The 109,024-nt window shown below is 72.2% G+C and carries 87 protein-coding genes, 2 pseudogenes and 1 riboswitch; of the genes and pseudogenes, 24 read left to right on the top strand and 65 right to left on the bottom strand.

All coding sequences use genetic code 11. The features are described from left to right. Window positions 1–102: 102 nt before the first annotated feature. The 7 genes from ACFV9H_RS15435 to ACFV9H_RS15405 all read right to left on the bottom strand — a co-directional run bounded on the left by ACFV9H_RS15435 (window position 103) and on the right by ACFV9H_RS15405 (window position 6,673). The gene (locus tag ACFV9H_RS15435) at window positions 103–828 is read right to left on the bottom strand and encodes a DUF3159 domain-containing protein (RefSeq protein ID WP_385397916.1); all 726 of its coding nucleotides are present in this window, start codon (window positions 826–828) and stop codon (window positions 103–105) included. A gap of 3 nt (window positions 829–831) precedes the next feature. Continuing rightward, complete coding sequence (locus ACFV9H_RS15430) at window positions 832–1,260, bottom strand: OB-fold nucleic acid binding domain-containing protein (RefSeq protein ID WP_329378327.1); 429 nt, start codon at window positions 1,258–1,260, stop codon at window positions 832–834. 38 nt (window positions 1,261–1,298) lie between these two features. After that, window positions 1,299–1,985: a response regulator gene (locus tag ACFV9H_RS15425; RefSeq protein ID WP_385397914.1), complete on the bottom strand. Its 687-nt coding sequence runs from the start codon at window positions 1,983–1,985 to the stop codon at window positions 1,299–1,301. Further along, window positions 1,982–4,597: a DUF4118 domain-containing protein gene (locus tag ACFV9H_RS15420; protein WP_385397912.1), complete on the bottom strand. Its 2,616-nt coding sequence runs from the start codon at window positions 4,595–4,597 to the stop codon at window positions 1,982–1,984. Before ACFV9H_RS15420 ends, ACFV9H_RS15425 begins: the two co-directional genes overlap by 4 nt. Window positions 4,598–4,759: 162 nt before the next feature. After that, window positions 4,760–5,542 carry a DUF3710 domain-containing protein gene (locus ACFV9H_RS15415; protein ID WP_385397910.1) on the bottom strand — a complete coding sequence of 261 codons (783 nt, stop codon included), beginning with the start codon at window positions 5,540–5,542 and terminating at the stop codon, window positions 4,760–4,762. A gap of 1 nt (window position 5,543) precedes the next feature. Continuing rightward, window positions 5,544–6,089, bottom strand: coding sequence for a dUTP diphosphatase (gene dut, locus ACFV9H_RS15410; protein WP_385397908.1), 546 nt, complete (start codon window positions 6,087–6,089; stop codon window positions 5,544–5,546). Then, the gene (locus ACFV9H_RS15405; protein ID WP_385397906.1) at window positions 6,089–6,673 is read right to left on the bottom strand and encodes a PaaI family thioesterase; all 585 of its coding nucleotides are present in this window, start codon (window positions 6,671–6,673) and stop codon (window positions 6,089–6,091) included. Before ACFV9H_RS15405 ends, dut begins: the two co-directional genes overlap by 1 nt. A 58-nt stretch (window positions 6,674–6,731) precedes the next feature. Between ACFV9H_RS15405 and ACFV9H_RS15400 the strand changes: the two genes are divergently transcribed. Further along, window positions 6,732–7,202 carry a DUF3093 domain-containing protein gene (locus ACFV9H_RS15400; protein ID WP_385397904.1) on the top strand — a complete coding sequence of 157 codons (471 nt, stop codon included), beginning with the start codon at window positions 6,732–6,734 and terminating at the stop codon, window positions 7,200–7,202. An 85-nt stretch (window positions 7,203–7,287) separates the two neighbouring features. On the opposite strand, the gene ACFV9H_RS15395 is transcribed toward ACFV9H_RS15400, so the two are convergent. The 4 genes from ACFV9H_RS15395 to ACFV9H_RS15380 form a co-directional block, all read right to left on the bottom strand. Next, the gene (locus tag ACFV9H_RS15395; protein ID WP_385397902.1) at window positions 7,288–8,205 is read right to left on the bottom strand and encodes a hypothetical protein; all 918 of its coding nucleotides are present in this window, start codon (window positions 8,203–8,205) and stop codon (window positions 7,288–7,290) included. Window positions 8,206–8,217: 12 nt separating this feature from the next. Beyond that, the gene (locus ACFV9H_RS15390; protein ID WP_030036261.1) at window positions 8,218–8,514 is read right to left on the bottom strand and encodes a DUF4193 domain-containing protein; all 297 of its coding nucleotides are present in this window, start codon (window positions 8,512–8,514) and stop codon (window positions 8,218–8,220) included. A 382-nt stretch (window positions 8,515–8,896) separates the two neighbouring features. Next, window positions 8,897–10,141 carry a sensor histidine kinase gene (locus ACFV9H_RS15385; RefSeq protein WP_385397900.1) on the bottom strand — a complete coding sequence of 415 codons (1,245 nt, stop codon included), beginning with the start codon at window positions 10,139–10,141 and terminating at the stop codon, window positions 8,897–8,899. Between the two features lie 5 nt (window positions 10,142–10,146). Beyond that, window positions 10,147–10,800: a response regulator transcription factor gene (locus ACFV9H_RS15380; protein WP_030008767.1), complete on the bottom strand. Its 654-nt coding sequence runs from the start codon at window positions 10,798–10,800 to the stop codon at window positions 10,147–10,149. 248 nt (window positions 10,801–11,048) lie between these two features. Here ACFV9H_RS15380 and ACFV9H_RS15375 point away from each other — a divergent pair, with 248 nt between their 5' ends. Continuing rightward, window positions 11,049–11,222 (top strand): hypothetical protein, encoded by a 174-nt coding sequence (locus ACFV9H_RS15375; protein WP_365173237.1) that lies wholly within the window; start codon window positions 11,049–11,051, stop codon window positions 11,220–11,222. A 278-nt stretch (window positions 11,223–11,500) separates the two neighbouring features. Here the strand turns inward: ACFV9H_RS15375 and ACFV9H_RS15370 are convergent, their stop codons facing one another. Both ACFV9H_RS15370 and ACFV9H_RS15365 read right to left on the bottom strand, forming a co-directional pair. Then, a complete protein-coding gene (locus ACFV9H_RS15370; protein WP_385397898.1) occupies window positions 11,501–12,304 on the bottom strand; it encodes an inositol monophosphatase family protein in 804 nt (267 codons plus the stop codon). A gap of 23 nt (window positions 12,305–12,327) precedes the next feature. Beyond that, window positions 12,328–13,485 (bottom strand): ferrochelatase, encoded by a 1,158-nt coding sequence (locus tag ACFV9H_RS15365; protein ID WP_385397896.1) that lies wholly within the window; start codon window positions 13,483–13,485, stop codon window positions 12,328–12,330. A 171-nt stretch (window positions 13,486–13,656) separates the two neighbouring features. Here ACFV9H_RS15365 and ACFV9H_RS15360 point away from each other — a divergent pair, with 171 nt between their 5' ends. Next, window positions 13,657–14,922 carry an MFS transporter gene (locus ACFV9H_RS15360; RefSeq protein ID WP_385397894.1) on the top strand — a complete coding sequence of 422 codons (1,266 nt, stop codon included), beginning with the start codon at window positions 13,657–13,659 and terminating at the stop codon, window positions 14,920–14,922. After that, window positions 14,864–16,201: a D-arabinono-1,4-lactone oxidase gene (locus ACFV9H_RS15355; protein WP_385397892.1), complete on the top strand. Its 1,338-nt coding sequence runs from the start codon at window positions 14,864–14,866 to the stop codon at window positions 16,199–16,201. The genes ACFV9H_RS15360 and ACFV9H_RS15355 overlap by 59 nt, the downstream gene beginning before the upstream one ends. A 7-nt stretch (window positions 16,202–16,208) precedes the next feature. On the opposite strand, the gene ACFV9H_RS15350 is transcribed toward ACFV9H_RS15355, so the two are convergent. Next, on the bottom strand, window positions 16,209–17,009 hold the full coding sequence (locus tag ACFV9H_RS15350) for a hypothetical protein (RefSeq protein ID WP_385397890.1): 801 nt from the start codon (window positions 17,007–17,009) through the stop codon (window positions 16,209–16,211). A 495-nt stretch (window positions 17,010–17,504) separates the two neighbouring features. Here ACFV9H_RS15350 and sepH point away from each other — a divergent pair, with 495 nt between their 5' ends. After that, on the top strand, window positions 17,505–18,566 hold the full coding sequence (sepH, locus tag ACFV9H_RS15345) for a septation protein SepH (RefSeq protein WP_385397888.1): 1,062 nt from the start codon (window positions 17,505–17,507) through the stop codon (window positions 18,564–18,566). Window positions 18,567–18,646: 80 nt separating this feature from the next. Here the strand turns inward: sepH and ACFV9H_RS15340 are convergent, their stop codons facing one another. Beyond that, on the bottom strand, window positions 18,647–19,492 hold the full coding sequence (locus tag ACFV9H_RS15340) for a sulfurtransferase (protein WP_385397886.1): 846 nt from the start codon (window positions 19,490–19,492) through the stop codon (window positions 18,647–18,649). A gap of 175 nt (window positions 19,493–19,667) precedes the next feature. Here ACFV9H_RS15340 and ACFV9H_RS15335 point away from each other — a divergent pair, with 175 nt between their 5' ends. Continuing rightward, on the top strand, window positions 19,668–20,459 hold the full coding sequence (locus ACFV9H_RS15335; RefSeq protein WP_385397884.1) for a VOC family protein: 792 nt from the start codon (window positions 19,668–19,670) through the stop codon (window positions 20,457–20,459). Window positions 20,460–20,518: 59 nt separating this feature from the next. Here the strand turns inward: ACFV9H_RS15335 and ACFV9H_RS15330 are convergent, their stop codons facing one another. From ACFV9H_RS15330 to ACFV9H_RS15300, 7 genes and pseudogenes are all read right to left on the bottom strand, one after another. Continuing rightward, a complete protein-coding gene (locus ACFV9H_RS15330; protein WP_385397882.1) occupies window positions 20,519–21,082 on the bottom strand; it encodes an O-methyltransferase in 564 nt (187 codons plus the stop codon). Then, a complete protein-coding gene (locus ACFV9H_RS15325; protein WP_385397880.1) occupies window positions 21,079–21,744 on the bottom strand; it encodes a winged helix-turn-helix transcriptional regulator in 666 nt (221 codons plus the stop codon). Before ACFV9H_RS15325 ends, ACFV9H_RS15330 begins: the two co-directional genes overlap by 4 nt. Then, window positions 21,680–21,823: pseudogene (locus ACFV9H_RS15320) on the bottom strand (winged helix-turn-helix transcriptional regulator); the annotation flags it as partial. The pseudogene ACFV9H_RS15320 and the gene ACFV9H_RS15325, both read right to left, overlap by 65 nt. A 117-nt stretch (window positions 21,824–21,940) precedes the next feature. Further along, window positions 21,941–22,567: pseudogene (locus tag ACFV9H_RS15315) on the bottom strand (thymidine kinase); the annotation flags it as partial. 16 nt (window positions 22,568–22,583) lie between these two features. After that, on the bottom strand, window positions 22,584–23,624 hold the full coding sequence (locus ACFV9H_RS15310) for a TolB family protein (RefSeq protein ID WP_385397878.1): 1,041 nt from the start codon (window positions 23,622–23,624) through the stop codon (window positions 22,584–22,586). Then, on the bottom strand, window positions 23,621–24,898 hold the full coding sequence (locus ACFV9H_RS15305; RefSeq protein WP_385397876.1) for an MFS transporter: 1,278 nt from the start codon (window positions 24,896–24,898) through the stop codon (window positions 23,621–23,623). Before ACFV9H_RS15305 ends, ACFV9H_RS15310 begins: the two co-directional genes overlap by 4 nt. A gap of 95 nt (window positions 24,899–24,993) precedes the next feature. Beyond that, window positions 24,994–26,361, bottom strand: coding sequence for a DNRLRE domain-containing protein (locus ACFV9H_RS15300; protein WP_385397874.1), 1,368 nt, complete (start codon window positions 26,359–26,361; stop codon window positions 24,994–24,996). Window positions 26,362–26,729: 368 nt separating this feature from the next. Here ACFV9H_RS15300 and ACFV9H_RS15295 point away from each other — a divergent pair, with 368 nt between their 5' ends. After that, window positions 26,730–27,872, top strand: coding sequence for a HupE/UreJ family protein (locus ACFV9H_RS15295; RefSeq protein WP_385397872.1), 1,143 nt, complete (start codon window positions 26,730–26,732; stop codon window positions 27,870–27,872). Between the two features lie 45 nt (window positions 27,873–27,917). Here the strand turns inward: ACFV9H_RS15295 and ACFV9H_RS15290 are convergent, their stop codons facing one another. Genes ACFV9H_RS15290 through ACFV9H_RS15275 form a run of 4 tightly spaced genes read right to left on the bottom strand, consistent with a single transcriptional unit; the run spans window position 27,918 to window position 33,366 of the window. After that, the gene (locus tag ACFV9H_RS15290; RefSeq protein ID WP_385397870.1) at window positions 27,918–28,568 is read right to left on the bottom strand and encodes a thymidine kinase; all 651 of its coding nucleotides are present in this window, start codon (window positions 28,566–28,568) and stop codon (window positions 27,918–27,920) included. 40 nt (window positions 28,569–28,608) lie between these two features. Continuing rightward, on the bottom strand, window positions 28,609–29,811 hold the full coding sequence (locus ACFV9H_RS15285; RefSeq protein WP_385397868.1) for an alkaline phosphatase family protein: 1,203 nt from the start codon (window positions 29,809–29,811) through the stop codon (window positions 28,609–28,611). After that, window positions 29,811–30,410, bottom strand: coding sequence for a DUF5998 family protein (locus ACFV9H_RS15280; protein WP_030897793.1), 600 nt, complete (start codon window positions 30,408–30,410; stop codon window positions 29,811–29,813). Before ACFV9H_RS15280 ends, ACFV9H_RS15285 begins: the two co-directional genes overlap by 1 nt. Before the next feature lie 52 nt (window positions 30,411–30,462). Next, complete coding sequence (locus tag ACFV9H_RS15275; protein WP_385397866.1) at window positions 30,463–33,366, bottom strand: GNAT family N-acetyltransferase; 2,904 nt, start codon at window positions 33,364–33,366, stop codon at window positions 30,463–30,465. A 190-nt stretch (window positions 33,367–33,556) separates the two neighbouring features. On the opposite strand from ACFV9H_RS15275, the gene ACFV9H_RS15270 reads away from it, so the two are divergent. Continuing rightward, window positions 33,557–33,838, top strand: a complete 282-nt coding sequence (locus ACFV9H_RS15270) for an HPr family phosphocarrier protein (protein ID WP_385397864.1) — start codon at window positions 33,557–33,559, stop codon at window positions 33,836–33,838. Between the two features lie 191 nt (window positions 33,839–34,029). On the opposite strand, the gene ACFV9H_RS15265 is transcribed toward ACFV9H_RS15270, so the two are convergent. From ACFV9H_RS15265 to ACFV9H_RS15250, 4 genes are all read right to left on the bottom strand, one after another. Then, complete coding sequence (locus tag ACFV9H_RS15265; RefSeq protein WP_385397862.1) at window positions 34,030–34,707, bottom strand: GntR family transcriptional regulator; 678 nt, start codon at window positions 34,705–34,707, stop codon at window positions 34,030–34,032. A gap of 183 nt (window positions 34,708–34,890) precedes the next feature. Then, window positions 34,891–35,694 carry a M23 family metallopeptidase gene (locus tag ACFV9H_RS15260; RefSeq protein ID WP_385397860.1) on the bottom strand — a complete coding sequence of 268 codons (804 nt, stop codon included), beginning with the start codon at window positions 35,692–35,694 and terminating at the stop codon, window positions 34,891–34,893. A gap of 12 nt (window positions 35,695–35,706) precedes the next feature. Continuing rightward, window positions 35,707–35,866, bottom strand: a riboswitch (cyclic di-AMP (ydaO/yuaA leader). A gap of 233 nt (window positions 35,867–36,099) precedes the next feature. Continuing rightward, entirely contained in the window at window positions 36,100–37,467 is a 1,368-nt protein-coding gene (locus tag ACFV9H_RS15255; protein ID WP_385397922.1) for a M16 family metallopeptidase, read from the bottom strand. 20 nt (window positions 37,468–37,487) lie between these two features. Further along, a complete protein-coding gene (locus ACFV9H_RS15250; protein ID WP_385397858.1) occupies window positions 37,488–38,843 on the bottom strand; it encodes a M16 family metallopeptidase in 1,356 nt (451 codons plus the stop codon). 331 nt (window positions 38,844–39,174) lie between these two features. On the opposite strand from ACFV9H_RS15250, the gene ACFV9H_RS15245 reads away from it, so the two are divergent. After that, window positions 39,175–41,631, top strand: coding sequence for a DNA topoisomerase (ATP-hydrolyzing) subunit A (locus tag ACFV9H_RS15245; protein WP_385397856.1), 2,457 nt, complete (start codon window positions 39,175–39,177; stop codon window positions 41,629–41,631). Between the two features lie 109 nt (window positions 41,632–41,740). After that, window positions 41,741–43,831 (top strand): restriction endonuclease, encoded by a 2,091-nt coding sequence (locus ACFV9H_RS15240; protein WP_385397854.1) that lies wholly within the window; start codon window positions 41,741–41,743, stop codon window positions 43,829–43,831. Between the two features lie 157 nt (window positions 43,832–43,988). Here ACFV9H_RS15240 and ACFV9H_RS15235 read toward each other — a convergent pair whose 3' ends face one another. Both ACFV9H_RS15235 and ACFV9H_RS15230 read right to left on the bottom strand, forming a co-directional pair. Next, entirely contained in the window at window positions 43,989–45,053 is a 1,065-nt protein-coding gene (locus ACFV9H_RS15235; protein WP_385397852.1) for a CobW family GTP-binding protein, read from the bottom strand. A gap of 24 nt (window positions 45,054–45,077) precedes the next feature. Then, the gene (locus ACFV9H_RS15230) at window positions 45,078–46,244 is read right to left on the bottom strand and encodes a citrate synthase/methylcitrate synthase (RefSeq protein ID WP_385397850.1); all 1,167 of its coding nucleotides are present in this window, start codon (window positions 46,242–46,244) and stop codon (window positions 45,078–45,080) included. Between the two features lie 89 nt (window positions 46,245–46,333). On the opposite strand from ACFV9H_RS15230, the gene ACFV9H_RS15225 reads away from it, so the two are divergent. Continuing rightward, the gene (locus ACFV9H_RS15225; protein WP_385397920.1) at window positions 46,334–47,584 is read left to right on the top strand and encodes a citrate synthase; all 1,251 of its coding nucleotides are present in this window, start codon (window positions 46,334–46,336) and stop codon (window positions 47,582–47,584) included. 55 nt (window positions 47,585–47,639) lie between these two features. On the opposite strand, the gene ACFV9H_RS15220 is transcribed toward ACFV9H_RS15225, so the two are convergent. Continuing rightward, on the bottom strand, window positions 47,640–51,239 hold the full coding sequence (locus tag ACFV9H_RS15220; RefSeq protein ID WP_385397848.1) for a BTAD domain-containing putative transcriptional regulator: 3,600 nt from the start codon (window positions 51,237–51,239) through the stop codon (window positions 47,640–47,642). 130 nt (window positions 51,240–51,369) lie between these two features. On the opposite strand from ACFV9H_RS15220, the gene ACFV9H_RS15215 reads away from it, so the two are divergent. From ACFV9H_RS15215 to ACFV9H_RS15200, 4 genes are all read left to right on the top strand, one after another. Beyond that, the gene (locus tag ACFV9H_RS15215; RefSeq protein WP_385397846.1) at window positions 51,370–52,062 is read left to right on the top strand and encodes a hemerythrin domain-containing protein; all 693 of its coding nucleotides are present in this window, start codon (window positions 51,370–51,372) and stop codon (window positions 52,060–52,062) included. A gap of 32 nt (window positions 52,063–52,094) precedes the next feature. After that, complete coding sequence (locus tag ACFV9H_RS15210; protein ID WP_385397844.1) at window positions 52,095–52,532, top strand: DUF4267 domain-containing protein; 438 nt, start codon at window positions 52,095–52,097, stop codon at window positions 52,530–52,532. A 161-nt stretch (window positions 52,533–52,693) separates the two neighbouring features. Further along, window positions 52,694–54,337, top strand: coding sequence for an ATP-binding protein (locus ACFV9H_RS15205; RefSeq protein WP_385397842.1), 1,644 nt, complete (start codon window positions 52,694–52,696; stop codon window positions 54,335–54,337). Further along, window positions 54,334–55,032, top strand: a complete 699-nt coding sequence (locus ACFV9H_RS15200) for a response regulator (protein ID WP_385397840.1) — start codon at window positions 54,334–54,336, stop codon at window positions 55,030–55,032. The genes ACFV9H_RS15205 and ACFV9H_RS15200 overlap by 4 nt, the downstream gene beginning before the upstream one ends. Before the next feature lie 4 nt (window positions 55,033–55,036). On the opposite strand, the gene ACFV9H_RS15195 is transcribed toward ACFV9H_RS15200, so the two are convergent. The 3 genes from ACFV9H_RS15195 to ACFV9H_RS15185 form a co-directional block, all read right to left on the bottom strand. Then, a complete protein-coding gene (locus tag ACFV9H_RS15195) occupies window positions 55,037–56,629 on the bottom strand; it encodes a cation acetate symporter (protein WP_385397838.1) in 1,593 nt (530 codons plus the stop codon). Next, the gene (locus ACFV9H_RS15190; RefSeq protein WP_385397836.1) at window positions 56,626–57,105 is read right to left on the bottom strand and encodes a DUF485 domain-containing protein; all 480 of its coding nucleotides are present in this window, start codon (window positions 57,103–57,105) and stop codon (window positions 56,626–56,628) included. Before ACFV9H_RS15190 ends, ACFV9H_RS15195 begins: the two co-directional genes overlap by 4 nt. A 148-nt stretch (window positions 57,106–57,253) precedes the next feature. Beyond that, window positions 57,254–59,374 (bottom strand): type IIA DNA topoisomerase subunit B, encoded by a 2,121-nt coding sequence (locus ACFV9H_RS15185; RefSeq protein WP_385397834.1) that lies wholly within the window; start codon window positions 59,372–59,374, stop codon window positions 57,254–57,256. Between the two features lie 448 nt (window positions 59,375–59,822). On the opposite strand from ACFV9H_RS15185, the gene ACFV9H_RS15180 reads away from it, so the two are divergent. Further along, on the top strand, window positions 59,823–60,056 hold the full coding sequence (locus ACFV9H_RS15180) for a hypothetical protein (RefSeq protein WP_243631750.1): 234 nt from the start codon (window positions 59,823–59,825) through the stop codon (window positions 60,054–60,056). 146 nt (window positions 60,057–60,202) lie between these two features. On the opposite strand, the gene ACFV9H_RS15175 is transcribed toward ACFV9H_RS15180, so the two are convergent. The 7 genes from ACFV9H_RS15175 to ACFV9H_RS15145 all read right to left on the bottom strand — a co-directional run bounded on the left by ACFV9H_RS15175 (window position 60,203) and on the right by ACFV9H_RS15145 (window position 70,541). Then, window positions 60,203–61,153, bottom strand: coding sequence for a S1 family peptidase (locus ACFV9H_RS15175; protein ID WP_385397832.1), 951 nt, complete (start codon window positions 61,151–61,153; stop codon window positions 60,203–60,205). A 109-nt stretch (window positions 61,154–61,262) separates the two neighbouring features. Further along, the gene (locus ACFV9H_RS15170) at window positions 61,263–62,852 is read right to left on the bottom strand and encodes an RNA polymerase sigma factor (protein ID WP_385397830.1); all 1,590 of its coding nucleotides are present in this window, start codon (window positions 62,850–62,852) and stop codon (window positions 61,263–61,265) included. A gap of 356 nt (window positions 62,853–63,208) precedes the next feature. Beyond that, window positions 63,209–64,096 (bottom strand): FadR/GntR family transcriptional regulator, encoded by an 888-nt coding sequence (locus tag ACFV9H_RS15165; RefSeq protein WP_385397828.1) that lies wholly within the window; start codon window positions 64,094–64,096, stop codon window positions 63,209–63,211. Between the two features lie 191 nt (window positions 64,097–64,287). Then, window positions 64,288–66,156, bottom strand: coding sequence for an ATP-binding cassette domain-containing protein (locus ACFV9H_RS15160; RefSeq protein WP_385397826.1), 1,869 nt, complete (start codon window positions 66,154–66,156; stop codon window positions 64,288–64,290). Between the two features lie 102 nt (window positions 66,157–66,258). Further along, window positions 66,259–67,005 (bottom strand): NUDIX domain-containing protein, encoded by a 747-nt coding sequence (locus ACFV9H_RS15155; RefSeq protein WP_385397824.1) that lies wholly within the window; start codon window positions 67,003–67,005, stop codon window positions 66,259–66,261. A gap of 69 nt (window positions 67,006–67,074) precedes the next feature. Continuing rightward, entirely contained in the window at window positions 67,075–69,063 is a 1,989-nt protein-coding gene (locus tag ACFV9H_RS15150; protein WP_385397822.1) for a glycogen debranching N-terminal domain-containing protein, read from the bottom strand. 212 nt (window positions 69,064–69,275) lie between these two features. Continuing rightward, on the bottom strand, window positions 69,276–70,541 hold the full coding sequence (locus ACFV9H_RS15145) for a DUF4192 domain-containing protein (protein WP_385397820.1): 1,266 nt from the start codon (window positions 70,539–70,541) through the stop codon (window positions 69,276–69,278). Window positions 70,542–70,665: 124 nt separating this feature from the next. Here ACFV9H_RS15145 and ACFV9H_RS15140 point away from each other — a divergent pair, with 124 nt between their 5' ends. Continuing rightward, window positions 70,666–72,825, top strand: a complete 2,160-nt coding sequence (locus ACFV9H_RS15140; protein WP_385397818.1) for a RecQ family ATP-dependent DNA helicase — start codon at window positions 70,666–70,668, stop codon at window positions 72,823–72,825. A gap of 214 nt (window positions 72,826–73,039) precedes the next feature. Further along, complete coding sequence (locus tag ACFV9H_RS15135; RefSeq protein WP_385397816.1) at window positions 73,040–73,669, top strand: hypothetical protein; 630 nt, start codon at window positions 73,040–73,042, stop codon at window positions 73,667–73,669. 233 nt (window positions 73,670–73,902) lie between these two features. Here the strand turns inward: ACFV9H_RS15135 and ACFV9H_RS15130 are convergent, their stop codons facing one another. The 3 genes from ACFV9H_RS15130 to ACFV9H_RS15120 form a co-directional block, all read right to left on the bottom strand. Continuing rightward, complete coding sequence (locus tag ACFV9H_RS15130) at window positions 73,903–74,592, bottom strand: hypothetical protein (RefSeq protein ID WP_385397814.1); 690 nt, start codon at window positions 74,590–74,592, stop codon at window positions 73,903–73,905. An 8-nt stretch (window positions 74,593–74,600) separates the two neighbouring features. Then, window positions 74,601–75,311, bottom strand: a complete 711-nt coding sequence (locus tag ACFV9H_RS15125; RefSeq protein WP_385397812.1) for a ribonuclease HII — start codon at window positions 75,309–75,311, stop codon at window positions 74,601–74,603. Window positions 75,312–75,549: 238 nt separating this feature from the next. Further along, a complete protein-coding gene (locus ACFV9H_RS15120; protein ID WP_385397918.1) occupies window positions 75,550–76,152 on the bottom strand; it encodes a TetR/AcrR family transcriptional regulator in 603 nt (200 codons plus the stop codon). A gap of 151 nt (window positions 76,153–76,303) precedes the next feature. On the opposite strand from ACFV9H_RS15120, the gene ACFV9H_RS15115 reads away from it, so the two are divergent. Continuing rightward, window positions 76,304–77,857: an MFS transporter gene (locus tag ACFV9H_RS15115; protein ID WP_385397810.1), complete on the top strand. Its 1,554-nt coding sequence runs from the start codon at window positions 76,304–76,306 to the stop codon at window positions 77,855–77,857. A gap of 70 nt (window positions 77,858–77,927) precedes the next feature. Here ACFV9H_RS15115 and ACFV9H_RS15110 read toward each other — a convergent pair whose 3' ends face one another. The 5 genes from ACFV9H_RS15110 to ACFV9H_RS15090 form a co-directional block, all read right to left on the bottom strand. Then, on the bottom strand, window positions 77,928–79,640 hold the full coding sequence (locus tag ACFV9H_RS15110; RefSeq protein WP_385397808.1) for a DUF4153 domain-containing protein: 1,713 nt from the start codon (window positions 79,638–79,640) through the stop codon (window positions 77,928–77,930). 232 nt (window positions 79,641–79,872) lie between these two features. Next, window positions 79,873–80,787 (bottom strand): ADP-ribosylglycohydrolase family protein, encoded by a 915-nt coding sequence (locus ACFV9H_RS15105; protein WP_385397806.1) that lies wholly within the window; start codon window positions 80,785–80,787, stop codon window positions 79,873–79,875. 11 nt (window positions 80,788–80,798) lie between these two features. Continuing rightward, on the bottom strand, window positions 80,799–81,458 hold the full coding sequence (locus tag ACFV9H_RS15100; protein WP_385397804.1) for a histidine phosphatase family protein: 660 nt from the start codon (window positions 81,456–81,458) through the stop codon (window positions 80,799–80,801). 91 nt (window positions 81,459–81,549) lie between these two features. Continuing rightward, complete coding sequence (locus ACFV9H_RS15095; protein ID WP_319728923.1) at window positions 81,550–82,155, bottom strand: YdbC family protein; 606 nt, start codon at window positions 82,153–82,155, stop codon at window positions 81,550–81,552. A gap of 32 nt (window positions 82,156–82,187) precedes the next feature. Next, window positions 82,188–83,051 carry an arylamine N-acetyltransferase gene (locus tag ACFV9H_RS15090; protein WP_385397802.1) on the bottom strand — a complete coding sequence of 288 codons (864 nt, stop codon included), beginning with the start codon at window positions 83,049–83,051 and terminating at the stop codon, window positions 82,188–82,190. 73 nt (window positions 83,052–83,124) lie between these two features. On the opposite strand from ACFV9H_RS15090, the gene ACFV9H_RS15085 reads away from it, so the two are divergent. Then, window positions 83,125–84,084, top strand: a complete 960-nt coding sequence (locus ACFV9H_RS15085) for a DUF1152 domain-containing protein (RefSeq protein WP_385397800.1) — start codon at window positions 83,125–83,127, stop codon at window positions 84,082–84,084. A 114-nt stretch (window positions 84,085–84,198) separates the two neighbouring features. Here ACFV9H_RS15085 and ACFV9H_RS15080 read toward each other — a convergent pair whose 3' ends face one another. Together ACFV9H_RS15080 and nrdR are read right to left on the bottom strand one after the other, a co-directional pair. Continuing rightward, entirely contained in the window at window positions 84,199–87,081 is a 2,883-nt protein-coding gene (locus ACFV9H_RS15080; RefSeq protein ID WP_385397798.1) for a vitamin B12-dependent ribonucleotide reductase, read from the bottom strand. A 145-nt stretch (window positions 87,082–87,226) separates the two neighbouring features. After that, the gene (gene nrdR / locus ACFV9H_RS15075; RefSeq protein ID WP_385397796.1) at window positions 87,227–87,739 is read right to left on the bottom strand and encodes a transcriptional regulator NrdR; all 513 of its coding nucleotides are present in this window, start codon (window positions 87,737–87,739) and stop codon (window positions 87,227–87,229) included. 468 nt (window positions 87,740–88,207) lie between these two features. Between nrdR and lexA the strand changes: the two genes are divergently transcribed. Further along, window positions 88,208–89,002 (top strand): transcriptional repressor LexA, encoded by a 795-nt coding sequence (gene lexA, locus ACFV9H_RS15070; RefSeq protein ID WP_385397794.1) that lies wholly within the window; start codon window positions 88,208–88,210, stop codon window positions 89,000–89,002. A gap of 94 nt (window positions 89,003–89,096) precedes the next feature. Here the strand turns inward: lexA and ACFV9H_RS15065 are convergent, their stop codons facing one another. The 5 genes from ACFV9H_RS15065 to ACFV9H_RS15045 form a co-directional block, all read right to left on the bottom strand. Continuing rightward, window positions 89,097–91,067: an ATP-dependent DNA helicase gene (locus ACFV9H_RS15065; protein WP_385397792.1), complete on the bottom strand. Its 1,971-nt coding sequence runs from the start codon at window positions 91,065–91,067 to the stop codon at window positions 89,097–89,099. A gap of 52 nt (window positions 91,068–91,119) precedes the next feature. Next, window positions 91,120–92,976 carry an IucA/IucC family protein gene (locus tag ACFV9H_RS15060; protein ID WP_385397790.1) on the bottom strand — a complete coding sequence of 619 codons (1,857 nt, stop codon included), beginning with the start codon at window positions 92,974–92,976 and terminating at the stop codon, window positions 91,120–91,122. Between the two features lie 97 nt (window positions 92,977–93,073). Beyond that, window positions 93,074–93,772, bottom strand: a complete 699-nt coding sequence (locus ACFV9H_RS15055; protein ID WP_385397788.1) for a GNAT family N-acetyltransferase — start codon at window positions 93,770–93,772, stop codon at window positions 93,074–93,076. A 32-nt stretch (window positions 93,773–93,804) separates the two neighbouring features. Beyond that, window positions 93,805–95,769: an IucA/IucC family protein gene (locus tag ACFV9H_RS15050; RefSeq protein ID WP_385397786.1), complete on the bottom strand. Its 1,965-nt coding sequence runs from the start codon at window positions 95,767–95,769 to the stop codon at window positions 93,805–93,807. Window positions 95,770–96,441: 672 nt separating this feature from the next. Continuing rightward, window positions 96,442–97,830 (bottom strand): diaminobutyrate--2-oxoglutarate transaminase family protein, encoded by a 1,389-nt coding sequence (locus ACFV9H_RS15045; protein WP_385397784.1) that lies wholly within the window; start codon window positions 97,828–97,830, stop codon window positions 96,442–96,444. Window positions 97,831–98,081: 251 nt separating this feature from the next. Between ACFV9H_RS15045 and ACFV9H_RS15040 the strand changes: the two genes are divergently transcribed. Next, the gene (locus ACFV9H_RS15040; protein WP_385397782.1) at window positions 98,082–99,251 is read left to right on the top strand and encodes a trypsin-like serine peptidase; all 1,170 of its coding nucleotides are present in this window, start codon (window positions 98,082–98,084) and stop codon (window positions 99,249–99,251) included. Between the two features lie 56 nt (window positions 99,252–99,307). On the opposite strand, the gene hflX is transcribed toward ACFV9H_RS15040, so the two are convergent. The 6 genes from hflX to miaA form a co-directional block, all read right to left on the bottom strand. Continuing rightward, on the bottom strand, window positions 99,308–100,813 hold the full coding sequence (hflX, locus tag ACFV9H_RS15035; protein ID WP_385397780.1) for a GTPase HflX: 1,506 nt from the start codon (window positions 100,811–100,813) through the stop codon (window positions 99,308–99,310). A gap of 147 nt (window positions 100,814–100,960) precedes the next feature. Continuing rightward, complete coding sequence (locus ACFV9H_RS15030) at window positions 100,961–102,409, bottom strand: M1 family metallopeptidase (RefSeq protein ID WP_385397778.1); 1,449 nt, start codon at window positions 102,407–102,409, stop codon at window positions 100,961–100,963. Between the two features lie 111 nt (window positions 102,410–102,520). Next, window positions 102,521–104,599 carry a RelA/SpoT family protein gene (locus tag ACFV9H_RS15025; protein ID WP_385397776.1) on the bottom strand — a complete coding sequence of 693 codons (2,079 nt, stop codon included), beginning with the start codon at window positions 104,597–104,599 and terminating at the stop codon, window positions 102,521–102,523. A 140-nt stretch (window positions 104,600–104,739) separates the two neighbouring features. After that, window positions 104,740–105,615, bottom strand: coding sequence for a diaminopimelate epimerase (dapF, locus tag ACFV9H_RS15020; protein ID WP_385397774.1), 876 nt, complete (start codon window positions 105,613–105,615; stop codon window positions 104,740–104,742). Window positions 105,616–105,721: 106 nt separating this feature from the next. Continuing rightward, the gene (locus tag ACFV9H_RS15015) at window positions 105,722–106,276 is read right to left on the bottom strand and encodes a hypothetical protein (protein ID WP_385397772.1); all 555 of its coding nucleotides are present in this window, start codon (window positions 106,274–106,276) and stop codon (window positions 105,722–105,724) included. A gap of 126 nt (window positions 106,277–106,402) precedes the next feature. Continuing rightward, window positions 106,403–107,341: a tRNA (adenosine(37)-N6)-dimethylallyltransferase MiaA gene (gene miaA / locus ACFV9H_RS15010; protein ID WP_385397770.1), complete on the bottom strand. Its 939-nt coding sequence runs from the start codon at window positions 107,339–107,341 to the stop codon at window positions 106,403–106,405. 204 nt (window positions 107,342–107,545) lie between these two features. On the opposite strand from miaA, the gene ACFV9H_RS15005 reads away from it, so the two are divergent. Then, a complete protein-coding gene (locus ACFV9H_RS15005; protein WP_385397768.1) occupies window positions 107,546–107,719 on the top strand; it encodes a gliding motility protein in 174 nt (57 codons plus the stop codon). Window positions 107,720–107,742: 23 nt separating this feature from the next. Beyond that, the gene (locus ACFV9H_RS15000; RefSeq protein WP_385397766.1) at window positions 107,743–107,991 is read left to right on the top strand and encodes an antitoxin; all 249 of its coding nucleotides are present in this window, start codon (window positions 107,743–107,745) and stop codon (window positions 107,989–107,991) included. 77 nt (window positions 107,992–108,068) lie between these two features. Here the strand turns inward: ACFV9H_RS15000 and ACFV9H_RS14995 are convergent, their stop codons facing one another. Next, window positions 108,069–108,776, bottom strand: a complete 708-nt coding sequence (locus tag ACFV9H_RS14995) for a class III extradiol dioxygenase subunit B-like domain-containing protein (protein ID WP_385397764.1) — start codon at window positions 108,774–108,776, stop codon at window positions 108,069–108,071. Window positions 108,777–109,024 lie beyond the last annotated feature (248 nt).

Here is a 109,024-nt window from a genome sequence, read left to right as displayed (position 1 = left end):
TTAACGGCGTTAACGCCGTTAACGGCCCCCAGTGGCCCCCCCCCCCCCGGCCCCCCCCCGCCCCGCCCCCCCCCCCCCCCCCCCGCCCCTCGGTCGTTCCGCTCAGGCCCCCGACTTGCCGGCGGCGGCCTCCTTGGCCTCCCACTCCGCGATCACATCGATCGGCGGCGGCGCCTTCGCCAGGAACACCCACGTGAAGTACACCGCGAGCACCATCGGCGGCAGCTTCAGCGCGATCAGCACCCAGCCGAGCTGCGTCGCGTCCCCCCACCAGTACAGCGGGAAGAGGATCGCGTACTTGGCGAGGAAGATCAGCCCCCACGCGAGGCTGGCCTTGACGTACGCCTTCTTGCGCCCCGGGTTGCGCGTGCGCCAGGACAGGTTCTCCTTGAACACCGGCCCGAGGATCACGCCCAGCAGCGGGAAGCCCACCAGCGCCGAGACCGTGAAGGCCACGCCCAGGCCGACCCCGTAGATCATGCCCGGCAGGTAGAAGCCCTTCGCGCTGCCCGTGAACAGGGCGAAGGCCACGCCCACGCCCACGCCGAAGACCCCGCTGAAGGCGTGCTTCACCGTGTCCTTGCGCAGCAGCCGCACGATCACCAGCAGTACGGCGAACGCGCCCGCGGCGATGGCGGAGAGCTTCACGTCCTTGTTGATCGTGTAGATCATGACGAAGAGCAGCCCGGGAAGCATCGTCTCCACGGTGCCCCGGATGCCCCCGAAGGCGTCGAACAGCGCCGCCTGCGTCACCGCTTTCTGGTCCTCGGACGGCCCGGAAGGAGCCGCGGCGGGTTCGGGGGTGTTCGGTTTGTCGAGTGACGTCACCGGTCAGTGCTCCTGTCCGAGCGGTCGGAGTTCGTACTTCGGGTTGAAGAGCACCCGACGGCCGTGGCTCATGGAGATGCGCCCGGAGGCGATCAGACGGCGGCCGGGCTCGATTCCCACGATCGAGCGACGCCCGAGCCAGACCACGTCCAGCGCGGCCGAGCCGTCGAACAGCTCGGCCTCCAGGGCGGGAACGCCCGCGCGCGGCCGCAGGGTGACGGTACGCAGGGTTCCGGTCACCTTGACTATCTGGCGGTCGTGGCAGTCGCAGATCCGCGTACACCCCGCGGCTTCTGCGTCCTCTTGCAGCTCCGCCGAATGCAGCTCCTCCTGCGAGGTGGACAGCCGCTCTATCATCCGGCGGAACCGGCCCGCCGGCCTGGCCGACCTGGCCGGCTTCGCGGACTTCTCGGGACGCGGTTCAGCACTCATAACAGGAAGCCTACCGGCGCGCCCACCACCAATCGAAGCTACCGCTCGAAGCGGTATCCCATCCCCGGTTCGGTGATGAAGTGCCGGGGGTGCGAGGGGTCGGCCTCCAGTTTGCGGCGCAGTTGCGCCATGTAGACCCGCAGGTAGTTCGTCTCGGTGCCGTACGAGGGCCCCCACACCTCCTGCAGGAGCTGCTTCTGGCTGACCAGCTTGCCGCCGTTGCGCACGAGGACCTCCAGCAGGTGCCACTCGGTGGGCGTCAGCCGTACGTCGCGTCCCTCCCGTACGGCCTTCTTGGCGGCCAGGTCCACCGTGAAGCCGGCGGTCTCCACGACCACCTCGCCGTCGCCGGAGCCGGCGGACGGCTCGGCCCGGCGGACGGCCGCGCGCAGCCGGGCCAGCAGCTCGTCCATGCCGAAGGGCTTGGTGACGTAGTCGTCGGCGCCCGCGTCGAGGGCCTCGACCTTCTCGTCGGAGGTGTGGCGGGCGGAGAGGACCAGGATCGGCACCCGGGTCCAGCCGCGCAGGCCCTTGATGACCTCGATCCCGTCCATGTCGGGCAGGCCCAGGTCGAGCACCACCACGTCGGGGTGTCGGGCGGCCGCCAGCCCCAGTGCGCTCGCCCCGTCGGCGGCGGCGTCGACCTCGTACTTGCGCGCCTTGAGGTTGATCACGAGGGCTCGGACGATCTGCGGCTCGTCTTCGACTACGAGCACCCGGGTCATTGAGGTCCTGCCTTCTGTCGTTCGAGATCGAGTTCTTCCGCGGTCGTGTCCGCACCGGGTCCGGTGCTGCGGGCTTCGCCGTCCACCGTGACGTGTGACGGCGGACGCCCCCGGGTCGCGGCGCGCAGGGTGAGCACCATGGTCAGGCCGCCGCCGGGGGTGTCCTCGGCCGACAGGGTGCCGTCCATGGCCTCGGCGAAGCCGCGCGCCACGGCGAGCCCGAGGCCCACTCCGGCTCCGCGCGGGGCGTCCCCGTGCCGCTGGAAGGGGGCGAAGATCCGGTCCTTGGCCTCGTCGGGCACGCCCGGTCCGCGGTCCACGACCCGCACCTCGACCCGGTCGCCGAGGAAGCTGGCCGCCACCAGTATCGGCTCCCCCGGCGGGCTGTACTTGACGGCGTTCTCCACCACGTTGGCCACGGTCCGCTCCAGCAGCCCCGGATCCACCGCGACCATCGGCAGCGTCTCGGGCACGTCCAGCTGCACGCTGCCCTTCGGTACGCCGCCGAGCGCCATCGGGACCACCTCGTCGAGGTCGATCTCCCTGATCAGCGGCGTGACGGTGCCGGTCTGCAGCCGGGACATGTCCAGCAGGTTGCCCACCAGGTGGTCGAGCCGGTCGGCGCCGTCCTCGATGCCGGCGAGGAGCTCGGCCCGGTCCTCCTCGGACCAGTCCACGTCGTCGGAGCGCAGGGAGCTCACGGAGGCCTTGATGGAGGCCAGCGGCGTACGGAGGTCATGGCTGACGGCGGCCAGCAGCGCGGTGCGGATCCGGTTGCCCTCGGCCAGCCGGCGGGCCTCCTCGGCCTCCCCGACGAGGCGCTGCCGGTCCAGGACCACGGCGGCCTGCGCGGCGAAGGCGCCGAGCACCCGGCGGTCCTCGGCGGGCAGTACCCGGCCGGACAGGGCGAGCGCCATGTGGTCCCCGATGGGCATGTCCACATCGGCGTCCTCGGGCCGGTCCACGGGGCGAGGGCCCACGCTGCCGGCCCGCGTCCACGGCTCCACGTCGCCCGCGCGCTCCAGCAGGGCCACGGACTCCATCGCGAAGGTCTCGCGGACCCGCTCCAGCAGGGCGGGCAGCGCGGTCTCCCCCCGCAGCACGCTGCCGGCCAGGAACGAGAGGATCTCGGACTCGGCGCGCAGCCGCGCGGCCTGGTGGGTGCGCCGGGCGGCCAGGTCCACCACCGAGGCCACCGAGACGGCGACCCCGAAGAAGACGGAGATCGCCACGATGTTCTTCGGGTCGGAGACGGTGAACCGGTGCAGGGGCGGGGCGAAGTAGTAGTTCAGCAGCAGTGAGCCGAGGGCGGCCGAGGCGAGGGCCGGCCAGAGCCCGCCGAGCAGCGCCGCGGCCACGGTCAGCGCCAGGAAGAGCAGCATGTCGTTGGCGAGCCCAGGGTCCGCCTCGACGTGGGTGAGCAGCAGGCACAGCAGTACCGGGAGGACCACTCCGACGGCCCAGCCGGCGAGGATCCGGGTCCTTCCGAGGCGGGCCGCCGAGCGGACCACGGGCAGCCCGCGCCCCTTGGCCACCTCCTCGTGCGTGACGATGTGCACGTCGAGGTCGGGCCCCGAGTCCCGGGCCACGGTGGCGCCCACGCCGGGGCCGAAGACGTACTGCCAGGCCTTGCGGCGGCTGGAGCCGAGCACGATCTGGGTGGCGTTGACCCCGCGGGCGAATTCGAGCAGCGCGTCCGGGACGTCGTCGCCGATCACATGGTGAAACGTTCCGCCCAGGTCTTCGACCAGGGTGCGCTGGATCGCGAGCTCCTTGGGCGAGGCCGCGGTCAGGCCGTCGCTGCGGGCGATGTACACGGCGAGGATCTCGCTGCCGGAGCCCTTGGCCGCCATCCGGGAGGCGCGCCGGATGAGCGTGCGCCCCTCCGGCCCGCCGGTGAGCCCCACGACGATCCGTTCGCGCGCCTGCCAGGTGGAGCGGATGTCGTGCTCGCCCCGGTACTGCTGGAGGTACTCGTCCGCTCGGTCGGCCACCCACAGCAGCGCGAGCTCGCGCAGGGCGGTGAGGTTGCCGGGGCGGAAGTAGTTGGACAGGGCCGCGTCGACCTTGTCGGGCTTGTATATGTTCCCGTGCGCCATCCGCCGCCGCAGCGCCTGCGGGGACATGTCGACCAGCTCGATCTGGTCGGCCCGCCGGACCACCTCGTCCGGCACGGTCTCCCGCTGCCGGACCCCGGTGATCGACTCGACCACGTCCCCGAGGGACTCCAGGTGCTGGATGTTGACGGTGGTCACGACGTCGATGCCGGCGCGCAGCAGTTCCTCCACGTCCTGCCAGCGCTTGGCGTTGCGCGAGCCGGGCACGTTGGTGTGCGCGAGCTCGTCCACGAGCGCGACGGCGGGCCTGCGGGCCAGAGCCGCGTCCACGTCCATCTCGGTGAAGGCGGCGCCGCGGTAGGTCAGCTCCTTGCGCTCCACCTGCTCCAGCCCGTGGAGCATGACCTCGGTGCGCGGCCGCCCGTGGTGCTCGACGAAGCCGACGACGCAGTCGGCGCCCCGCTCCACCCTGCGGTGGCCCTCGGAGAGCATCGCGTAGGTCTTGCCCACACCGGGTGCCGCGCCGAGATAGATCCTTAGCTTGCCGCGTCCCATGGGCCCATTCTCAAGGACGTTTGCCCCGTTCACGCACCTTTGGGGCCCCGTGCGCGCATCCCTGACGGATCCCTGACGCCGGCAGCGCGAAGCACCGTGGGCCGTACCCCCAAGGAGTACGGCCCACGGCCTGAAACACTCGTCGCCCTCGCTCGGCGCGGGTCAGCGGACCTCGGTGATCTCCGGGCCGCGCTCCAGCTGACCCATGCCACCGCCGAAGCGGGAGCCTTCCTGCTCCTCCGTCTGCACGCCGTCCGGCACCATCTGGGCGTCGTTCGGCAGCTTCAGGACGATCGGGTCGCGCGGGGCCATCGGGCCGTCGCCGCGGACGACGACGGTGTCCCGGAAGATCTGCTCCAGCACGCCGGCCGACTCGGGGCGCACCGCGCCCTGGCCGGAGATGACACCGCGCAGGAACCAGCGCGGGCCGTCGACGCCGACGAAGCGGACCAGCTGGGCGCCGGTCTGCCCGTCCGGGAGCGGTACGGGAACCTGCGCGCGCAGCTCCCAGCCCAGCGGACCCTCGACCTCGTCGATGATGCCGCCCTGCTGGGTGATGCCCGAGGCGATCTCCTCGCGGACCTCGCCCCAGATGCCTTCCTTCTTGGGCGCGGCGAAGGCCTGCAGCTGTACGGCGCTGTCGCGCAGCACCACGGTCGCGGCCACGATCGCGTCACCGGCGACCTCGACGCGCAGCTCCATGCCCTCGACACCGGGTACGAAGATGCCGCCCAGGTCGACCCGGCCGTCGGCCGGGTTGCCGAGCACCTCGGAGAGGTCCCACGGGCCGTCCGGCCGGGGGGCCGGGGGCAGGTTCACGCGGCGCGGCTGGGCCGCACCGTCCTGCTCATCGGCGTCGGCCTCAGCGCCGTCCACGCTGTCGACGACCTGCTCGGCCGCGCCGCCGTCCTTGACGGAGTCGTTCTTCTTGCGACGTCCGAACACGTCACTGTCCTTCCCGGTCGGTTACGACCGAAGCGTAGCCATTCCCACCCTGCTGACCAGCGCCGGATCCGGCCACGGCCGCATGACCGCCGGTGGAGCCGAAACCCCCCTCGGCCCGGGCCGAGCCGGGAAGTTCCGCCACCTCGTGGAAGCGCACCTTCTCGACCCTCTGGACAACCAGCTGGGCAATGCGGTCGAAACGCTCGAACCGGACGCTCTCGCGAGGGTCGAGATTGACCACGATCACCTTGATCTCCCCACGGTACCCGGCATCCACCGTCCCGGGGGCATTCACGAGCGCGAGCCCGCAGCGGGCCGCCAGGCCCGAGCGCGGGTGCACGAAGGCCGCGTACCCGTCGGGCAGCGCGATGGCCACGCCGGTGGGCAGCACGGCCCGCTCACCAGGGGCGAGTTCGGCGGCCAGGGTGGTCACCAGGTCGCAGCCGGCGTCGCCGGGGTGACCGTAGCCGGGGATGGGCACCTCGGGGTCGACGCGGCGGATCAGCACGTCGACGTCATGACGCCGGGCGTTGTCGTTCAGGGACATCAGGGGTTCACCTCGAAGGCGCGTGCGCGCCTGACCTGGTCCGGGTCGGCCATCGCCGCCTGGATCTCCTCGGGTCGACCGTTGTCGATGAAGTGGTCGACCTTCACCTCGATGAACAGCGCGTCGGCGCGCACGGCGATCGGGCCCTCGGGCCCGCCTATGCGGCCGACCGCACTGCAGTAGATCTTCCGCCCGGCCACGGCGGTGACCTCGGCCTCCAGGTACAGCACGGTGTCCACGGGCACCGGCCGTACGAAGTCGGTCTCCAGCCGGCCCGTCACCGCGATGACGCGCAGCAGCCAGTTCAGGGAGCCCAGCGTCTCGTCGAGCGCGGTGGCCAGCACCCCGCCGTGGGCGAGGCCGGGGGCGCCCTGGTGCGCGGGCTTGACTGTGAACTCGGCGCTGACGCGCACGCCCTCGCCCGCCCGGGCCTCCAGGTGGAGTCCGTGGGGCTGGCCCCCGCCGCAGCCGAAACAGTGCTCGTAGTGCGCACCGAGGAGCTCGCCGGGTGCCGGGGCATCGGGGTGCCGGACCGGCGCGGTGGCATCGGCCGGGGGCGTCAACGTCGTGTTTCGTCCACTCACAGCCGCAGACCTTACCCGCGCGGCTACCCACCGGTCGCCTCGTGGCAGGCTTGACGGCATGCAGCTCTCCCCCGCGCACCACGACGAACGCCTGACCGCCCCCCGCTCCTGGTGGTTCATCGCCGTACTCATCGGGCTCGCTTGCGCGTTGATGCTGCTGCCGCTGGGCACGCTGCCGCTCCTGGCCGGCCTGGTGGGCGGCACCGCGCTGGCGGGATTGCTGGTGAGCTCGTACGGGTCCGCGCGCGTGCGCGTGGTCAACGGCGCGCTGGCTGCCGGGGAGGCCCGGATCCCGGTGACGGCCCTCGGTGAGCCGGAGATCCTGGACGCCGAGGAGTCGCGCGCCTGGCGCACGTACAAGGCCGACACCCGCGCCTTCATGCTGATGCGCAGCTACGTGCCGACCGCGGTCCGCGTGGAGATCACGGACCCGGCGGACCCGACCCCGTACGTCTACGTCTCCACCCGCGAGCCGGAAGCCCTGCGGGCGGCCATCCTCGCGGCCAAGGCCGGCCCCGCCGGCTCTTGAGCCGAACCCTCAGCCCCGCCGGCGATCTTTCAGCCCCGCCGGCGTTTGAGGCGCGGGGTCCGGGGCGGAGCCCCGGCAGCGGCGCTCAGCCCTTGGCCTCCGGGTCGACACCCTCAAGGGCCGCCCTGACGGCCTCGGGAAGGGGCTGGGAGGGCTGCTCAAGGGGCGAAAGCGGCGGCAAGGCCGCCCACGGCACGGCGCGGCTCCGGAGGTCGCCACGGACCTTCTCGGCGAGTTTCCGTGTGTCGCGGCGGTTCATGACCGCACCCACCGCCGCGCCGACCATGAACGGCATGAGGTTCGGCAGGTTGCGGAACATTCGCTTCATGATCTGCTGGCGCAGTTCGCGCTTCATCTGACCGCCGAGCGCAGCGTTCAGCGTCGTCGGCTTGGTCAGGTCCACCCCGCGCTCCTCCGTCCAGGAGGTCAGGTAGGCGAAGCTGCGGTCCTTGAGCGTGCCGGGCGGCCGCAGGCCGTAGACCTCGTGGAGCTCGGCGATGAGCTTCAGCTCGACCGCCGCGACCGCGGTGATCTCGGCGGCCAGTTCCATCGGCATGGCGGGCGGGACGGGCAACATGGCCGCCGCTCCGATGCCCGCGCCGACGGTGGAGGTGGCGTTGGTGGCGCCCGATATCAGCTTGTCGGCAAGCTGATCGGGGCCGAGGCCCGGGAATTGCGCGCGCAGGGTCGCGAGGTCCCGAACCGGAACGCGCGGTGCGTTCTCGATGATCCTGTCGGTGATGTGCAGGGCGACGTCCCTGAGACTTTCGCCGCCCTTGCGCACACCGTTCTTGACGGCTTGCAGCCGACGAGCCCCGGACCGCTGCCGGGACGCCTCGTCGGCCTCTGTGGCCGACGGCACCGCTCTTGCGGTGCCGGAGGGCACGGCGGGGCCGCCGGGGGCTCCAGGACCCGTTTCCGGGTCCGTGGTGGCCACCTGCGCCTCCGCCGATTCACCACGTTTCCACAAGCGGCGCTTGCGGAACGGTGTCGAGCCAGCCACGGCCGACGCCTGTCAGTCGCAGTCGCGGCAGATCGGCTGACCGTTCTTCTCACGTGCCAGCTGGCTGCGGTGGTGCACCAGGAAGCAGCTCATGCAGGTGAACTCGTCGGCCTGCTTGGGCAGGACCCGGACGGCCAGCTCCTCATTGGAGAGGTCCGCACCGGGAAGCTCCAGGCTCTCGGCCGAGTCGAACTCGTCCATGTCGACGGACGAGGACGACTTCTCGTTACGCCGTGCCTTCAGCTCTTCAATGCTGTCGTTGTCGACGTCGTCGTCGGTCTTGCGTGGGGTGTCGTAGTCCGTTGCCATTGTTCGCTCTCCCCCTCTGGGTGTTAGCGGTGTCTCAGCGCACGTAACGCGCGAGAGGCCGGACTTGTGCCCGACCTGAGGCGGAGATTTTGCCTCACATCAAGGTCTGTTACTCAATCGACACCCAGCCGCACGCCTGAAGAGCCGATTGGCTGGGATGACGACCGGGACCGTACACGGTCCGGGGGCCGTCTTGCACAAACGCCACCCCGTGTATTTCCCGCCATTAGGGGGGCCGGAAACCCGGACGTCCCGGGCTTTCCGGCCGCCCTGGGGTCACTGAACGCACATGGTCGGACACTCGGCACTGTGATCGATCACACAGAAGCAAGCGACTGCACACGGCAAGCATTCAGCCAACAGCGAACACGGGGCGTGGGTCTCACAAAGGAAGAGTGACACGCATCACCAGGCCACCGCCCTCCCGGGGCATCGCCTGGATCCTCCCGCCGTGTGCGCGCGCCACGGAGCGCGCGATGGAGAGGCCGAGCCCCACACCCTTGTCGCTGCCCGTTCGCTCCGTACGCAGCCGTCTGAAGGGCTCGAAGAGGTTGTCCACCTCGTACGCGGGAACCACTGGACCCGTGTTCGACACCAGGAGCACCGCCTGGCCGTGCTGGGCCTCGGTCGTGACCTCCACCCAGCCGCCTTCCGGCACGTTGTACCGGACGGCGTTCTGCACCAGGTTGAGGGCGATCCGCTCCAGCAGCACGCCGTTGCCCTGTACGACGGCCAGCGCGCGCTCGCCGCGGATCTCCACGCCCTTCGCCTCGGCCTCGCCGCGCACCTGGTCGACGGCGCGCGAGGCGACCTCCGCGAGGTCCACGGGCTTGCGCTCGACGATCTGGTTCTCGCTGCGGGCCAGCAGCAGCAGGCCTTCGACCAGCTGCTCGCTGCGCTCGTTGGTGGCGAGCAGCGTCTTCCCCAGCTGCTGGAGTTCGACCGGGGCCCCGGGATCGGAGAGGTGGACCTCCAGCAGGGTCCTGTTGATCGCGAGCGGCGTCCGCAGCTCGTGCGAGGCGTTCGCCACGAACCTCTGCTGGGCCGTGAAGGCCCGCTCCAGCCGGTCGAGCATTTCGTCGAAGGTGTCGGCGAGCTCCTTGAGCTCGTCGTCCGGGCCGTCCAGCTCGATGCGGCGGGTCAGGTCGGAGCCGACCACCCGGCGGGCGGTGCGGGTGATCCTGCCCAGCGGCGAGAGCACCCGGCCGGCCATCGCGTAGCCGAAGGCGAAGGCGATGATGCTCAGGCCCAGCAGGGCCATCAGCGACCGGCTCAGCAGATCGTCCAGGGAGTGCCGACGCTGTTCGGCCATGCACTGGCTGATCGCCGCGTTGAACTGGGAGGGCGACTGGTTGATGGTGGCGACGCCGGGGCAGGTGGTGCTGGTGACCTGGGCGTTCCCGCTGACGATCTCGTACGGCATGGCGTTGCCCTCCCGCAGGGCCTGCGCCGCCAGGAGGTAGATGATCGACAGCAGCAGGATGCCGGCGATCAGGAACATCCCGCCGTACAGCAGCGTGAGCCGTATCCGGATGGTCGGTCTCAGCCACGGGAAGGGACCCTCGGGCTGACCGGGGTCCCAGGTGGGTTTCGGGGGCGCCGGTGGTGGCGCCGGAGTCGTTGCCACCCGCGTCAGATCCGGTACCCGGAGCCAGGCACGGTCACGATGACCGGGGGCTCCCCCAACTTGCGCCGCAGGGTCATGACCGTCACCCGCACCACGTTCGTGAAGGGATCGGTGTTCTCGTCCCATGCCTTCTCCAGCAGCTGCTCGGCGGAAACGACGGTCCCCTCGCTGCGCATGAGGACTTCCAGCACCGCGAACTCCTTCGGCGCCAGCTGTACCTCCTTGCCCTCGCGGAACACCTCGCGGCGGTTCGGGTCCAGCTTGATCCCGGCCCGCTCCAGCACGGGCGGCAGGGCGACGGTGGTGCGCCGCCCGAGCGCCCGTACGCGGGCGGTCAGCTCGGTGAAGGCGAAGGGCTTGGGCAGGTAGTCGTCCGCCCCGAGCTCCAGGCCCTCCACCCGGTCGCTGACGTCTCCGGAGGCGGTCAGCATCAGCACGCGGGTGGGCATGCCGAGCTCGACGATCTTGCGGCAGACGTCGTCACCGTGCACGAGCGGGAGGTCCCGGTCGAGCACGACCACGTCGTAGTCGTTCACCCCGACGCGTTCGAGGGCGGCGGCGCCGTCGTACACGACGTCCACGGCCATGGCCTCCCGGCGCAGTCCGGTGGCCACCGCATCGGCGAGCAGTTGCTCGTCCTCGACGACGAGTACGCGCACGTCGTTTCCTTCCTCCGAGCCCGTGAGGGCAGACGTGTATTGCGTCGTCCATCCTGCCCGTTTCGCCGGTAAACCGGCTGTAAGGCGCCGCACGGAGGGGGTGGACGGGGCGGGAGTGAGGATTGGCTCACGTGGTGAGGTTTCCGGGCCCGGGGGGCTGGGGAGGACGACAAGCACACCCCATCCACTCCCTGACGGCGGACAGCCACGTGCCGCCGCCGACCCACGAAGAGGGGGCGAACCCCATCATGGACGCATTCACCGCGGGTCTCCTGCAGCGCATCCGGGCCACGCAGTCGGACCTCAGGCAGGCCCGCGAGACGGGCGACGACTTCCTCGCGGAAGTGGAACAGGCGGAGCTGGAAGATCTCCAGCGCCTCGCCGCCGAGCACGGCGTAGCCGTGTCCGCCCCGGCCTGCTGACCCGACCCTCCACCCCGAACCCCGGCCGCCCCCACGGGCGACCGGGGTTCGCTGCGTGCACTTCCGGCCCCGCGGCGTTTGAGGCGCCGCGCCCCGGGCGGAGCCCCGATCTTTCAGCCTCGCCGGCGCTTGAGGCCCGGGGCCCGGGGCCGAGCCCCGCCATCCAGCCCCGCCGGCGCTTGAGGCTCCGGGCCTGGGGCCGAGCCCCGATCTTTCAGCCTCGCCGGCGCTTGAGGCCCGAGGCCCGGGGCCGAGCCCCGGGAGGGCGGGCCGCAGGGTCAGTCGTGCCAGGCCCCCGCCTCGTCCAGCAGCGGCTGCAGCGAGGCGAAGACCGCCGGCGTGGCGGCAAGCGCGAGTTCCCCCGAGGCGACCTCCCCCGGCCGACCGCCCGTGAGGGCCCCGGCCTCGCGGGCGATCAGATCCCCCGCCGCCAGGTCCCACGGGTTCAGCCCCCGCTCGTAGAACCCGTCCAACCGCCCGGCAGCCACATCGCACAGGTCCAGCGCCGCCGATCCGCCCCGCCGGATGTCCCGCACCAGCGGGATGACCCGCGCCGCGACCTCCGCCTGGTGGGCCCGCCGGCTCTGCAGGTACCCGAAGCCGGTCCCGACCAGCGCCTGGTCCAGCGGCGCCGCCGCCCGGCACGCGAGCCGCGTCCCGCCCAGCCACGCGCCGCCGCCCAGCACCGCGTGGTACGTCTCCCCGCGCATCGGCGCCGCCACGACGCCGACCACCGTCTCGCCCTCGTACTCGGCCGCGATGGACACGCCCCAGCTCGGCAGCCCGTACAGGTAGTTGACCGTGCCGTCCAGCGGGTCGACGACCCACCGCACCCCGCTCGTGCCCTCGGTGTCCGCGCCCTCCTCGCCGAGCAGCCCGTCCGCGGGCCGCCGCTCCGCGAGGAGCCCGGTGATCACCTTCTCCGCCGCGATGTCCATCTCGGTCACCACGTCGATCGGGCTGCTCTTGGTCGCGGCCACCGCCAGATCGGCCGGCCTGCCGTCGCGCAGCAGCGCCCCGGCCTGCCGGGCGGCCTCCAGGCCCACGTCCAGCAGTTCGGCCTTCAGCTCTTCGGAAATCACGGTCGCGCTACTCCTCTGCGTCGTTACGCGTACGGACTGTCCACGCCCGCGGCCGCCGGCCGGGGCGCACGCGCCGGGCAGCAGCCCACGGCGCACAGATCATGGCTCGCACCCAGCAGCCCGAGCGCGCACCGCTCGACGGGCTCGCCCCGCTCGGCCGCGGCCCGCTCCAGCACGAGTTCCCGTACCGCCGCCGCGAACCGCGGGTCGGCCCCGACCGTCGCCGACCGGGCGATCGGCAGGCCCAGTTCCACGGCCTTCGCCGTCGCCTCCGTGTCGAGGTCGTACAGGACCTCCAGGTGGTCGGACACGAAACCGATCGGCACCATGACCGCCGCCGGGGCTCCCGCCTCGTGCAGGGCCTCCAGGTGGTCGCAGATGTCCGGCTCCAGCCACGGGATGTGCGGGGCGCCGCTGCGCGACTGGTAGACCAGCTCCCAGGGCCGCTCGGTGCCCGTCTCGGCCCGGACCGCGTCCGCGATCAGCTTGGCGACGTCCAGGTGCTGCTTGACGTAGGCACCGCCCTCGCCGCCGTCGGTGTGCTCCTCGACCGGCCCGGAGGCGTCGGCCGCCGCGGTGGGGATGGAGTGCGTGGTGAAGACCAGGTGGGCGCTGTCCCGGACCTCGGCCGGCAGGGACTCCAGCGAGGCGAGCACTCCGTCGATCATGGGCTGCACGAAGCCGGGGTGGTTGAAGTAGTGCCGCAGCTTGTCCACCTTCGGCAGCTCGGCCACTCCCTCCTCGGCGAGCACGCCGAGCGCGTCGGCGAGGTTCTCGCGGTACTGCCGGCAGCCGGAGTACGAGGCGTACGCGCTGGTCGCGAGGACCGCGATGCGGCGGCGCCCGTCGGCGGCCATCTCCCGCATCACCTCGTTCAGGTACGGGGCCCAGTTGCGGTTGCCCCAGTAGACCGGCAGGTCCAGCCCGTGCTGCGCGAAGTCCTTGCGCAAGGCGTCCAGCAGTTCGCGGTTCTGGCCGTTGATGGGGCTGACACCGCCGAAGCCGAAGTAGTGCTGCCCGACCTCCTTGAGCCGCTCGCGCGGGATGCCCCGACCGCGCGTGACGTTCTCCAGGAACGGCACGACGTCGTCGGGTCCCTCGGGGCCGCCGAAGGACAGCAGCAGGAGGGCGTCGTAGGGGGCGGCGGGCCCGCCGGCGGGCGGGAGGAGCTGGTCTGACATGCGTCGAATCCTGCCACCCGGCGCACTCGGGCGGGAACCGGCCCGGCCGGGAGCCACCCCGCAGCACAGGTAAGGTAAACCTAAGTTCCGGGATCCGGAACGCTCCCCATGCGGGCGCCCGGTCGGCGGTCGTAACCTGTATGGGCCGATGACGTCCCTTACGGAGGGCCCTTGCCCAGTCCCTACCGCGCGATCTTCGCGGCGCCCGGAACCAAGGGGTTCAGTGCCGCCGGCCTCATAGGCCGGCTGCCGATATCCATGGTCGGCGTCGGCATCCTGACGATGATCTCCGAGTTGACCGGCCGCTACGCGATGGCCAGTGCCCTCACCGGAACCCTGGCCCTCGCCGCCGCCGTCATCGGCCCGCAGGTCTCCCGCCTGGTCGACCAGTACGGGCAGCGCCGCGTCCTGCGGCCGGCCACCGTGATCTCGGTGGCGGCCGTCGCCGGACTGCTGCTGGCCGCCGCCTACGGCCTGCCGGACTGGACGCTCTTCGTCTGCGCCGCGATCGCGGGGTGCGTGCCGAGCGTCGGCTCGATGGTCCGCGCCCGCTGGACCGTGATCTACCGGGACTCCCCGCGCGAGCTGCACACCGCGTACTCCTTCGAGTCCGTGGTGGACGAGGTCTGCTTCATCTTCGGCCCGATCATCGCCATCGGACTGTCCACGACCTGGTTCCCGGAGGCGGGCCCGCTGATCGCGGCCGTCTGCCTGATGGTCGGCGTCTGGCTGCTCACCGCGCAGCGCTCCACCGAGCCCGCGCCGCACCCGCGCGACGAGCACGGGGACCGCACCTCGGCCCTGCGCTCCCCCGGCCTCCAGGTGCTCACCGCCACCTTCGTGGCGACCGGCGCGATCTTCGGCTCCATCGACGTGTCCACGCTGGCCTTCGCCGACGAACAGGGCCACAAGTCCGCCGCCAGCCTGATCCTGGCCATCTGGGCGTTGGGGTCCTGTATCGCCGGAATCGTCTTCGGACTGCTGCACCTCAAGGGCCGGACCGAACGTCGCTGGGTACTGGGCATAGTTGCGATGGCCGTGAGTATGATCCCCCTCCTACTGGCCGGGAACTTGCCGTTTCTGGCCGTGGCGCTCTTCGTCTCGGGCCTCGCCATCGCTCCCACGATGATCACCACGATGGCCCTGATCGAGGCGCACGTACCACGCGCGAAGCTGACCGAGGGCATGACCTGGATCAGCACCGGCCTCGCGGTCGGCGTCGCCGTCGGCTCGTCCGTGACCGGTCTGGTCATCGACGCCGCCGGGGCGCGCAGCGGGTACGTCGTCTCCATCTCGTCGGGAGTGGCCGCGGCGGCGGTGGCGTTCGCGGGATACCGCCGGCTGACGAAGCCGGCGCAAGGGGAGGAGCGTTCTGGCGATGGCGGACACACCGACGGCGCAGACAGCGGGGAAGAACGGACCGGCCGCGTGGCGTAACTGGGCGGGGAACGTCACCGCCACGCCCACCCGCACCGTGACCCCGGCTTCGGTCGAGGAGCTCCGGGAGACGGTCCGCAGGGCCGCGCAGGACGGCCTGCGGGTGAAGGCGGTCGGCACCGGCCACTCCTTCACCGCGGCCGCCGCGACCGACGGGGTACTCGTACGGCCGCAGGCGCTGGCCGGGATCCGGGAGATCGACCGGGCCGCCGGTACGGTGACGGTGGCGGCGGGCACGGTCCTCAAGGACCTGAACGCGGCCCTGGCCGGGGAGGGCCTCTCCCTGACCAACATGGGCGACATCATGGAGCAGACGGTCTCCGGCGCCACCAGCACGGGCACGCACGGCACCGGCCGCGACTCGGCCTCCATCTCCGCCCAGATCCGCGGCCTGGAGCTGGTCACGGCGGCCGGCGAGCTGCTCACCTGCTCGGAGAAGGAGAATCCGGAGGTCTTCGCCGCGGCCCGGCTCGGCATCGGGGCGCTCGGCATCGTCACCGCGATCACCTTCGCCGTGGAGCCGCTCTTCTACCTGACCGCCCGTGAGGAGCCCATGGGCTTCGACCGGGTGACGGCCGAGTTCGACCAGCACTTCGCGGAGAACGAGCACTTCGAGTTCTACTGGTTCCCCCACACCGGCAACTGCAACACCAAGCGGAACAACCGCAGCCAGGGCCCCGCCGCCCCGCCCGGCCCGGTCAGCGCCTGGATCGAGGACGAGCTGCTGTCCAACGGCCTCTTCCAGGCCGTCAACTCGCTGGGCCGCGCGGTCCCGGCCACGATCCCCTCCATCGCCCGCGTCGCCAGCCGCGCCCTCTCGGCGCGCACCTACACGGACATCCCGTACAAGGTGTTCACCAGCCCGCGTCGGGTGCGGTTCGTGGAGATGGAGTACGCGGTCCCGCGCGAGCAGCTCGTCGAGACGCTGCGGGAGCTGCGCGCCACGGTCGACCGCTCGCGCCTGCGGATCAGCTTCCCGGTGGAGGTGCGGACGGCCCCGGCGGACGACATCACGCTGTCGACGGCCTCGGGCCGCGACACGGCGTACATCGCGGTGCACATGTACAAGGGCACCCCGTACCAGGCCTACTTCACGGCGGCCGAGCGCATCTTCACCGCGCACGGCGGCCGTCCGCACTGGGGCAAGGTGCACACCCGCGACGCGGAGTACTTCGCGGAGGCGTACCCGCGGTTCGGCGAGTTCACCGCGCTGCGGGACCGCCTCGACCCGGACCGGGTGTTCGGCAACGACTACCTGCGGCGGGTCCTGGGCGACTGAACAGGCCCTAGCCGTCTGCCGGCGGTGACGTGTCGCCGCTCGGTGTGTGGGTGGAAGGGGGTGTGGGCGTCGGGGTCTGCTTCGACGGGGTGGAGCTCGGGGTCGGGTCCGCGGATTTCGAGCCGCTCGGGTCGGGACTCGGACCGGGGCCTCCGCCGCCGGTCGAACCCGAGGGGGTCGGGGTGGCTCCGGAGTCAGGGGTCGTCCCGCCCTTCTCGCCCTCCTCCTGCTTCCTCTTCCCGTTCCCGCTCTTCTCCCCCGTGCGCGAGTCGTTGCCGGACGGGGCCGGCTTCTCCTCGCTCACCTTGCGGGTGCCGCCGGAGAAGATCGTGCCGCCGCTGCTGACCGAGGTATCGGAGACGGCTTCGTAGGTGCCGAGGGCGCCGAGGGAGATGACGAAGGCGGCGCCCGCGGCCACCGCCGTGCGCTTCCAGCCCCGTACCCGCGTGCCGTGCACGGTCGCCTCCCCGAACTCCTCGTCCGGGGGCGCGACGGCGCGGAGCGGCATCGTGCCGTCCGGCGCCCGCTCCTCGCGCGGCGCCGGTACCCGGCGGGCCTTGGGGCGGGCGCTCTCGCGCAGCTGGTCGCCGGTGCGCCGGAAGAGGTGCTGGATGACCGGTCCGCCGGCGGTGGCGACCACGCTGACCACGCCCGCGCCCAGGATCGTTCCGTAGACGCCCATCTTGGAGGCCAGCAGGGCCGCCGCGACGGTGGCGAGGGAGCTGCCGGCCACCTGAGTCGCGCTCAGGTCGAGCTTCTTCTTCGCCGGAGCATCCGGTTCGACGTCGTGCGTAGCCTTCTGACCCATCGCCATCCCCTGCGCGTCCTGCCCCTCGCGTGTCCGAATCCCTCAGCAGTTACTGACAACCGAGCGAAACGGAAAGTTCCGTTTCTGCGGATTCTGTGAAGCAAGACACCCCGAATCGGACACGGGTGCAGGTGGGACCCGACAGAGGGCAGGCCAACTCCCGCCGTCCGGGAGAAGTTCGGCGGCGCGGCGGTCCACCCAGGTGGCCCGAATGGAGTACTGTGGCGAGCCCTGGGGCCGTCCTTCCTTACGGATGTCCGGACTCGGGAGAGGGGGCCGGCTGATGGAAAACGGCACTCGAAGACCGGTGATGCCGCGGTATCGCACGGGCTCCTGCTGCGCACAGTAATCACTCGGTCACTGTGCGTACCCAACAGGTAACCGTGCCATAACGGCGATCAAGGGCGCATGCCCGACACGCCGGTTTAACTCGGCAAGGTTGTGGCAGGCTGCACCCGGGCAGGCCACACTCGACTAGCGGAAGCAGCGACGCACGTGACGTCGGCAGGCACCACCCGGGAGGTCCCCATGCCCGAACTGCGTGTCGTGGCCGTCTCAAATGACGGCACACGACTGGTGCTCAAGGCTGGGGACAGCACGGAGTACACGCTTCCGATCGACGAGCGGCTGCGGGCTGCCGTGCGCAACGACCGCGCGCGCCTGAACCAGATCGAGATCGAGGTGGAGAGCCACCTCCGCCCCCGCGACATCCAGGCCCGCATACGGGCCGGTGCCTCCGCGGAGGAGGTCGCTCAACTCGCCGGCATCCCCGTCGACCGCGTACGCCGCTTCGAGGGCCCCGTACTCGCCGAGCGCGCGTTCATGGCCGAGCGGGCCCGCAAGACCCCCGTGCGCCGTCCCGGCGAGAACACCGGGCCGCAGCTCGGCGAGGCCGTGCAGGAGCGTTTGACCCTGCGCGGGGCCGAGAAGGAATCCGTCCAGTGGGACTCGTGGCGCCGCGACGACGGCACCTGGGAGGTTCTCCTCGTCTACCGGGTCGCGGGCGAGCCGCACTCGGCGAGCTGGACCTACGATCCGCCGCGTCGGCTGGTCGTGGCCGTGGACGACGAGGCCCGCTCCCTGATCGGCGAGGCGGAGGACCTGCCGGCGGCGCCGGAGCCGAGCTTCCCCTTCGTGCCGAGGATCGCGCGGCTGCCGCGCGATCGGCCGCTGGACCGTGCCCTCGACCGGCAATTGGAGCGGGCCGAGAGCAGGCCGGCCGCCCCGCAGCCGGATCCGGAGGAGGAGCGGGACACCCTGACGAGCCTGCTGGAGGCCGTCCCGAGCTTCCGCGGCGACATGGTGGTCCCGGACCGCACCGACACCCCGCCGACGGAACCGGAGGTGGAGGAGCCGCCGGCCCCGGCCGCCTCGGCGGGCGCGGGCTCCGCGTACGCCGATGTCCTCATGCCGCGCACGGTGGCGGGCCACCGCGAGCGACTGACCGGCACCACCGACCGCCAGGCCGAGGCCGACGGCGTCCGTCCGGGCCGCCGCGCGGCGGTGCCCAGCTGGGACGAGATCGTCTTCGGCACGCGGCGCAAGAAGCAGGAGTAGCGCAGGGCCGGCCGGTGGCCCAGGAGGAGGACCGGGACCGCCGCCGGGGTTGCCCGACGGCGGTCCTCTGTTGGTGGGAACTACTGCGGGTCCGGGCCGGTGGCCACCGGGCGGGTCGGGTCCGAGGACCACTCCGACCAGCTGCCCGCGTACAGGTCGGCCTCGATGCCGGCCACCGCCAGCGCGAGGACCTCATGGGCTCCCGAGACCCCCGAGCCGCAGTACACGGCCACGGCCGTGTCCTGCGAGGCGCCGAGCCCCTCGAAGCGGGCGCGCAGTTCGTCCGCCGGGCGGAAGCGGCCGTCCTCGGCCACGTTCTCCGTGGTCGGGGCCGACACCGCGCCCGGAATGTGGCCGCCGACCGGGTCGATCGGCTCGACCTCGCCGCGGTACCTCTCCCCCGCCCGGGCGTCCAGCAGCAGCCCCGCGCGCGCCCGCGCGGCCGCTCCGTCCGCGTCCAGCAGTCCGGCGGCTCCCGGAGTTGGCTTGAAATCACCCTCCCCCGGAGTCACCCGGTCGGCCGATACGGTCCCACCGGCCGCCGTCCACGCGGCCAGGCCCCCGTCCAGCACGCGCACGTCCGGGTGACCCGTCCAGCGCAGCAGCCACCACGCGCGGGCGGCCGCCCAGCCCTGGCCGCCGTCGTACACGACCACGGGCCCGTCGGAGGAGACGCCGGCCCGCCTCATCACCGCGCCGAAGGCCTCGGTGTCGGGGAGCGGGTGGCGGCCGCCCGCCCCGGGCGGACCAGCCAGTTCGCGGTCGAGGTCGACGTACACGGCGCCGGGCAGGTGCCCGGCCTCGTAGGCGGGCCGCTGGTCGGGGCCGCCCAGCTGCCAGCGGACGTCCAGCAGTACCGGGGGCCGGGGGCCGGCCAGCTCGGCCGTCAGATCGGCGGCGGAGAGGATCGCGGAATGAGCAGTCATGCGGCCCATCTTCCTCCCCGCCCGGCAGCCGCGTAACACGCTCGTCACCGACCGGGCGCACCGATCCGGTCATCTGTGCCCCGGGACCATCGAAGCGGCCCGGTCGGGGAGCGCCGGGCCCTTCGGGGTGGAAGCATCAGCAGCGGCGAGCGACTCGACGGAGGAGACGGTTGACATGACCGAGGCAGCGACAGCGACCCGGCACACACCCGGCACCCCGTGCTGGGTGAGCCTCATGGTGCACAGCCTCGGGACCACCGAGGACTTCTACGCCGATCTGTTCGGCTGGGAGTACGTGCCCGGGCCCGAGCAACTGGGCCCGTACGTGAGGGCCGTACTGAACGGCCAGGAGGTGGCCGGGATCGGCGAGATGCCGCCGGACCGGCATCTTCCGGTGGCCTGGACCACGTACCTCGCCACCGACGACGCCGACGTGAGCGCCGAGGCGATCCGCTCGTGCGGCGGCACGGTGGCGGTGGGCCCGCTGGACGGCGGCGATGCCGGGCGGGTGGCGATCTGCTCCGACCCGCTCGGCGCGATCTTCGGGCTGTGGCAGGCGCGGGGCCACATGGGCACCCAGCAGCCCGGCCCGCCGGGCACCCCGGTGTGGAACGAGCTGATCACCCAGGACACCTCGACGGTCGGCAAGTTCTACCAGCACGTCTTCGGCCACGAGGTGCAGACCCACGCCTCGGGGCCCGACGACTTCGACTACCTCACCCTCCAGCTGGGCGGCCGCCCGGTGGCCGCCATTCACGGGGTCGGCCGCTCGTTGCCGCACGACCGGGGGCCGCACTGGATGGCGTACTTCGAGGTGGAGGACACCGACGCGGCCGCCGCCCGGGTCGAGGAGCTCGGCGGGCGCGTCGTCGAGCCGCCCCGCGAGGGCATCAAGGGGCGGGTGGCCACGGTCGCGGACCCGGAGGGCGCGGTGTTCACCGTCGTGCGCTCGCGGCGCGGGGACTGACGTACCGAACCGTACGGACGCGCCGGGCGTACTGGCATACGGGGCTGCGCCGGTGGGTGTCAGAGCCGGGTCGCGAGGATGAGCCCCGAGGACCAGTCCAGCCGGGTCGCCGCGAGCCGCGGTTCGGCCAGCAGCCGCTCCGCCAGGGCCTGGGCCGTGGGGCCGTGACCGGCAGGCCACGTGGCCTGCGGGAGCAGGTCGTCCACGACGTACAGGCCACCGGGGGCGAGCAGTTCGAGGGCGTCGTCGAGCTGCTCGAACTTGCCCGCCCAGGTGTCCGCGAAGATCAGGTCGAAGCGCTCCTCCTCCGCCACCAGCCGCTTGAGCAGGGCGCCCGCGTCGTCGTGCAGGCACCGCACGCGCCCGTCGCGGCCGAGGTGCTGCTCGGCCACGCCCACCAGCGCGGCCTCGCTCTCCACCGTCAGCAGCGTGCTGCCGGGGCCCATACCCTCGAGCAACCAGGTGGTGGACATGCCCGCGCCGGTGCCGAGTTCGAGCATCCGACCGTCCGGCTTGGTCGCGGCGAGCGTGCGCAGCAGGGCGCCCGTGAGCGGGTCGCACGACAACTCGAAGCCGAGACCGGCGCAGGCCTCGGTGATGGAATCCCGTACCTCTTGCGTCATAAACCCTCCCCAGTGGTTCCGTTCACCCTACCGAGGACCGCCGCGTCGACGGAGTCAGCGCCCGGCGCCGCCTCCTGAGCGGGCGTGCGCCACGCGAACCAGGAGGGGAAAGCGGCGACGAGCTCGGGGTCGCCGTCGATCCGGACGTGCCCGGACCGGCGCGTGGCCTCCAGCGTGGCGGTTCCCGCCACCACCCGGTGCAGCTCCGCCAGATCGGCGCTCACCAACACGCCGACCTCGTACCCGGGGTGCACGCGGCAGGCGCTGACATCGTCCCCGGGCGACAGGACGAGCCACACGTGCTCGTCGGGCACCCCTTCGAGCCGCAGCGCGAACTCCACGACCACGCGCCCCCGGGGCAGCGCCCCGGAGCGCACGAACTGCCGCAGCCGCCACAACATCCAGCCACCGTCGAGCTGTTCGCGCGTGGGGTCACCGAAGGACCAGCGGCGCGCCCAGTCGCCGAGCTGCCAGACGAGCGGTTCGAGCGCGGCGCCGGCGGGCGTCAGCCGGTACGCGGGGCGACCGTCGGGGTCGAGGGCGCGCATGATCAGCCCGTGGGCCCGCATCCGGCGCAGGCGGGGCCGACAGCAGGCTGCGGCTGATGCCGGGCAGCCCGCGGTGGATGTCGTTGAACCGCTCGGAGCCCAGCAGCAGTTCACGCAGCACGAGCAGGGTCCACCGGTCTCCGACCGCTTCGACCCCTGCCGTGACCGGGCAGTACTCGATCCCCCGCCGCATCCCGCCCCTCCGCTCCGCGCGGCCCGGTCCATTTCTTGTACCGGTCCGCGCGAACCGAGCATAGGAGGCTCGATCCGTGAACACTTCGTCAACCACCTCCACTTGGGCCGCGGGCGACTACCCCGCGATGGCCCGCCGGCTCGCCCCGGCCGCCGCGCGGGCCGTCGTGGCCGCCGCGCCCGGCCCCGGCACGACCGTCCTCGACGTCGGCTGCGGCACCGGCAACGCCGCCCTCGCCGCGGCGCTCACCGGGGCGACCGTCACCGCCGCCGACCCCTCCGCCGGGCGGTTCACATCACCGACCACGACCTGGGCGCCTTCCACGACCATCTCGCCGCCGACAGTGCGGGCGTTGTGCGTGGCCCGGGCGCCGCACCAGCACAGGGCCTCGACCTGGAGCTGTTCCAGGCGGTCCGCCAGCTCGATCAGGCGCTGCGAGCCCGGGAACAGCTTCGTGCGGAAGTCCGTCGTGATGCCGAAGGCGAAGACGTCCATGTCCAGGTCGTCGACGATGCGCGCCAGCTGGTCGATCTGGTCGGGGGCCAGGAACTGGGCCTCGTCCACGATCACGTAGTCCGCCTTGCCCCCCTTCGACAGCTGGGCGACCAGATACGCGTACAGGTCCATGCCCTCGGCCGCCTCGACCGCCTCCGTCACCAGGCCCGGCCGCGAGGACAGCTTGCCCTCGCCCGCCCGGTCGTCACGCGTGAAGATCACGCCCACCAGGCCGCGCGCCGACCGGTTTCCCCGTCGGGTGGGATCAGCCGAGCGCCGTGGGGGAATGCGCGTTGCGCAGCAGCAGCCTTGGTTTGCCGGAGCCGTCGGCGCTCACGGTCCAAAGGTCCTTGGTGCCGTCGTCGTGCTGCTGTACGTAGGCGAGGGTGGAGTTGTCCAGCCAGGCGGCCTGGTCGTCCACGCTGCGGGTCTCGGCCGCGGGCGTGACCCGGTCGTTGGCCAGGTCGAGCACGGAGAGCCGCCAGCCCTTGGCCGAGTCGCCGTCGATGGGCGCTTTGAACGCGATCCTCGTCCCGTCGGGCGAGAGCGAGGGACATTCGACCTGGTCGCGCAGGGTACGGACGGTTCGCGCGGCAAAGTCTCCCTGGACCAGGTAGCGGTGACCCTGGGTGTACATGGTCGCGTAGAAGGTGTTGTCGTCCGCGGTGAACGTCACGCCCCAGAAGTTGACGTCGGCCGACTGGTACGGCTTGCCGTCCTTGGTGACGGCGAAGGTCTCCAGTGTCTTGAACAGGGCGCCCGTCTTGGTGTCGTAGATCCCGGTGCGGGTGGCGAAGTCGAGGGTGGCGTAGCTGTCGCCGCCGACGAAGGCGGTCCAGGAGACCATGCGGCCGCTGGTCGAGACGCGGACCCGGTTGGGTATGCCGCTGACCGGGATGGACTTGCGTTCTTGAAGGTCCGCGTCGAGGATCCGCATCGTGACGGTGCCGAGTACACCGTCGGCGTAGAGGCAGGCGACGGTTCCCGCGGCGGCGTAGATCCGGTCGCACTTGGTCTTCGACACCGCGCGGGTGCCGTCAGGGTCGTCCTTGTCGACCGTGGTCACCTGGCCCGTGCTCATCAGGGTGAGCAGCCGCGGGCCCGGCGCCAGCGAAACCCCGTGGGTCGTGTCGGGCGCGTCGGGAGCCTTCGCCGCTGAGCTGAGCCGGACGTAGCCGATCGCGGCGCCGGCGAGTGCGATGGTGGCGGCCGCGACGGTCGCGATGCGAGCCGTGCGCCCGAACCGGCGTGGCGCGGGTGGTGGGCCGACCTGCGGCTCGGCGTCGATGGTGGACTGCTCGCTCATACGGTCACCTCGGTGTCGGTAGTGGTGGTGGAGCGGTTGATCAGCAGGAATGCCGTGGCCACGACGGCCAGTACGGCAACGGCGGCGGCACACCGACTGGCGGTGACGGGGCCCCACAGCTGCCAGGCGACTCCGAACAGGACCGAGGAGACGAGGTAGGCGAGGGCCTGTCCGGTCTGGATCAGCGCGATGCCGGTGGTGCGCAGATGCTCGGGCAGCACCGGGCCGGCCAGCGCCATCAGTACGCCGTCGGTCGCCGCGTAGAAGAGGCCGTAGAGGAGCAGCACCAGCGCCAGGAGCGGCCAGCCGCGCAGGGGTCCGAACAGGAGCAGGTAGACGACGACCAGCGCCGCGTAGCCACCGAGCACGACGGCTGGCCGGCCGATCCGGTCGGCCAGCGCCCCGATGGGGATCGCCAACAGGAGATAGGCCAGGCTCGTGCCGACGGCGAGCAGGGGGAAGCTGCCGATGGACAGCTCCTCGCGGCGTTGCAGGAGCAGGTAGACGAAGCCGTCGCCGATGACGGCGAAGCCGAGCACGCACGCCGCGATGAGCAGCCGGCGCACCGGCGCGGCCTTCAGCAGTGTCAGGGCCTCCCGGAGGGAGACCGCGGCGGCGGGTGGGCGTTCGTCGTGTCGGCCCCGGACGAAGAGCACCAGGACGAGCACGCCGAGGGCGGCGATGCAGAAGCTGGTGAACAGGACGGCGTCGATGGCCTGGCCGGTGGCCGCCAGCACGGCGAGAGCGACGATCGGGCCGAGGAACGCGCCGAAACCGTCCATCGCCCGGTGCACTCCGAAGGCTCGCGCCAGTACCTTCGGCGGGGCTGACAGGGTGATCAGAGCGTCCCGCGGCGCGGTACGGAGTCCCTTTCCGGCCCGGTCGACGGCGAGGACCAGACCGATCGCGCCGGTCGAGCGGCCCACCGCGAGCAGCCCGAGCTTGGCCAGGGCCGACATCGCGTATCCGATGCCCGCCACCGCTTTGGGTGTGCGGATCCGGTCGGCGACGTACCCGCCGACGAGCCGGAGCAACGCGGTGGCTCCGGTGTAGAGCCCGTCGATCACGCCGTATGCCAGCGGGCTCATGGAAAGCCCGAACACCAGATAGACCGGCAGGATCGCGGTGACCATCTCGGCGGAGATGTCGGTCAGCAGGCTGACCGTGCCGAGCGCGAACACGTTGCCGCCGACGACCGTGAGCCCGCGCAGGCGGGAGCGATCGGCCGGGGGCGGATCGTCGACCGAGGGCCGGTCGATCGAGGACAGATACATGCGGGCGGGCCTTTCGGGCGGGAGACCGGCGGGGGCGGCACGGAGCGGGGGGTGCCCTCCCTGGCTGGGAGAGCACCCGTCGTGCGGAGTGCCGGTCAGTGGCAGCTCTTGGTGCCGCTGTCGGTGAAGGTCTTGCCCGCCTCGGGGACGAACTGCCAGTCGTAGCTGCTGGAGTGCAGGGTCAGCTTCAGCACGCCCCAGGTGTTGCTGTTGCGGGTCTCGCTGCCCGGCTGGATGGTGCCGAAGCCGCCCAGGCCGGTGCCGCCCATGCCGGCGACGAACTGGCGGATGCCGCGGGTGTTGTCGAGGGCGCCGTTGGCGTCCATCGGTGCGAACCGCTCGTAGTTGTGGTTGTGCCCGGTCACGATGACCTCGGCGTTGTTGTCGTACAGCGCCTGGTACAGGGGCTTGACCGAGGTGTTCGGGCCGTGGCTGGAACCGGAGGTGTAGCGCGGGTGGTGCCAGTAGGCGACGGTGCACGGCTTGGTGCTGGCCGCCAGGTCCGCCCGCAGCCACTGCTCCTGGGCCGAGCCTGCCGAGCAGGACACGACGGAGCAGTTGGAGTTCAGTGCCACGACGTGCCAGTTGCCCAGGTCGAAGGAGTAGTAGCCCTTGCCCGGCTCACCCGCGGAGGCGCCGTAGTAGTTGAAGTATCCGGCCGCACCCGCGGTGTGGTACTCGTGGTTGCCGGTGGCCGGCCGGGTGCGGGACTTGTGCCTGCCCCACGACGGGCCGTAGCAGTTGGTGTAGTCGGAGGCGGTGCCGTCCGGGTAGGCGGTGTCTCCCGCGGCGAACACGGTGCCGCTGATGCCGTCCAGGAGTTTGGCGGTGGCCTCGTCGCCTCCCGTGCCGCAGTCGGCGATGTCACCGGCGCCCACCAGCACCGGGTCGCCCGACGGCGGCGGGGTGCTGCTCGTGGGCGTGGGACTCGGCGACGGTGAGCCGCCGGTGGTGACCACCAGCTGCGGGGCGTCGGCGCCGGACTCGCGGGAGTCGTAGTACGCGCCGTTGGTGCTGGTGGAGGTGGAACCGAAGCCGAACGTGCCGTTGCCGGCCACGACCGAGGTCACGTCGATCTCGACCCACTGGTCGTTGGCCACCGAGCCGAGCGTCGCGACCGTGGCGCCGTCGATGACCGGCTTGTTGTTCCAGGTCACGCCGGTCTCCGACCACGTGGTGTCGGACATCGACTTCCAGGTGCCGCCGTTGCTGCTGTTGCCGCTGCTGGTGACGCGGATCCGCAGCTTGGCGCTGGAGACGGCCTCGGTGAGGCCGCTGACGGTGAACTTCAGGAACGACTGGCGCACCGGCGAGTTGTCGACGGTGAACTGCGACGAGGTGCCGTAGTTCGTCGCCGGGGTGCTGTCCTGTACGTAGGTGTCGGCGGCCGGACCAAAGGTGGTCGTGGCCGCTGCCGCCGTGGGAGCGCTCGCGAGCAGGGCCGCGACGGTGGCGGTGGACACGGCGACCGCTGTGGCGGCCGCGAACGAAGCTCTTCGGATGTGGCGGGAGCCCATCACATGATCCCTTCTGAGATGAAGGCTGTTGCCTCGTACGCGAGGCGGAGAGGAACCTAGGGATCCGCTGTGAGCCACGGCTACGGCAAGGGCGTGAACGTTTGGGGTGCAGCAGGTGAGGTCCTTCGGTATCCGGCCGGTAAGTTGACGGCCCGCCAGAAGCCCTCGGTGCGCGCCGCCGATTGTTCAACTGAGCATCGCCATCGGGACATGGACCGGATACCCGGTCCCCCCTTCGGACCGCTGCACTCCTCCGCGTGACGATGTGGACTCCGCCTCCGTGCCTTCGAAGTACCCCCGGCCGCACGTTCGGCGTGCTCCTGCTCGCGCTGCGCGCCCTGGTTCTCGCGGCGGCCCTGGTGTCGATGACGGGTTCGCCGGCCTCGGCGCACGTCCCGACGACGGACGGCACGTCCACGATCCGCCAGAACGGGCCGCTGGTGCGCTACACGCTGGAGTTGGACTACGACACGCTCACGGAGGCCGCCGGCTTCGGCAGTCTCCCGCGTGACGCCAAGGACGCCGAGCACGAAGCATTTCTCGAGTCTCACCGCGCACAGTTGGCGTCATACCTGGCCGACCGCCTGACCATCACCCTCGACGGCGTCCCCTGTGCCGCCACGCTCGACTCCACCGCGATCACGAAGCGGCAGAACTTCCTCTATGCCCGCCTGCTCCTGGTCCATCGTTGTACGGGCCCGGCACGCGGCGAGTTCACCGTGCGCTATGGGGTGTTCTCCGAGGCGGACGCCATCGGCGCCGAGCACACCAACATGGTCGACTACGAACTCGGCGGTTCCGGCGGGAGCGACGTCTTCGACGCCGGCCATCGTGAACTGCGCGTCGGCCAGAGCAGCGCCGGCCACCGCGAATCGCCGGTCGGCGAGACGGGCTTGATGTCGTCGATGGGCCGGTTCGTGTCCATGGGGCTGGAACACATCTTGCTCGGCATCGACCACGTGCTCTTCCTGGTGCTCCTGCTGCTCGGCGCGCAGGGATGGCGCAGCGTTGTCCGGCTCGCGACCAGCTTCACCGCGGCGCACAGCGTTACGCTCGCCATGGCCGTGCTGGGGTGGGTCGAGGTTCCGGCCGAGATCGTCGAACCGCTGATCGCGTTGTCGATTGTGTACGTTGCGGTGGAGAACATCGCGCGCGGCGAGTCGCGGCACCGCGCCCTCGTCGTGTTCGGCTTCGGCCTGCTGCACGGGCTGGGCTTCGCCGGGGCGCTGAGCTTCACCGACGACTTCGGTGGCCGACTGCTTGTCTCGCTGCTGAGCTTCAACCTCGGCATCGAGCTGGGACAGCTCGCGATTGTTCTGCTGGTGTTCCCGCTGCTCCTGCTGGCGCGCCGGTACTCCTGGGCGACCGTCGCCCACACCGGCGCAGCCGCCGCTGCCGGCGTCATCGGCCTGGTCTGGTTCGTCGCGCGCCTGCTGACACCGAGCGGCCCCGCATAGCCCTCCCGTCGGTGAGACGGGGGCGCAGTGGCCGGCCGGAGCCGGTCAGGCGCTGTTGACGGGGAGGACGTCCGGGGAGAGGGAGGCTGCGTGGGCGGCGGCGCTCGTCATGTGGCGGCGGTGGTGGCGACGGCACAGGACCTCGTAGCCGACTTCGGCGGCGGCCTGGTTGACGTCGCCGACCACGACCTGTTCGCCCTCGACGACCATCACGCCGCCGACGGTGCGGGCGTTGTGGGTGGCGCGGGCGCCGCACCAGCACAGGGCTTCCACCTGGAGCTGCTCCAGGCGGTCCGCCAGCTCGATCAGGCGCTGCGAGCCGGGGAAGAGCTTCGTGCGGAAATCGGTCGTGATGCCGAAGGCGAAGACGTCCATGTCCAGGTCGTCGACGATTCGGGCCAGCTGGTCGATCTGGTCCGGCGCCAGGAACTGCGCCTCGTCCACGATCACGTAGTCCGCCTTGCCGCCCGCCGAGAGCTCACGGACCAGGTACGCATACACGTCCATCGTGTCCGTGACCTCGACCGCCTCCGTCACAAGGCCCAGGCGCGAGGACAGCTTGCCCTCGCCCGCCCGGTCCTGACGCGTGAAGATCACGCCCACCAGGCCGCGCGCCGACCGGTTGTGGGTGATCTGAAGAGCCAGCGTGCTCTTTCCGCAGTCCATCGTTCCGGAGAAGAACACCAGCTCGGGCATGGGAAGTACGGGACCTTTCGGGTCGTGGTGGAGGAAGTGATCAGGTGCGGATTTCGAGCAGCGGGACCAGCTGCTCGGCCGCGGTCATCGAACCGTGCATGCCCGCGAGGGCGGACTCGTTGGGCTCGTTGCGGGAGGCGGTGATGGCGACGTCGGCCTGGGCGGCCGCGACCACGTCGCCGATCCGGCCGAGCACGCGCTCGTCGCACTCCCCCGGGGCGCCGAACCAGCCCAGTTCGAGGGCCTCTTCGCGGCTCGCGACCCAGAAGCGGTCCCCGAGCACCTCGCGCCACACGGTCAGTACGTCGGCCTCCGCGCCCGGTACCGCGTACACGTGGCGGGCCCGACCCTCGCCTCCGAGCAGGGCCACGCCCGCGCCCAGCTCCCAGTCCTCGTCGAAGTCGATGCGGGAGTCCTCGTCGAAGGGGACGTCGACCATGCCGTGGTCCGCGGTCACGTACAGCGCGGTGCGCGGCGGCAGCTGCTCGGCGAGGCGCTGGACGAGCCGGTCGACCAGCATCAGCTGGCCGCGCCAGGCGTCGGAGTCCACGCCGTGGCGGTGGCCGGCCCCGTCGAGCTCGCTGAAGTACGTGTACACGAGCGAGCGGTCGCCCGCCGCGAGCTGGATCGCCGCGAGGTCCATCCGCTCCTCGCCGGTCATCCGGCCGTGGAAGGTGCCGCCGGACAGCGCGATCTTGGTGAGCGGGGTGGTCTGGAAGGCGGGCGAGGACACCTGCGCGGTGTGCACGCCGGCCTTGTCGGCCAGCTGGAAGACGGTCGGGTACGGCTGCCAGGGCTTCGGCGACGTCCACGGCTGCCAGCGGAGCTGGTTCATCAGCTCGCCGCTGGCCGGGTTGCGGACGGTGTAGCCGGGCAGGCCGTGGCGGGCGGGCGGCAGGCCGGTGCCTACGGAGGCCAGCGAGGTGGCGGTGGTCGCCGGGAAGCCCGCGGTGATCGGGCGGCCGGTGCCGCCTCGCGAGCTCGCGAGGAGGGAGGTGATGTACGGGGCCTCGTCCGGGTGGGCCTTGATCTGCTCCCAGCCCATGCCGTCGACCAGGAACACGCAGTTCCGGTCGGCCGGGGTCAGCTCGGCGATGGAGGCGGTGAAACCGGGGACGCCCTGGCCGGCCACGAGCGTGGGCAGCAGGTCGGCGAGCGAGCCGGTGCCGTAGTGCGGGACGGGAGCTCCGGCGACGTCCAGCAGCTCCGGTTCGTCCCAGCCCTGCTGCGTGGAGTACGCCATCAGCGGGCGGAGGAGGAGGACGTCGCCGCGGTCGCCTCGGAGAGTGCCTGCGCGAAGACGAGGGTCTGGCGCACCGCCTCCGGGCCGTCGCCGGCCTCGCTGACGCGCAGGCTGAGGTCGTCGGCGGTGGAGTTGCCGGTGTAGCCGTGGTCGGAGTCACAGTTCGGGTCGCCGCAGGCGGCCGGCTCCAGGTCGATCCGCGAGACCGCGCCCCAGCCGATGGTCAGGACGACCTCGCGGGGCAGGGTGCCCGGGGTGTAGGACTCCGGGTTGGCGACGACGCGGCTGAGCACCACGGAGGAGATGCTGGACAGCTTGACCGACTCGGTGGAAGTCGTCGCGTACGGGGACGGCGATCCGGCGTCGGCGGCCTGCTCGTCGGTGTGGCTGACGATGAAACGGTTGCCCGTCAGGACGAGCACGGTGACGTGGCGGCGCACCTCGTTGGAGTCGAAGGTCGTCTCCTGGTGGACCAGGTACGACGAAATCGGCTCGCCGCCCACCGCGGCCTCCACCGCCTCGGCCACGAGGGCCGGGTAGTAGCCGCTGCGCTCGATCGCCGTGCGCAGCCCCTGGGTCGTCGTACCGGATTTCGCCATGAGGTCCATCCTAAGGCCCGTACGGGGCGCCCTGGCCTTCCCCGTGCCCCGCTCAGTAGCTGGGAAGGGTCCGCGGGCCGAGGTCGCCCCGGACCGGCGGGTGCGCGACCCGGACGGTGGCGCTGAGCACGGAGATCCCCTCGGTCGCGACGACGACCGGTTCCAGGGACACCCCGACCACCTCGGGGTGGTCGTCCACCAGGCGGGACACCCGCAGGAGCAGCTCCTCCAGGGCGGGGGTGTCGACGGGGTCGCTGCCGCGCCAGCCGAAGAGGAGGGGTGCGGTCCGGATCGACCGGATCAGGCCGGCGGCGTCCCGGTCGGTGGCCGGGACGAGCCGGTGGGCGGTGTCACCGAGCAGTTCGGAGGCGACGCCGGCCAGCCCGAAGGAGAGGACGGCGCCCGCGGCCGGGTCGATGACGGACCGGACGACGGTGTCGACCCCGCGCGGCACCATGGCCTGCACGACGGGCTGGAGCTCCGCGGGCTTGCCGAGCAGCTCGGTGAGCTCCTCGTACGAACGCCGCAGCTGTTCCTCGTTCGCGAGGTCGAGCCGTACGCCGCCCAGGTCCGCGCGGTGGCGCAGGTGCGGGGCGGTGGTCTTGAGGGCCACCGGGTAGCCCAGCACCCCGGCGGCCCGGACCGCGGCGTCGGGGCTGGGCGCGGGCAGGGCGGACAGCACGCGGATCCCGTAGCGGGCGAGCAGCTCGCGGCCGTCCCACTCGGAGAGGGTGAGCACGTCCCCGCTGTCCGGGTCGAGGCCGGCCAGCAGGCCGGCCAGCTGGGCGGCGGTCCCCGCCTCGTCGATGTCCTCGTACTCGGGGACCTGGCCGGCCGCCTCGGCGGTGGCGCGGCGCCACTGGCCGTAGCGGACGGCCTCGGCGAGGGCCCGTACGGCCCGCTCGGCGGCGGGGTAGCTGGGGATCCGGCCCGGGTCGCCGGTCGTCGGCTCGGCGGTGGCGAAGGGAGGGAGCGCCGCGGGGGGCACCGGCTCGGCTGCCGGCTCGGTCGATGGCCCGGCCGTGGACGGCGCGACCGTGGGTGGCCCGGCCGTCGGTGTCCCGGCCGTGGCCGGCTTGGCCGTCGGCGTCGCGTTCGGGAGCGGTTCGATGGGGTCGGAGGCCCGCGCCGCGGACAGGGCGGCGACCAGTTCGCCGAGTTCCACGTGCACGACGGCCACCGGCTTGCCCGGCACCTCCGCCACGGCCTCGCGCAGGGCATCGGCCAGGTCGTCGGCCAGTGCGTGCTCGCTCACCCAGGGGATGGCGGTCACGACGACCGCGTCGTTGTCGGAGGAGGCCAGCGCGGCGGCCAGCGCGTCGCGGAAGTCGGCCGGGGAGGCCGCCGTCGTCAGGTCCAGCGGCGGCAGCGGGCTCAGGCCCTGGGTCAGGCAGGCGTCGTAGGTGAGCACCCCGAGGGACTCGGAGTTGCCGAGGATCGCGATCCGGGGGCCGGCGGGCAGCGGTTGCGCGGCCAGCAGCAGGCCGACGTCCACGAGCTCCGTCACCGTGTCGACGCGGATCACGCCCGCCTGCCGCAGCAGGGCGGAGACGGTGGCGTCGGGCAGCCGGGTGTCGGGGACGACGTGGCCGGCCGGGGTGTGGCGGCCGCCCTTGGCGACGACCACCGGCTTCACGGCGGCCGTGCGGCGGGCGAGGCGGGTGAACTTCCGCGGGTTGCCGAGGGTTTCGAGGTACATGAGGGCGACGTCGGTCGCCTCGTCGTCGTACCAGTACTGGAGGATGTCGTTGCCGGAGACGTCGGCCCGGTTCCCCGCCGAGACGAACGAGGACAGCCCCTCGCCGCGCCGGAGCAGCGCCGAAAGCAGGGCGATGCCGATCGCCCCGGACTGGGTGAACAGGCCGATCCGGCCGCGCATGGGCATCGGCGCGGGGGTGAGGGAGGCGTTGAGCTCCACCTCCGGGGCGGTGTTGATCACCCCGTAGGCGTTCGGGCCGATCAACCGCATCCCGTACGAGCGCACTTGGCGCACGAGTTCGCGCTGGCGGTCCTGCCCCTCGGGTCCACTCTCCCCGTATCCGGCGGACAGGACGACGAGGCCCTGCACCCCGTGCTCGCCGCAGGCGGCCACCGCTTCGGGGACCCGGTCGGCGGGGACGGCGATCACGGCGAGGTCGACGGGGGCGCCGATGGCATCGATGGTGCGGTAGGCGCGGACACCGTCGAGGAGGTCGCGGGTGACGGCCTCGTTGACGGCGTAGAGGTGCCCGTGGAAGCCGCTGTCTCGCAGGTTGCGCAGGGCCGCGGCGCCGACCCCGCCACCGGAGCGGCTGACCCCGACGACCGCCACCGAGCCGGGGGCGAGCAGTCGCTGCACCGAGCGGGCCTCGGCGCGCTGTTCGCGTGCGCGTTGCACGGCGAGGGACTCGGCGGTGGGTTCGAGGTCGAGGGTGAGGTGGACGGAGCCGTCTTCGAAGCTGCGCTTCTGCTCGTAGCCTACGTCCGTGAACACCTTGATCATCTTGGTGTTGGCGGGCAGCACCTCGGCGGCGAAGCGGCGGATGCCGCGCTCCCGGGCCACCGCGCCGATGTGTTCGAGGAGGGCGGAGGCGACCCCGCGGCCCTGGTGGGCGTCCTGGACGAGGAAGGCGACTTCGGCCTCGTCGGCGGGTTCGGAGGCGGGCCGGCCGTCGGCGCCGATGCGGTCGTAGCGGACGGTGCCGATGAACTCCCCGCCGATGGTCGCGGCGAGGCCGACGCGGTCGACGTAGTCGTGGTGCGTGAAGCGGTGCACGTCGCGGTCGGAGAGCCGGGGGTAGGGCGCGAAGAAGCGGTAGTACTTCGACTCGTCGGAGACCTGCTCGTAGAAGCTCACCAGCCGGCCCGCGTCCGCGGTGGTGATGGGCCTGATGCGGGCGGTGCCGCCGTCGCGCAGGACGACGTCCGCTTCCCAGTGGGCCGGGTACGAGGGGTCCGACTCGGTGGTCATGCCCATACCTTACGGGCCGGCGACGGCCCGGAGCGGGGCGGGTGGTGCTCGCGCGGCGCGTGAGGCAATCCAGGGCAAAACGGTGCAAGCTGGGGAGGGTCGAACGGCGGGAGATTCGGACCGAAGGTCGGTCCGAGCATTCCGGGCGTCGTGAGAGACTGGTCTAGACAACCGTAAGAACCTGAAGGGCATCACCATGGCAGAGCGCCGCGTCAACGTCGGCTGGGCCGAGGGCCTGCACGCTCGTCCCGCCTCGATCTTCGTCCGTGCGACGACCGCCTCCGGCGTCCCGGTGACCATCGCGAAGGCAGGCGGCGACCCCGTCAACGCCGGTTCCATGCTCGCGGTTCTGGGCCTGGGTGCCCAGGGCGGCGAGGAGATCGTCCTCGCCTCCGAGGCCGACGGCGCGGACATCGCGCTGGACCGCCTCGCGAAGCTGGTCGCGGAGGGTCTCGAGGAGCTCCCCGAGACCGTCTGACCCTTCGGGTTCGCCCGAGCAGCACCGATGAAGAAGCCGCGACCCCACCGGGGGCCGCGGCTTCTTCATTGCCGGAATTACGACGGCAGGAATTGCGCGCGCCGGAATTCACCCACGCCGCGCAGCGAATTCACGCCGGGCGGAATTACATCCGCGGCGCACGGATACCCACCCTTTGTATACGGCTCCTGTTAATGCCGGCCGCTCGACATGTTTACGGCAGGTTGCGAAGTGCTCACCGCCTGCCGGATCCGCAGCCGGTGCGCCCCCGTCGCGCGCTCCGCGTGGATCGCTGCCAGCGCCCGCGCGCGCTCCGCGTCGCCCCGGGCCACCGCGTCCACGATCGCCCCGTGCTCCGCCCAGGACTCCACCGGCCGGGCCGGCGCCTCCACCACGTACATCCACGCGACCTTGTGCCGCATCTGCGTGAGCAGCGCGATCAGCCCCGGGCTGCCCGAGGCCTGCGCGAGCGTCTCGTGGAACCAGCCGCCGAGCGACCGCAGGTCCTCCCCCTGGCCCCGCCTGGCCCGCTCCTGGCCCAGCCTGACCAGCCCCCGCAAGACCTTGAGGTGGGCCTCGGTGCGCCGCCTCGCGGCCCGGGCGGCGGCGAGCGGCTCCAGCAGCATCCGCAGCTCCAGCAGATCGGCGGCCTCCTGCTCCGTCGGCTCGGCCACGCAGGCCCCCGCGTGGCGCCGCGTGGTCACGAAACCCTCGGACTCCAGGGTCCGCAGTGCCTCGCGGACCGGGACGCGCGAGACTCCGTACCGGCGGGCCAGCACCTCCTCGGTCAGCCTGCCGCCCGGCCCGAAGACCCCGGAGACGATGTCGTCGCGAATTGCCGTGCATACCGCGTGCGCAGGAATACGCAAGACCGAACCTCCCCCTATTTCCGACTCACACCCTCATTGGTGCCGCTGCTTCTGCGACTCTATTGCAACACACGATAATTTCCGAGAGCGGCCGGAAATACGAAACCTGACGAAACACGAAGGCCCCGGCTCAAGGAGCCGGGGCCTTCGGTGAAGCAGGTGCTGCGGGTGGGCTCGGAGGCCTCAGAGGGAGACGCCGTGCGAGCGCAGGTACGCGACCGGGTCGATGTCCGAGCCGTACTGGGAGCCGGTGCGGGCCTCGAAGTGCAGGTGCGGGCCGCTGGAGTTGCCCGTGGAGCCCGACAGGCCGATCTGCTGGCCGGGGGTGACCTGCTGGCCGACGGAGACGCTCAGCGAGCTCATGTGCCCGTACTGGGTGTACGTACCGTCGTTGTGCTTGATGACGACGTTGTTGCCGTACGCGCCGCCCCAGCCGGCCTCGACGACGGTGCCGAAGCCCACCGCGTGGACCGAGGTGCCGGAGGAGGCGTGGAAGTCGATGCCCGTGTGGCTGCCGGAGGACCACATGCCGCCGCCCGCGTGGTACTGCGTGCTGACGTACGAGTCCTCGAGCGGGGCGACGAAGGTGTTCAGGCGCTTGCGCTCCTCCTCGCGGGCCGCACGCTCGGCGGCCTCGCGCTCGGCCTTCGCCTTGGCCTCGGCGAGGCGCTTGGCCTCGGCGGCGCGCTGCTTGGCGTCGGCCTCGGCCTGCGCCTTGGCGGCGGCGTGCTCGGCGGCGCGCTGCTGGGACTCGGCCTGGTCGGCGATGTCGCCCGGGAGTTCCTCGGCAACGACGACGGCGCCCAGCGCGTTGTCCTGCGAGTGGTTGTTGTTGCCGCTGTCGGCGGCGAAGGCCGGGGCGGCGAGGGAGCCGACGACGCCGGTGGTGGCGAGGGCGGCTATGCCGGCGTAACCGGCGGTCTTGCGGCTCAGACGGCTGGAACCACGGTGCTTACCGGAGCCGGCGGGACGACTGCCAAACGCCATGAAGGGGCTGATCCTTTCCTTCCTTCTCGCCTACCGGGTTAGCTGACGGGTTCGGAGCAGGAAGGTCTCCTACGGGCCTCCTCTTGCGAGGCGGTCCGATTCACCCCAGGGACTGATGTGGGTCCCCGGCTCCCCAGGCTCGCGCCTGACGGGGACTCGGCGATCGCTGTCCGGTGCCACGGATGTGGCGCGTACAACTGACGGACAGCACGGCCGACGCTAGGCGGATCATCAGTCAATCGCCAAACAGACACGCCCTTTTGTTGCGTACGCCACACCACATACAAGCAACCTCACCACGAATCAGACAAAAGGGGCTCCGGCGGACAAGCCGCCAGAGCCCCTTGAAGACGCGCCGGTCAGACGCCAGTTGGAGACGTCAGTGGGTCACGTCGGTTGGTGACGTCAGTTGGTGACGACGCTCACCTCGCCGATACCCAGAGCGCGCACCGGCTCCGCGATGAGCGACGCGTCGCCCACCAGGATCGTGACCAGCCGGTCCGCCGGGAAGGCGTTCACGACCGCCGAAGTGGCCTCCACCGTGCCGGTTTCGGCGAGCCGCGCGTACAACTGCGCCTGGTAGTCGTCCGGCAGCTCCTGCTCGACCTGATCGGCGAGGGTGCCCGCGACCGAGGCCGCCGTCTCGAACTTCAGCGGGGCCACGCCCACCAAGTTCTGCACCGCCACGTCCCGTTCGGCGTCGGTCAGGCCGCCCTCCGCGAGGGTGCGGAGCACCTTCCAGAGGTCCTCCAGCGCCGGTCCGGTGTTCGGGGTGTCCACCGAGCCGCTGATGGCGAGCATCGAGGCGCCCTTGCCGTCGGCGGTGGAACGCAGCACCTGACCGAAGGCGCGCACGCCGTACGTGTACCCCTTCTCCTCGCGCAGCACCTTGTCCAGGCGGGACGTGAGGGTGCCGCCCAGGCAGTACGTGCCGAGCACCTGCGGCGCCCAGACCCGGTCGTGGCGGTCCGGCCCGATCCGGCCGATCAGCAGCTGCGTCTGGACCGCGCCGGGCCGGTCCACGATGACCACGCGGCCGGTGTCGTCGGCAGTGATCGGCGGGACGGGGCGAGCCTCGGAGGTGTCGCCCGTCCAGGTGCCCAGGGTGTCCGCCAGCACGGCGTCCAGATCGATGCCGGTCAGGTCGCCGACGACCACCGCGGTGGCGGTGGCGGGGCGCACGTGGGCCTCGTAGAAGGCGCGCACGGCGGCCGAGTCGATCCGGGCGACCGTGTCCTCGGTGCCCTGGCGCGGGCGGGACATCCGCAGGGTGGCCGGGAACAGCTCCTTGGAGAGCTGCTTGGCGGCCCGCCGCTGCGGGTTCGCCAGCTCGTGCGGGATCTCGTCGAGCCGGTTGCGCACCAGCCGGTCGACCTCGCTGTCGGCGAAGGCGGGCGCGCGCAGCGCCTCGGCGAGCAGACCGAGCGCCTTGTGCAGGCGGGAGGCCGGGACCTCCAGGGAGACCCGCAGGCCGGGGTGGTCCGCGTGCGCGTCGAGGGTGGCGCCGCAGCGCTCCAGCTCGGCGGCGAACTCCTCGGCGGAGTGCTTGTCGGTGCCCTCGGAGAGAGCGCGGGCCATGATGGTGGCCACGCCGTCCAGGCCCTCGGGCTCCGCGTCGAGCGGGGCGGCGAGGTTGATCTCGACGGCGACCACCTGCTGTCCGGGGCGGTGGCAGCGCAGCAGGGTGAGGCCGTTGCCGAGCACACCGCGGTCGGGGGCGGGGAAGGCCCACGGCTTGGCCTCGCCGGCCTGCGGCCGCGGGTGGAAGGTCATCGTGACGGCTGCGGTGTCGCTCACTGCTCCGCCCCCTCGTTCTCGTCGCTCTCGTCGGACTCGGCGGACTCCTCGGAGCCCGGCAGCGGCTCGTACACCAACACCGCGCGGTTGTCGGGGCGCAGTCGGGCCGCGGCCACGGCCCGCACCTCCTCGGCGGTGATGTCGAGGACGCGCTGGACGGCGGTCAGCGCCAGCTGCGGGTCACCGAACAGCACCGCGAAACGGCACAGTTCGTCGGCCCGGCCGGCCACCGTGCTCAGCCGGTCCAGCCACTCGCGCTCCAGCTGCGCCTGGGCGCGCTCCATCTCCTCGGCCGTCGGGCCCTCGGCGGCGAACCGCGCGAGCTCCTCGTCCACGGCCGCCTCGATGACGGGCACCTCGACCCCGCTGGAGGTCTTGACGTCCAGCCAGCCCAGCGAGGGCGCGCCCGCCAGACGCAGCATGCCGAAGCCGGCCGCGACGGCCGTCTGGTCGCGACGTACCAGGCGGTTGTGCAGCAGGGAGGACTCCCCGCCGCCCAGGATGGTCAGCGCCACGTCGGCGGCGTCGCACTCGCGGGTGCCGTCGTGCGGGAGCCGGTAGGCGGCCATCAGCGCGCGCGCCGGAACCTCCTCCACGATCTCCTCGCGCAGCTGCTCGCCGATGATCTCGGGCAGCGAGCCGTCGCGGGGCGGCTGCTTGCCGTCGTGCGCGGGGATGGAGCCGAAGTACTTCTCGACCCAGGCGAGGGTCTGCACGGGGTCGATGTCCCCGACGACCGACAGCACGGCGTTGTTGGGCGCGTAGTACGTACGGAAGAAGTTGCGCGCGTCCTCCAGGGACGCGGCGTCCAGATCGGCCATGGAGCCGATCGGGGTGTGGTGGTACGGGTGGCCCTCCGGGTACGCGAGGGCGGTCAGCTTCTCGAACGCCGTACCGTACGGGACGTTGTCGTACCGCTGACGGCGCTCGTTCTTGACGACGTCGCGCTGGTTCTCCATGGACTCGTCGTCCAGGGCGGCCAGCAGCGAGCCCATCCGGTCCGCCTCCAGCCAGAGCGCGAGCTCCAGCTGGTGGGCCGGCATCGTCTCGAAGTAGTTGGTGCGCTCGAAGCTGGTGGTGCCGTTGAGGGAGCCGCCGGCTCCCTGGACCAGCTCGAAGTGCCCGTTGCCCGGTACCTGCTTCGAGCCCTGGAACATCAGGTGCTCGAAGAGGTGAGCAAGGCCGGTACGCCCCTTGACTTCATGGCGCGAGCCGACGTCGTACCACAGGCAGACCGCGGCGACCGGGGTCAGGTGGTCCTCGGAGAGCACCACGCGCAGGCCGTTGGCCAGCCGGTGCTCGGTCGCTGTCAGGCCGCCGGAGCCGGCCTGAGCTGTGGCCGTGTGACCCATGGGCATGTGGTCCCTTCGATCGCGATGTAGAGATTTCTGTCAGACCTGCCACTGTATGCAAGCGCGTCGGTCGCCGGATAAGTTCCCGGGTCACTCCCCCGAGGACGCCGTCCAGGGGGTACCCCAGGGTCGGAGTCGGCGTTGTCGGTGCCTCGGGCCACAATGGTCCGCGTCGTACCCGCGTCCCACCCGAGTTCCACCCCCGTCCCACCCGAGTTCCATCCCGAGTCCGACCACATCGAACCAGCCAGATCACGCCAGACCAGTCAGACTCGGCAAGACACAGCCAGACCCCAGCACACCCCATTCTTGGTTAAGGAGCCGCGCAGCGATGGCCCGCCGCAGCACGAAGACCCCGCCGCCGGAGGATTTCGAGGAGAAGATCCTCGACATCGACGTCGTCGACGAAATGCAGGGCTCCTTCCTCGAGTACGCGTACTCGGTGATCTACTCCCGTGCCCTGCCCGACGCCCGGGACGGCATGAAGCCGGTCCACCGGCGCATCGTCTACCAGATGAACGAGATGGGCCTGCGCCCCGACCGCGGCTACGTGAAGTGCGCCCGTGTCGTCGGCGAGGTCATGGGCAAGCTCCACCCGCACGGTGACGCGTCGATCTACGACGCCCTCGTGCGCATGGCCCAGCCCTTCTCGATGAGGCTGCCGCTGGTCGACGGCCACGGCAACTTCGGTTCGCTCGGCAACGACGACCCGCCGGCCGCCATGCGTTACACCGAGTGCAAGATGGCCGACGCCACGTCGCTGATGACGGAGTCCATCGACGAGGACACCGTCGACTTCACCGCCAACTACGACGGCCAGGAGCGGGAGCCGGTCGCGCTGCCCGCCGCCTACCCGAACCTGCTGGTCAACGGCGCGTCCGGGATCGCGGTCGGCATGGCCACCAACATGCCCCCGCACAACCTCGGCGAGGTCATCGCGGCCGCCCGTCACCTGATCCGCTACCCGCAGGCCGACCTGGAGGCGCTGATGCGCTTCGTCCCGGGTCCCGACCTGCCCACGGGCGGCCGGATCGTCGGGCTCTCGGGCATCAAGGACGCCTACGAGAACGGGCGCGGCACCTTCAAGATCCGCGCGACGGTGGCCGTGGAGAACGTGACGGCCCGCCGCAAGGGCCTGGTCGTCACCGAACTTCCCTTCACGGTCGGACCCGAGAAGGTCATCGCGAAGATCAAGGACCTGGTCGGCTCGAAGAAGCTCCAGGGCATCGCCGACGTCAAGGACCTCACCGACCGCTCCCACGGTCTGCGCCTGGTCATCGAGATCAAGAACGGTTTCCACCCGGAGGCCGTGCTGGAGCAGCTCTACAAGCTGACGCCGATGGAGGAGTCCTTCGGCATCAACAACGTGGCGCTCGTGGACGGGCAGCCGCTGACGCTGGGCCTCAAGGAGCTGCTGGAGGTCTACCTCGACCACCGCTTCGAGGTCGTCCGGCGACGCAGCGAGTTCCGCCGCGGCAAGCGGCGCGACCGACTGCACCTGGTCGAGGGCCTGCTCGTGGCCCTGCTCGACATCGACGAGGTCATCCGGCTGATCCGCGACAGCGACAACTCCGCGCAGGCGAAGGAGCGGCTGATCGAGCGCTTCTCGCTGAGCGAGATCCAGACCCAGTACATCCTGGACACGCCGCTGCGCCGGCTCACCCGCTTCGACCGGATCGAGCTGGAGTCCGAGCGGGACCGGCTGACCGGCGAGATCGACGAGCTGACCGGGATCCTGGAGTCCGACACCGAGCTGCGCAAGCTGGTCTCCACGGAGCTGGCGGCGGTCGCGAAGAAGTTCGGCACCGAGCGCCGTACGGTCCTGCTGGAGTCGGCGGGCACGGCGGTCGGGGCGGTTCCGCTGGAGGTCGCGGACGACCCCTGCCGGGTGCTGCTGTCCTCGACGGGCCTGCTGGCGCGCACCGTGACCGGCGAGCCGCTGCCCGAGGCCGAGGGCGGCGCCCGCGCCAAGCACGACCTGATCGTCTCGCAGGTCGCGGCGACCGCCCGGGCCGAGGTCGGGGTGGTCACCTCGTACGGGCGCCTGCTGCGGCTGTCGGTGATCGACCTGCCGCAGCTCCCGGACACGCACGCCGCGCCGAACCTGGCGGGCGGGGCCCCGGTCTCGGAGTTCCTCTCCGGGCTGGAGGCGGACGAGAAGGTGGTCTGCCTGACCTCGCTGGACGAGTCCTCGCAGGGCCTGGCGCTGGGCACCGAGCAGGGTGTGGTCAAGCGGGTCGTGCCGGACTACCCGGCCAACAAGGACGAGCTGGAGGTCATCACCCTCAAGGAGGGCGACCGGATCGTCGGCGCGGTCGAGCTGCGCACGGGCGAGGAGGACCTGGTCTTCATCACCGACGACGCCCAGCTGCTGCGCTACCCGGCCGGCCAGGTCCGCCCGCAGGGCCGCCCGGCGGGCGGAATGGCGGGCATCAAGCTCGCCGACAACGCGAAGGTGATCCACTTCTCGGCGGTGGACCCGGCCCGGGACGCGGTCGTGTTCACCGTGGCGGGCTCGCACGGGACTCTGGACGACTCGGTGCTGTCCGGGAAGCTGACCCCCTTCGACCAGTACCCGCGCAAGGGCCGGGCCACCGGCGGCGTGCGCTGCCAGCGGTTCCTGAAGGGCGAGGACGTACTGGTCCTGGCCTGGGCGGGCGGTTCCCCGGCCCGCGCGGCCACGGCGAACGGCACTCCGGCCGAACTCCCGCCCGTGGATCCGCGCCGGGACGGCTCGGGGGCGGCACTGCCCGCGACGGTCGCGACGTTGGCGGGGCCCGCGCTGTAGGACGGACGACGGCATTCAGGTGGTACGCCCAACGGGGGACGTACCACCTGAATGGCGACTAGTGTTTTCCCTCTTGGCACTGGTGGGTGGGGCGGGGAGAACAGAGCTGATGAGTCGTCGATCGAGCAGCGGACTGATCGGGACCTGGGCGGAGGCACAGCGCCGGCAGCAGCAGACGCAACTGATCCAGCAGCGGGAGGCCGAACGCCGGCAGCGGGCCTACGAACGGGACGTGGCCTGGGGGCAGCGCGAGCAGCAGGCCGCCTACAAGCAGCACCGCGACGCCGAGGCACGGCGGGCGACCGAGCGGCTGGACGCCCAGGTCGCCGCCCTGCAGGGCCTGTTGGCGGCGGGCTGCCGGGCCCCGGCGTTCCGGATGGCCGCACTGGTCCGGCCCGAGCAGCTCGAACCCTTCGATCCGGGGACGCTGGCGCACCCCGTGCCGATGCCGCAGCTGCACCAGTTCCAGCAGCAGAGCAGCGGCTGGACGCTGGGCTCGAACCGGCGGGCGCAGGCGGAGCGGGAGGCGCACGACCGGTACACGCAGGCCTGGCAGGCGGCGCACGCCGCGGAGACGCAGCGGCAGCGGCAGCTGGCGGCGTACCGGCAGCAGTACGACCGGTGGGCGGCGGAGCAGCTCGCCGGAATCCGCGGGCACAACGGCGGGCTCACCGAACTGGCCGGGGCACTGCGCGGCGGCGACGCGGAGGCCGCGGTGGAGTACTTCTCGGCCGCCCTGTACGCCTCGGCGGCCTGGCCGGAGGAACTGCCGAGGCAGCTGTCGGCCGCCTACGACCCGGCGCGGCGCCAACTGGTCCTGGACTGGGAACTGCCCCGGTACGAGGTGGTGCCGGAGGCCAAGTCGGTGCGGTACGTGCCGAGTACGGACCAGGACAAGGAGACCGCCCGCCCGGCCACGCAGCGGCGGGCGATCTACCGGGACCTGCTGGCGCAGTGCGTGCTGCTGGTGGTGCGCGACCTGTACGCGGCGGACGAGTTCGGCGTGCTGGAGTCGGTCGTGGTCAACGGTTTCGTGGACGCCCACGATCCGGTGACGGGGCGGGAGGCGCAGCTCGTACTCGCCTCGGTGTCGGCGGCGCGGTCCGCTTTCACCGGGCTGCGGCTGGAGCAGGTGAGCGCGGTGGACTGCCTGCTGGAAGGGCTCCGAGGGCAGCTCTCGCCGCGCCCCGACCAGTTGGCCACCGTGCAGCCCGGGCGCCGGCCGGGCGAGGTCGGCGGCGTGGTCAGCCACGGCGGGCACACGGGCGCCGAGGACGAGCCGGACCTCTTCGCCATGGACCCGATCGCCTTCGAGAACCTGGTGGCGGAGCTGTTCCGGGCGATGGGCATGGAGGCGCTGACGACGCAGCGGTCGGGCGACGGCGGGGTGGACATCGAGGCGAACGACCCGTCCCCGATCACGGGCGGGCGGATCGTGGTGCAGGTCAAGCGCTACCGCAACACCGTGTCGCCCACGGCGGTACGGGATCTGTACGGCACGGTCCAGGACAAGGGGGCGAACAAGGGGGTGCTGGTCACCACCGCGTCCTTCGGGCCCGGGTCGTACACCTTTGCCAACGGCAAGCCGCTGGAGTTGGTTCCCGGCGACAAGCTCGTGGAGCTCCTTCACCAGTACGGGTTGCGGGGGCGTCTGGGAGAAGGCGCCGCCGCGGGCGGCATACCGGCGCAGCGGACGCCCGAGCCCGCCCCTTCGGCCGACCACAACGTGCTCGGAATGTCCTGGTCGGGGGCGGTCGCGCTCGACGTGTGCGCGCTGGTGTGCGCGGGCAACCGGGTGCTGAGCGAGGACCATTTCGTCTTCTTCAACAACCCGCGGACTCCGGACGGTTCGGTACGGGCCCGCGCGCATTCGGCCCCCGACAAGGCGGCTCTCGAGGTCGCCTTCGAGGCGCTGCCCCACGCGGCCGACCGCCTGGTGCTGGTGGCCGCCATCGACCCTGAGGTCGATCCGCACGCCGACCTGGCCGGGTTCACGGACGCTCGGATCCGTCTGCTCGACGCGGCCGGCTCCGAGCTCGGGCAGCTGGAGGTCTCCGACGGCCGGGCGGGCGAGACCGCGCTGGTGCTGGGCTCGTTCCGGCGCCGGGCGAACGGCGACTGGGACTTCGTGATCGGCGGCAAGGGCTACCGGGGCGGGCTGGAGGACCTGCTGCGGGAGTTCGGCGTCGAGGTCGCCTAGTGCCGTGACCGGAGAGGTTCACCGGGTCGCGGCGCTCGGCACGGCACCTCGCCGCGTTGTCGGACCGCGCAAGTACGTCCAGTACGAGCCGCGGCCCTCCGCCTTGCGATGCACCGCACCGAACACCGCGCCCCGGCAAACCTTTCCGGCCACAGCACTAGGTCAACGCCTCCGGCGCGGGCTCCGAGGGCTGGGCCACGTACCGCAGGACCCCCCACATGCTCTCGGGGCCGAGCTCGTGCGGTGACTCCTCCCGGCAGGCCTCCAGTTCGCGGAGCAGGGCCGGGCCGTCGGTGCCGGAGCCGATCAGGACGAGCTGCGTCAGGCGCTCCTCGCCCCGCCCCCAGGGCCCCGGCGCGAAGCGGAGGAAGCGGCCGACCGCGTGGACCTCGTACCGCTCCTCGTGCCCGGGGACACCGAAGTGGACGAAGCCCTTGATCCGGTAGAGGCCGGCGGGGCGGCGGTCGAGGAACTCGATGAACCGGCGCGGTGAGAGGGCCTGTCCGGAGACGAACTCGACGGTGTCGTAGGCGGCGTGCGCGTGCGCGCAGTGGTTGTGGCCGTCGGCCTCCGCGAGCAGGTCCTCGAAGGACAGCTGCCCCCGGGTCTCGGTCCAGGGGCGGCGATCGAAGAGCAGCTCCGGGTCGATCCGCCCGTGGTCGGCGCCGACGACCGGGGTGCCCGGGGCGCACAAGGTACCCAGGACGCCCTCGATCCGGGCGCGCTCGGCCGCGTCCACCCGGTCCGTCTTGTTGAGCACCACCAGGTCCGCGACGGCGAGGTGGCGGTCGGTCTCCGGGTGCTTGGCCCGGGTCTCGTCGAACTCGGCCGCGTCCACGACTTCCACCAGCCCGCCGTACCGGATGGCGGGATCCTCGTTGGCCATGAGCATCCGGATCATCTCCTGGGGCTCGGCCAACCCGCTCGCCTCGATGACGATCACATCGATGCGGTGGACGGGTGCGGCGAGCTTCTCCAGGTACGCGTCCAACTCGCTGCCGTCGACGGCGCAGCACAGGCAGCCGCCGCCGAGGGAGACCATCGAGTCGCCGACCTGGCCGGCCACCGACATCGCGTCGATCTCGATCGATCCGAAGTCGTTGACGACGACCCCGATCCGGGTGCCTCCGCGGCTGGCGAGGAGGTGGTTCAGCACGGTGGTCTTGCCGGATCCGAGGAAACCGGCGAGGACGACGACGGGGATGGGCTGCCTGCTGTTCACCCGGTCGATCGTAGCCGGCCTCCGTCAGCCGAGCGGCGGCACCGGCTGCGGCGGGGTGGGGCCGGTGTATCGGGCGGCCGGACGGATGATCTTCGAGTCGGCGGCCTGTTCCAGGATGTTCGCGCTCCAGCCGACCACCCGGGCAGCGCAGAACGTCGGGGTGAACATCTCGCGGGGCAGCCCGCACAGCTCCATGACCACGCCCGCGTAGAACTCCACGTTGGTGTGCAGTTCGCGGCCGGGCTTGAGCTCGGCGAGGATCTCCTCGACCTGGCGCTCGACCTCGACGGCGAAGTCCACAAGGGGACCGCCGAACTGCCTCGCCACGTCACGCAGCATGCGTGAGCGGGGGTCCTCGGTGCGGTACACGGGGTGGCCGAAGCCCATGATCCGGTCCCCCGCCAGGACCCGCTCGCGGATCCACGGCCCGATCCGCTCCTCGGTGCCGATCGCGTCGAGCGTGTCGAGGGCCCGGCTGGGGGCGCCGCCGTGCAGCGGTCCGGAGAGCGCGCCGATCGCGCCGGTCAGGCAGGCGGCGACGTCCGCGCCGGTGGAGGCGATCACGCGGGCGGTGAAGGTCGAGGCGTTGAACCCGTGGTCGATGGTGGAGATGAGGTACCGCTCGACCGCGCGGGCCCGGGCGGGGTCCGGCTCGTGCCCGGTGAGCATGTACAGGTAGTTCTCGGCGTACCGGAGGTCGTCGCGGGGCTCGACCGGTTCCAGGCCCTGCCCCAGCCGGTGCAGGGCGGTGAGCAGGGTCGGTACGGCGGCGCAGGCGGCGAGCGCGTCGGCGGCCCGGCGGTCCGGGTCGATGTCGTAGACCGGGCGGAAGCCGGCAGAGGCGCCGAGCAGCGAAAGGCCGGTGCGCAGGCCGGCGAGCGGGCCGGAGAGCGCGGTGGCCCTCGCGAGGGCGGGGAGGGCGTCGCGCACTTCATCCGGGAGCCGGCGCAGCGGTGCGATCTCGGCCGCGAAGGCGGTGCGTTCCGCGGCGTCCGCGGGCAGTGCGCCGCGGAACATCAGATGCCACACGTCCTCGAAGCTGCGGCCGCCCGCGAGCTCGACGGCCGAGTACTGGCGGTAGTGGTAGAAGCCCTCACGGCCCCTGACGTCACCGAGTTCGGTTTCGGTGACCACGACTCCCGCGAGACCGCGGGGCACTTCGACGGTGGTGTTCATGGATCGACCATCCATGATGGATTGAATCCTTGTCAATGTTGATCGAATCAATATATCACGCCCTCTGTAAGGTGTGCGTCATGAGCGACGCGAGGGACGCCGGGATGGACGCCGGGATGGACGCCGAGACGGTCGGCGGGCGCAGGATCGGCACCCAGGAGGCAGCCCGGCTGCTCGGAGTGAAACCGGCGACCGTGTACGCGTACGTCAGCCGCGGCCAGCTCACCAGCCGCCGGGACCCGGTCGGTCGGGGCAGCAGCTTCGACGCCGCCGAGGTGGAGGAACTGGCCCGGCGGAGCCGTCGCGAGGCGGCCGCGCCCGCGGGCGGCGAGCTGTCCGTACGCACGTCCCTCACGCTCATCGAGGCCGACCGGTACTACTTCCGGGGCGTCGACGCCGTGGCCCTGGCCTCCCGGTACCGCTACGAGGAGGTGGCCGAGTGGCTCTGGACGGGGACCCTCGGCCACGGCGTGCGGTTCACCGCTCCCCCCGAGCCCCTGGCCGCGGCCCGGCGGGCGGTCGCGGCCCTGCCCGAGCACAGCGGTCCGATCGACCGGCTGCGGGTGGCGGTCGCCGCCGCCGCGGTGGCGGATCCACTGCGCTTCGACCTGTCCGAGGAGGCCGTACTGGGCTCCGCGCGCTGTCTGATCCCCACGCTGGTCGGCGCCCTGCCGGTGGTGGGCCCCGCACAGTGGGCCGGGGACGGCCGCATCGCCCGGCAACTGTGGTCGCGGTTGACCGCGCGGGAGCCGGACCCGGACTCGCTCGCCGCGCTGGACCTGGCGCTCGCCCTGCTGGTCGACCACGACCTGGCCGCCTCGACCCTGGCCGTACGGGTGGCCGCGTCGGCGCGGGCCCATCCGTACGCGGCGGTGTCGGCGGGACTCGGCGCTCTGGAAGGCCCGCTGCACGGCGCCGCCGGACGGCTCGCCCACCGGATGCTGGTGGAGGTGCTGGATCGGGGTGGGGCCGCTCCGGTGGTGGCGGAGTACCTGCGGGCGGGCCGCCGGGTGCCGGGGCTTGGCCACCGGCTGTACCGGGGCGAGGACCCGCGGGCGCGTGCCCTGTTCGACCGGCTGGAGGGCCTGGCGCAGGCGGGTCCCGCGCTGGGCGCGGCGCACGAGGTGGCCGCCGTGATGGCCCGGCAGGGCGGGCTGCACGCCAATGTGGACCTGGCGCTGGCGGTGCTGACGGTGTCCTGCGGGATGGAGGCGGAGGCCGGGGAGACTGTCTTCGCGGTGTCCCGGACCGCGGGCTGGATCGCGCACGCGCTGGAGGAGTACCAGGAACGCCCGCTGCGCATGCGGCCGAGCGGCCAGTACCAGGGGCCCCGCCCGCCACAGCCGATGCCGTAGCCCCCGGCGGCAGGCGGCGAGCCGTGCGGGCGCCCACCCCGCCCGGGCGGTCCGACTACGGCCGGCCCGGGGCGCCCAGCGGGCTGCGCCACCGCTCGGCGATGGCCGCCGCGCGGGCGAAGTGGGCAGCGGCCTCGTCGTCGCGGCCCAACAGCTCGGCCAGTTCACCGAGGGTTCGGGCGACCGGGCGGAGCGCCACGCTGAATCCCGACGAGGTCGGCGGGGCGTCACGGTAGGGCAGCAGGGACTCGTACAGCTCCTCGGCGCCCTGCCGCTCCCCCAGCATGACCAGGGCCATCGCGCGGAAGCTCGCGAGGACCTTGAAGAGGTAGTCCGGGCGCAGCGGCCCGGCCCGGCCGAGGATCTCGCGGGCCTCCTCCGACCGGCCGGCCGCGGCCAGCGCCGCCGCGAGCAGGTCCGCCGCCGGTGGCCCGAACCTCGCGTACGCCTCCCGGAACCAGGGCAGGGACTCCGCGAGCCGCCCCTGACTCGCCCGCAGAGTGGCGGTCGCGATCGCCAGTTGCCCCTCGGCGTGCGGCGAGCCCTGCCGGGCCACCCGTGCGGCCGCCGCCGTGTACATGCGTTCCGCGTCCTCGAAGCGCCCCTCGACGTGGGCCAGGGTCGCCGAGGCGATCGCCCCGACGGCCACCGGGCCGGGCATGCGATAGGCGCGCGCCAACTCGGTCGACCGTTCCAGGAGGGCGTGCACTCCGGCCACATCTCCTGCGGCGGCCAAGGCGGTGGCGCGGATGAACATCCCGTACCAGTGGTGGGCCGGCAGATCGTGGGTGGCGCCGAGCCGGTCCAGTTCGCCTCCCAGCTCTGCGCGTTCGCGCCATTCCACGTCGGCGTCGAGCTCCTTGACGAGGGTCGCGAGCGCCCCCGCCAGCAGCGCCGGCTCGCCGAGCTCCCGCGCGAGTGCGAGCGCCTCGCGGGCGCCGGCCCGTACCTTCGCCACCTTGCCGTCGGACAGCTCGGCGGCGTACGCCCCCAACAGCAGGCACCGTACGTCCGGTTCGTGATCGGAGCGCTCCAGCAGGCGTTCGAGCTGTTCCACCACGGGCGTGTCGACCATGCCGTAGGGCCGGGTCTGCCAGGGAGTCGGCTCGGTCCATGCCGTGAAGGCCCCGATCAGCAGGTCGTCGCGGCCGGCCGCGACCGCCCGGTCGATCGCCGCCCGGCGCGTCTCGCGGGCCGCGGTGACCGCCCCCGCCCGCACCTGGGCCCGTACCAGCCGGCCCAGCAGCTCCACGCGCTCCGCCTCCCGGTCGGCCCCGGGCGTCGGGGGGATCCGCTCGACGCACTCCACCGCCTCCGCGAGCACCGCCGCGGTCACGTCGTGGGCGAAACGGCTCTCGGCGAGGCGGGCCGCGCGCAGGCACTGGTCGACGGCCTTCGCCGCGGTCGCCGACGAGGCCGCGCGTACGTAGTGATGGGCGAGCGCGGAGGCGTCGTCCGGCCGGAGCCGCTCCAGGCAGTCGGCGATCCTGGCGTGCATCCGTGAGGCGCGCAGCCGGCTCAGGTCCGCCAGCAGGGTCTCCCGTACCAGCGCGTGCGCGAACCGGACCCGGCCGGGCCCCGGTTCGACCAGCAGCCCGGCCAACAACCCGGCCTCCAGCGCGCCGAGCACACCGTCCTCGTCGGTGTCCGCCGCCTCCACCAGCACTTCCACGGCGGCCTCCCGCCCCACGACGGCGGCCAGGCGCAGGACGGAGACCACCTCCTCGGGGAGCCGGCCGAGCCGCCGGCGCAGCACGTCCCGTACGCCTTCGGGTACTTCGGACAGGGCGACGAGCGATCCCTCACTGCCCAGCAACCGGGCGCTCTCCCGTACGTAGAAGGGGTTTCCTCCCGTGCGGTCGGCCAGCGCGGCCACCGTCTCGGGGTCGACCCCGGGGCCGCCCACCGCGCGCACCACCTCGGCCACCGCCGTCTCCGGCAGTCCGCGCAGCGCGACGCGGGCCGGCGAGCGCCGGGCCAGACCGGCGAGGGCGTCGCCGAGCCGCCCCTCCACCTCCTCGGGGCGGTACGCACCCACCAGGAGCAGCGCGGTCCCCGGGGGCAGGTCGGCCAGCGCGGTCAGCAGCGCGAGCGTCTCGGCGTCGGCCCAGTGCAGGTCGTCCAGTACGAGGGCCACGGGCCGTTCGCGCGCAGCCCGGGCCAACCACTCCCTGACGGCGCGGTGCAGACGGAAGCGCCCGTCGGCGGCGTCCTCGGCGGCGCCCGCCGCGTCCTCGGAGAGCAGGGGTGCGAGCGCGGCGGCCTCCTCCGGCCCGGGTGGGGCGTCCGCGGCGACGGCACGCAGTGCTTCGACCCAGGCCCACGCGGGCGGCGCGCCCTCGGCATCGGGGATGCGGCCGACCGCGACGAGCCAGCCCTCGGCACGCAGCCGCTCGCCGAGCCGGTCCAGCAGTGCCGACTTGCCCAGCCCCGCCTCGCCGGTGACCAGTGCCAACCCGGGCCCCGCGGCCCGCGCCCGCTCCCCCACGGCGGCCAGCCGGGCCAGCTCCTCCCCGCGCCCGACGAACAGCTCGCCCCCGGGAGCGAAAGGCACGGCGCCTGCCCCGGACTCCGCCCCACGGGCCGCACCCGGCTCCGAAGCCCAGGCCTCGGCCGACGGCGGCCCACCGATCCCGCCCGGCTCCGGAGCAGCGCCCCGACCCGATCCCGGCCCACCGATCCCGCCCGGCTCCGAAGCCCAAGCCTTGCCCGACCCCGGCCCACCGGACCGGCTCGACGCCGAGGCACCGCCCCGACCCCGCTCCGGCCCACCCGAGCGCCCCGGGCCCGGCTCGCCCCGCCGCCCTGGCTCCAGTGCGCCGGTCGGCCCCGGCTCAGCCGTGCCGCCCGCGCTCGGCCCCGTGCGCGGAGCCCGCGCCCGCGTGGCCTCACGCAGCACCCGCTCGTCCTGCGCCAGTACCGCCTGCTCCAAAGCCACGAGCGCGGCTCCGGGATCCAGCCCCACCTCCTCGGCGAGGACCGCCCGCGCCCGGCGCAACGCCGAGAGGGCGTCGGCCTGCCGCCCGGCCGCCCACAGCGCGAGCGCGTGCAGCCGCCAGGCCTCCTCGCGCAGCGGCTCCTCGCGGGTCAGGAGCGCGGCCTCGGAGACCGCCCCGGCGACGTCGGCGACCCGTAGCCCGGCCGCGACGGCCAGTTCGCGCGCGGCCAGGCGGAGTTCTTCGAGCCGCATGATCTCCGCGTGGCTCCACGGCTCGTCGGCCGCCTCCGCGTACGCCGGCCCCTGCCACAGCGCCAGGGCCTCGCGGAGCAGGCCCCGGGCGGTCTCCGGCTCGGCAGCGAGCAGGGCCCGGGCCCGCCCGAGCGACTCCTCGAAGCGCCAGGCGTCGACGGCGTCCTCGGGCAGCCTCAGCGCGTACCCAGGGGGCGCGCTGACCAGGAGGCGGGCGGGGGTACGCGGGGCACGGCCCGGTTCGAGGAGCCGGCGCAGGTTGGAGACGTAGGCCTGGAGGGAGGCCACCGCCCGGGCGGGCGCCGCCCCCTGCCACAGCTCCTCGATCATCCGGTCCATGGACACGACCCGGCCGCGCGCGGACACCAGCAGGGCCAGGACGGAACGCTGGCGGTGGCCGCCGAGCGGGACCGCCTCGCCGTCCCGCTCGGCGGCGAAGGAACCGAGTACGCGTATGTGGACCATGATCTGTCCAACCTAAACGGCATCGGTCAACCTCGGCCCGAATAAGGCCAAATGGCGATCACGCGACCTTCCAAGCGGCTTCCAAGTGGACGCCAAGAACCCTCCATGAGCCGGCCGCGAGCCTCTTGCCATGAAGACGACACGGACACCGAAGAGCGCACCGACCCGGCCCGACACCCACGAGATGGTCGTCGTCCACCGGGGCCTGCGCCGCGAGGCACGGCTGCTGGTCGAACTGGTCGCGGCCGTGTGCCCCGGCGACACCACCCGGGCTCGGATCCTCGCGGACCACTTCCGCGACTACCGGCTCGGCCTCCACAACCACCACCACGGCGAGGACGAGCACCTTTGGCCGCCCCTGCTCGCCCGCGTGGACCTGGAAGCCGACCTCGTCCTGCGGATGGAGGCCCAGCACGAGCGGGTCGCGGCAACGCTGACCGCCGCCGACACGGCCCTGACGGCATGGGAGCGCACGGCAGGGGAGGCCGAGCGGGACACGCTCGCGGCGGCGCTCGCCGAACACCGTGCGGTCCTCGTGGAACACCTCGACGAAGAGGAGCGCTCGCTCCTGCCGCTCGCGGCCCGCCACCTGTCCCCGCACGAGTGGGACGCACTGGGCGAGCACTTCATCGCGAACACGCCCAAGCCCAAGCTGCTGCTCTTCCTCGGCATCGCCCTGGAGGACGCCGACCGGGCCGAGCGCGCGTCGATGCTCGCCGCTCTGCCGCCCGCCGCGCGACTGCTCTGGTACGCGGTCGGGCGCCCCGCCTACGACCGCAGGATGCGCGCCGTCCGCCGCAGCACCGCCTCCACCGCTCGCTGACCCCTCCCGCCGAGACACCCAGGAGATCCGCCGTGAACCTCAAGAACCTCGCCACCGCCCTGGCCGCCATCGGCGCCGCGTTCATCATCTACATCGGGCTCAGCTACCTCCTCGCCCCACAGGCCACCGCCGGCGGCTTCGGTGTTCCGACCTGGCCGCAGCACGACGGCACCGCCTTCCTCGCCGTCAAGGGGGTGCGGGACCTCGCGACCGGGCTCGTCGTGCTGGCCCTCCTGCTGACCGGACAGCGACGGGCCCTCGGCTGGGCGATGGCGGCGATCGCGTTCATCCCGGCCGGCGACATGGCGATCGTCCTGTCCGCGGGCGGACCCGCCGGCACGGCGTACGGGGTCCACGGCTCCACCGCCCTCGCCGTCGCCCTCACCGCCGCCCTCCTACTGCGAGAGCGCCCTGCGACGCCGGCTCGCGTCGCGGCCCGCGCGGCCCGCACCACCCCCACAACCGTCTGACCCGCCCACACCACCCCATACGCGCCAGGAGCAGCCATGTCCTTGATCGTGCGCCTTCGGAGACTCGGCCGCAGCGAGCCGTGGGACCCGGCCCGGATGTGACAAGGGCGGTGCGCCAGGGACATTCCGCTTGTGCCGCGGCCGACCTACCGTTGGTACCCATGCGGTTCCCCCTCACGAGCGCTCGACGCCTCGGGCTGCCCAGACGGGCCGTCTCACAGATCCTGCTGGCCCAGCTGGCCATCGCCGCAGGGGTCGTGGTGCTGGCCACCGGGCTGTTCCTGGCACCGCTCAGCGCGCAGCTCGACGACCAGGCCATGCGGCGCGCCCTGGCCATCGCGCAGGGCGCGGCGGCGGACCCGTCACTGGCCGCCGACCTCCTGGGTTCCGCAGCGACGGCGGACAGCCCGGTTCAGGCCACGGCCGAGCGGCTGCGCCGGGCCACCGGAGCCGAGTACGTGGTCGTCCTCGACCTGGACGGCATCCGCCGCTCCCATCCCAGCCCCGACCGCATCGGGCTGCGCGTCTCGACCGACCCGAGCGAGGCGCTGGCCGGCCGCGAGGTCATGGAGATCGACGAAGGCACCCTTGGCCGCTCCGCCCGCGGCAAGGTCCCCCTGGTCGCCGCCGACGGGGAGATCATCGGGGCCGTCTCGGTCGGCATCGCCTACGACGGAGTCCGCGACCGACTGCTCGGGGCCATCCCCGGCCTGCTCGCCTACGCCGGCGGCGCCCTCGCGGCAGGCGCCCTCGTCGCCTACCTGCTGTCCCGCAGGATCCAGCGCCAGACCCGGGACCTGGCCTTCTCCGACATCGCGGGGCTGCTCGCGGAGCGGGAGGCGATGCTGCATTCCATCCGCGAAGGCGTGATCGCCCTCGACCGGCACGACCGGGTCCGCCTGGTCAACGACGAAGCCGCCCGCCTGCTCGGCCTCGCCCCGCAGACCCCGGGCTCCGCGGACTCCCCCGGCTCGGCCGCCGGCCTCGCCGGTCGCCCGCTGGAAGAGGTGATCGGCGCCGGGCGCACCGCCGACGTACTGTCCGGCCGGGTCACAGGACGGGACCTGCTCACCGTCCAGGGTCCCCGGGTCCTGGTCGCCAACCGGATGCCCACCGAGGACGGCGGCGCCGTCGCCACCCTGCGCGACCGCACCGAACTGGAGCACCTGAGCCGCGAGCTCGACTCCACCCGGGGCCTGATCGACGCACTGCGCGCCCAGGACCACGAGCACGCCAACCGCCTCCACACCCTCCTCGGCCTGCTGGAGCTGGGCCTGCACGAAGAGGCGGTGGAGTTCGTGACGGAGGTCGTCGGCGTGCACCGCACCACCGCCGAGCAGGTCACCGAGAAGATCCACGACCCCCTGTTGGCCGCCCTCCTCGTGGGCAAGGCGACCGTGGCGGCCGAGCGTGGCGTCCCCCTGCGCCTGGCCCCGGCCAGCCTCCTCCCCGACCGGCTGGTCGACCCGGGCGGCCTCGTCACCATCGTCGGCAATCTGGTGGACAACGCCCTGGACGCCGCCGTCGGCTCGGCGTCGCCCCTGGTCGAGGTGGAGCTGCGCGCCGAAGGCCGGACGGCGGTCCTGCGGGTGCGCGACAGCGGCCCCGGGGTGCCGGCCGCGCGCCGCGAGGAGATTTTCACCGAGGGCTGGTCGACCAAGCAGCCCGAGGCCCACCGCGAGCGCGGGCTGGGCCTCGCCCTGGTACGCCGCCTCGCGGAGCGGCAGGGCGGCAGTGCCCGGGCCGGCGGGGCAGCGGACGGAGGGGCGGAGTTCTCCGTCGTACTCCCGGAGGCCCTGCGATGAACGAGACCCCGATCCACGTATTGGTCGTCGACGACGACGTGCGTGTTGCCCTGATCAACGCGGCCTACGTGGCGAAGGTTCCCGGTTTCCGCGTGGCGGCCCAAGTCCATTCCGCCGCCGAGGCGCTGGAGTTCCTCACCACACATCCGGTGGACCTGGTCCTGCTGGACCACTACCTGCCCGACGAGAACGGCCTGGACCTGGTGCGCCGCATGCGCCAGCTCGGCCATGGCACCGACGTGATCATGGTCACGGCCGCCCGTGACCTCGCCACCGTCCAGGCGGCCATGCGCCTCGGCGCGCTCCAGTACCTGGTCAAGCCGTTCACCTTCGCCGGCCTGCGGTCGCGCCTCGAGGCGTACGGTGCCCTGCGCCGCACGCTGGACACCGGCGGCGAGGCCGAACAGGCCGAGGTTGACCGGATCTTCGGGGCCCTGGCCGCAGCCGGATCTCCGAACGAGCTCCCCAAGGGCCACTCCCCGACCACCGCGGAACTGGTCCGCCAGGTCCTGCGCTCCGCCGAGGGCCCCCTGTCCACCCAGCAGATCGCCGACCGCGCGGGCATCAGCCGGCAGACCGCACAGCGCTACCTGAAGCTCCTCGATCGCACCGGCCGCGTCACCCTGGCCCTGCGCTACGGCGAGACCGGCCGCCCCGAGCACCGCTACACCTGGCTGCCCTCCGAAGGGGCGTGACGGCTCATACCGCCCCGGCGCCGGTCAGGGAGCGGACCTCGGTCTCCGCGTGCTTCGCCTCGTCCGGCTCCTCCCCCGAGGTGACCGTGCCCAGCCAGCCCGCCAGGAAGCCGAGCGGGATCGAGACGATCCCCGGGTTCTGCAGCGGGAAGTACTGGAGGTCCACCCCCGGGAAGAGCGACTCGGCGCTGCCCGACACCACTGGCGAGACCAGCACCAGCAGTACCGCGGGGACCAGGCCGCCGTAGACCGACCACACGGCCCCGCGGGTGGTGAAGCCGCGCCAGAACAGCGAGTACATCAGCACGGGCAGGTTGGCCGAGGCCGCCACCGCGAAGGCCAGCCCCACCAGGAACGCCACGTTGAGGTTCTGGGCGAGCAGCCCGAGGGCGATCGCCACCGCCCCGATCCCCACGGCCGCGACCCGGGCCACCGCGACCTCGCTGCGCTGCCTGGCGTGCCGCCGCTTGAGGGAGGCGTACAGGTCGTGCGCGACGGAGGCGGAGGAGGCCAGGGTGATTCCGGCGACCACGGCGAGGATGGTGGCGAAGGCGATGGCGGCCACGAAGGCGAACAGCACCGTGCCCCCGGTGGAGCCGGCGCCGCCGCCGAGGAACGCCGCGAGCAGCGGGACGGCCGTGTTCCCGGAGGCGTTGGAGGCCCGTACCGCGTCCGGCCCCACCAGCGCTGCCGCCCCGAAGCCGAGCACGATGGTCATCAGGTAGAAGCCGCCGATCAGGCCGATCGCCCACACCACCGAGCGGCGGGCCGCCCGCGCGGTGGGCACGGTATAGAAGCGCGACAGGATGTGCGGCAGCCCGGCGGTCCCGAGGACCAGGGCGAGGCCGAGGCTCATGAAGTCGATGCGGGCGGTCCAGTCCCCGCCGTACCTGAGCCCGGGGCCGAGGAACCGGGCGCCGTGCCCGCTGCGTTCGGCGGCGCTGCTGAGCAGCTGGTCGAAGTTCCCGTGGAAGCGCAGGAGTACGAGCCCGGTCAGGGCGATCGCCCCGCCCATCAGCAGTACGGCCTTGACGATCTGGATCCAGGTGGTGGCCCGCATCCCGCCGAAGGACACGTACACGACCATCAGCGCGCCCACCCCGACCACGGCCAGGGTCCGGGCTCCGGTGCTCGAACTCCCCAGCAGCAGGCCGACGAGACTGCCCGCGCCGACCATTTGCGCGACGAGGTAGAGCACGGAGACGACGACGGAGGAGGTGCCGGCCGCGATCCGCACCGGTCTCTCGCTCATGCGCGCGGCGACCACGTCGGCGAGGGTGAAGCGCCCGCAGTTGCGGACCAGTTCGGCGACGAGGAACAGCACGACGAGCCACGCGACGAGAAAGCCGACCGAATAGAGCATGCCGTCGTAGCCGAAGAGGGCGATCAGCCCGGAGATGCCGAGGAAGGAGGCGGCGGACATGTAGTCACCCGCGATGGCGAAACCGTTCTCCAGGGGCGAGAAGAGCCGCCCGCCGGCGTAGAACTCCTCCGCCGACCCGTGCCGGTTGCGGCTGACCCAGGTGGTGATGCCCAGGGTCACCGCGATGAAGACGCTGAACAGGATCAGCGCGAGGCTCTGGTGCTCGGTGGTCACCGGCCGGTCCCCCTCGCGCGGGTCCGCTCCTGGTCGCGCTCCTGCTCGAAGACGGTCCACCGCAGGTCGAGCGCCGCTCGGTCCCGGCGCAGCCGCGCGTGCCGGGCGTAGGCCCAGGTCAGGAGGAAGGTGCTGAGGAACTGGCCGAGCCCCGCCAGCATGGCCACGTTGACCGCGCCGGCCACCGGCCGGGCCATCACACCGGGCGCGACGGTGGCGGCGACCACGTAGGCCACGTACCAGAGGAGGAAGCCCGCGGTAGCGGGGACGACGAAGCCCCGGTAGCGGCTGCGCACCTCCTGGAAGGCGGCGCTGCGCTGCACTTCGAGGTAGATATCGGACGCGCCGGGGGCGGGGCGGGCGGGCACCGCACCCGGCGGCTCGCTCTCGCTCTCGCCCCACCCGACGGCCGGCGCGTCGTACCAGGGATCGTCGAGCCGGATCGTTCCGGCATCGGGACCATCGTGCTTGTCCACCGAACTCTCCTTGTCCGCCGCCGCATTGGCCGCGTGCTCACAAGGATGTGCGGAACGTACGTTTCAAGACTGGTGTCCGGGTGCTCTTCACTCCTTCAGGTGATGGAGTGAAGAGCACCTCATCGGGGAGCCGAGACGGGCGGGCGCGTCAGGCGTCGATGCGCGAGCGGTCCAGGGTGGCCGCGGAGCTGGTGATGAACTCCTTGCGCGGGGCCACCTCGTTGCCCATGAGCAGGTCGAAGACCGTCTCGGCCGAGTCCAGGTCGCCGATGTTGATCCGGCGCAGCGTCCGGAAGCGGGGGTCCATGGTGGTCTCCGCCAGCTGGTCCGCGTCCATCTCGCCGAGGCCCTTGTAGCGCTGGATCGAGTCCTTGTACCGGATGTTCTTGCGCTGGTACTCCAGCAGGGTCTGGCGCAGCTCGTTGTCCGAATACGTGTACACGTACTTGTCCTGCCCCTTCTTGGGCTGGACCAGCTCGATCCGGTGCAGCGGGGGCACGGCCGCGAAGACCCGTCCTGCCTCGACCATGGGCCGCATGTACCGCTGGAAGAGCGTGAGCAGCAGGCAGCGGATGTGCGCGCCGTCGACATCGGCGTCGACGAGCAGGACGATCTTGCCGTAGCGGGCGGCGTCCAGGTCGAAGGTCCGGCCCGAGCCGGCTCCTATGACCTGGATGATCGCCCCGCACTCGGCGTTCTTGAGCATGTCCGAAACGGACGACTTCTGGACGTTGAGGATCTTGCCGCGGATCGGCAGCAACGCCTGGAACTCGGAGTTCCGGGCGAGCTTCGCCGTACCGAGGGCGGAGTCTCCCTCGACGATGAAGAGCTCGCTGCGCTCCACGTCGTCGCTGCGGCAGTCGGCCAGCTTCGCGGGCAGCGAAGAGGTCTCCAGCGCGGTCTTGCGGCGCTGCGCCTCCTTGTGCTGGCGGGCCGCGATCCTGGTCCGGGCGGCCGCGACGATCTTCTCCATCACGGCGCGGGCCTGCTGCTTGTCGTCGCGCTTGGTGGAGGTCAGGAAGGCCTTGAGCTCCTTGGTGACCACGGCGGCGACGATGCGGGTGGCCGCCGAGGTGCCGAGCACCTCCTTGGTCTGGCCCTCGAACTGCGGCTCGGCGAGGCGGACGGTGACGACGGCCGTCATGCCCTCCATCGCGTCGTCCTTGACCACGTCGTCCTCGGCGACGCGCAGCAGCTTCGCCGAGCGCAGCACCTCGTTCACGGTCTTGGCGACCGAGCGCTCGAAGCCGGAGACGTGGGTGCCGCCCTTGGGGGTGGCGATGATGTTCACGAAGGACTTGACGTTGGTCTCGTACCCCGTGCCCCAGCGCAGGGCGATGTCCACGCCGAGCTCGCGGGTGACCTCGGTGGGCGTCATGTGGCCGCGGTCGTCGAGGACCGGGACGGTCTCCTTGAAGGTGCCCGTGCCGGTCAGCCGCAGCACGTCGCAGACGGCCTTGTCCTGGGCGAGGTAGTCGCAGAACTCGCTGATGCCCCCGTCGAAGCGGAAGGTCTCCTCGGTCTTGCCGGCCCCGTCGATGCCGCGCTCGTCGCGGACCACCAGGGTCAGGCCGGGGACGAGGAAGGCGGTCTGGCGGGCGCGCTGGTAGAGCGTCTCCAGGGAGAGCCGGGCGTCCTTGAGGAAGATCTGGCGGTCGGCCCAGTAGCGGACCCGGGTGCCGGTCTTGCCCTTGGTGATCCGCTTGACCTTGCGCAGGCCGTTGGCGGGGTCGAAGGGGCTGTCGGGGCCCTGCTCGGTGAACATGCCGGGGACGCCCCGGCGGAAGCTGATGGCGTGCGTCGAGCTACCGCGGTCGACCTCTACGTCCAGCCGGGCGGAGAGGGCGTTGACCACGGAGGCGCCGACGCCGTGCAGGCCGCCGGAGGCCGCGTAGGAGCCGCCGCCGAACTTTCCGCCGGCGTGCAGCTTGGTCATGACGACCTCGACGCCGGACAGGCCGGTCTTGGGCTCGACGTCCACGGGGATGCCGCGGCCGTTGTCCCGGACCTCCACGGAGGCGTCCTCGTGGAGGATCACCTCGATGTGGTCGCAGTAGCCGCCCAAGGCCTCGTCGACGGAATTGTCGATGATCTCCCAGAGGCAGTGCATGAGGCCCCGGCTGTCCGTGGAGCCGATGTACATGCCGGGGCGCTTGCGGACGGCCTCCAGCCCTTCGAGGACGAGCAGGTGCCGCGCGGTGTAGTTGGAACCGTCCCGGTCTGCTCCGGACAGCAGCGCGCTGGAAGGCACGGACGTGTCGGCGGTCACGCAGTTCGCTCCTCGCTGAATTTCTTTTCTGGCCCGGTGGGGCGCAGGGGTGGCTCGGGTGCCGGTCGAAGGGTACCGAGGCCAGGTAGAGCCGATGCAACGCCACCCTCGCGCATTCCTCAGCCTAGTCCAGATCCGCACGGGTGTTCGATCCCCCGTGGGAGTGAAGCAAACATCACGTTCCCTTCCGCGCATGAACCATTTAGGGTTCGGGCACGTCCTCATGAACAACCTGGCACTCACGCCGGGGGAGGATGGAACTGCGACAAGCGCACGACTGACAACGCGAAACCGTAAAGCAACGCAATACGGCTCCTTCGCCGCCAACCGGCAACAGCCGGCCAGCTTCGGAAGGAAGTTTCGAGGAAAAGCCGCGAGCGGGAACGTTTTCGGCCTGGTTGGATGTTGACCCTGGTACGACAGCTCGTCGAGCTAGAGAAGAGGCGACGTGACTACTGTTCTGACACCCGCGACCCCGCTGACGGCCGCTGACCGATGCGACCGTTGCGGCGCCCAGGCATATCTGCGCGTCGTCCTGCTGAGCGGCGGTGAACTGCTCTTCTGCGCCCACCACGGGCGTAAGTTCGAGCCGGAACTCAAGAAGATCGCCGCGGAAATACAGGATGAGACCGAGCGGCTCACGTCCGCTCCGGCTGCCAATGCCGACACCGAGGACCGCTGACACAGGCCTAACCTCGCATCCGACGAGCCAGGACCGGCCGTGCCGGTCGACGGGCGGCATCCCTGAAACCCAGGGGCGCCGCCCGTCCTCGCATCCGCCCTCGGAGGCCGCCCCGCCCGATCCGGGCTGCCGGCCTCCGGCGCGCCCTACCGGGGCGCCTTCCGGACCGGCTCATCCGTTCGATACCCCTCCACGGGCCCTGCTGCCGGTACGTAGCCCCTCCGGGCGCCCGCCGCGACGTCCTGGACCCCGCCCTGCCGCTCGGCCCTCTCCGGGCCCCTCACGAAGTCGGCCAGTGGGGCGATCCGGGTGTACACCCCGGGGCTGTCGGCGCGCCCGCAGCCGCGCCCCCAGGACACCAGCCCGATGAGTCGCCCCTTGGCGACCAGCGGGCCGCCGCTGTCGCCCTGGCAGGCGTCCTTCCCGCCCCCGTCGTCCCCCGCGCACACCATGGACTCGGCGCGGAACTGTCCGTCGGCGTCCCCCGGGTAGGCACGCCCGCAGACCTCGTCCGACAGTACGGTCACCCGCGCGGCACGCAGCGCGTACGCGTAGTCGCCGAAGCCGCTCGTGTCGCCCCAGCCGTAGACGGCCGCCTCGGTCCCCGCCGCGTAGGCGGTGTCCCCCGGCCCGGCCATCGGGAGCACATGGTGGGCGGGAACCGCCTCGGCGAGCTCCAGAACGGCGAGGTCCCCGGCATTGCTCCCGGTGTCGTAGGCCGGGTTCACCCGTGCCGCGCGCACCGCGATCTCCCTGCCGTCCGTCGCCCGCAGCTCCGTACGCCCGGCGATCACCCGGAAGTCGGGGACGGACTCGACGGGGCCGCCCAGCACCTGGCGGGCCAGGCAGTGGGCCGCGGTCACGACGGTGGTCGGGGCCACCACGACGCCCCCGCAGAACTGCCCGCCCCGCGTACCCCCGAACCGGTCACGGCTGGCGAGGGCCACCACCCACGGGCTGTCGGCCACCTTCACCGGTTTGCCGCCGATCACCACGCTGTCCGCGGCTGCCTGCGGTACCTGGGCCAGCGGCGCCGCGGCCGCTCCAGCCGCCAGGGTCAGCGCTCCCGCCAGAGCATGGGCAAAGGGACGACGCATGAGGCCTCCTGACTCCGAGTGTGCATGACTCCACCCAGAGTGGGATGACCAGTGGCCGTGCGCACCCGCGCACGGCCACCGACGTACGGTCCCCCGCGGCGCCTACCGGTCAGTCCAGGTAGTCGCGCAGCACCTGCGAACGCGACGGGTGACGCAGCTTCGACATCGTCTTCGACTCGATCTGGCGGATCCGCTCGCGGGTGACCCCGTAGACCTTGCCGATCTCGTCGAGGGTCTTGGGCTGGCCGTCCGTGAGGCCGAATCGCATCGAGACCACGCCTGCCTCGCGCTCGCTCAGGGTGTCGAGCACCGAGTGCAGCTGCTCCTGCAGGAGCGTGAAGCTCACGGCGTCGGCCGGTACGACGGCCTCCGAGTCCTCGATGAGGTCGCCGAACTCGCTGTCGCCGTCCTCGCCGAGCGGGGTGTGCAGGGAGATCGGCTCGCGGCCGTACTTCTGGACCTCGATGACCTTCTCGGGGGTCATGTCGAGTTCCTTGGCCAGCTCCTCCGGGGTGGGCTCGCGGCCCAGGTCCTGGAGCATCTGGCGCTGGACGCGGGCGAGCTTGTTGATGACCTCGACCATGTGCACCGGGATGCGGATGGTGCGGGCCTGGTCGGCCATGGCGCGGGTGATCGCCTGGCGGATCCACCACGTCGCGTACGTGGAGAACTTGTAGCCCTTGGTGTAGTCGAACTTCTCGACCGCGCGGATCAGACCCAGGTTGCCCTCCTGGATCAGGTCCAGGAAGAGCATGCCGCGGCCGGTGTAGCGCTTGGCGAGGGAGACCACGAGGCGGAGGTTGGCCTCCAGCAGGTGGTTCTTCGCTCGGCGGCCGTCCTCCGCGATGATCTCCAGCTCGCGCTTGAGCTTGGGCGCCAGCTTGTCGGAGTTCGCCAGCTTGTCCTCGGCGAAGAGGCCCGCCTCGATGCGCTTGGCGAGCTCGACCTCCTGCTCGGCGTTGAGGAGGGGAACCTTGCCGATCTGCTTGAGGTAGTCCTTGACCGGGTCGGCGGTGGCGCCGGCGACCACGACCTGTTGGGCGGGGGCGTCGTCCTCGTCGTCGGAGATGACGAAGCCCTTGTTCTCGCCGCCCTCCTCTTCCTCTTCGGCCTCGGCCTTCGCGGCGTCGGGACCGTCCTCCGAGGCTTCCTCGTCGCCGGCCTCGTCGGCGTCCTTCTTGGCGGCCGTCTTCTTCGCCGCGGTCTTCTTGGCGGCGGTCTTCCTGGCGGGCGCGGCCTTCTTGGCCGCCGTCTTCTTCGCCGCCGTCTTCTTGGCGGCGGGCTCGGTTCCGGGCTCCTCCGCGAGAGCGTCCGCGGTCTCCGGGTCCACCGTCCCGGCCGCCGGGGCCGCGGCGTCGACGCTGCTCGTCGTCGTCTTCGCCACCGTCTTCTTGGCTACGGGCTCGGTGGCCGTCCGCTTGGCCGGGCTCTTCGCTGCGACGCTCTTGCGGGTGGTGCGCTTGGGCGACTCCGCGGCACTGACCATCAGCGTCACACCCTCTTCCTCGAGGATCTGGTTGAGGCTGCGCAGAACATTCTTCCACTGGGTCGCAGGAATCTGGTCAGCCTCGAAGGCCCGACGCACGTCATCGCCGGCGATCTGCCCCTCGGCCTTGCCCCGCTCGATGAGCGCCATCACAGACTCGGAATCGGCGATCTCCGGCGGGAGCGTACGGGATGTGCTGGCCGACACGAACAACCTCTCGGAACGATGGAAACGGCTTCCGACCCCGGGCCTCGTGGTGCTGGACCGGAGCCGACGACCACCGACTGGGGATGGGCCGGCGGCGCGGGCAGGGGCCGGGGAGCTGCACAGCACCCACAAGGGCTGCTGCATTCCCTCCGTCGGCCATCACCTCTTAGGTCATCGCGGGACCTCGCGGAGCGTTACGCCCAATCTTCGTGGCCCGAGTCACACCCCGTATGCACTGATGCCGGTCATAGGGCCATACGCCCGGGTCACGGCGCGATGTGGGCCCGGGAAAGGCGCCGCACGCCGGTGTCGCCGGACCCGACCGGGCCCGGCGACGTCGTGCACCCCCGCGCGTCCGCCCGTCAGTGCTCGCGCGGGGCGGGGACCACGCGCTCGACCTCCGGATGCACCGTCAGGAGCTGGCGCATGGCGCTCTCGGCGCCCGTCGCGTCCCCGGAGGCCAGGGCCTCGACCATCCGCGCGTGGTGCGCGACGCAGGTCTCGCTCGGGCGGTCGCAGGAGGTGATCGGGCTGCCGGAGACCTGGAGCGCGGCGGAGACGATGCCGGAGAGGTGCTCCAGCATGCGGTTGCCGGCGACCTGGATCAGGAGCGCGTGGAACTCGTTGTCGGCGCGCGCGAAGGTGATCGCGTCGCCCTGGCCGAGGGCGTGGCCCATGATCTCGACCATGTCGGCCAGCCGCTGCTGGATGTCGGGGCGGCCGTGACCCGCGGCGAGGCGGGCGGCGAGGGGTTCGATGGTCCAGCGGAGTTCGTTGAGCTCGCGGCGCTGGTCGTCACGCTGGGGGCCGAAGGCCCGCCACTCGATGATGTCGGGGTCGAGGAGGTTCCAGTCGGCGACGGGCCGGACCCGAGTGCCCACGTTGGGGCGGGCGCTGACGAGGCCCTTGGCCTCCAGGACCCGCAGCGATTCGCGGACGACCGTGCGGGAGACCTCGAAGCGCTGGCCGATCTCCTCGGGGACCAGGGGGCGGTCCGCGCCGAGGTCGCCGGAGACGATCATCTGGCCGAGCTGCTGGACGAGTTGGCCGTGCAGGCCGCGGCCGCGGCTGCCCGCCGCGCGTCGGCCCACACGGCTCAACTCGACGTCGGCACCGTCCCAGTGGGGCGCTCCGGCGCGGTCGGACCCGGGGGTCTCCGCGTAGGGGTAGCGGTCGAGTTCGCCCGGGCCGGCGAGGCCGGAATCGGCATGGCGGGCGTTGGTCATCATGGTGTGCGCAAGGGTACTCACGAATCCTTTGTCGGTCGTGCCTCCATGACCCTTGAGGTCTTTGGTGAAAAGCACACGAAAGGGTGATCGGTGCCACCTACGCAATTGACGACTTATCGTAAGGAACCGGGCCTTTTGCGGGGAGTTGCGGTCCGCTTCCCGCGAGGTGGACCGCAACGGTCCCGTACGCGACTTCTCCCGCATCCGAACGATCACCAACGGACCCTGCTGCGCAGTCCGGTGAACCCATAGGCGCACAACAGGACCATCAGCGAGAGGACGAGTGCCGTTCCGACGGGTTGGGCCATCACCCGCAGGGCCCCGAGGAGCAGGCGGTCCGCCTCGGGCGGCCACTGCACCCAGGCCAGGCCGCGCAGCCGGGGCCCGAGTCCGGTCATCGGGTAGGCGGACGAGCCCTCCAGCGCCCGGCGCACCAGCGGGACGACGATCACCGGTACGGCGAGCACCGCGGCCAGGCCGGCGGTGGCGGATCGGAAGACACCGGAGGCCAGGACGCCCGCCCAGCCGCAGCCGATGAGCAGCCCGGCCCAACTGGCGGCCGGGGACAGCCACTCCGCCGGGGTGCGCAGCGGACCGCTGTCGAACACGAGGGCCAGCGCGGCGGCGTCGGCCGTGACGACCAGGGTGCCCAGCAGGAGGGCGAGGACGGCGGACACGCCCAGTTTGGCGGCGAGCAGCCCCATCCGGCGGGGCACGGTGCCGCGGTCGGCGGCGAGCGCCGGGTAGCGGTACTCCTCGCCGAACGCCAGGGCGCCGAGCAGCCCTGCCCCGAGCGCGGCGGGTGGCAGCGGGAGAAGTTCCGGCCAGGCGGCGAGGAGCCGGTTCTGCGGAGTGTTCCCGGTCCGGGCCAGCACCAGGGCGGTGAGGACGGAGACGGCGACGACGAGGGTGGCGGTGAGGACGGGGGTGGCGGTGCCGAAAACACGGAGCAGCTCGTAGCGCAGCGGCCGGAGCGGTCCGCCGACGCGGCGCACCGCCGAGACGGGCCGCCGGGAGCGGTCATGCCGGGCGCGGCCACCGGGGAGTTCCTGGGCGGCCGCGCCCGTGGTCGATCCGGAGACCCGGCCGGACGCCGAGCCGGAGACCGCGTCGGCGGTCGTGTCCGTGGTCGTGTCCACGGTCGTTCCGGTGGTCGTCTCGGGAGCTTCGGCCGCGGAGCGGGCGTGCGGGAGCGGTGGCGTCGGCGCGCCGGCGTCACCGGTCTCGTCGGCGAGCCGGTGCACCAGCACCCCGTGCCGGAACGCCGCTTCACCGACCTCGGCGCAGTTGCTCCCGTACACCGACAGGCGGCTGCCGCTCTCCTCGACGATCTCCACCGAACGATGGGCGGCGCGGGCCTCGCGGCCCAGCACGTCGGCCAACCGGGCCGCGTGCGGGGTGCGCACCGCGACCCGCGGCCGCAGCCTGGTCCGGGCGAACTCGGCGACGTCCTGGTCGGCGACGAGCCGGCCCGCGGCGATGCTGACGACCCGGTCGGCGCTGCGTGCGGCCTCCTTGGCGTCGTCGGTGGTGAAGAGCACCGCGCCGCCGAGGGAGGCATGGCCGCGCAGCAGCCCGTGCAGCCAGCCGCGTTCGCGGGGGGAGAGCCCCGCGCCGGGCTCGTCCAGGAGCAGGGTGCACGGATCGGCGAGCAGCGCCGCGGCCAGCGCGACCCGACGCTCCATGCCGAGGGAGAGCGAGCCGAGCCGCTGGTCGCGCAGACCCGCGACGCCGACCACCTCCAGCATGGTGTCGGCCCGCGAGGCCGGTACCCCGGCGGCGGCGCAGAGCATCCGCAGCTGGTTGCGGACGGTCCGGGCGGGGTTGCCGGGGACGTCGCCGAGCAGCACACCGACCTCACGGCCGGGGTACGGGATCCGGTGCAGCGGGCGGCCGCGGAAGTAGGTCACGCCGCGGCCCGGATCGAGCTCGAGCATGAGCCGCAGCGCGGTGGTCTTGCCCGATCCCGGCTCGCCGAGCAGGGCGGTCACGGCCCCCGGGCGAGCCTCGAAAGTGAGGTCGTCCACGAGGGGCGGGGCGTCGTGGCGTGAGGTGCTGGTGAGTCCGATGGCCTGGAGCATCGCTTCTCTCGCGGGGTGTGAGACCGCTCTGCGGCAGGGTGAGTACCGCAAACAAGATAACGCGATATGTCCGATTTTCGGCGCAACCTGCCCGTCGGAACGTCAGACTTCCGGACGCAGCATCGGCGGGTTGAGCAGGGTGGCGCCGCCGGCTCTGAACAACTGGGCCGGGCGGCCGCCCTGACGGGTCGTCGTCCCTCCGGCCGGCACGAGGAAACCGGGGGTGCCGGTGACCTTGCGGTGGAAGTTCCGGGGGTCCAGGGCCACACCCCAGACGGCTTCGTAGACCCGGCGCAGCTCGCCGACGGTGAACTCCGCAGGGCAGAAGGCGGTGGCCAGCGAGGAGTACTCGATCTTCGAGCGGGCCCGCTCCACACCGTCGGCGAGGATCCGCGCGTGGTCGAAGGCGAGCCCCGCGGAGGCCTCGTCCACGGAGGCCAGAAGCTCGTCGACGGGGGCCCAGCGGGCACTGTTGGCATCTCCCCCGGCCCTGGGCGCCGGCAGGTCCGGAGCCAGCACCAGGTGCGCCACGCTGACGACACGCATCCGCGGATCCCGCTTCGGATCGCCGTAGGTCGCCAGCTGCTCGAGATGCGCCCCGTTGTCCACGCCCGGTGCGGCGGGGTCGAGCGCGCAGAGGCCGGTCTCCTCGGAAAGCTCTCGGGCCGCGGCCGCCCCCAGGTCCTCGTCCGCCCGGACGAAACCGCCGGGCAGCGCCCAGCGCCCCTGGAACGGTGGCTCACCCCTGCGGACCACCAGCGCACAGAGCGCGTGGCGCCGCACGGTGAGCACGACCAGGTCGACGGTGACGGCAAAGGGCGGAAAGGCCGACGGGTCGTAGGGCGACATGCCGCGATCATAGTCGTCTGCTTGACGATAAACAGCTCTTTGGTGACCTTGAAGGCACTGTTCTGGAGGCTAGCCTCCCAGTTGGAGCGCATCGGCCGCCTCCTCCACCATTGCGAGGCCCAACCTGCTGATCCGGACTGCGAACGGCTCCCCCGCCACGCGCAGGCCCGAGAGCCGCAGCGCGCCGAGGGGGGCGCCCGGGAGGGGGACGAGGGCGACCGTGCCGGCAGGAGCGTCGGGTCGGATTCCGGCGATGGCGGTCAGCGCGTGGATCCCGGCCGCCGCGGCCACCGCGGCGGGCCGGCAGGCCGCCGGGTGCGGGAGCGGGGCGCCGGTGGCGGTGCGCTGCTCGGCGGCGAACATCTCGGGCAGCCGGTAGCCGAAGGCCTCCGCAGCGTCCAGCAGGCCTCCGAGCAGGCCGGTGGCCTCCCGCTCGAAGCCCGCCTGGGCCAGACCGGCCACCGCCACCGCGCTCTCGTACGGCCGCACCGCCCCGGAGCGATGGCCGAACGGGTTGTGCCCCGGCTCCTTGACGGCCATGCTCCGCAGTCCCCATCCGCAGTCCATGGCGGGGGCGCCGAGCAACCGGGCCAATTGCTCGGTACGCGCCCGATCCAGGAGCCCCTGGGCGAGTCGACCGCCGCCGAGCAGTCCGGTGTCGAGCAGGTGGGCGGCGGCCCCCGTCAGTCGGGGCAGCGGCCTGCCGTCCGGATGCAGGGCCGCCGCGGGCCGGCCGCCGTCCGGGCCGTCGATCCAGAACCCGGCCCGGAACCGCTCCCGCAGCGCCGCCGCGCGCTCCCGCCACTCCTGGGCCCCGGGGCGCCCGCACGCGGCGAGGAGGTCGGCCCCGAGCAGGGCGGCGCGGTGGGCGTGGGCCTGGGTTTCGCAGCGCCGCGGCCCGGGATCGGGGTCGGCCAGGAAGCCGTCCTCCCCGAGCGCGCCGCGCAGCCACTCCAGGCACTTCTCCGCTGTCGGAAGCAGCCGGGCCAGTTCCTCCTCCGGCATCCCCCAGAGCCTGGCTTCGGCGAGCACCGTCGGGAAGGCCAGGGTCGCTTCCGTGCCGGTGCACCCCGGGGGGAGCTGCGGACCCGCTCCGCGCAGGGGCCCGGGGATCTTCCCGGCCTCGGGCTCCCGTCCGCCGTTCTGCGTCCGGGCCAGGATGCGCAGGGTGGCCACCGCGAGCCCGGTGCCGAGCGGCAGCGCCATCCTGGCGGCCCACAGCGCTTCGGCCGGGGCCAGCCCCAGCCGCCAGGGCACGCCCGCCGCGGCGAAGGAGTCGCCCGGCTCGGCGGGGTCCCTCAGCAGCAGCGCGCCCAGGTCTCCCACGCTGGTCCCGAACCACGCCTCGACCCTCGGGTCGTCCCCCTCGGCCCGGGCTTCGGAGAGCGGGTTCGCCACCTGGCCGGCGGGCGCCCGTGTGACGCGGTCCTGCGTGGTCCGCAGCTCGATGGTGCGGGACTCGCCGGGGCCCAGTTCGAGCTGCCAGCGCAGCAGCCCCGCCGAGGCCAGCGCGTCGTCCGGCGGCGGATCGGCGGCCGTGACGGCCTGCGCCTCGCCGTTGCTCCAGCGCAGCCCGGCGGCGTGCACCCCGGCGGGCAGTTCCGGTCCGGCCCGGCCGGCGGCCACCGCGGCCAGCTCGGCCAGGTCCGTGCCGAGCAGCACCTCCACCGGGAGGCGTACCGACCGGGCCGTGAAGCTGCGCAGGGTGATCCGCTCGGTGCCGTCCGCGTGCCGGACCCGTTCCACCCCGATGTCCGGGTCGGGCCCGGGCTCGGCGCCGGTGCGCACCGTCGCGGTGAAGGAGGCACGGTCGGCGCCGAGGCTGCGCCCCTGCACGGCGATCGGGTCCCGACCGCCGACCCGCAGGACGCAGCGCGACAACAGCCGCCGCCCCGAGCGGTAGACGCCGTCGATCCCCCGGCCGGTCAACTGGCCGTGCTCGGGCGAGATGACCAGACAGGGCGCGGCGACGCAGATGACGGAGCCGTGCACGGGCGGCAGCTCGGGCCTGCGGGCGGCGGGCACCCCGGCTGGGCGGGGAGGTGCGGGGTGAGACATGTGTCGCCTTGTCTGCGCTCCGGTCGGTTCGGCTGGGCAGCGGCGCGTCCGGGCCCCCGCCGCCCTCCAGGGGAACGCCCCCACCCCCGCCCGGGTCACGGGCTCCGAGCGGGCCTCGGCGCGCCCGGGGTGAAGCCCGCCCCGCGGGACCAGGCCCAGGGCGCTCCGGATCCGATGCACGGGGGTACGCCGTGAGGGTGGCCGACGCGGGCTCACTGGTCGCTCCTCGCGGTGCGGCGGGACTCGCGGCGGGTGCCGGCCCGGTCCCGCCGGCCGGGCGGACGGGTACCGGCCTTCGAACGCCCGCGTCGTGGCTCCCGGCGCCTGCGCTCCTCCCGCAGGCACTGCCGCAACCCCTCGGGGTCGATGCCTTCGTTGCAGGCGTGGTGGAGCAGCTGGGCGAAGCGGTATTCGGCGTCGGCCCGCAGGGCCAGTCCGAGGGCGATGCGGGCGGTCGGTTCGTCCCCGGTGGACCAGGAGACCCAGCCGGCGAGGGTGAGCGGGGCCGCCGCGTGCTCGCCGTAGGCCCCGACGCAGCGCCGGGCCAGGGCCCGCCACAGTCGCAGGGCGGGGGCCGCTTCCTCGCCCTCCATCCACTCGGCGGCGACGTCCCGGATCTCACGGTCCTGAAGGCCGAGGATCAGCGCCGCGGCCTCGTCGTGGGTGAGCAGCGCGTCGTCCCAGTCGTCGGCGCGGGGACCGCCCTCGGCGGGCGGGGCAAGGGTCATGCGCCGCATCAGGCTCCCGGCCAGGGCGATGGTCTCGGCGCCGACCTCCTCCCTGGTCGCCCCGTCGAGGATCTTCGGGACCAGCGCGGCGGCAGCCCGGTCGAGGGCTCGCTCCATCTCCCCTGCGACGGCCCCGCGCAGCGGTGTCAGCCGTCGCTCGATCTCTTTGAGCGAGCCCCGGACCTGGAGGCCCGCGAAGGTGGCGGCGGCGGCCAGCACCGAGGTACCGGTCGCGGCCAGCGGACTGCCCTCGGCCGGGCAGCAGCGCTCGTCAGGGCAGACGTAGGACCAGAATCGGCCCGCGGAGAGGCAGAGGGCCTCCAGCACGGGCACGTCCAACGCGCCGCAGGCCAGTCGGATCCGCTGGGCGAGCGGGCGCAGCCGCGTCATCACCCGCTGCCCGCTCTCCTCCCCGTTCGGCTCCTGGCAGAGGAAGACGACGATGCCGTCGGGCTTGCCGCCGCGCCGCGCGCTGCCGCGGATCAGGCAGTCCGCGACCTGTCGTGCGGTGTCCTCCCATTCGGAAGGGGTGGCGGGGATGCCGACACGGAGCCGGCCGCCGAAGCGGCCGCCCTCACCGTGCACGGCGACCATGACGAGGGAGTCGGTCGGGTGGAACCCGAGCATGTAGGGCAGCGCGTCGGCCAGTTCGGCCGGGCTGCGCAGGGTGATCTGCGGTTCGGTCGCGGCTCCGGTCGTGCTGACGGAGGGCCGCTCGGACGGGATGCGTGATTCGTGGCTGTTCGTCATGCCATGAAGATCCCGTCGGCGATCCGATCCCGAAAGCCCTGTGGATAACTCTGTTCACGTTTCAACATCCACAGGGTCGGAGTCGCATTGGCGCGATGTCAGAGGCATCGGGTTGCATGGGGGCATGAACGCAGACCTGAGGTCCTCGGCCGACTCCGTACTGGCCCGTCTCGTGGGCGACCCCACGGGCACCGCTCGGCTGCGCGAGGACCAGTGGCTCGCGATCGAGGCCCTCGTCGCGCACAAGCGGCGGGCGCTGGTGGTGCAGCGCACGGGCTGGGGCAAGTCCGCCGTCTACTTCGTCGCGACCTCGCTGCTCCGTGCGGCCGGCGCCGGTCCCACCGTGATCGTCTCCCCCCTCCTCGCGCTGATGCGCAATCAGGTCGAGGCCGCGGCCCGGGCCGGTATCCGCGCCCACACGATCAACTCGGCCAATCCCGAGGAGTGGGAGGGGATCCAGGCGGAGGTGGCGGCGGGCGAGGTCGACGTCCTGCTGGTGAGCCCGGAACGGCTCAACAACCCTGACTTCCGCGACCAGGTCCTGCCCAAGCTGTCCGCCGCGACAGGTCTGCTCGTCGTGGACGAGGCACACTGCATCTCCGACTGGGGACACGACTTCCGCCCCGACTACCGCCGACTGCGCACCATGCTCGCCGACCTCCCGCCCGGCGTCCCGGTGCTGGCCACGACCGCGACGGCCAATGCCCGGGTGACCGCCGACGTCGCCGAACAACTGGGCACCGGAGCCGGCACGGACGCGCTGGTGCTGCGCGGCCCGCTGGACCGCGAGAGCCTGAGCCTGGCGGTGCTGACCCTGCCCGACGCCGCGCACCGGCTGGCCTGGCTCGCCGACCACCTCGGGGAGCTGCCCGGCTCCGGGATCATCTACACGCTGACCGTGGCGGCGGCCGAGGAGGTCACCGCGTACCTGCGCCACCGCGGGCACACCGTCGCCTCGTACACGGGCAAGACGGAGAACGCCGACCGCCAGCAAGCCGAGGAAGACCTCCAGGCCAACCGGGTCAAGGCCCTGGTGGCCACGTCCGCTCTCGGCATGGGCTTCGACAAACCCGATCTGGGGTTCGTCGTGCACCTGGGTTCGCCCTCCTCGCCCATCGCCTACTACCAGCAGGTGGGCCGCGCGGGCCGTGGCGTGGAGCACGCGGAGGTGCTGCTGCTGCCGGGCCGCGAGGACGAGGCGATCTGGCAGTACTTCGCCTCGGTGGCCTTCCCGCCGGAGGAGCAGGTGCGCCGCACCCTCGACGTCCTGGCGCAGGCGGGCCGCCCGCTTTCGCTGCCCGCCCTGGAGCCGCTGGTCGACCTGCGCCGCACCCGCCTGGAAACGATGCTCAAGGTCCTCGACGTGGACGGCGCCGTGCACCGGGTCAAGGGCGGCTGGACCTCGACGGGCGAGCCGTGGGTCTACGACGCCGAGCGTTATGCCTGGGTGGCCCGCCAGCGGGCCGCGGAGCAGCAGGCGATGCGCGACTACGCGGCGGGCACCGGTTGCCGGATGGAGTTCCTGCGCCGCCAGCTCGACGACGAGGAGGCCGCGCCCTGCGGCCGCTGCGACAACTGCGCCGGGGCCCGGTTCACCGCGGACGTCTCCACCACCGCGCTGGACACCGCACGCGGCGAGCTCGGCCGGCCCGGTGTCGAGCTGGAGCCCCGCAAGATGTGGCCGACCGGCCTCGCGGCGGTCGGGGTGGACCTCAAGGGACGCATCCCGGCCGGGGAGCAGGCCTCGACGGGCCGGGCCCTGGGCCGGCTGTCCGACATCGGCTGGGGCAACCGGCTGCGGCCCATGCTCGCGCCACAGAATCCGGACCAGCCAGTTCCGGACGACGTGACGCAGGCCGTGGTGGCGGTCCTGGCCGACTGGGCCCGAGGCCCCGGTGGCTGGGCCTCGGGCGCGCCGGACGCACCCGCGAGGCCGGTGGGCGTGGTCGCCCTGCCCTCGCGCTCCCGGCCCCAGTTGGTCGGCTCACTGGCCGCGCGGATCGCGGAGGTTGGGCGGATGCCGTTGCTCGGGACGTTGGAGTACACGGATCAGGCCCCGGAGTTCGGACTGCCGTCCTCGAACAGCGCCCAGCGGGTGCGCGGGCTCCACCAGGCCTTGACCGTTCCCCCCGCCCTGGCCGAGACACTCGCGTCGGCAGCGGGTCCGGTGCTCCTCGTGGACGACCGCGCCGAAAGCGGCTGGACCCTGGCGGTGGCCGCCCGACTGCTCCGACGGGCGGGCGCGCGCGGGGTGTTCCCCCTGGTGTTGGCGCTCCAGGGGTAGCCGAATGCGTCATCTCCGGCGTGGCGGGGCAAGGATATGAACGGCATACCGATGGATTCCGGTCGACGGCGGCAATTGCTCGTTGCCGCACGGTCGGAGGCCACGCGAGAATTGGAGTGCTCCCGCTCGGCTCCCCGGCACCCTCCAGGGCCGCGCTGCGGCGCGCCCGAACTCAGCAGTGCCCGTCCGCGGGCGTGTACCCGAAGGGAGGACCGTGACCTTCGGATCCGCCCCGCCCTCGACCACGTCGCTGACAACGGCCACCGGTGGCACCAGCCGGCACGGCAGGCTGCTGGAACCCGCCGAATGGACGGCGTCGGGCATTCCCCTGCTCCGCAATCCGCGCGAGGTCGTCAGCGGGCTGCACTCCCGGCACACACCGGTGCCCTCGACGGCGGTCATCGCCGTCCTCGGCCCGGAGGAGCAGCTCGTGGCGAGCGCCTCCTTCGTGCAGCGGTCGGTCTCGGCCGACGGCTGGGAGTACCGCAACGCCCTGCTGTCCCGGCTGCGCCGGGTCCTCCCGCACGACCTGCGGCGACGCACCCCGGTGCGGACCGCGGTGTTGCTCTACTGCCGCGAGGGCGACGAGCGGTGGACCGAGGAGGACGGCGCCTGGATGTGGGGGCTGCGTGACGCCTGCACCCTGCACGGGCTGCGCTGCGGCGCGTACATCACTCTGACTCGCGGCGGCTGGCAGGTGCTGGGCGAAGGCCGGGGCGGCAGGCGGCCCAGCTCCGACTCGCGGCCGCAACGACTCGGCGACACCGCGGCCGAGTTCGCCCCGATCGCACTGCACACCGTCGGCGGCGCGGCCGAGGCCCTGCGCCGGACCGCGGCCCGCTGACCGCGCCGCCGGACCGCAACACACCGACCGCAACACACCGACTGCCGCACACTCGACCGCCGCACATCGACTCGCGCGCATCGACCTCCGCGCGCCGACCATCCCACCGCGGGCCGCCGGGCATGCCCAACGGCCGTACACCCTGGAGCGGGCGTACGGCGGATCAGGCCTCGGGCTTCAGCGGGGCGGGCTCGCGCCTGCCCCGCCCCACGCCCTCACCGGGTTACGGGGCGTCAGACGCCCGCACCCAGCACGGAGTTGATCTGCTGCGGGTCGCCACACACGATCAGCAGCGCACCAGCGCGCGCGAGCGCGACCGGCAGGGTTCCGACCAGCATGTCGGCCTCTCCGCCGTTGGCCGCGAGGACCACGACGGGGCGTCCGGCGGCACGCTGGAGCTGCGCCGCGTCCGCGTAGAAGACGTCGTCCCCGGCATCGTGGAGGGCCCAGTACGCGGCCTCGCCGAAGGACAGCTCGTGCGCGGCCCACGGGTGCGGGTCCCCGGTCGTGAGCACCAGGATGTCGCCGGGCGCGCGCCCGGTGTCGAGCAGCAGGTCCACGGCCTCTTCGGCCGCGTCCAGCGCGCCCTCGGCGGAGGCCGGGATCAGCTGGATCTGCGGCACCGCCGCCGAGACGGACGGTGCGGTGGGAGCGGTGGGGGCCGCGGGAACGGGTCCGGGGGCGGCCTGCGGCGCACGCTGCGCGGGCGGTGCGGGCCGGACAGGACCGGGGCGTCCGGGCCGCGGTACGGCTACGGGACGCGGACCAGGTACAGGGCGGGGGGTCGGCGCGGTGCGGCCGGCGGCCGGCGTGACGCGGGGACCCTGGGCACTCTCGTGAATCTGAGGCTCCTCGAAGGCGGGGTGAGAGGCGGGTTGATGTCTATCAAACACCGGTACGAAACGTACCGGCCGGTGGCACATGGGTGCGATCAGAAATCGAAGCCGAGTTGGCCTCCGTTTTCCAGCTCCATCGACTCCTCGCTGCGGCGCACCTTCTTCAGGTGGCGCCACCGGGGCAGCGCGTCGAGGTACGACCACGAGAGCCGGTGGTACGGAGTGGGCCCCCGTTCCTCAAGTGCCGCCCGGTGTACGGGCGAGGGGTAGCCGGCGTTGGCGGCGAAAGCGAAGTCTTCGATTCCGTCGCCCTGTTGGCCGAGTTCGGCCATCATCCGGTCGCGCCGGACCTTGGCGATCACCGAGGCCGCGGCGACGGCGACGCAGGACTGGTCACCCTTGATCACCGTTCGAACCCGCCAGGGCGGGCCGAGATAGTCGTGCTTGCCGTCGAGTATCACCGCGTCGGGCCGCACCGGGAGGGACTCCAGGGCCCGCTCCGCGGCGAGCCGCAGGGCGGCGGTCATCCCCAGCTCGTCGATCTCCTCCGGGGAGGCGTGCCCGAGGGCGTACGCGGTGACCCAGCCCTCCAGGACCTCGACGAGGGCATCGCGCCGCTTGGGCGTGAGCAGTTTGGAGTCGGTGAGCCCCGCGGGCGGCCGGCGCAGACCGGTGATCGCCGCGCACACGGTGACGGGACCGGCCCAGGCCCCTCGTCCGACTTCGTCGACCCCGGCGATGACCCTGGCGCCGGTGGTTGCACGGAGGGAGCGCTCGACGGTGTGGGTGGGTGCTTCGTACGGCATGGCGCCAGCAAGGTTACGCCGCCCCGCGCCGCCTGCACACCCCGGCCCGCCTCCAGCTCCGGCGCGGCCCGCGCCGGAGCCCCCGCAGGCCTGCCGCGAGACTCCCGCCGGGCCGCCGCGGGACCCCCGCCGGGGCGGCCGCGAGGCCGCCACCAGGCCGCTTCCCCGTCGCCCCCACCACGCACCCGGGCCGCTTCCGCGCCGCCTCCGCTCCACCGGCCGGGCCGCGCCCCACGTCTCACACCCTGAGCACCGGCACCATCACCTCATCGATCATCGCCCCGATCTCCGAGTCCTCCCATTCGCTTCCGCGCACCTTGGCGCCGTACATCAGCAGCGCCGGAATGACGTCCACGACGAACGGACTCGTCGCGTCCGCCCGCACCTCACCCCGCTCGATTCCGCGCCGCAGCAGCTTCCTGATCAGCTCCTGCGCCGGCTCGTGCAGCCCCGACCAGATCACCCCGTGGAAGCGGTCGGCATGTACGTGGTCGCATTCGTGAAGCACCGACCGCAGAGCAAGCCCGGCCCGCGACGCCATGACGTCACGCATCCGCACGCACAGGAAGAAGAGGTCCTCCCGGATCGACCCGCGGTCGGGGATCTCGCCGATCGGGGGCAGGCCGGACCGCAGCACATCGGCCACCAGGTCCGCTTTCGAGGGCCAGCGCCGGTAGAGCGCGGCCTTGCCCGTCTGCGCGCCCGCCGCGACGCCCTCCATCGTGAGCGCGTTCCAGCCGACCGTGCTGAGTTGTTCCAACGCGGCGTCGAGAATCGCCCGTTCGAGTTCGGGACCTCGCCTGCGCCCCGGAGACGCCGCCGACCAGCGCGAACCCACCATCATCTGAACCTCCCACCGGCCCGTGCGCCCACCGCGCGCCCCTCGCGCACATTTTCAGCCTTAGTGAACGCTTGCGTTCCCTAAGGCCTGGCTCCTACCGTAGACGGCAGTGAACGGATGCGTTCACTATTTCACTTTGGGGGGATCCTCAGTGACAAGCTCTCAACTCGCCACACCCCGAATATCGGGCGCGGCCCGCCGGGAGGGACGCCCCGGAGTGGCGCTGGCCGTCATCGCCGCATGTCAACTCATGGTCGTCCTCGACGCGACGATCGTGAACATCGCGCTCCCGCACATCCAGACCGCCCTCGCCTTCAGCACCACCGACCTCTCCTGGGTGCTCAGCGCCTACACCCTCACCTTCGGCGGCCTGCTCCTGCTCGGCGGCCGGGCCGGCGACATCCTCGGCCGACGCCGCGTCTTCCTGACCGGAATCCTGCTCTTCACTCTGGCCTCGCTCCTCGGCGGCTTCGCCCAGGAGCCCTGGCAGCTGCTCGCAGCCCGCGCGTTGCAGGGCGTCGGCGGGGCCATCGCCTCGCCGACCTCGCTCGCGCTGATCACCACCACGTTCGCCGAGGGCCCCGAACGCAACCGGGCCTTCGGGGTGTTCGCCGCCGTCTCCGCCGGCGGTGGCGCGATCGGCCTGCTCGCGGGGGGCATGCTGACCGAGTGGCTCGACTGGCGCTGGGTGCTCTTCGTCAACGTGCCGATCGGCGTGCTGATCGCGGTCCTCACCCCGCTGTACATCAGCGAGTCCGAACGCCACCCCGGCCGCTTCGACATCGCCGGAGCACTCACCTCCACCGGCGGCATGGCCTCGCTCGTCTACGGATTCATCCGCGCCTCCGAGGACGGCTGGCGCGATTCCCTCACCCTGGGCTCGTTCGCCGCGGCGCTCGTCCTGCTCACGCTGTTCGTGGCCATCGAGTCCCAGGCCCGCGAGCCGATCATCCCGCTGCGCATGTTCGCCGACCGAAACCGCGCCGGCACCTACGTGATCATGCTCAGTCTCGCCGCCGCGATGTTCGGCATGTTCTTCTTCATCGTCCAGTTCGTGCAGAACGTGCTGGGCTTCACCCCGATCCAGTCCGGGCTCGGCTTCCTGCCCGTGACCGTCGCCATCGTCACGGCGGCCGGCCTCTCGCAGCGCTTCCTGCCGCGCCTCGGCCCGAAGCCGTTCATGGTCACCGGAAGCGCCCTCGTCGGCGCCGGGCTCACCTGGCTGACCTTCATCCGGACCGACTCCTCGTACGCGTCCGGGGTGCTCGGGCCGATGCTGCTGTTCGGCTTCGGCATGGGCCTCAACTTCGTGACGCTGACCCTCACCGCCGTCTCCGGCGTCGAGCCGAGGGAGGCCGGGGCGGCGTCCGGGCTGCTCAACGCCAGCCAGCAGGTCGGCGGCTCGCTCGGCCTGTCCATCCTGGTCACCGTCTTCGGCACGGCCACCCGCAGCGAGGCCGAGAAGCAGACCAAGGCCTTCATGGCCCAGGCCGATCCCGGTCAGCTGGCCGCCGCCAAGGAGTCCGGTCGACTGCCCGACTACTGGGGAGACCTCGTGCTGGCCCACGGCATCTCCACGGCGTTCTTCGCCGCCGTGGCGATGGCGGGTCTGGCCCTGGCCACCGCCCTGCTGGTGATCCGGGTGCGCAAGAGCGACCTGGAGGCCCTGAACGGCTCCGCCGCGAAGGCCGGTCCGGCCGCCTGAGCACGACCGGTCGTACGAAGGGCCCTGGCCCGGGAGGATTCCCGCGCCAGGGCCCTTCGTACGCGAACTGCTAGTACTCGATACGGCTCCCGAAGGCGCCGAGGCGTGAGCACTTCTCGTACGAAACGGTCACCGGCCGCTCCCGCAGGATCTTCCGGGCCCGGTACTCGCCCAGGCTCATCGCGTACCAGGGGACCTCACCGGCCCGCGCCATCTCGTCGTTGATCCCCCGCAGGGCGCAGGACCGCTGCGGCTCGGGCAGCCCGTCGAGGGCGGGTACCGCGTCCGCGGACAGGGACTGGAAGTAGGCGAGGTCGATCTTGTTGTCGGCCTTGTAGCGCGCCACGTTCCGCTCGGCGACCATTCCGTCCGGGGACAGCAGGCCGAAGGCCAGGACGGTGGCGGCCGCACTGCCCGCGACCGCGCGCGGCAGCCATCGCGCGCCCAACACCCCTGCCGCCATGATCAGTACGATGACCAGCCCGAGCCACAGCTCCATCGCGGCCACCGACACGCGCAGCCGGGTCAGCCCGTACGCGTCCACGTAGAGGTCCATCCGGCGCAGCGCGGAGGCCACGACCACCAGCGTCAGCACGCACAGCACTCCGAGGACTACGCGGACGAAGCGGCGGTCGCCCGCTCCGGCACGCGGGGCCCAGCGCAGGGCGAGCGCGATGACGACGAGGGTGAGCAGGGTGGCCCAGAGCAACTGCCAGAAGCCCTGCCGGGCGTACTCGGCGTAGGTGAGGCCGGTGCTGCTCAGGACCTTGTCGTAGCCACCGAACAGGACCGCCAGCTGGACGGCGTTGAAGCCCGCGAAGAGCAGGTTGAGCACGATGAGCGGAAGCGCCCATTCGACGCGGGAGCGCGGCTTGCCCGGGGTGATCTCGATCCGGTCCCAGCGCAGCGGGGCCGCGGCGGTGCGCGCGGCGGCGATCGCGAGGACGGCACCGAGGACGAAGAGGGCGGTCCGGGCGGGCCCGTCCCCGACGGAGACGTCGGGCATGAGGTCGCCCAGCAGATCGGCGAAGGCGGCGTCGGCGGAGGCGAACAGCGTGCCGAAGAGCACCAGCAGCGCCACGGCCACGACGGCCGCCTTCACGATCGGCAGCCAGCGGTCCTTGCCGATCCCCCCGCTGCGCGCGCGCAGACCCGCCCAGGCCCAGCCGGTGCCGGTCACGGCGGACTCGACGAAGCCCAACGGGCTCAGCAGCACCCCGTGCCAGGTGCGGCTGCCGTGCAGAGCGAGCGCGCCGAGCAGGATGGCGGCCAGTATCGCGAGCGTGGCCGGCCAGGCGGAGTCGCGCAGGGCCGGCACGACGAGGAGGGCGAGGCAGCCGACCGCCCAGACCAGGGTCCAAGGGCGGGGCGCCCGGCGGGCCGTGCGGGCGGCGACGTACGCGGCGACGACCGCGGGCAGCACCGCGAGCGGCAGGCCGGGGCCGAGGCCGTCGCCGAGGAGCAGCGCGGCGGCGAAGCCGGCCGCGAGGGCCGCGACGAGCGTCGCGGTCCGCACGGGAGCGGCTTCGGCGGGACGCACCCGCACGACCCACGGGGGTGGGGCGGAGGCCCTGGCGAGGGATTCGGCCCGAGCCCGCTCCTGGTGCGCCTGCCAGGCGTATCGCGCGGCGGCCTCGGGAGGCAGCGCGGGCGGCGGCAGCGCGGCACCGGGGGACCCTCCGGACGGCGCACCGACCGCCGGCCCGGTCGCTCCGGCGGCCGGCGTGGCCCCGGCGGCGGCCTTCGACTCGGCTGCGTCCATGCCGTCGGTGTTGTCTGACATCGGTCCCTCCCCTGTCGGCCGCCCCGGGCGTTCAGGAGGGGCGGCGAAGCGGACAGCGTAGGCCGGTGCCAGGCAGTTTTGAACAGGCTCAAAAGGCCCTGTGGCAGGACCGTGACAATCGGAACGGAGCATCCCGTCAAGGGCGCCCCCGGCCGAGTCGCACGCCCTCGGCCCGAGTTGGAAGCCCACGGCGCGTCGGCCCCCGGGCCAGGTGCCACTTTGACGACAGGGCCTAGCTCGCCGCCCTCGGCAGCCAGGTCGGCAGGGCCTCCGTGCGCGCGAGCCACGCGGCCGGCAGCACCTCCGTGCCGCTCGCGCCCAGCACGCCGCCGACGATGGCGCAGGTCGTGTCGACGTCGCCACCCACCTGCGCGGTGGTCCAGAACGCCCGCTCGTAGTCGTCCAACGAACGCGCCGCCGACCACAGGGCGAAGGGCACGGTGTCGTGGGCGCTCGTGCGCCGCCCACAGCCCAGCACCGCGGCGACCGTGGTCGCGTCGCCGTAGTCCAGCATGTCCCGCGCCCGCCGCAGGCCGGCGCCCACCGCGCTGCGCGGCACCAGGGCGATCACCCCGTCCAGCAGGTCGGAGGCCTTCGGCGGACCGGCCGGATCCGCCGCGAGCGCGGCCGCCGCGGCGACGGCCATGGCCCCGCACACCGCCTCGCGGTGCTGGTGGGTGGTGTAGGCGGAGATCTCCGCCTGGTGCGTGGCCTGCTCCGGGTCGTCGGCGTACCAGGCACCGAGCGGGGCGATGCGCATGGCGGCGCCGTTTCCCCAGGAGCCCTGCCCGTTGAACAGTTCGGCGGCCAGCGTGCGCCAGTCCTCGCCCTCCCGGATCAGACGCAGCATCCGGTTCACGGCCGGCCCGTAGCCCCGGTCGAAGTCGTGGTGGTGGGCGAAGGAACTCGCGAGGGCGTCCTGGTCGATGCGGCCGTGCTCGGCCAGCACGGCCACCACCGAGCAAGCCATCTCGGTATCGTCCGTCCACTGCCAGGTCTCGGTACCGGCGGGCAGTTCGCGCCGCTTGAGCAGCGGGTAGTTCACGGGGACGAAGTACTGGGAGCCCAGGGCGTCACCCAGCGCCAGCCCTCTGAGGCTGGACATGGCGCGTGCGTAGCGCCGTTCGGGAGTGGAATCAGGGGTCATCGCGGGCCACTCTAGCCGTCGAGGTCATAAGGCTCGGGTGTGGTCCACCGCTCAAACGGGCGGTCCATCCGGTACCGGCCGTCCGGTCCGCGCACGAGCATCCTGAATTCACCGTTCCCGGGGTTGGACAGGGCCTCGAACTCGGCCACCGACCAGTGGAACCACCGCATGCAGAACAGTCGCATCGTCAGCCCGTGCGTCACCAACAGCACGTTCTCGGGGTGGTCCGGGGCCTCGAAGCTGCGGTAGAGGCTCTCCAGGAAGGCCCCGACCCGGTCGTACACATCGGCACCGGACTCGCCCTGCGCGAACCGGTAGAAGAAGTGGCCGTACGCGTCCCGGTACGCCTTCTGGAGCCGTACGTCCTGCCGGTCCTGCCAGTTCCCCCAGTCCTGCTCGCGCAGCCTCGGCTCCTCGCGCATCCGGACCCTGGTCGGGTCCAGCCGCAGTTCCCGGAAGGTCTGCAAGGTCCGCCGGTAAGGGGATACGTACGCGCTGATCGTCTCGTCGCCGAACAGCTCGCGCAGCCGCTCGCCGGCCGCCGCGGCCTGCTCGTGCCCCTTCTTGGTCAGCCGCAGGGCGTGGTCGGGCTCCCGCTCGTACACCGAGTCGTCGGCGTTACCTTCCGATTCCCCGTGCCGGACAAGGACGATGCGACGTGGTCGAGACATCCCATGACCCTATTCGGCCACCGGCGGGCCGAGTCACGGGCACGCCGGTCAGCCCTCGAGCCCCCACGCCGATCGTCGTACGGCCATACCGTCACACGGTCCAGGAGGGTTCCAGGTCCACGACGTCACCGGTGAGGGCTTCGACATCGGCCTGGATCTGGGCGCGCAGGGAGAGCCGCTCCACCCGCTCCTGCCGGTACTTGCCGTGCTCGGCGGCCGCGTGCCACATCGACAGCACCAGGAACTCCCGGCCCGGGGCCTCGCCGAACAGGCCCCGGATCATGCCGGGGGAGCCCGCCATGGCCGGATTCCACACCTTCTCCTGCATCAGGGCGAAGTGGTCGACCCGGCCCTCGCGGACCCTGGTGTGCGCGACGCGTACGACGTCGGCGTCGGTGAACCTGGGCTCGAAGCCCGTCTTCACGTCGAAGCGGTGGTCGAACAGGGTGACGCGCAGGTCGGTGTAGGTGCCGTTCTGCGCGGCTGCCAGCCGGTCGTGGCTGCGGGCCATGAAGGAGTCGTAGAAGGAGCGGCTCTCCCAGAACGCGAAGACATGCGCGACTCCCTGCCGGCCCCGGCTCCAGCCGCCGCCCTGCCCCCGGAAGCCCGGCTCGCCCGGCAGCCCCGCCCATTTACGCTGCCCGCGCTCGAACCCGCGTCGGTCCGTCACCGTGCAGCGAATCCACTTGACCAGCACTGCGCCATCGTACGGTCCCGGCGGGGCCCGGGTCAGTCCCCGGCGCGGTGGATCCGCACCACTTCCGCCCCGTCCCGCTCGGACAGCCGAAGCCCGAACTCCCCGTCGAGCACGGCGAGCAGCTCGTCCGGCGCCACGCTCTCCCGCTCGACCCGCCCGTCCGGAAGCAGCCGGGTGAGCTCCCTCCCGACAAGGGCCAAGCGGGCACGGTCGCCCGGCCGCTGCACGATGACCCGCGACACGAAGGCGGAGCGCGGGTGCGAGGAGCTGTAGTGGTTCAGCAGGACGTAGTCGACGGGGTGGTAGCGCTGCGGGGAGAACGCGTACAGGTCCCGCCAGGTCCCCTCGCGCAGGAAGCACAGCACGAGGATGCCGTCCTGCTCCTCGCGGACGCGGTACGTCCACTCCCCCTGCCTCACCTCGACACCGGGCCGCGCCAGCGGGACGGGCTCGCAGGGCCCCTGGTAGCCGAACCCGGCGTCACACAGCCACGGTTCACCCTCGACCGTGACCACGAGAACGGCGTGCGTCACGGCCGTCAGGGAGTCCCCGCGGGTGCGGTTGCGGGCACCGCGCCCGGAAACCTCGAAGCCGATCCGCTCCAGGGCGGCGGCCAGCAGCGAGTTCTGCTCGTAGCAGTACCCGCCGCGGCGGGCGTGCACGAGCTTGCCCTCGATCGCCTTGACCTCCAGCTCGACGGGGCGGCCGAGCAGCACGTCCAGGTTCTCGAAGGTGAGGGCGGCGGTGTGGGCGCGGTGCACTTCGTACAACGTCGCGAGGTCCGCCCGGAGTTCCCCGCCCCCGCCCGTATCGCCCCGCACGCCGATCCGCGCCAGGTACGCGTCCAGATCCAGCTCGTCACCGCTCCACATGACTCCCCCGTCCCTCCGTGACATGCGTCGTCACGGTGCCACCATTTGCCGTGAAATCCCGGGGCGTCATCGCTTCCCACCCCGCACAATGATCGCCATGACGGCCCTGCACACCAACCCTCTCTTCACCCGCCTCGCGGACGCCGAACGCATTCTGGTCGCGGGCGCGGGTGGTGGCTTCGACATCTACTCCGGGCTCCCGGTCGCCCTCTCCCTCATGCACCAGGGCAAGGAAGTCCACCTGGCGAACCTCTCCTTCAGTTCCCTCGCGGGCCTGCCCGTCGACGAGTGGGCGGCCCCCGACCTCGCGGCCGTCACCCCTCGATCCGCGCCCCGCCAGGCCTACTTCCCGGAGCGGACGCTGGCCCGTTGGCTGGAGATCCACGGCTACCCGGCCACCGTGTACGCCTTCCCCCAGATCGGGGTGCAGCCGCTGCGCGCCGCCTACCGGGCCCTGATCGACCTGCACCGCATCGACGCGGTCGTGCTCGTCGACGGGGGCACGGACATCCTGATGCGGGGCGACGAAGCGGGGCTCGGTACCCCCGAGGAAGACCTGACCAGCGTCGCGGCACTGGCCGCGCTGGACGACGTACCGGAACGCCTCGTCGTGTCGGTGGGCTTCGGGGTGGACGCGTACCACGGGGTCAGCCACGCGCTGGTGCTGGAGAACATCGCGGCGCTCGAGCGCGACGGTGCGTACCTCGGCGCGTTCTCCATACCGCGCGCCACCCGCGAGGGCGCCCTCTTCCTGGATGCCGTGGCACACGCCCAGGACCACACCCCGGACCGCCCCAGCATCGTGAACGGCTCGATCGCCGCCGCCGTCCGCGGCTCGTTCGGGGACGTCCGGTTCACCACCCGCACCAGCGGCAGCGAGCTGTTCGTGAATCCGTTGATGTCGCTGTGCTTCGCCTTCGACCTGCCGGGCCTGGCCGCGCGCTGCCTCTATCTGGACCGTATCGAGGACACCCACCTGATGCGCCAGGTCCATTCGCGGATCGCCGAATTCCGCGAGGACCTCGTCACCCGTCCGGCCCGCCGCATCCCGCACTGACAGAGACGACGAAGGGAGGGGCGCCGGCCCAGGGCCGGCACCCCTCCCTCACGGAGGTCATGCTTCGGGTTCAGCTACGTCGAACGCCGCGTCCGACGTGGCTCGCGCCCGGTTTCAGCTGCAGCCGCTGGTGGAGCCGCAGCCCTCGCAGATGTAGCAGGAGCCGGCGCGCTGCATCTTCGTACCGCACGAGAAGCAGAGCGGGGCGTCGGCGGAGACGCCGAGCTGCATCTCGACCAGTTCGGCGTTGCTGTGCGCCGTCTTCGGGGCCGGGGCGGCCGCGACCGGCTGCGGAGCCGACGGCACCGCGGCGAGCGGGGCCGACTGGGCCAGCGACTCGGTGTCCAGCTCGTCCTCGAGGGGCTCGTACGAGCCGGTCTCCAGGTGGCGCTGGCGCTCCTCGGCGGTGTGGATGCCGAGGGCCGAGCGGGTCTCGAAGGGCAGGAAGTCCAGCGCCAGGCGGCGGAAGATGTAGTCGACGATCGACTGCGCCATCCGCACGTCCGGGTCGTCCGTCATGCCGGCCGGCTCGAAGCGCATGTTGGTGAACTTCGAGACGTAGGTCTCCAGCGGCACGCCGTACTGGAGGCCGACGGAGACGGCGATCGAGAAGGCGTCCATCATGCCCGCGAGGGTCGAGCCCTGCTTGGACATCTTCAGGAAGACCTCGCCCAGACCGTCGTCCGGGTAGGAGTTGGCGGTCATGTAGCCCTCGGCGCCGCCCACCGTGAAGGAGGTGGTGATGCCCGGGCGGCCCTTGGGGAGGCGCTTGCGGACGGGACGGTACTCGATGACCTTCTCGACGGCGGCGCGGATGGTCTCCTCCGTCTTGGCGGTGACCTCCTCCTTCTCCTCTTCCTTCTTCTTCGCGGAGAGGGGCTGGCCGACCTTGCAGTTGTCGCGGTAGATCGCGAGCGCCTTGACGCCCAGCTTCCACGCCTCGAAGTAGATCTCCTCGATCTCCTCGACGGTCGCCGTCTCCGGCATGTTGACCGTCTTCGAGATCGCGCCGGAGATCCAGGGCTGGATCGCGGCCATCATGCGGACGTGGCCCATCGCGGAGATGGAACGCTCGCCCATCGCGCAGTCGAAGACCGAGTAGTGCTCCGGCTTCAGGCCCGGGGCGTCGACGACCACGCCGTGCTCGGCGATGTGGGCGACGATCGCCTCGATCTGCTCTTCCTGGTAGCCCATGCGACGCAGGGCCTGCGGAACGGTGCCGTTGACGATCTGCATCGAGCCGCCGCCGACGAGCTTCTTGAACTTGACCAGGGCCAGGTCCGGCTCGACACCGGTGGTGTCGCAGGACATCGCGAGACCGATGGTGCCGGTCGGCGCGAGGACGGAGGCCTGCGAGTTGCGGAAGCCGTTCTTCTCGCCGAGGCGCAGGACGTCCTGCCAGGCCTCGGTGGCCGCGGCCCAGATGGAGTTGTCGAGGTCCTCGGTGCGCGGCGCGACGGCGTTGGCGTCGGCGTGCTGCTTCATGACGCGCTTGTGGGACTCGGCGTTGCGGGCGTAGCCGTCGTACGGGCCGACGATGGCGGCCAGCTCGGCGGAGCGCTTGTACGCGGTACCGGTCATCAGCGAGGTGATCGACGCGGCGAGGGTGCGGCCGCCGTCCGAGTCGTACGCGTGGCCGGTGGCCATCAGCAGGGCGCCGAGGTTGGCGTAGCCGATGCCCAGCTGGCGGAAGGCGCGCGTGTTGTCGCCGATCTTCTGCGTCGGGAAGTCCGCGAAGCAGATGGAGATGTCCATCGCGGTGATGACGAGCTCGACGACCTTGGCGAAGCGCTCGGCGTCGAAGGACTGGTTGCCCTTGCCGTCGTCGTTCAGGAACTTCATCAGGTTGAGCGAGGCGAGGTTGCAGGACGTGTTGTCCAGGTGCATGTATTCGCTGCACGGGTTCGACGCGGTGATCCGGCCGGACTCGGGGCAGGTGTGCCAGTTGTTGATCACACCGTCGTACTGGATGCCCGGGTCGGCGCAGGCCCACGCGGCCTCGGCGAGCTTACGGAAGAGCGCCTTGGCGTCGACCTTCTCGATGACCTCGCCGGTCATGCGGGCACGCAGGCCGAACTCGGTGCCGTTCTCGACGGCCGTCATGAACTCGTCGTTCACGCGGACGGAGTTGTTGGCGTTCTGGTACTGGACGGACGTGATGTCGTCGCCGCCCAGGTCCATGTCGAAGCCCGCGTCGCGCAGGGCGCGGATCTTCTCCTCTTCCTTCACCTTGGTCTCGATGAAGGCCTCGACGTCCGGGTGGTCCACGTCCAGGACGACCATCTTGGCCGCGCGGCGGGTGGCGCCGCCCGACTTGATCGTTCCTGCGGACGCGTCGGCGCCACGCATGAAGGAGACCGGGCCGGAGGCGTTGCCACCGGAGGAGAGGAGCTCCTTGGAGGAGCGGATGCGGGAGAGGTTCAGGCCGGCGCCGGAGCCGCCCTTGAAGATCATTCCCTCTTCCTTGTACCAGTCGAGGATCGACTCCATGGAGTCGTCGACGGCCAGGATGAAGCAGGCGGAGACCTGCTGCGGCTGGGGGGTGCCGACGTTGAACCACACCGGGGAGTTGAAGCTGAAGATCTGGTGCAGGAGGGCGTACGTGAGCTCGTGCTCGAAGATCTCCGCGTCGGCGGGCGACGAGAAGTAGTCGAAGTCCTCGCCGGCCTTCGTGTACGTCTTCACGATCCGGTCGATGAGCTGCTTCAGACCGGTCTCGCGCTGCGGGGTGCCGACCGCGCCGCGGAAGTACTTGCTGGTGACGATGTTGACCGCGTTCACCGACCAGAAGTCGGGGAACTCGACGCCGCGCTGCTCGAAGTTGACCGAGCCGTCGCGCCAGTTGGTCATGACGACGTCACGGCGCTCCCAGCTCACCTCGTCGTAGGGGTGCACGCCCGGGGTGGTGTGGATGCGCTCGATACGCAGGCCGCCCTTGGCAGCCTTGGTCCCCTTGGCGCGGGAACCACGTGCCGAGCCGCTCGCCGTCTCTGTCATGCCGCTTCCTCCCATATGCGGGCAAAAACGCCCTAAAGTGCCAGCGCTATTCCGTGGCACGGTGTTGTGTATCTGTATCTACGTCTCTTCGCTCGACTGACCGGCCACACCGCGGTGCGCGAGCACTGCGGCGAAGGCCGTCCGGTCAGCCGGCGGCGGAGGCGGGCACGGGGACCGAACCGGTCCCACCGGGCTCGCACTCTTCGGGATGAGGCCGCCGCTCGCGCAGTTCCACGATGGCGGTCTCGAAGTCTTCAAGGGTGTCGAACGCTTTGTAAACGGACGCGAAGCGCAGGTACGCGACCAGGTCGAGCTCCTGCAACGGGCCGAGGATGGCCAGACCCACGTCGTGGGTGGTCAGCTCGGCACTCCCGGTGGCGCGCACCGCCTCCTCGACCCGCTGGCCGAGCTTGGCGAGGGCGTCCTCGGTGACCGGCCGCCCCTGGCACGCCTTGCGCACGCCGGAGATGACCTTGGTACGGCTGAAGGGTTCGGTCACCCCGCTGCGCTTGATCACCATCAGCGAGGCCGTCTCCACCGTCGTGAAGCGACGGGAGCAGTCGGGGCACTGACGGCGCCTGCGGATCGACGTGCCGTCGTCCGTGGTGCGACTGTCGACGACGCGGCTGTCGGGGTGCCTGCAGAAGGGGCAGTGCATGGTTCCCTCACCCTCCCTCTTGGCACGACTGAATCACCCCACGTGGCCCCTGAACGACAGGAGACAGGCTCTGTCGGGGGCTCGTGAAGCAGCCACAAGCATATGCGATGTCGGGACCCCCGGCAGACCGAGGACCACAACTTCTGGGTGGCAGCGCCTATCCAACCACTAGATCTTGGGTTGTGACGGATTTACCCCACTCCGCGTGTCGCACCGTCCGATAGCCGGATACGGGGCTCCGCGGTGCCACACTTGGCGCAGCCCTGCCGGTGGCGACCCGACCGGGAAGGGTACCGTAAGCAGCGGACACCGAGCCGAACCCGCGTTCGGTGGACCGAGCGTCTATACACCCCTCGAAATACACACGCAGGACGATCTGCGATTTTTCACTCGAACGTGTGTTTGGCGCAACCTTTCGAAAGCTACTACCGTTGTCCAGCTAGGGAGAACATTTCGAGAGGGGCCGACGTGACCACGACCGCAGACAGTGCCACCATCACTGCCCAGAACCGCTCCCAGAGCCGACTCGAGCCGGTGCATGCCATGAACGACGCAAACCTGAACCCGGAAGCGGACCCCGTGGTACGCCCCGCGCGCTCGCTGCCAGGTCGACCTCCAGGCATCCGCGCCGACAGCTCCGGGCTCACGGACCGGCAGCGGAGGGTCATCGAGGTCATTCGCGACTCCGTGCAGCGTCGGGGTTACCCGCCGTCCATGCGGGAGATCGGCCAGGCCGTCGGTCTGTCGAGCACGTCGTCCGTCGCCCACCAGCTGATGGCTCTGGAGCGGAAGGGCTTCCTGCGGCGCGACCCGCACCGCCCCCGCGCGTACGAGGTCCGCGGCTCCGACCAGCCGAGCTCGCAGCCCACGGACACCACGGGCAAGCCCGCCGCGTCCTACGTTCCCCTGGTCGGTCGGATCGCGGCCGGCGGCCCGATCCTCGCCGAGGAGTCGGTGGAGGACGTGTTCCCGCTCCCCCGCCAGCTCGTGGGTGACGGCGAGCTCTTCGTCCTCAAGGTCGTCGGCGACTCGATGATCGAGGCCGCCATCTGCGACGGCGACTGGGTCACGGTCCGTCGCCAGCCGGTCGCGGAGAACGGCGACATCGTCGCCGCGATGCTGGACGGCGAGGCCACCGTCAAGCGCTTCAAGCGCGAGGACGGCCACGTCTGGCTCCTCCCGCACAACTCCGCCTACCAGCCGATTCCCGGCGACGAGGCGACCATCCTCGGCAAGGTCGTGGCGGTACTGCGTCGGGTCTGACCCCCGCGCCTCCATCCAGCCCCCGGGACCCACTGCGCCGGTCCCGGGGGTTGTTGTGTGTGGAGTGGAGCCGCCATGGAGCCGGTTCGTCCGGCTACTTCCCGTCGGCCTTCGCCGCGGCATCGATCGAGGCGAGCGAGCGGCGGGCCTGGTTGCGGTCCGTGGTGTACCAGAAGTCCGGCAGCGTGGCCCGCAGGAAGCTCCCGTACCGGGCCGTGGCCAGCCGGGGGTCCAGCACGGCGACGACGCCCCGATCGCCCATGGCCCGTACGAGGCGCCCCGCGCCCTGCGCCATCAGCAGGGCGGCGTGGGTGGCCGCCACGGCCATGAAGCCGTTGCCCCCGTGCTCCTCCACCGACTTCTGGCGGGCGCTCATCAACGGGTCGTCGGGGCGCGGGAAGGGGATCCGGTCCATGACCACGAGCTGGCAGCTGGGGCCGGGCACGTCCACGCCCTGCCAGAGCGACAGCGTTCCGAACAGGCAGGTCTTCGGGTCGGCCGCGAATGCCTTGATCAGCTCGCCGAGCGTCTCCTCGCCCTGGAGCAGGATCGGGTTGTCGAGCCGGCCGCGCAGCTCCTCGGCGGCCGCCTTGGCGCCGCGCATCGAGGAGAACAGCCCGAGGGTGCGGCCGCCGGCGGCCTCGATCAGCTCGGCGAGCTCGTCCATCATGTCGCCGCGGGTGCCCTCGCGGCCCGGTGTGGCCAGGTGCTTGGCGACGTAGAGGATGCCCTGCTTCGGGTAGTCGAAGGGCGAGCCGACGTCCAGCCCCTTCCACGCCGGTACGTCGTCCCCTTCGACCCCTTCCGGGGAGAGCCCCAGCGAGGCCGCGACGCCGTTGAAGTCGCCGCCGAGCTTGAGGGTGGCCGAGGTGAGGACCACCGAGCGGTCCTCGAACAGCTTCTCGCGCAGCAGGCCGGACACCGACAGCGGGGCGACGCGGAGGGTGGCGCCGAAGCGGTCGTGGCGCTCGTACCAGACGACGTCGTACTCGGAACCGTTGGTGATCCGCTCGGCCACCGTGTGGATGCTCTCCACCGCGGCCAGGGCCTGCTTGCGGACGGCGTCCTCGTCGTGGACGGACTTGTCGCGGGTCGCGCCGATCGCGGAGATCACGTTCCGCGCGGCGTCCCGCAGGGCCATCAGCGCGTAGCCGAGGTCTTCGGGGATCTCCTCCAGGCGGCCCGGGAGCGCCAGCTCCATGACCCGTTCGAAGGACTCGGAGGCCGTCTGGAGGGCGTCCGCGACCTTCTCGTCGACGAGCTTGGCCGCACGCTTCACGGCCCGGTTGACCTGCCCGGGGGTGAGCTCGCCGGTGGCGACGCCGGTCACCCTGGAGACCAGCTCGTGGGCCTCGTCCACGATCAGTACCTCGTGCTGGGGCAGCACGGGGGCGCCCTCGATGGCGTCGATGGCGAGCAGGGCGTGGTTGGTGACGACCACGTCCGCGAGCTTCGCCCGCTCGCGGGCGGCCTCCGCGAAGCACTCGGCCCCGTACGCGCACTTCGTGGCGCCCAGGCACTCGCGGGAGGAGACGGAGATCTGTCCCCAGGCCTTGTCGGAGACGCCCGGGGTGAGGTCGTCGCGGTCGCCGGTCTCCGTCTCGTCGGCCCAGTCGCGCAGGCGCAGCAGGTCCTTGCCGAGCTTGCTCGTGGGGGTGGCCGCCTCGAACTGGTCGAAGAGGCCCTCCTCCTCGTCCTGCGGAGCGCCCTCGTGCAGGCGGTGCAGGCACAGGTAGTTCGACCGGCCCTTGAGCATGGCGAACTGCGGGCGGCGGCGCAGCTGCGGATGCAGCGCTTCCACCGTCCGGGGCAGGTCGCGCTCGACGAGCTGCCGCTGGAGGGCGAGGGTCGCGGTGGCCACGACCACCCGCTCGCCGTGGGCGAGGGCCGGCACCAGGTAGCCGAGCGACTTTCCGGTGCCGGTGCCGGCCTGGATGAGCCGGTGGGAGTTGTCGTCGATCGCTTCGGCGACGGCTTCGGCCATGGCCACCTGGCCGGGGCGCTCCGTACCGCCGACGGCGGAGACGGCGGCGTGCAGCAGGTCGGGGAGGGAGGGCTTCGTCATAGCACTGCCAACCCTACGGGGCCCCACCGACAGTGAGCGCACCGGCGAAGAATCAAGGCCGGTACAAGGGGTTGGGTACGGTGCCGTGCTGCACGGCGTGCGGGCGGTCGGGGCGGTCGCGGTAGCCGTCCTCGTAGAGCCGGTTCCGGTTCAGGCAGAGGCGTCCGATGCGCTCGCCGAGCAGGTCGAAGAGCTCGTAGCGGTCCTTGAGCTCCGGGAAACGGGCTTGGTGGCGCACGATCTCCGCCCGTACGAGGGACCAGAACTCGGCCTCCGGGACGTCGAGGCGGTCCTCGCACAGGGCGGAGAGGTAGCGGAAGACGCCCACGAAGAGCCCGGAGTGGATGAACTGGGGCAGGAAGTCGGCGGGCTCGGTGAGGAGGACGGAGCGGACCTCCTCGGGCAGGGAGGCCAGCTCGGGCAGCGGTTCGTCGCTGATGTTGATGTCGTCCACGAAGTCCTTGACCGCCAGCCGGACGGGCACCTCGTGTTCGTCGAAGATCACGACGGCGTTCTCCCCGTGCGGGGAGAAGACGGTGCCGTAGCGGTAGAGGAAGTGGAGCAGCGGGGGCAGGACGGCGGCGAAGAGCCGCTGGAGCCAGACGGTCGCGGTCAGCCCGGACCGGGCGACGAGTTCCGCGGTGAAGGAGCGGCCGCGCGGGTCGGTGTGGAGGAGCGAGGCGAGCGTGCGGGCGTGCTCGCCTGGGGCGAGCCGGCCGGTCAGGGGCTCGCGCCAGATCGCGCCGAGCAGCTCCTTGTACTGGTACGGGACCTCGGGCAGCTCCTCGTAGACGGGGTGGCGGACGGTGACGGAGGCGACCTCGCCGAGCAGGATCACCCCGCATTCGTCGCGCAGGAAGGGGTCGCCGTCGCGGAGGGAGTGGATCCAGGCGGTGACGGCGGGGGCGGCGAGGGCCAGGTCGGAGGGCAGGCCCCGCCAGACCATGGTGTTGAAGACGGAGAGCGGCAGCTTGACGCTGTGCCGGTCGGGGCGGGTGAGGTTGAGGAAGGTACGGATCGACTGCTGGGGCAGGCGCACGTCGGGGTCGGCGGGGAGCGGGACGAGGATGCCGGCGGCGAGGGCCGGGGCGAACAGCGGGAGGACCACCTCGTCCCACTGCCAGGGGTGGACCGGGAGGTAGAGGTAGCCGAGCGGGTCCAGGCCGCGGTCGCGCAGGGTCTGGTCGAAGGCGGCTCGGGTGACGGGATCGAGCTCGGCGGAGTAGAGGCGGGCGGGGTCCTCCAGGCCGGCGGTGCCGCGGTAGGCGGCGAGCGAGGTGTGGGCGGCGAGCCAGGGCAGCCGCTGACGGACGCGTGCCTCGGGGGCCCAGGCCGCGGTGTCGGAGGCGGAGAGACCGATGCGGCCCTTGTTGAGGACGAGCCAGGGGTGGCCGGTCTGGTGGCCTTCGAGTGCGGCGTAGTCCAGATCCGCGAGGACGTCGGCGGTGAGTGCGGTGTGCTCGATCCGGGCGTCGGCGGCGAGGGTGGCGCTGAGCTCGCGGACGAGGTGGCCCAGCGTGGCTCCGTCGATTCCGAGGAGGGTGCGGGCGCGGATGAGGAAGGTGTACGGGTCCCCGAAGGCGGTCGGCGACTGGGTGGAGGGCGGCGGCGGGGTGAGCGTGATGGTGTCCGGGCTGACGTGCCAGCTGCCGTACGCGCGGCGGCGGGCCCGGAAGCCGAGGCTGCTGCCGTCGTCGAGGCTCAGTGTCCAGGCGTCACCGGCCCGGGAAGGGGCGGGAACGGGGCTGATGATCTCCTCGTAGGCGAACTCCGAGAGCATCTTGGCGAGCAGCTTGCGAGCTGCGAACTCCCAGGTGGGGCCGTTGAGTTCGGGTGGCGTACAGGGGTGTTGGGGCGAGGGCGGCACAGGTGGTTCGGTGGCGGCGGGGGCTGTGGGGAAATTCGGCACGGGTCTCCTCGGGGCTCGGGAACTTTGCCGCGTGGCGCGGAGTTTTCGAAGGGAGAGGTGCGAAGCGGCGGAGCGGTCGGGGCCTGCGGGGCGGCAGTCAGAGGAGATTGCGCAGCGCCCGCTCCCGGATCATCAGGGCGGCGCGCTTCTCGGGAAGGTCGATTTCCGCGAAACAGCGGAAACCTGAACCCAGGAAGGCTGATACGGAGGGGGTGTTGCGGATGTCCGGTTCCGCGATGACGCGTGTGCAGCGAGGTCGGTTGTCGAGCACCAGGTCGGCGACGGCGCGCAGCAGTGTGGTGCCCAGGCCCCGGCCGCGGTTCGTGCCGTCTCCGATCAGCAGGTGGATACCCGTGTCGTGGGGGCACGCCGGGTAGTACCGGGACAGTGGATCGAGGTCGGCCCGGTAGATCTCCCAATAGCTCATCGGCGTGCCGTCGAGGAGGCCGAGGCAGGGGATGCTGCGGCCGTCCCCGTCGACCTGCGCCCGTAGGTGGGCCTCGGTGACGGCTGCGGGGCCGGCGAGCTCCCAGTAGGCGTCCACCTCGGGATCGTTCATCCAGCCGGTAAGCAGCTCCAGGTCGCGTTCCGGTCGCACGGGTTCGAGGCGGAAGGTGCCGGCGGGTGTGTCCGTGCTGCCCCAGATGGCCGGGGAATCGAGCAGGTCCGCCTCGGCGAGCAGTGGCAACAGGTCAACGGGGAGCCGTAGTTCGACGGTGTCGTCGATGGCGCGGAGGTTGCCGAACGCGCGGTTGGCGGAGCCGACCGGATCGGCAGGTGTTTCGGTGGAGGGCATCGGGGGCTCTTCTCCGTGTCAGTGCTGACGCGTCAATCGTGAAGGGGGTTGGCGATGGTGACGTAGACGGACTGGGTGTCGACCGGGCCGACCAGCTCGTCGAGGCCGCCCAGGCGGGTGAGCAGATTCGCCTTGCAGCGCAGGGTGGGTGAGTCGAGCAGCCGTGCGGGGAGCGGGCCGAGGTGGGCGGCCTTGCCGAGGAACCGGCGGAAGGCGGCGAGCAGTACGCGCTCGTCGGCGAGCCGCTGGGAACCGAATGCGCCGATGAGGCCGAGGACGTTGTTGATGCCGAGGTAGTAGGCGAAGCGTTCGTCGGTGACGGCGTCGGAGACGAAGGTGTCGCTGGCGCTGCCGATGCCTGGGAGCCGTTGCTCCAGTTCCGTGCGGCGCGATGCGCGGAAGTAGTAGCCCTGGTTGTCACGGAAGCGACCGCCGACCGGCCAGCCGGCCGGGTCGAGGAGGACCAGGGTGTTCTGTTGGTGGGCTTCGAGGGCGATGCCGGCGAGCGCGTCGAAGGCGAGGACCGGCAGGACCACGTGGTCGAGGTAGCGCAGGAACCACTCGGCGGCGACGGCCGAGGTGGGGCGGCCGGTGGTGGCGGCGAGTCCGGAGACGGTCTCGGCGAGCCGGGAGCTCATGGTGGTCCGGCCGGGCCACGGTCGGGGAGCGGTCAGGGCGGCGACGCAGACGGCGTCGTCGGACGAACGGAAGGGGTTGTGGCGGAGCAGGGCGTCGAGTCCGGGGACGGGTGTGCCGTCGGGGGCGTCGACGGCGACCCAGGCGGGGTCGCGGACGATGTCGAAGCCGGGGTGGCCCGTCTGCCACTGCTCGGCGAGGCCGGTGCGGAGCAGCCGGTGCACCTCGACGCCGCGGTGGAGTTCCTTGCGGAGGTTCTCGCGGCGGGAGTTGGTGATGCGAAGGCCCAGGGAGAGCTTGAGCATCGCGGGGGCGCCGGGGCGGTGGACGGTGCGGACGGAGGAGGTGGGGTACCAAGGGGCGCTGTGGGGGCCCAGGTCGTGCAGGAGTCCCGCGTCGCGGAGGGCGGCGACGGCGGGGCGCTGGAGCAGGTCGCGGGCCTGCCAGGGGTGCAGCGGGAGGGGGGTGGCGCCGTCGGGCACCGGAAGGCCCGGGGCGAGCCGGCCGAGGAGCTGGGCGGCGGAGACGGGGCGACCGCGTTCGGTCCAGGCGGAGTCGGTGGCGAGGACGGAGGGTTCGACGGCGAACCAGTGCAGGGGGAAGGATCCGTGCAGTTCGGGTGAATAGCGGCGTACTTCGGTCTCGGAGAGTCCTTCGCGGCTCTTCGGGTCCGGCTGGAGGGGGTGGCCTAGGAGGAGGGACTGCTCTGCGGTGAGGAAACGGTCCCCGCCCACGGGGGCCGGGGCGGTGGGGCGTTCGCGCCGGTCGGCGATGAACTCGGCGGTGCGGCGGACCGAGTCGGCCACCCGGGCCACGAGGTCGGCGGAGCCGCGATCGATTCCGGTGGCGGTACCGGTGGGGGTACGGGTGCCTTCGCGGGCGAGGAGGGCGGCGAGGGTCACGGCGTCCAGGGTCGGCGCGGTGGCGGGCGCGGCTTCCAGTCGCGCCGGGCCAAAGCGGTGCCAGCCCGCGGGGGACCAGTAGCGGACGCCAACGAGCAGGGCGGCGCCGGAAGCGGGCAGGGGGATGCGCAACCGGGTCCCCGGGAGACCGTCGGGACGGCGGAGTCCGGCTTCTCGGACCCAGCAGCGGAGCAGGTTCTCGACCGCCGCGGCCTCGGCGGCTGCCGCCGGTTCCGGATGGTCCAGGAGCTCGGGCAGCCCGGTCGGCTCCGGTCGGGCGAGGTCTCGCCGGCCGACGCGGGGCGTGGCCGTGCCGTCCTTCTGCCGCGGCACGGTGGTCGCTGCGGGAACCTCCGCCGCGGGTGCCCGCCGGGCCGGGTCGCCAATGGTGGCGTACGACCCGTCAGCCGCGGCCTCGGTGGGCGCGGCCCAGGGTTGGGCGGCCTCGGGGGGGTTCACCCACCGGTTGTCGACGCCGGGAGCTGTCGCCCCGGGCTGGGCTGCCTCGCTGGGCGGGGTCTGCGCGGGCTCGACGGGCGGGGCGGGCTCGCCGGGCCGGGCCCACGGCTGGGCAGGCTCAGGGAGTGTGCCCCACGGGCTGGGGGGCGGGCTCGGCTGGGCCAACGGCTGGGCGGTCTCCGCCGGCTGGGCCAACGGCTGGGCGGTCTCCGCCGGCTGGGCCGAGGGCCGGGCGGACTTCGTGGGTGCGGACCCGGGCTGCGTGTCGTCGGCCGGGATCGTCCAAGGCTGCGCGGACTCCGTGGGTGCGGGCCGGGGCTGCGTGTCGTCGGCCGGGATCGTCCAAGGCTGCGCGGGCTCCGGGGGTGCGGACCGGGGAGAGGCGGACCCGGTGAACGCTGGGGGAAGGGGAGCGTGGGTGAGGGGGCGCGGGGCCGGGGGCGGCTGGTGCGTCGGCGGGCGGTGGCCTGCGGAGTCGCGGGCGGCCGATCCGGGGGTGGGGGCCGGGGGTGGTGACGGCTGCTCGCCGGGGGGTCGTTGTTGCGCCGTGGGCGCCGGGGGCGTCGGGGGCGTCGGGGGAGTCGGGGGCAGCAGGCGGTTTTCGTCGCCGCCGGGGCCGGGCGTCGGGGTGGAATGGTGCGCGTCGGGCATCGCGGGTCCTCGGGGTACGGGTCAGTAGGGCCGGCGGGCGGCTGCCGGGATGGCGTCGGCCAGGCGGTCGAGGACCGCCGCGGCCTGCTCGTCGGTCAGGGTCAGCGGGGGTAGCAGGCGGACGACGGCGGAATGACGGCCGCCGAGTTCGACGATCAGCCCACGGTCCAGGCACTCCTGGCGGACCGCCGCGGCGAGGGCGGGCGCGCAGGCTCCGGTGTCGGGGTCGACGAGTTCGACGCCGATCATCAGGCCCCGCCCCCGTACGTCCCCGATACAGGGGTGGGCGGAGGCGAGGCCGCGCAGGGCGGTGAGCATCCGCTCGCCCAGGGCGGCGGCGCGTTCGGCGAGCCGGTTCTCGCGGACGTAGGCGAGCGTGGCGGTGCCGGCCGCCATGGCCAGCTGGTTGCCGCGGAAGGTGCCGGCGTGCGCGCCCGGGGCCCAGACGTCCAGGTCGGCCCGGTACACGATCACCGCGAGCGGCAGACTGCCGCCGATCGCCTTGGACAGGACGAGCACGTCGGGTACCACCCCGGCGTGGTCCATTCCCCAGAAGGCGCCGGTCCGGCCGACGCCCGTCTGCACCTCGTCCGCGATCAGCGGGATCCCCCGCGCCCGGGTGATCTCGCGCATCCGGCGCAGCCAGGCGTCGGGGGCCGGGAGGACCCCGCCCTCGCCCTGGACGGGTTCGACGATCATCCCGGCGGGTGCGGGAACCCCGCCCTTGGGGTCGTCCAGGAGGTTCTCCGTCCAGCGGGCGCCGAGTTCGGCGCCCTCGATGCCGCCGACGCCGAACGGACAGCGGAAGTCCTGTGGGTACGGCAGCCGCGTCACCCGTACGTCCACGGCTCCTCCCGAGGCATCCAGGGCCCCGGCGGTCATCCCGTGGTAGGCCCCGGTGAAGGCGAGCAGCCCGGAGCGCCCGGTCGCGGTGCGGACGAGCTTGAGGGCCGCCTCGACCGCGTCCGTACCGGCCGGCCCGCAGAACTGGACCCGGGCGTCGGCGGCCAGCGCGGGCGGCAGGTTGGCGAAGAGCTCGGTGGTGAAGGCGTCCTTGACGGGGGTCGCGAGGTCCAGCACGTGCAGTGGAGCCCCGGAGTCGAGGACGCCCCGGATGGCTTCCAGTACCACCGGGTGGTTGTGCCCGAGGGCGAGGGTGCCGGCGCCGGAGAGGCAGTCGAGGTAGCGCCGCCCGTCGGCGCCCTCGATGGTCAGTCCCCGGGCCCGCACGGGGACGATGGGCAGGGAGCGGGCGTACGTCCGTGCGGCGGACTCCCGTTGGGACTGCCTGCGCAGGATGCCGTCGGCGGCGACGGGGATCCGTCGTGCGCGGCTGCCCTGGGGCGGTACCTGTGCCGCGGATGCGTCCGCGGACGCGGCTCCATCCACCGCCGACTCGGTCAAAGCCACGAGTGTCGGACCTCCCGCACCGATTGCTCTTCCGGATTGCGCCTCGAACATCAACGCTGCTCCCCCATCCCCCGTACGTACCAACGACGGTGACGGCGACGGATCACGGGTGGGCCCAAGATCCTTGCCCGTCAAGGGGCGAGACACCTCCCGTGTCAGGAACCACGGCCCCGGGCTGTGCCGTCCCCAACCTCGGCGGCATAGTGGGTTGCTGCACTCGACGCCTCGAATCCACCAGGGGGACGAACGACATGCGACCGAACCGACCGGTCACCGCGCTGCTGTGCGCGGCCGCGCTCGCGCTGACCGCCGCGGCCTGCGGCCCCGGCGACGATGAGGCCGGCGGCGACGCCAAGCCGACCGTGGCACAGAGCAGTCCGGGCGCGGGCGGGATCAAGATCCCGGACCAGCTCAAGGACAAGCTCAAGGAGCACGGCATCGACCTGGAGAAGTGGAAGGGGGGCGAGTGGAAGAACTGGAAGAAGGAGGACTGGCTCCGCGAGGCGGGCGACTACATCAACCCGATCATCGAGGGCCTGTGGGACCCCGACCGCATGCGTGACGCCGAGCAGCCGAAGCAGCCGGCCGTCGACCCGGACGCGGGCAAGGACCAAGGCGTCACCGACCCGACCCCGGCGCCGGTGACGGCCAAGCCGGCGAACCCGCCCTACCACGGGAGCGTTCCGGCTTCCGGCAAGGTCTTCTTCGACGGGCCCGAGGGTTCGATGGTCTGCTCCGCGACCGTGGTCAAGGACCCGGCGCACCCCGGCAAGTCCAACATGGTCTGGACGGCCGGCCACTGCGTGCACGCGGGCAAGTCCGGCGGCTGGTACCGCAACATCGCCTTCGTCCCGTCCTACAACAACGCGGGCAAGCCGGCTGCGCAGCTCAAGGGCGCGCCCCGGGAGCAGGTGGCTCCGTACGGCGTGTGGTGGAGCGACTGGGCGCAGACCTCCGACCAGTGGATCGCGACCGGCGGTCCGACCGGTGGTGCGGGTGCCCCGTTCGACTTCGCGGTGCTGCACGTGACCCCCGAGCAGGGCAGCGGCAAGTCCCTGGAGGAGACGGTCGGTTCGGCGCTTCCGGTGGAGTTCAACGCTCCGGCCGTGCCGAAGGTCGCGAGCATCACGGCGACCGGCTACCCGGCGGCGGCTCCCTTCGACGGCCAGAAGGCCTACCAGTGCACTGACAAGCCGGGCCGGCTGTCGCTCAACGCGACGGACCCGGTGATGTACCGCATCGGCTGCACCATGACCGGCGGTTCGTCCGGCGGCGGCTGGGTCGCGGCGGGCGCCGACGGCAAGCCGGCGCTGGTGTCGAACACCTCGATCGGCCCGGCCAAGGCGGGCTGGCTGGCCGGACCCCGGCTGGGCCCGGAGGCGAAGGGCATCTTCGACGCCGTCAGCGGCAAGTTCAAGTAGCGAGACCGAATGACCGAGGGCCCCCTGCGCGTCGCAGGGGGCCCTCGGTCATGGGATCAGCTCTTCGCGAGGGCGTACGGAGCCAGGTCCGCCGCCAGTTCCTGGTGGACCCGTGCCTTGAGCAGGGTGCCCTCCGCGGTGTGCTCCTCGGAGATCACCTCGCCCTCGGCGTGCGCCTTGGCCACCAGCGAGCCGAGCGTGTAGGGCACCAGGGCCTCCACCTCGACCTCGGGCCGCGGCAGCTCGGTGTCGATGAGCGCGAGCAGTTCCTCGATGCCGAGGCCCGTCCGCGCCGAGACGGCGATGGAGTGCCGCTCGATCCGCAGCAGTCGCTGCAGGACCAGCGGATCCGCCGCGTCCGCCTTGTTGATCACCACGATCTCGGGCACGTTGACCGCGCCGACCTCGCGGATCACCTCGCGCACCGCCGCCAGCTGCTCCTCCGGCGCCGGGTGCGAGCCGTCCACGATGTGCAGGATGAGGTCGGAGTCGCCGACCTCCTCCATCGTGGAGCGGAACGCCTCGACGAGGTGGTGGGGCAGGTGCCGGACGAAGCCGACCGTGTCGGCCAGGGTGTAGATCCGGCCGCTCGGCGTCTCGGCCCGGCGCACGGTCGGGTCGAGGGTGGCGAACAGCGCGTTCTCCACCAGTACGCCCGCGCCCGTGAGGCGGTTGAGCAGGGAGGACTTTCCGGCGTTGGTGTAGCCGGCGATGGCGACCGAGGGCACCTTGTTGCGGCGCCGTTCCTGCCGCTTGATGTCACGGCCGGTCTTCATCTCCGCGATCTCCCGGCGCATCTTCGCCATCTTCTCGCGGATCCGACGCCGGTCGGTCTCGATCTTGGTCTCACCGGGGCCTCGGGTGGCCATGCCGCCACCGCCGCCGCCACCCATCTGGCGGGACAGCGACTGACCCCAGCCTCGCAGTCGCGGCAGCATGTACTGCATCTGCGCGAGCGCGACCTGTGCCTTGCCCTCTCGGGACTTGGCGTGCTGGGCGAAGATGTCGAGGATGAGGGCGGTCCGGTCGACCACCTTCACCTTGACGACGTCTTCGAGCGCGATGAGCTGGCCGGGGCTGAGCTCGCCGTCGCAGACCACGGTGTCGGCGCCGCTCTCCATGACGATGTCACGCAGCTCGCGCGCCTTGCCCGAGCCGATGAAGGTGGCCGGGTCCGGCTTGTCGCGGCGCTGGATCACACCGTCGAGTACGAGAGCACCTGCCGTCTCGGCGAGCGCCGCGAGCTCCGCGAGGGAGTTCTCCGCGTCGTTCACCGTGCCGGAGGTCCAGACACCGACGAGTACGACGCGCTCCAGGCGCAGCTGTCGGTACTCGACCTCGGTGACGTCTTCGAGCTCGGTGGAGAGGCCGACCACGCGGCGCAGGGCCGCGCGCTCGGAGCGTTCGAACTGCTCGCCGTCCCGGTCTCCGTCGATCTCGTGGCTCCAGGCGACGTCCTCTTCCATCAGGGCATCGGCCCGAAGGCTCTCGGTGAAGCTCTGCGAGTCCCGCACGTCCTGTGCGTCCCGCGCGTCCTGGGAAGGGGAAGAAGAGGAGGTCATTGGATCCTTACGTCGATTCGAATAGCACGGTCACGTCAGCCGTCAGGTCCAACGTGGAACTGTCACGTCCAACGTGTCATACCGCCCGGGGATTCCCCGAACGGGCCCGTCGATGGTGACATGCCCGCTCGCCGCCGGTCACACGCTTTATTTGACGGGCGCGGCCCCGCTCCACTCCGGGTGCCCCGGCATCGCGGGGGTCGTCTTCCCGTACAGCCACGGCTCCAGGAAGGCCCCGAGGTCGCGGCCGGCCTCCTGCGAGGCGAGGCGTACGAAGTCCTCGGTGCCCGCGACGGAGTCCCGGTGCTCCGACACCCAGCGCCGCTCGATCCGGTCGAAGGCCTCGGTGCCGATCTCCTGTCGCAGGGCGTACAGGATCAGGGCGGCACCGTCGTAGACCACCGGCCGGAACAGCCCGATCTTCTGGCCGGGGGCGGCTGCCTGCGGGGCGGCCGGGGGGCCGCCCGCGGCCCGCCACTGGTCGGAGCGCTGGTACGCCTCGCGCATGCGCCGCTCCAGGGAGTACTTGCCGAGCCCGTCGGCGTACAGGGCCTCGTACCAGGTGGCGTGTCCTTCGTTGAGCCACAGGTCGGACCAGGTCCGCGGGCTGACGCTGTCGCCGAACCACTGGTGGGCGAGCTCGTGCACCATCACGGATTCCACGTACCACTCGGGGTAGCCCTCGCCGGAGAACAGGCTGTTCTCGAAGAGCGAGAGGGTCTGCGTCTCCAGCTCGAATCCGGTGGTGGCCCGCGCGATCAGGATCCCGTAGTTCTCGAAGGGGTAGCGGCCGACCCTCTCCTCCATCCACGCGACGTGGCCGGCGGTCTTCTTCAGCCAGGGGTCCAGCCGCTCCCGGTCGGCGGCGGGTACGACGTCGCGCAGCGGCAGCCCGTGCGGTCCGGTGCCGTGGACGACGGCGGAGCGTCCTACGGAGACCTGGGCCAGCTCGGTGGCCATGGGGTGCAGGGTCCGGTACGTCCAGGTCGTCCCGGCGCCGGCGCGGGGGGCGGGCAGTGCGCCGGGCACCCCGTTGGCCACGGCGGTGAGCCCGGCCGGGGCGGTGATCCGGAAGGTGAAGTACGCCTTGTCGGCGGGGTGGTCGTTGCAGGGGAAGACCCGGTGGGCGGCGTCCGCCTGGTTGGCCATGGCCAGGCCGTCCTCGGTGGGCACCCAGCCGCCGTCCCCGCGGCCGCGCGGGTCGCTGGTGTGCCGGACGGTGATGTGCAGCGGCAGGTTCCGCGCGACCGGGCGCGCGGGGGTCAGTACGAGGTCCTCGCCCGCGCTCTCGAAGCGGGCCGGCTCCCCGTTGACCTCGACGGACGCCACCTTGCCGTGAGTGAAGTCGAGGTTGATCAGCTCCAGCTGCCGCAGGGCGCGGGCTTGGATGACGGTGACCGCGTCGAGCGGGCTCTTGTTGTCCTTGTACGTGAAGGACAGGTCGTACGAGAGCACGTCGTACCCGGGGTTCCCGAGCTCCGGGAACAGCCGGTCGCCGATGCCCAGGGGCTTCGGCGGGGGCAGGACTGCGGCGACGAGGGTGAGGGAGGCCGCGGCGAGCAGGGCGGCGCGCAGGCGCGGGGAGGTGAGCTGCATCCACCACCGCTTACCAGCGCCCGCCGCACGGCCGCGCTCGACGCGCGACGGGGCCACCCGAACGGGACCTTCCGGGGCCGCCCGGTGACACGCGGGAGCCCCGCCGCCGACCTACGCGCGCCTGACGTCGTAGACGCCCGGGACGTCCCGCATCGCCCGCATCAGGGCGGGCAGGCCGGCCGCGTCGGGCAGTTGGAGGGTGTAGGTGTGTCGGACCCGCTGCTCGACCGGGGGTTCCACGGTCGCGGAGACGACCTCGACGCCCTCCCGGGCGATGGCCTCGGTCAGGTCGGCCAGCAGATGGGGGCGGCCGAACGATTCAGCGAGCAGGGTGACCCGGCAGTCGGCGGTGGCCCGCCAGTGCACGGCGACCGAGGTGCGCCCGACGGCCCGCATCTGCGCCACGGCGGCGCAGTGGATGCGGTGCACGGTGACGGCCCCGCCGCGGACCACGAACCCGGCGACGGCGTCCGGCGGCACCGGCGTGCAGCAGCCGGCGAGCCGTACGGGGGCGTCCGGCAGGTCGGCGACCGCGTTGGCGCCGCCACCCCGGGCGCCGACCACCGAGAGCGGTGCACGCGCGGCGGAGGTGGTGGCCATCGCCCGGTCGGGGTGGGCTTCGAGCCAGCTGCTGATGGCGATCCGGGCGGCCGGGGTCTTCGCGTGGTCCAGCCACTCGGAGGCCGGCCCCGAGGAGGCGTCCTGCGCGAGCAGCAGCTGCACGGTGTCGCCGTCGGAGAGCGCGGAGGAGAGGGAGGTGAGGCGCCCGTTGACCCGGGCGCCGATACAGCCGTGGGCCGCCTCGCCGTGCTGGGCGTAGGCGGCGTCGATACAGCTGGCCCCGGCCGGCAGGCCCAGCGTGCCCCCGTCCACGCGGAAGACGGTGATCTCCCGGTCCTGGGCCAGCTCCGCGCGGAGCACGCTCCAGAAGGTGTCGGGGTCGGGTGCGGACTGCTGCCAGTCGAGGAGCCGGGACAACCAGCCGGGCCGTGTCGGGTCCACCCGTTCCTCGTCGCATTCGGCGGCGTCGGCCGAGGCGATGGCGTACGGGTTGCCGAGGGCCACGACGCCCGCCTCCGCGACGCGGTGCATCTGCCGGGTCCGCACGATGACCTCGGCGACGTAGCCCTCGGGGGTGGCGACGGCGGTGTGCAGCGACTGGTAGAGGTTGAACTTCGGGGCGGCGATGAAGTCCTTGAACTCCGAGACGACCGGGGTGAAGCAGGTGTGCAGCTCCCCCAGTACGGCGTAGCAGTCGGCGTTCTCGCCGACGAGGACGAGGACGCGCCCGAAGTCGGAGCCGCGCAGCTCGCCGCGTTTGAGGGCGACGCGGTGGACGGAGACGAAGTGCCGGGGGCGTACCTGTACCTCGGCGGCGATGCCGGCGTCGCGCAGCACGGTCCGTACGGAGTCGGCGATGGCGGGCAGCGGGTCGTTCTCGCCGGCGTGGGCGGCGATGAGCGCGCGCGTGTGCTCGTACTCCTCGGGGTGCAGGATCGCGAAGACGAGGTCTTCCAGCTCGGTCTTGAGGGCTTGGACGCCGAGCCGTTCGGCGAGCGGGATGAGGACGTCACGGGTGACCTTGGCGATGCGGGCCTGTTTTTCGGGTCGCATCACACCGAGGGTGCGCATGTTGTGGAGCCGGTCGGCGAGTTTGATGGACATGACGCGGACGTCGTTGCCGGTGGCGACGAGCATCTTGCGGAAGGTCTCGGGTTCGGCGGCGGCGCCGTAGTCGATCTTCTCCACCTTGGTGACGCCGTCGACGATGAAGCAGACCTCGTCGCCGAACTCCTCGCGGACCTGATCGAGGGTCACGTCGGTGTCCTCGACGGTGTCGTGGAGGAGAGAGGCCGTCAGGGTGGTGGTCTCGGCGCCGAGTTCGGCGAGGATCAGGGTCACGGCGAGCGGATGTGTGATGTACGGCTCACCACTTTTTCGCATCTGGCCGCGGTGAGAGGTCTCCGCGAGCAGATATGCGCGCCGCAAAACGGACAGGTCGGCGTCCGGATGGTGGGCACGGTGCGCTTCCGCGACGTGTCCGATGGCGTCCGGGAGGCGGTCGCGGGACGTGGGACCGAGCAGCGCCGCTCGGCCGAGCCGGCGCAGATCGAGCCTGGTCCGGCCACGTCTGCGGAGCTCAGGGCGCACTTCGGGGTGTGCTTCGGGGTTCGTGGCCTCTGCACTCATGGGCACCTCCGGCGGCTTCGACCGGCGGTGGCGGGCATGGGGTGAGCCCTCAGGGCCGGTGCCTGATGTTACCGACCCCACCACGTGGCGCAGTCCACCTCTCGCTGAGCGTGAAACGGATCACCCATTAGAGGGAAGCTTCAGCCGAAAGCCGTTTCGGTGAGCCAGGCCGCGTCGAACTCGCCCGCCGCCACGATCACGGCCGGTCCGGTCATCTCGATCCGGCCGTCGGGGTGTTCCGTGATGACGAGCGTGCCACCGGGGAGGTCGACGGTGTACGTGACCGGTTCGCCGGTGGCGGCCGGGTCCGCGCCGTCGCGGCGGATGGTGGCCACGGCGACGGCGCAGGCGCCGGTGCCGCAGGAGCGGGTCTCGCCGGAGCCGCGCTCGTGGACGCGCATGGCGACGTGCCGGGGGCCGCGGTCGACGACGAACTCGACGTTGACACCCGTCGGGTAGGCGGACGCCGGGCTGAACTCGGGGGCGTCGTACAGCTTCCCGGCGTCGTCGAGGCTTTCAACGAACGCCACCGCGTGCGGGTTCCCCATGTTCACGTTCCGCGCGGGCCAGCTCTTGGACCCGACGGCGACGGTGACCTCCCCCTCGGGGAGTTCGGCGCGACCCATGGAGACGGTGACGTCGCCCGCCTTGTCGAGGTGCACGCGCTTGATCCCGCCGCGGGTGGCGACGGCGAGGTCGCCGGGCTCCACGTGGCCCGCGTACTGGAGGTAGCGGGCGAAGACGCGTACGCCGTTGCCGCACATCTCGGCGATGGAGCCGTCGCTGTTGCGGTAGTCCATGAACCACTCCGCCTCGTCGGCCAGGTGGGCCGCCTCGGGGTGCGCGGCGGACCGGACGACGTGCAGGACACCGTCGGCTCCGATCCCGGCCCGCCGGTCGCACAGCTTCGCGACGGCGGAGGCGGGCAGCTCGATGGCGTTGTCCGGGTCCGGGACGATCACGAAGTCGTTCTCGGTGCCGTGGCCCTTGAGGAAGGAGAGGGTGGTCTGCGTCACCCGCCCATCGTACCGATCCCCTGGTCAGCGGCGCGGAGCCGTCCGAGGAGCGGTCAGCGGGCGGGGCGGGGGCCGGGCCGTGCCGGGCCGGTCAACCGGACGGGCTCTAGCGGAGCCGGGCCACTCGGTACACGGCGAGCGCCACGACGGTCAGCGCGACCACCGCGTACAGCGCGGCCAGGCGCCAGTCGGGGTGGCGGCCGCTCCCCCGGGCCGGAAGCCCGGGCCAGCTGTAGCCCACGCGGCGGGCGGCCATCATCCCCCAGCCGCCCGCGCAGCAGCTGATGAGGAAGCCGAGCATCGCGACCACGGCTCCGCCGTCGCCGAACTCGAAGGCCAGCGGGAAGGCGAACATGAGCGAACCGGCGGCGGCGAGCATCACGATGGGTGCGATCTGCCACACGCGCAGGCGGCGCTGCGGGCGCAGCTCGACCTCGACCTCGGGGCCGGTGGCGGCCTCGGCCTCCGCGGCGTTCGCGGTGTCCGGGCCGTCGGGGGTCAGTCGCGCGGGGCCCGTGGGCAGCCCGAGGGTGTCGGGGCCGTCCGGGCCGTCGGGCCGCTGCGAGCCGCCGGATCCGCCCTGTCGGTCGAGAAGCGTAGGGTCCGCTTCCCGTCGGGTGTCGTCCCGCCCGGTGTCACGAGGGCCGGCCTCCATCGCCACGCGCCCTCCCCACTCGGATTCAGTACGCCGCCATTCACTGCGGGTGAGCGCACCCGCCGAAGTTTGATGATGGCACGCCCCCGGGCCCGGGACGGGCGCGCGGAGCGTCCCGATGCCATCACGTGATCAGGCTGTGACCGCTCGTTCGACCAACGACTGCGCGAGTCCGGTGAGTTCCCCGCGGTCGGCGACGGCCCCGCTGAGCCAGTGGACGCGCGGGTCGCGCCGGAACCAGGAGTCCTGGCGGCGGGCGAAGCGCTTGGTCGCCCGGATGGTCTCCGCCTTGGCCTCTTCCTCGGTGCATTCCCCGGCGAGCGCGGCGAGCACCTGCTGGTAGCCGAGCGCCCTGGAAGCGGTGATTCCGTCGCGCAGTCCGCGGGCCTCCAGCGCGCGCACCTCGTCCACGAGTCCGGCCTCCCACATCCGGTCCACCCGCAGCGCGATCCGCTCGTCGAGCTCCGGCCGGGATACGTCGACGCCGATCTGGACGGTGTCGTAGACGGACTCGTGGCCGGGCAGGTTGGCCGTGAAGGGGCGGCCGGTGATCTCGATGACCTCCAGGGCGCGCACGATCCGGCGGCCGTTGCTGGGCAGGATCGCGGCGGCGGCGGCCGGGTCCGCGGCGGCGAGGCGGGCGTGCAGGGCGCCGGGGCCGCGCAGGGTGACCTCGGCCTCCAGCCGGGCGCGGACCTCGGGGTCGGTGCCGGGGAACTCCATGACGTCCAGGGCGCCCCGGACGTAGAGGCCGGAGCCGCCGACGAGCACGGGGGTACGGCCCTCGGCGAGCAGCTTGTCGATCTCGGCGCGGGCCAGCCGCTGGTACTCGGCCACGTTGGCGGTGTCGGTGACGTCCCAGATGTCGAGGAGGTGGTGCGGTACGCCGCCGCGCTCCTCGGTCGTCAGCTTGGCGGTGCCGATGTCCATCCCCCGGTACAGCTGCATGGAGTCGGCGTTGACGACTTCGCCGTCGAAATGGCGTGCCAGGGCGACGCCCAGGTCGGACTTTCCTGCTGCGGTGGGACCGACGACGGCGATGACCCGCTGGGCGGGGGCTGCTTTCCTCACCGCCCCAGTCTCGCAGCCCCCCGGTCAAGACAGTGACATGTACCCGATCGAGCTACGTGACGGGATGGGGGCGGGGTCGTTGCCCTGGCGGGGTTCGGCCCGGTGGAGCCCCTGTGGCCAAGCCGGAACTTCACTCACACGAGTAACGTTATAGGAGGAGACATGGGCGTTTTTGATCGGCTTTTTCGCCGTAAGGACGAGGTTGTGACCGATGAGGTCGCCGCCGAAGCCCCGACGGCGGAGCCCGGTGCGGCCGAGGAAACCGAGACCGAGACGGCTGACGTGGTGGTTCCGGCGGCGGAAGCCGTCGAGATCCCGAAGCAGCAGTCGGCCGAGGTGGCCGCGGACAGCGAAGCCGGCGAGGGCGCCCGTACGTAGCGACCGCCAACGGAAGGTGACCCATGGGCCTGCTGGACAATCTGAAGGCCAAGCTCGCGCCGGCGAAGGACAAGGTCGGCGACCTCGCCCAGAAGAACGAGGGCAAGATCACCGAGGGTCTGGACAAGGTGGCCAAGGCCGTGGACTCGAAGACCCACGGCAAGTACAGCGACCGGATCACGAGCGGCACGGGCAAGGCGAAGGACGCCCTGGGCAAGATCGCGCACAAGGACGCTCCCGGCGGCGGACCGACGCCGCCCACTGCTTCCTGACGCGGTACCGGAAAAGGGCGCGGCACCGGCGACAGCCGGTCCCGCGCCCCTTCCTCGTACGTGATGCCTACGGGGTGTCAGGACCAGGCGGCGACGAAGTACCCCACGCCGTACGGCGCGTCCTCGTACAACAGCCGTCCGTCGAGCCCCGCGCCCTCGGCGGCGCCGGCCAGCACCTGCCAGGGAGCCCGGCCGGCGGCCTGGAGTTCGGTGGCGAGTTCGGCGTCGAGGGCGGCGAGCGCGGCCACGTCGGCGGCGGCGAGGGCCCGGCCGGCGGCCGCGTCGAAGGCGGCGGCGCGCTCGTCGAGGTAGCCGGGGGCCTTCAGGGTCCGTTTGGCGCTGCCGTCACCCATGACGAGCAACGCGACCCGCTCGTCCCGCGCGGCGAGTTCCCGGCCGGTCCGCAGGCAGTGCGCGGTGTCCAGCGGCTCGGCGACCCCGAGCCCCTCGACGGGCGCGGCTCCCCACCGCGCGCGGCTCAACAGCCAGGCGCCGACGGCGAGCGAGGCCGGCAGCAGGCGCGGCCCCTCATCGCCCTCCCCCAGTTGTACGTCGGCCTCGACCCCGAATCCGCGGAAGCTGCCGCGGGCGCCCTGGGGGTAGGCGCCGGCGTGGTCCCGGTCGGCGGCTCCGACGACGACGAGCAGGTCGGGTCGGGACGCGGCGAGCACCGCCAGTGCGTCGGAGCAGGCGGTACGGGCGTCGCCGAGTTCGGCGGCGGCCCCCGCAGCGACCTCCGGCACGAGCAGCGGCGGGGCGGGGCAGACGGCAGCGGCTACGAGCATGATCCGCAGCCTAACCGCAGCGCGGCTCGGGCGGTGCGGGTGCGGCGTGCGCCGTGCTGCGTGGTGCGGCGACTTCGCGGTGCGGCTCGGCCGGTGCCGCTGCGCGGTGCCTTCGTGGGCGCTGCCCACACCCGCGCCTCAAACGCCGGCGGGGCTGGATTGGGCTGATGCGGTCCGCCGGGCGCGGGCCGCGCCCGGCGGGGCTGGATTGGGCTGATGCCGGCCGCCTGGCGCGGGCCGCGCCCGGC

It is taken from the genome of Streptomyces sp. NPDC059874, assembly GCF_042731135.1.
GTDB lineage: Bacteria > Actinomycetota > Actinomycetes > Streptomycetales > Streptomycetaceae > Streptomyces.
This window is presented reverse-complemented; position numbering and strand designations above follow the sequence as displayed.

Coding starts and splice junctions, on each gene's coding strand:
- ACFV9H_RS15430 (WP_329378327.1), bottom strand. CDS start 1,260: ATGAGTGCTGAACCGCGTCCCGAGAAGTCCGCGAAGCCGGCCAGGTCG.
- ACFV9H_RS15425 (WP_385397914.1), bottom strand. CDS start 1,985: ATGACCCGGGTGCTCGTAGTCGAAGACGAGCCGCAGATCGTCCGAGCC.
- ACFV9H_RS15420 (WP_385397912.1), bottom strand. CDS start 4,597: ATGGGACGCGGCAAGCTAAGGATCTATCTCGGCGCGGCACCCGGTGTG.
- dut (WP_385397908.1), bottom strand. CDS start 6,089: ATGTCCCTGAACGACAACGCCCGGCGTCATGACGTCGACGTGCTGATC.
- ACFV9H_RS15400 (WP_385397904.1), top strand. CDS start 6,732: ATGCAGCTCTCCCCCGCGCACCACGACGAACGCCTGACCGCCCCCCGC.
- ACFV9H_RS15390 (WP_030036261.1), bottom strand. CDS start 8,514: ATGGCAACGGACTACGACACCCCACGCAAGACCGACGACGACGTCGAC.
- ACFV9H_RS15375 (WP_365173237.1), top strand. CDS start 11,049: ATGGACGCATTCACCGCGGGTCTCCTGCAGCGCATCCGGGCCACGCAG.
- ACFV9H_RS15365 (WP_385397896.1), bottom strand. CDS start 13,485: ATGTCAGACCAGCTCCTCCCGCCCGCCGGCGGGCCCGCCGCCCCCTAC.
- ACFV9H_RS15355 (WP_385397892.1), top strand. CDS start 14,864: ATGGCGGACACACCGACGGCGCAGACAGCGGGGAAGAACGGACCGGCC.
- ACFV9H_RS15350 (WP_385397890.1), bottom strand. CDS start 17,009: ATGGGTCAGAAGGCTACGCACGACGTCGAACCGGATGCTCCGGCGAAG.
- ACFV9H_RS15340 (WP_385397886.1), bottom strand. CDS start 19,492: ATGACTGCTCATTCCGCGATCCTCTCCGCCGCCGATCTGACGGCCGAG.
- ACFV9H_RS15335 (WP_385397884.1), top strand. CDS start 19,668: ATGACCGAGGCAGCGACAGCGACCCGGCACACACCCGGCACCCCGTGC.
- ACFV9H_RS15330 (WP_385397882.1), bottom strand. CDS start 21,082: ATGACGCAAGAGGTACGGGATTCCATCACCGAGGCCTGCGCCGGTCTC.
- ACFV9H_RS15310 (WP_385397878.1), bottom strand. CDS start 23,624: ATGAGCGAGCAGTCCACCATCGACGCCGAGCCGCAGGTCGGCCCACCA.
- ACFV9H_RS15305 (WP_385397876.1), bottom strand. CDS start 24,898: ATGTATCTGTCCTCGATCGACCGGCCCTCGGTCGACGATCCGCCCCCG.
- ACFV9H_RS15290 (WP_385397870.1), bottom strand. CDS start 28,568: ATGCCCGAGCTGGTGTTCTTCTCCGGAACGATGGACTGCGGAAAGAGC.
- ACFV9H_RS15285 (WP_385397868.1), bottom strand. CDS start 29,811: ATGGCGTACTCCACGCAGCAGGGCTGGGACGAACCGGAGCTGCTGGAC.
- ACFV9H_RS15280 (WP_030897793.1), bottom strand. CDS start 30,410: ATGGCGAAATCCGGTACGACGACCCAGGGGCTGCGCACGGCGATCGAG.
- ACFV9H_RS15275 (WP_385397866.1), bottom strand. CDS start 33,366: ATGGGCATGACCACCGAGTCGGACCCCTCGTACCCGGCCCACTGGGAA.
- ACFV9H_RS15270 (WP_385397864.1), top strand. CDS start 33,557: ATGGCAGAGCGCCGCGTCAACGTCGGCTGGGCCGAGGGCCTGCACGCT.
- ACFV9H_RS15260 (WP_385397860.1), bottom strand. CDS start 35,694: ATGGCGTTTGGCAGTCGTCCCGCCGGCTCCGGTAAGCACCGTGGTTCC.
- ACFV9H_RS15255 (WP_385397922.1), bottom strand. CDS start 37,467: ATGACCTTCCACCCGCGGCCGCAGGCCGGCGAGGCCAAGCCGTGGGCC.
- ACFV9H_RS15250 (WP_385397858.1), bottom strand. CDS start 38,843: ATGGGTCACACGGCCACAGCTCAGGCCGGCTCCGGCGGCCTGACAGCG.
- ACFV9H_RS15245 (WP_385397856.1), top strand. CDS start 39,175: ATGGCCCGCCGCAGCACGAAGACCCCGCCGCCGGAGGATTTCGAGGAG.
- ACFV9H_RS15240 (WP_385397854.1), top strand. CDS start 41,741: ATGAGTCGTCGATCGAGCAGCGGACTGATCGGGACCTGGGCGGAGGCA.
- ACFV9H_RS15230 (WP_385397850.1), bottom strand. CDS start 46,244: ATGGATGGTCGATCCATGAACACCACCGTCGAAGTGCCCCGCGGTCTC.
- ACFV9H_RS15225 (WP_385397920.1), top strand. CDS start 46,334: ATGGACGCCGGGATGGACGCCGAGACGGTCGGCGGGCGCAGGATCGGC.
- ACFV9H_RS15220 (WP_385397848.1), bottom strand. CDS start 51,239: ATGGTCCACATACGCGTACTCGGTTCCTTCGCCGCCGAGCGGGACGGC.
- ACFV9H_RS15215 (WP_385397846.1), top strand. CDS start 51,370: ATGAAGACGACACGGACACCGAAGAGCGCACCGACCCGGCCCGACACC.
- ACFV9H_RS15205 (WP_385397842.1), top strand. CDS start 52,694: ATGCGGTTCCCCCTCACGAGCGCTCGACGCCTCGGGCTGCCCAGACGG.
- ACFV9H_RS15200 (WP_385397840.1), top strand. CDS start 54,334: ATGAACGAGACCCCGATCCACGTATTGGTCGTCGACGACGACGTGCGT.
- ACFV9H_RS15175 (WP_385397832.1), bottom strand. CDS start 61,153: ATGCGTCGTCCCTTTGCCCATGCTCTGGCGGGAGCGCTGACCCTGGCG.
- ACFV9H_RS15160 (WP_385397826.1), bottom strand. CDS start 66,156: ATGCTCCAGGCCATCGGACTCACCAGCACCTCACGCCACGACGCCCCG.
- ACFV9H_RS15155 (WP_385397824.1), bottom strand. CDS start 67,005: ATGTCGCCCTACGACCCGTCGGCCTTTCCGCCCTTTGCCGTCACCGTC.
- ACFV9H_RS15150 (WP_385397822.1), bottom strand. CDS start 69,063: ATGTCTCACCCCGCACCTCCCCGCCCAGCCGGGGTGCCCGCCGCCCGC.
- ACFV9H_RS15145 (WP_385397820.1), bottom strand. CDS start 70,541: ATGACGAACAGCCACGAATCACGCATCCCGTCCGAGCGGCCCTCCGTC.
- ACFV9H_RS15140 (WP_385397818.1), top strand. CDS start 70,666: ATGAACGCAGACCTGAGGTCCTCGGCCGACTCCGTACTGGCCCGTCTC.
- ACFV9H_RS15130 (WP_385397814.1), bottom strand. CDS start 74,592: ATGTGCCACCGGCCGGTACGTTTCGTACCGGTGTTTGATAGACATCAA.
- ACFV9H_RS15125 (WP_385397812.1), bottom strand. CDS start 75,311: ATGCCGTACGAAGCACCCACCCACACCGTCGAGCGCTCCCTCCGTGCA.
- ACFV9H_RS15120 (WP_385397918.1), bottom strand. CDS start 76,152: ATGGTGGGTTCGCGCTGGTCGGCGGCGTCTCCGGGGCGCAGGCGAGGT.
- ACFV9H_RS15110 (WP_385397808.1), bottom strand. CDS start 79,640: ATGTCAGACAACACCGACGGCATGGACGCAGCCGAGTCGAAGGCCGCC.
- ACFV9H_RS15105 (WP_385397806.1), bottom strand. CDS start 80,787: ATGACCCCTGATTCCACTCCCGAACGGCGCTACGCACGCGCCATGTCC.
- ACFV9H_RS15100 (WP_385397804.1), bottom strand. CDS start 81,458: ATGTCTCGACCACGTCGCATCGTCCTTGTCCGGCACGGGGAATCGGAA.
- ACFV9H_RS15090 (WP_385397802.1), bottom strand. CDS start 83,051: ATGTCACGGAGGGACGGGGGAGTCATGTGGAGCGGTGACGAGCTGGAT.
- ACFV9H_RS15085 (WP_385397800.1), top strand. CDS start 83,125: ATGACGGCCCTGCACACCAACCCTCTCTTCACCCGCCTCGCGGACGCC.
- ACFV9H_RS15080 (WP_385397798.1), bottom strand. CDS start 87,081: ATGACAGAGACGGCGAGCGGCTCGGCACGTGGTTCCCGCGCCAAGGGG.
- nrdR (WP_385397796.1), bottom strand. CDS start 87,739: ATGCACTGCCCCTTCTGCAGGCACCCCGACAGCCGCGTCGTCGACAGT.
- ACFV9H_RS15065 (WP_385397792.1), bottom strand. CDS start 91,067: ATGACGAAGCCCTCCCTCCCCGACCTGCTGCACGCCGCCGTCTCCGCC.
- ACFV9H_RS15055 (WP_385397788.1), bottom strand. CDS start 93,772: ATGCCCTCCACCGAAACACCTGCCGATCCGGTCGGCTCCGCCAACCGC.
- ACFV9H_RS15040 (WP_385397782.1), top strand. CDS start 98,082: ATGCGACCGAACCGACCGGTCACCGCGCTGCTGTGCGCGGCCGCGCTC.
- hflX (WP_385397780.1), bottom strand. CDS start 100,813: ATGACCTCCTCTTCTTCCCCTTCCCAGGACGCGCGGGACGCACAGGAC.
- ACFV9H_RS15030 (WP_385397778.1), bottom strand. CDS start 102,409: ATGCAGCTCACCTCCCCGCGCCTGCGCGCCGCCCTGCTCGCCGCGGCC.
- ACFV9H_RS15025 (WP_385397776.1), bottom strand. CDS start 104,599: ATGAGTGCAGAGGCCACGAACCCCGAAGCACACCCCGAAGTGCGCCCT.
- ACFV9H_RS15000 (WP_385397766.1), top strand. CDS start 107,743: ATGGGCCTGCTGGACAATCTGAAGGCCAAGCTCGCGCCGGCGAAGGAC.
- ACFV9H_RS14995 (WP_385397764.1), bottom strand. CDS start 108,776: ATGCTCGTAGCCGCTGCCGTCTGCCCCGCCCCGCCGCTGCTCGTGCCG.